Annotated in this window: 112 protein-coding genes, 1 tRNA gene and 1 riboswitch (1 of these 114 cut by a window edge); of the genes, 42 read left to right on the top strand and 71 right to left on the bottom strand. The window is 71.5% G+C overall.

Going from position 1 to position 112,870, the window contains the following annotated elements:
* Positions 1-607 carry the 5' portion of a DUF1206 domain-containing protein gene (locus tag QDS12_RS16060; protein WP_279880700.1) on the bottom strand. The gene continues 224 nt to the left of window position 1, outside the view, so the window shows 607 of its 831 coding nt (coding positions 1-607); the start codon lies at positions 605-607; the stop codon falls past the left edge of the window.
* 106 nt (positions 608-713) lie between these two features.
* On the opposite strand from QDS12_RS16060, the gene dop reads away from it, so the two are divergent.
* The 12 genes from dop to QDS12_RS16000 all read left to right on the top strand — a co-directional run bounded on the left by dop (position 714) and on the right by QDS12_RS16000 (position 13,589).
* Positions 714-2,228, top strand: coding sequence for a depupylase/deamidase Dop (gene dop / locus QDS12_RS16055; protein WP_279880699.1), 1,515 nt, complete (start codon positions 714-716; stop codon positions 2,226-2,228).
* Positions 2,229-2,254: 26 nt separating this feature from the next.
* Positions 2,255-2,452, top strand: coding sequence for a ubiquitin-like protein Pup (locus tag QDS12_RS16050; protein WP_279880698.1), 198 nt, complete (start codon positions 2,255-2,257; stop codon positions 2,450-2,452).
* A gap of 3 nt (positions 2,453-2,455) precedes the next feature.
* A complete protein-coding gene (gene prcB / locus QDS12_RS16045; protein WP_279880697.1) occupies positions 2,456-3,295 on the top strand; it encodes a proteasome subunit beta in 840 nt (279 codons plus the stop codon).
* The gene (gene prcA, locus QDS12_RS16040; protein WP_279880696.1) at positions 3,295-4,125 is read left to right on the top strand and encodes a proteasome subunit alpha; all 831 of its coding nucleotides are present in this window, start codon (positions 3,295-3,297) and stop codon (positions 4,123-4,125) included. The genes prcB and prcA overlap by 1 nt, the downstream gene beginning before the upstream one ends.
* 75 nt (positions 4,126-4,200) lie before the next feature.
* Positions 4,201-5,562, top strand: a complete 1,362-nt coding sequence (gene pafA / locus QDS12_RS16035) for a Pup--protein ligase (RefSeq protein WP_279880695.1) — start codon at positions 4,201-4,203, stop codon at positions 5,560-5,562.
* A 137-nt stretch (positions 5,563-5,699) separates the two neighbouring features.
* A complete protein-coding gene (locus QDS12_RS16030; RefSeq protein ID WP_279880694.1) occupies positions 5,700-6,692 on the top strand; it encodes an FKBP-type peptidyl-prolyl cis-trans isomerase in 993 nt (330 codons plus the stop codon).
* 20 nt (positions 6,693-6,712) lie between these two features.
* A complete protein-coding gene (locus tag QDS12_RS16025) occupies positions 6,713-7,669 on the top strand; it encodes a WYL domain-containing protein (RefSeq protein WP_279880693.1) in 957 nt (318 codons plus the stop codon).
* On the top strand, positions 7,666-8,664 hold the full coding sequence (locus tag QDS12_RS16020) for a WYL domain-containing protein (protein ID WP_279880692.1): 999 nt from the start codon (positions 7,666-7,668) through the stop codon (positions 8,662-8,664). Before QDS12_RS16025 ends, QDS12_RS16020 begins: the two co-directional genes overlap by 4 nt.
* Positions 8,665-8,699: 35 nt before the next feature.
* On the top strand, positions 8,700-8,993 hold the full coding sequence (gene tatA / locus QDS12_RS16015) for a twin-arginine translocase TatA/TatE family subunit (protein ID WP_279880691.1): 294 nt from the start codon (positions 8,700-8,702) through the stop codon (positions 8,991-8,993).
* 80 nt (positions 8,994-9,073) lie between these two features.
* Positions 9,074-9,847, top strand: coding sequence for a twin-arginine translocase subunit TatC (tatC, locus tag QDS12_RS16010; protein ID WP_279880690.1), 774 nt, complete (start codon positions 9,074-9,076; stop codon positions 9,845-9,847).
* A gap of 25 nt (positions 9,848-9,872) precedes the next feature.
* Positions 9,873-10,745 (top strand): diacylglycerol kinase, encoded by an 873-nt coding sequence (locus tag QDS12_RS16005; RefSeq protein ID WP_279880689.1) that lies wholly within the window; start codon positions 9,873-9,875, stop codon positions 10,743-10,745.
* Positions 10,746-10,787: 42 nt separating this feature from the next.
* Entirely contained in the window at positions 10,788-13,589 is a 2,802-nt protein-coding gene (locus QDS12_RS16000) for a DEAD/DEAH box helicase (protein ID WP_279880688.1), read from the top strand.
* Here QDS12_RS16000 and QDS12_RS15995 read toward each other — a convergent pair.
* Positions 13,579-14,490, bottom strand: a complete 912-nt coding sequence (locus tag QDS12_RS15995; protein ID WP_279882178.1) for a 5'-3' exonuclease — start codon at positions 14,488-14,490, stop codon at positions 13,579-13,581. The two genes, QDS12_RS16000 and QDS12_RS15995, sit on opposite strands and share 11 nt — an antisense overlap.
* Positions 14,491-14,874: 384 nt before the next feature.
* On the opposite strand from QDS12_RS15995, the gene QDS12_RS15990 reads away from it, so the two are divergent.
* From QDS12_RS15990 to QDS12_RS15975, 4 genes are all read left to right on the top strand, one after another.
* Entirely contained in the window at positions 14,875-15,330 is a 456-nt protein-coding gene (locus QDS12_RS15990; protein ID WP_279880687.1) for an Lrp/AsnC family transcriptional regulator, read from the top strand.
* A gap of 321 nt (positions 15,331-15,651) precedes the next feature.
* The gene (lnt, locus tag QDS12_RS15985; protein WP_279880686.1) at positions 15,652-17,235 is read left to right on the top strand and encodes an apolipoprotein N-acyltransferase; all 1,584 of its coding nucleotides are present in this window, start codon (positions 15,652-15,654) and stop codon (positions 17,233-17,235) included.
* Between the two features lie 62 nt (positions 17,236-17,297).
* Entirely contained in the window at positions 17,298-18,020 is a 723-nt protein-coding gene (locus QDS12_RS15980; protein WP_279882176.1) for a polyprenol monophosphomannose synthase, read from the top strand.
* Between the two features lie 31 nt (positions 18,021-18,051).
* Positions 18,052-18,531: an FxsA family protein gene (locus tag QDS12_RS15975; RefSeq protein ID WP_279880685.1), complete on the top strand. Its 480-nt coding sequence runs from the start codon at positions 18,052-18,054 to the stop codon at positions 18,529-18,531.
* Between the two features lie 22 nt (positions 18,532-18,553).
* Here QDS12_RS15975 and QDS12_RS15970 read toward each other — a convergent pair whose 3' ends face one another.
* The 3 genes from QDS12_RS15970 to QDS12_RS15960 form a co-directional block, all read right to left on the bottom strand.
* Entirely contained in the window at positions 18,554-18,940 is a 387-nt protein-coding gene (locus QDS12_RS15970; RefSeq protein WP_279880684.1) for an RNA polymerase-binding protein RbpA, read from the bottom strand.
* A gap of 206 nt (positions 18,941-19,146) precedes the next feature.
* Positions 19,147-20,532, bottom strand: a complete 1,386-nt coding sequence (locus tag QDS12_RS15965; RefSeq protein ID WP_279880683.1) for an MFS transporter — start codon at positions 20,530-20,532, stop codon at positions 19,147-19,149.
* Positions 20,529-21,299: a glycerophosphodiester phosphodiesterase family protein gene (locus tag QDS12_RS15960; RefSeq protein WP_279880681.1), complete on the bottom strand. Its 771-nt coding sequence runs from the start codon at positions 21,297-21,299 to the stop codon at positions 20,529-20,531. Before QDS12_RS15960 ends, QDS12_RS15965 begins: the two co-directional genes overlap by 4 nt.
* Positions 21,300-21,379: 80 nt before the next feature.
* On the opposite strand from QDS12_RS15960, the gene QDS12_RS15955 reads away from it, so the two are divergent.
* Positions 21,380-22,210 (top strand): SDR family oxidoreductase, encoded by an 831-nt coding sequence (locus QDS12_RS15955; protein ID WP_279880679.1) that lies wholly within the window; start codon positions 21,380-21,382, stop codon positions 22,208-22,210.
* A 3-nt stretch (positions 22,211-22,213) separates the two neighbouring features.
* Here the strand turns inward: QDS12_RS15955 and QDS12_RS15950 are convergent, their stop codons facing one another.
* On the bottom strand, positions 22,214-23,746 hold the full coding sequence (locus tag QDS12_RS15950; protein ID WP_279880677.1) for a UDP-N-acetylglucosamine 1-carboxyvinyltransferase: 1,533 nt from the start codon (positions 23,744-23,746) through the stop codon (positions 22,214-22,216).
* A 104-nt stretch (positions 23,747-23,850) separates the two neighbouring features.
* Here QDS12_RS15950 and QDS12_RS15945 point away from each other — a divergent pair, with 104 nt between their 5' ends.
* Together QDS12_RS15945 and QDS12_RS15940 are read left to right on the top strand one after the other, a co-directional pair.
* Positions 23,851-24,867 carry a zinc-dependent alcohol dehydrogenase family protein gene (locus tag QDS12_RS15945; protein ID WP_279880675.1) on the top strand — a complete coding sequence of 339 codons (1,017 nt, stop codon included), beginning with the start codon at positions 23,851-23,853 and terminating at the stop codon, positions 24,865-24,867.
* A gap of 520 nt (positions 24,868-25,387) precedes the next feature.
* Positions 25,388-25,678, top strand: a complete 291-nt coding sequence (locus tag QDS12_RS15940; protein ID WP_279880673.1) for a WhiB family transcriptional regulator — start codon at positions 25,388-25,390, stop codon at positions 25,676-25,678.
* A 13-nt stretch (positions 25,679-25,691) separates the two neighbouring features.
* On the opposite strand, the gene QDS12_RS15935 is transcribed toward QDS12_RS15940, so the two are convergent.
* On the bottom strand, positions 25,692-26,441 hold the full coding sequence (locus QDS12_RS15935; protein ID WP_279880671.1) for an SDR family NAD(P)-dependent oxidoreductase: 750 nt from the start codon (positions 26,439-26,441) through the stop codon (positions 25,692-25,694).
* Positions 26,442-26,623: 182 nt separating this feature from the next.
* Here QDS12_RS15935 and QDS12_RS15930 point away from each other — a divergent pair, with 182 nt between their 5' ends.
* Positions 26,624-27,790, top strand: coding sequence for an aminotransferase class I/II-fold pyridoxal phosphate-dependent enzyme (locus QDS12_RS15930; RefSeq protein WP_279880669.1), 1,167 nt, complete (start codon positions 26,624-26,626; stop codon positions 27,788-27,790).
* Here QDS12_RS15930 and QDS12_RS15925 read toward each other — a convergent pair.
* A complete protein-coding gene (locus QDS12_RS15925) occupies positions 27,779-28,159 on the bottom strand; it encodes a DUF427 domain-containing protein (RefSeq protein ID WP_279880667.1) in 381 nt (126 codons plus the stop codon). The genes QDS12_RS15930 and QDS12_RS15925 overlap by 12 nt on opposite strands.
* A gap of 90 nt (positions 28,160-28,249) precedes the next feature.
* Here QDS12_RS15925 and QDS12_RS15920 point away from each other — a divergent pair, with 90 nt between their 5' ends.
* On the top strand, positions 28,250-28,720 hold the full coding sequence (locus QDS12_RS15920; protein WP_279880665.1) for an SRPBCC domain-containing protein: 471 nt from the start codon (positions 28,250-28,252) through the stop codon (positions 28,718-28,720).
* Positions 28,721-28,738: 18 nt separating this feature from the next.
* Here the strand turns inward: QDS12_RS15920 and QDS12_RS15915 are convergent, their stop codons facing one another.
* From QDS12_RS15915 to QDS12_RS15905, 3 genes are all read right to left on the bottom strand, one after another.
* Entirely contained in the window at positions 28,739-29,191 is a 453-nt protein-coding gene (locus tag QDS12_RS15915; protein WP_279880663.1) for a VanZ family protein, read from the bottom strand.
* Between the two features lie 42 nt (positions 29,192-29,233).
* Positions 29,234-29,836, bottom strand: coding sequence for an MOSC domain-containing protein (locus QDS12_RS15910; RefSeq protein WP_279880662.1), 603 nt, complete (start codon positions 29,834-29,836; stop codon positions 29,234-29,236).
* 654 nt (positions 29,837-30,490) lie between these two features.
* On the bottom strand, positions 30,491-30,772 hold the full coding sequence (locus QDS12_RS15905; protein ID WP_279880659.1) for a hypothetical protein: 282 nt from the start codon (positions 30,770-30,772) through the stop codon (positions 30,491-30,493).
* Between the two features lie 375 nt (positions 30,773-31,147).
* Between QDS12_RS15905 and QDS12_RS15900 the strand changes: the two genes are divergently transcribed.
* On the top strand, positions 31,148-31,570 hold the full coding sequence (locus QDS12_RS15900) for a hypothetical protein (protein ID WP_279880657.1): 423 nt from the start codon (positions 31,148-31,150) through the stop codon (positions 31,568-31,570).
* 196 nt (positions 31,571-31,766) lie between these two features.
* On the opposite strand, the gene QDS12_RS15895 is transcribed toward QDS12_RS15900, so the two are convergent.
* From QDS12_RS15895 to QDS12_RS15885, 3 genes are read right to left on the bottom strand one after another with little or no spacing between them, the layout of a single operon-like run.
* Positions 31,767-32,198 (bottom strand): GNAT family N-acetyltransferase, encoded by a 432-nt coding sequence (locus QDS12_RS15895; protein WP_279880655.1) that lies wholly within the window; start codon positions 32,196-32,198, stop codon positions 31,767-31,769.
* A 56-nt stretch (positions 32,199-32,254) separates the two neighbouring features.
* On the bottom strand, positions 32,255-32,761 hold the full coding sequence (locus QDS12_RS15890) for an SRPBCC domain-containing protein (RefSeq protein WP_279880653.1): 507 nt from the start codon (positions 32,759-32,761) through the stop codon (positions 32,255-32,257).
* Positions 32,762-32,775: 14 nt separating this feature from the next.
* Positions 32,776-33,093, bottom strand: coding sequence for a metalloregulator ArsR/SmtB family transcription factor (locus QDS12_RS15885; RefSeq protein WP_279880651.1), 318 nt, complete (start codon positions 33,091-33,093; stop codon positions 32,776-32,778).
* A 109-nt stretch (positions 33,094-33,202) separates the two neighbouring features.
* On the opposite strand from QDS12_RS15885, the gene QDS12_RS15880 reads away from it, so the two are divergent.
* Complete coding sequence (locus QDS12_RS15880; RefSeq protein WP_279880649.1) at positions 33,203-33,838, top strand: LysE family translocator; 636 nt, start codon at positions 33,203-33,205, stop codon at positions 33,836-33,838.
* Positions 33,839-33,850: 12 nt separating this feature from the next.
* Here QDS12_RS15880 and QDS12_RS15875 read toward each other — a convergent pair whose 3' ends face one another.
* The gene (locus tag QDS12_RS15875) at positions 33,851-34,660 is read right to left on the bottom strand and encodes a protein phosphatase 2C domain-containing protein (protein ID WP_279880647.1); all 810 of its coding nucleotides are present in this window, start codon (positions 34,658-34,660) and stop codon (positions 33,851-33,853) included.
* A gap of 117 nt (positions 34,661-34,777) precedes the next feature.
* Here QDS12_RS15875 and QDS12_RS15870 point away from each other — a divergent pair, with 117 nt between their 5' ends.
* Complete coding sequence (locus tag QDS12_RS15870) at positions 34,778-35,176, top strand: nitroreductase family deazaflavin-dependent oxidoreductase (RefSeq protein ID WP_279880645.1); 399 nt, start codon at positions 34,778-34,780, stop codon at positions 35,174-35,176.
* 6 nt (positions 35,177-35,182) lie between these two features.
* Here the strand turns inward: QDS12_RS15870 and QDS12_RS15865 are convergent, their stop codons facing one another.
* From QDS12_RS15865 to QDS12_RS15850, 4 genes are read right to left on the bottom strand one after another with little or no spacing between them, the layout of a single operon-like run.
* Positions 35,183-35,788 (bottom strand): DNA-3-methyladenine glycosylase I, encoded by a 606-nt coding sequence (locus QDS12_RS15865; RefSeq protein ID WP_279880644.1) that lies wholly within the window; start codon positions 35,786-35,788, stop codon positions 35,183-35,185.
* A 22-nt stretch (positions 35,789-35,810) separates the two neighbouring features.
* Positions 35,811-36,272 (bottom strand): GNAT family N-acetyltransferase, encoded by a 462-nt coding sequence (locus QDS12_RS15860; RefSeq protein WP_279880642.1) that lies wholly within the window; start codon positions 36,270-36,272, stop codon positions 35,811-35,813.
* A gap of 43 nt (positions 36,273-36,315) precedes the next feature.
* The gene (locus QDS12_RS15855; protein WP_279880640.1) at positions 36,316-37,062 is read right to left on the bottom strand and encodes a sortase; all 747 of its coding nucleotides are present in this window, start codon (positions 37,060-37,062) and stop codon (positions 36,316-36,318) included.
* Positions 37,063-37,090: 28 nt separating this feature from the next.
* On the bottom strand, positions 37,091-37,990 hold the full coding sequence (locus QDS12_RS15850) for an LLM class F420-dependent oxidoreductase (RefSeq protein WP_279880639.1): 900 nt from the start codon (positions 37,988-37,990) through the stop codon (positions 37,091-37,093).
* A 132-nt stretch (positions 37,991-38,122) separates the two neighbouring features.
* Here QDS12_RS15850 and QDS12_RS15845 point away from each other — a divergent pair, with 132 nt between their 5' ends.
* Together QDS12_RS15845 and QDS12_RS15840 are read left to right on the top strand one after the other, a co-directional pair.
* On the top strand, positions 38,123-39,976 hold the full coding sequence (locus QDS12_RS15845; protein WP_279880638.1) for a CocE/NonD family hydrolase: 1,854 nt from the start codon (positions 38,123-38,125) through the stop codon (positions 39,974-39,976).
* Positions 39,977-40,018: 42 nt separating this feature from the next.
* Positions 40,019-40,732: a peptidylprolyl isomerase gene (locus tag QDS12_RS15840; protein WP_279880635.1), complete on the top strand. Its 714-nt coding sequence runs from the start codon at positions 40,019-40,021 to the stop codon at positions 40,730-40,732.
* A 12-nt stretch (positions 40,733-40,744) separates the two neighbouring features.
* Here QDS12_RS15840 and QDS12_RS15835 read toward each other — a convergent pair whose 3' ends face one another.
* Positions 40,745-41,182 (bottom strand): OsmC family protein, encoded by a 438-nt coding sequence (locus QDS12_RS15835; protein WP_279880633.1) that lies wholly within the window; start codon positions 41,180-41,182, stop codon positions 40,745-40,747.
* Positions 41,183-41,261: 79 nt separating this feature from the next.
* Here QDS12_RS15835 and QDS12_RS15830 point away from each other — a divergent pair, with 79 nt between their 5' ends.
* The gene (locus tag QDS12_RS15830) at positions 41,262-41,546 is read left to right on the top strand and encodes a Fe-S cluster assembly protein HesB (RefSeq protein ID WP_279880631.1); all 285 of its coding nucleotides are present in this window, start codon (positions 41,262-41,264) and stop codon (positions 41,544-41,546) included.
* Positions 41,547-41,619: 73 nt separating this feature from the next.
* Positions 41,620-44,058 (top strand): aminopeptidase N, encoded by a 2,439-nt coding sequence (gene pepN / locus QDS12_RS15825; protein WP_279880629.1) that lies wholly within the window; start codon positions 41,620-41,622, stop codon positions 44,056-44,058.
* A 12-nt stretch (positions 44,059-44,070) separates the two neighbouring features.
* Here pepN and QDS12_RS15820 read toward each other — a convergent pair whose 3' ends face one another.
* Positions 44,071-44,778: an SDR family NAD(P)-dependent oxidoreductase gene (locus tag QDS12_RS15820; RefSeq protein WP_279880627.1), complete on the bottom strand. Its 708-nt coding sequence runs from the start codon at positions 44,776-44,778 to the stop codon at positions 44,071-44,073.
* 103 nt (positions 44,779-44,881) lie between these two features.
* Here QDS12_RS15820 and QDS12_RS15815 point away from each other — a divergent pair, with 103 nt between their 5' ends.
* Together QDS12_RS15815 and rmuC are read left to right on the top strand one after the other, a co-directional pair.
* Complete coding sequence (locus QDS12_RS15815; protein ID WP_279880625.1) at positions 44,882-45,754, top strand: helix-turn-helix transcriptional regulator; 873 nt, start codon at positions 44,882-44,884, stop codon at positions 45,752-45,754.
* A 30-nt stretch (positions 45,755-45,784) separates the two neighbouring features.
* Complete coding sequence (gene rmuC / locus QDS12_RS15810; RefSeq protein WP_279880622.1) at positions 45,785-47,221, top strand: DNA recombination protein RmuC; 1,437 nt, start codon at positions 45,785-45,787, stop codon at positions 47,219-47,221.
* Between the two features lie 5 nt (positions 47,222-47,226).
* Here rmuC and QDS12_RS15805 read toward each other — a convergent pair whose 3' ends face one another.
* Complete coding sequence (locus tag QDS12_RS15805; RefSeq protein ID WP_279880621.1) at positions 47,227-48,060, bottom strand: arylamine N-acetyltransferase; 834 nt, start codon at positions 48,058-48,060, stop codon at positions 47,227-47,229.
* 57 nt (positions 48,061-48,117) lie between these two features.
* Entirely contained in the window at positions 48,118-51,411 is a 3,294-nt protein-coding gene (locus tag QDS12_RS15800) for a glucodextranase DOMON-like domain-containing protein (protein ID WP_279880619.1), read from the bottom strand.
* A gap of 123 nt (positions 51,412-51,534) precedes the next feature.
* Between QDS12_RS15800 and QDS12_RS15795 the strand changes: the two genes are divergently transcribed.
* Both QDS12_RS15795 and QDS12_RS15790 read left to right on the top strand, forming a co-directional pair.
* Positions 51,535-52,704, top strand: coding sequence for a glycosyltransferase (locus QDS12_RS15795; RefSeq protein ID WP_279880617.1), 1,170 nt, complete (start codon positions 51,535-51,537; stop codon positions 52,702-52,704).
* A gap of 77 nt (positions 52,705-52,781) precedes the next feature.
* Positions 52,782-53,537, top strand: coding sequence for a class I SAM-dependent methyltransferase (locus tag QDS12_RS15790; protein WP_279880615.1), 756 nt, complete (start codon positions 52,782-52,784; stop codon positions 53,535-53,537).
* A gap of 18 nt (positions 53,538-53,555) precedes the next feature.
* Here the strand turns inward: QDS12_RS15790 and gcvP are convergent, their stop codons facing one another.
* The 14 genes from gcvP to QDS12_RS15720 form a co-directional block, all read right to left on the bottom strand.
* The gene (gene gcvP, locus QDS12_RS15785) at positions 53,556-56,432 is read right to left on the bottom strand and encodes an aminomethyl-transferring glycine dehydrogenase (RefSeq protein WP_279880613.1); all 2,877 of its coding nucleotides are present in this window, start codon (positions 56,430-56,432) and stop codon (positions 53,556-53,558) included.
* Positions 56,433-56,508: 76 nt separating this feature from the next.
* Positions 56,509-56,600, bottom strand: a riboswitch (glycine riboswitch).
* Between the two features lie 135 nt (positions 56,601-56,735).
* Complete coding sequence (locus QDS12_RS15780) at positions 56,736-57,341, bottom strand: MerR family transcriptional regulator (protein WP_279880610.1); 606 nt, start codon at positions 57,339-57,341, stop codon at positions 56,736-56,738.
* A 204-nt stretch (positions 57,342-57,545) separates the two neighbouring features.
* Entirely contained in the window at positions 57,546-58,013 is a 468-nt protein-coding gene (locus QDS12_RS15775) for a bifunctional nuclease family protein (RefSeq protein ID WP_279880608.1), read from the bottom strand.
* A gap of 77 nt (positions 58,014-58,090) precedes the next feature.
* Complete coding sequence (locus QDS12_RS15770; protein ID WP_279880606.1) at positions 58,091-58,831, bottom strand: MerR family transcriptional regulator; 741 nt, start codon at positions 58,829-58,831, stop codon at positions 58,091-58,093.
* Between the two features lie 5 nt (positions 58,832-58,836).
* Positions 58,837-59,322 (bottom strand): FHA domain-containing protein, encoded by a 486-nt coding sequence (locus tag QDS12_RS15765; RefSeq protein WP_279880604.1) that lies wholly within the window; start codon positions 59,320-59,322, stop codon positions 58,837-58,839.
* A gap of 121 nt (positions 59,323-59,443) precedes the next feature.
* Positions 59,444-59,833: a glycine cleavage system protein GcvH gene (gene gcvH / locus QDS12_RS15760; RefSeq protein WP_279880602.1), complete on the bottom strand. Its 390-nt coding sequence runs from the start codon at positions 59,831-59,833 to the stop codon at positions 59,444-59,446.
* A gap of 79 nt (positions 59,834-59,912) precedes the next feature.
* Entirely contained in the window at positions 59,913-61,058 is a 1,146-nt protein-coding gene (locus QDS12_RS15755; protein WP_279880601.1) for a DUF881 domain-containing protein, read from the bottom strand.
* A 7-nt stretch (positions 61,059-61,065) separates the two neighbouring features.
* Complete coding sequence (locus QDS12_RS15750) at positions 61,066-61,398, bottom strand: small basic family protein (protein WP_279880598.1); 333 nt, start codon at positions 61,396-61,398, stop codon at positions 61,066-61,068.
* Positions 61,395-62,282, bottom strand: a complete 888-nt coding sequence (locus QDS12_RS15745) for a DUF881 domain-containing protein (protein ID WP_279880595.1) — start codon at positions 62,280-62,282, stop codon at positions 61,395-61,397. Before QDS12_RS15745 ends, QDS12_RS15750 begins: the two co-directional genes overlap by 4 nt.
* The gene (locus QDS12_RS15740; RefSeq protein ID WP_279880592.1) at positions 62,279-62,896 is read right to left on the bottom strand and encodes a CDP-alcohol phosphatidyltransferase family protein; all 618 of its coding nucleotides are present in this window, start codon (positions 62,894-62,896) and stop codon (positions 62,279-62,281) included. The genes QDS12_RS15745 and QDS12_RS15740 overlap by 4 nt, the downstream gene beginning before the upstream one ends.
* A gap of 44 nt (positions 62,897-62,940) precedes the next feature.
* Positions 62,941-63,987 carry a hemolysin family protein gene (locus QDS12_RS15735; RefSeq protein WP_279880590.1) on the bottom strand — a complete coding sequence of 349 codons (1,047 nt, stop codon included), beginning with the start codon at positions 63,985-63,987 and terminating at the stop codon, positions 62,941-62,943.
* Entirely contained in the window at positions 63,984-65,330 is a 1,347-nt protein-coding gene (locus tag QDS12_RS15730; protein WP_279880588.1) for a hemolysin family protein, read from the bottom strand. Before QDS12_RS15730 ends, QDS12_RS15735 begins: the two co-directional genes overlap by 4 nt.
* Positions 65,331-65,408: 78 nt before the next feature.
* Complete coding sequence (locus tag QDS12_RS15725; RefSeq protein ID WP_279880587.1) at positions 65,409-66,155, bottom strand: fused MFS/spermidine synthase; 747 nt, start codon at positions 66,153-66,155, stop codon at positions 65,409-65,411.
* Between the two features lie 18 nt (positions 66,156-66,173).
* Complete coding sequence (locus tag QDS12_RS15720) at positions 66,174-67,400, bottom strand: phospholipase D-like domain-containing protein (RefSeq protein ID WP_279880584.1); 1,227 nt, start codon at positions 67,398-67,400, stop codon at positions 66,174-66,176.
* 228 nt (positions 67,401-67,628) lie between these two features.
* Between QDS12_RS15720 and QDS12_RS15715 the strand changes: the two genes are divergently transcribed.
* Positions 67,629-68,696, top strand: a complete 1,068-nt coding sequence (locus tag QDS12_RS15715) for a hypothetical protein (RefSeq protein ID WP_279880582.1) — start codon at positions 67,629-67,631, stop codon at positions 68,694-68,696.
* Positions 68,697-68,711: 15 nt separating this feature from the next.
* Here the strand turns inward: QDS12_RS15715 and QDS12_RS15710 are convergent, their stop codons facing one another.
* Both QDS12_RS15710 and QDS12_RS15705 read right to left on the bottom strand, forming a co-directional pair.
* On the bottom strand, positions 68,712-70,697 hold the full coding sequence (locus QDS12_RS15710) for a bifunctional diguanylate cyclase/phosphodiesterase (protein WP_279880579.1): 1,986 nt from the start codon (positions 70,695-70,697) through the stop codon (positions 68,712-68,714).
* Positions 70,698-70,815: 118 nt separating this feature from the next.
* Complete coding sequence (locus QDS12_RS15705; protein ID WP_279880578.1) at positions 70,816-71,163, bottom strand: UBP-type zinc finger domain-containing protein; 348 nt, start codon at positions 71,161-71,163, stop codon at positions 70,816-70,818.
* 126 nt (positions 71,164-71,289) lie between these two features.
* Between QDS12_RS15705 and QDS12_RS15700 the strand changes: the two genes are divergently transcribed.
* The 4 genes from QDS12_RS15700 to QDS12_RS15685 all read left to right on the top strand — a co-directional run bounded on the left by QDS12_RS15700 (position 71,290) and on the right by QDS12_RS15685 (position 76,976).
* Positions 71,290-72,294, top strand: a complete 1,005-nt coding sequence (locus tag QDS12_RS15700) for a L,D-transpeptidase (RefSeq protein ID WP_279880577.1) — start codon at positions 71,290-71,292, stop codon at positions 72,292-72,294.
* 122 nt (positions 72,295-72,416) lie between these two features.
* The gene (locus QDS12_RS15695) at positions 72,417-74,003 is read left to right on the top strand and encodes a hypothetical protein (protein ID WP_279880576.1); all 1,587 of its coding nucleotides are present in this window, start codon (positions 72,417-72,419) and stop codon (positions 74,001-74,003) included.
* A gap of 58 nt (positions 74,004-74,061) precedes the next feature.
* The gene (locus QDS12_RS15690) at positions 74,062-75,831 is read left to right on the top strand and encodes a GAF domain-containing SpoIIE family protein phosphatase (RefSeq protein WP_347882188.1); all 1,770 of its coding nucleotides are present in this window, start codon (positions 74,062-74,064) and stop codon (positions 75,829-75,831) included.
* Between the two features lie 131 nt (positions 75,832-75,962).
* A complete protein-coding gene (locus QDS12_RS15685; protein ID WP_279880573.1) occupies positions 75,963-76,976 on the top strand; it encodes a hypothetical protein in 1,014 nt (337 codons plus the stop codon).
* Here QDS12_RS15685 and QDS12_RS15680 read toward each other — a convergent pair.
* The 4 genes from QDS12_RS15680 to QDS12_RS15665 form a co-directional block, all read right to left on the bottom strand.
* Complete coding sequence (locus QDS12_RS15680; protein ID WP_279880570.1) at positions 76,957-77,487, bottom strand: DUF1345 domain-containing protein; 531 nt, start codon at positions 77,485-77,487, stop codon at positions 76,957-76,959. The genes QDS12_RS15685 and QDS12_RS15680 overlap by 20 nt on opposite strands.
* A gap of 206 nt (positions 77,488-77,693) precedes the next feature.
* Entirely contained in the window at positions 77,694-78,263 is a 570-nt protein-coding gene (locus tag QDS12_RS15675) for a hypothetical protein (protein WP_279880568.1), read from the bottom strand.
* Positions 78,264-78,279: 16 nt separating this feature from the next.
* Positions 78,280-79,392: a glutathione-dependent formaldehyde dehydrogenase gene (locus QDS12_RS15670; RefSeq protein WP_279880566.1), complete on the bottom strand. Its 1,113-nt coding sequence runs from the start codon at positions 79,390-79,392 to the stop codon at positions 78,280-78,282.
* Between the two features lie 38 nt (positions 79,393-79,430).
* Entirely contained in the window at positions 79,431-80,585 is a 1,155-nt protein-coding gene (locus tag QDS12_RS15665) for a glutathione-independent formaldehyde dehydrogenase (RefSeq protein ID WP_279880563.1), read from the bottom strand.
* 181 nt (positions 80,586-80,766) lie between these two features.
* Between QDS12_RS15665 and QDS12_RS15660 the strand changes: the two genes are divergently transcribed.
* The 3 genes from QDS12_RS15660 to QDS12_RS15650 all read left to right on the top strand — a co-directional run bounded on the left by QDS12_RS15660 (position 80,767) and on the right by QDS12_RS15650 (position 85,154).
* Positions 80,767-81,777, top strand: a complete 1,011-nt coding sequence (locus QDS12_RS15660) for a helix-turn-helix transcriptional regulator (protein WP_279880561.1) — start codon at positions 80,767-80,769, stop codon at positions 81,775-81,777.
* Between the two features lie 131 nt (positions 81,778-81,908).
* Complete coding sequence (locus QDS12_RS15655; protein WP_279880560.1) at positions 81,909-82,637, top strand: type 1 glutamine amidotransferase; 729 nt, start codon at positions 81,909-81,911, stop codon at positions 82,635-82,637.
* A gap of 243 nt (positions 82,638-82,880) precedes the next feature.
* Positions 82,881-85,154 (top strand): excinuclease ABC subunit UvrA, encoded by a 2,274-nt coding sequence (locus tag QDS12_RS15650; protein ID WP_347882191.1) that lies wholly within the window; start codon positions 82,881-82,883, stop codon positions 85,152-85,154.
* 112 nt (positions 85,155-85,266) lie between these two features.
* Here the strand turns inward: QDS12_RS15650 and QDS12_RS15645 are convergent.
* The 17 genes from QDS12_RS15645 to ald form a co-directional block, all read right to left on the bottom strand.
* A tRNA-Pro gene (locus QDS12_RS15645) sits at positions 85,267-85,340 on the bottom strand.
* 61 nt (positions 85,341-85,401) lie between these two features.
* Positions 85,402-86,547, bottom strand: a complete 1,146-nt coding sequence (locus tag QDS12_RS15640; RefSeq protein ID WP_279880557.1) for a CDP-glycerol glycerophosphotransferase family protein — start codon at positions 86,545-86,547, stop codon at positions 85,402-85,404.
* Positions 86,548-86,601: 54 nt separating this feature from the next.
* The gene (locus QDS12_RS15635; protein WP_279880555.1) at positions 86,602-87,780 is read right to left on the bottom strand and encodes a GGDEF domain-containing protein; all 1,179 of its coding nucleotides are present in this window, start codon (positions 87,778-87,780) and stop codon (positions 86,602-86,604) included.
* A 49-nt stretch (positions 87,781-87,829) separates the two neighbouring features.
* Positions 87,830-89,212, bottom strand: a complete 1,383-nt coding sequence (der, locus tag QDS12_RS15630; RefSeq protein WP_279880552.1) for a ribosome biogenesis GTPase Der — start codon at positions 89,210-89,212, stop codon at positions 87,830-87,832.
* Positions 89,205-89,984: a lysophospholipid acyltransferase family protein gene (locus QDS12_RS15625; RefSeq protein WP_279880549.1), complete on the bottom strand. Its 780-nt coding sequence runs from the start codon at positions 89,982-89,984 to the stop codon at positions 89,205-89,207. The genes der and QDS12_RS15625 overlap by 8 nt, the downstream gene beginning before the upstream one ends.
* Positions 89,971-90,660: a (d)CMP kinase gene (gene cmk, locus QDS12_RS15620; protein ID WP_279880547.1), complete on the bottom strand. Its 690-nt coding sequence runs from the start codon at positions 90,658-90,660 to the stop codon at positions 89,971-89,973. Before cmk ends, QDS12_RS15625 begins: the two co-directional genes overlap by 14 nt.
* Positions 90,661-90,671: 11 nt before the next feature.
* Positions 90,672-91,754, bottom strand: a complete 1,083-nt coding sequence (locus QDS12_RS15615) for a prephenate dehydrogenase (protein ID WP_279880546.1) — start codon at positions 91,752-91,754, stop codon at positions 90,672-90,674.
* On the bottom strand, positions 91,747-91,881 hold the full coding sequence (locus QDS12_RS15610) for a hypothetical protein (RefSeq protein ID WP_279880545.1): 135 nt from the start codon (positions 91,879-91,881) through the stop codon (positions 91,747-91,749). The genes QDS12_RS15615 and QDS12_RS15610 overlap by 8 nt, the downstream gene beginning before the upstream one ends.
* A 51-nt stretch (positions 91,882-91,932) precedes the next feature.
* A complete protein-coding gene (locus QDS12_RS15605) occupies positions 91,933-92,691 on the bottom strand; it encodes a pseudouridine synthase (protein ID WP_279880543.1) in 759 nt (252 codons plus the stop codon).
* Positions 92,684-93,316 (bottom strand): SMC-Scp complex subunit ScpB, encoded by a 633-nt coding sequence (gene scpB, locus QDS12_RS15600; protein WP_279880540.1) that lies wholly within the window; start codon positions 93,314-93,316, stop codon positions 92,684-92,686. Before scpB ends, QDS12_RS15605 begins: the two co-directional genes overlap by 8 nt.
* Positions 93,309-94,187, bottom strand: a complete 879-nt coding sequence (locus tag QDS12_RS15595; RefSeq protein ID WP_279880538.1) for a segregation/condensation protein A — start codon at positions 94,185-94,187, stop codon at positions 93,309-93,311. Before QDS12_RS15595 ends, scpB begins: the two co-directional genes overlap by 8 nt.
* A gap of 5 nt (positions 94,188-94,192) precedes the next feature.
* Entirely contained in the window at positions 94,193-94,552 is a 360-nt protein-coding gene (locus QDS12_RS15590; RefSeq protein WP_279880536.1) for a hypothetical protein, read from the bottom strand.
* Positions 94,537-95,352, bottom strand: coding sequence for a ParA family protein (locus tag QDS12_RS15585; protein ID WP_279882174.1), 816 nt, complete (start codon positions 95,350-95,352; stop codon positions 94,537-94,539). The genes QDS12_RS15590 and QDS12_RS15585 overlap by 16 nt, the downstream gene beginning before the upstream one ends.
* A gap of 243 nt (positions 95,353-95,595) precedes the next feature.
* A complete protein-coding gene (locus QDS12_RS15580) occupies positions 95,596-95,886 on the bottom strand; it encodes a GNAT family N-acetyltransferase (protein ID WP_279880534.1) in 291 nt (96 codons plus the stop codon).
* Positions 95,883-96,164 carry a WhiB family transcriptional regulator gene (locus QDS12_RS15575; RefSeq protein WP_279880532.1) on the bottom strand — a complete coding sequence of 94 codons (282 nt, stop codon included), beginning with the start codon at positions 96,162-96,164 and terminating at the stop codon, positions 95,883-95,885. Before QDS12_RS15575 ends, QDS12_RS15580 begins: the two co-directional genes overlap by 4 nt.
* Before the next feature lie 686 nt (positions 96,165-96,850).
* On the bottom strand, positions 96,851-99,388 hold the full coding sequence (locus tag QDS12_RS15570) for a DEAD/DEAH box helicase (protein WP_279880530.1): 2,538 nt from the start codon (positions 99,386-99,388) through the stop codon (positions 96,851-96,853).
* Positions 99,389-99,417: 29 nt separating this feature from the next.
* Positions 99,418-100,536: an alanine dehydrogenase gene (gene ald, locus QDS12_RS15565; RefSeq protein ID WP_279880527.1), complete on the bottom strand. Its 1,119-nt coding sequence runs from the start codon at positions 100,534-100,536 to the stop codon at positions 99,418-99,420.
* 131 nt (positions 100,537-100,667) lie between these two features.
* On the opposite strand from ald, the gene QDS12_RS15560 reads away from it, so the two are divergent.
* Positions 100,668-101,147: an Lrp/AsnC family transcriptional regulator gene (locus QDS12_RS15560; RefSeq protein ID WP_279880525.1), complete on the top strand. Its 480-nt coding sequence runs from the start codon at positions 100,668-100,670 to the stop codon at positions 101,145-101,147.
* 7 nt (positions 101,148-101,154) lie between these two features.
* Here QDS12_RS15560 and xerD read toward each other — a convergent pair whose 3' ends face one another.
* Genes xerD through QDS12_RS15510 form a run of 10 tightly spaced genes read right to left on the bottom strand, consistent with a single transcriptional unit; the run spans position 101,155 to position 111,230 of the window.
* On the bottom strand, positions 101,155-102,099 hold the full coding sequence (gene xerD / locus QDS12_RS15555) for a site-specific tyrosine recombinase XerD (RefSeq protein ID WP_279880523.1): 945 nt from the start codon (positions 102,097-102,099) through the stop codon (positions 101,155-101,157).
* Complete coding sequence (locus QDS12_RS15550; protein WP_279880520.1) at positions 102,096-102,701, bottom strand: NUDIX hydrolase; 606 nt, start codon at positions 102,699-102,701, stop codon at positions 102,096-102,098. Before QDS12_RS15550 ends, xerD begins: the two co-directional genes overlap by 4 nt.
* The gene (locus QDS12_RS15545) at positions 102,698-104,398 is read right to left on the bottom strand and encodes a CTP synthase (protein WP_279880517.1); all 1,701 of its coding nucleotides are present in this window, start codon (positions 104,396-104,398) and stop codon (positions 102,698-102,700) included. The genes QDS12_RS15550 and QDS12_RS15545 overlap by 4 nt, the downstream gene beginning before the upstream one ends.
* A gap of 11 nt (positions 104,399-104,409) precedes the next feature.
* On the bottom strand, positions 104,410-105,252 hold the full coding sequence (locus QDS12_RS15540; protein ID WP_279880515.1) for a copper transporter: 843 nt from the start codon (positions 105,250-105,252) through the stop codon (positions 104,410-104,412).
* Positions 105,249-106,397, bottom strand: coding sequence for a putative cytokinetic ring protein SteA (steA, locus tag QDS12_RS15535; RefSeq protein WP_279880513.1), 1,149 nt, complete (start codon positions 106,395-106,397; stop codon positions 105,249-105,251). The genes QDS12_RS15540 and steA overlap by 4 nt, the downstream gene beginning before the upstream one ends.
* 57 nt (positions 106,398-106,454) lie before the next feature.
* The gene (gene recN / locus QDS12_RS15530) at positions 106,455-108,200 is read right to left on the bottom strand and encodes a DNA repair protein RecN (RefSeq protein ID WP_279880511.1); all 1,746 of its coding nucleotides are present in this window, start codon (positions 108,198-108,200) and stop codon (positions 106,455-106,457) included.
* Positions 108,193-109,143, bottom strand: coding sequence for an NAD kinase (locus QDS12_RS15525; protein WP_279880509.1), 951 nt, complete (start codon positions 109,141-109,143; stop codon positions 108,193-108,195). The genes recN and QDS12_RS15525 overlap by 8 nt, the downstream gene beginning before the upstream one ends.
* A complete protein-coding gene (locus tag QDS12_RS15520; protein WP_279880506.1) occupies positions 109,140-110,024 on the bottom strand; it encodes a TlyA family RNA methyltransferase in 885 nt (294 codons plus the stop codon). The genes QDS12_RS15525 and QDS12_RS15520 overlap by 4 nt, the downstream gene beginning before the upstream one ends.
* 14 nt (positions 110,025-110,038) lie before the next feature.
* On the bottom strand, positions 110,039-110,224 hold the full coding sequence (locus QDS12_RS15515) for a hypothetical protein (protein ID WP_279880504.1): 186 nt from the start codon (positions 110,222-110,224) through the stop codon (positions 110,039-110,041).
* 10 nt (positions 110,225-110,234) lie between these two features.
* Entirely contained in the window at positions 110,235-111,230 is a 996-nt protein-coding gene (locus tag QDS12_RS15510) for an HAD-IIA family hydrolase (RefSeq protein WP_279880501.1), read from the bottom strand.
* Positions 111,231-111,284: 54 nt separating this feature from the next.
* On the opposite strand from QDS12_RS15510, the gene QDS12_RS15505 reads away from it, so the two are divergent.
* Complete coding sequence (locus tag QDS12_RS15505; protein ID WP_279880498.1) at positions 111,285-112,403, top strand: DUF1015 family protein; 1,119 nt, start codon at positions 111,285-111,287, stop codon at positions 112,401-112,403.
* Here the strand turns inward: QDS12_RS15505 and QDS12_RS15500 are convergent.
* Positions 112,378-112,731 (bottom strand): single-stranded DNA-binding protein, encoded by a 354-nt coding sequence (locus QDS12_RS15500; RefSeq protein ID WP_279880496.1) that lies wholly within the window; start codon positions 112,729-112,731, stop codon positions 112,378-112,380. The genes QDS12_RS15505 and QDS12_RS15500 overlap by 26 nt on opposite strands.
* Positions 112,732-112,870 lie beyond the last annotated feature (139 nt).

Raw genomic sequence — 112,870 nt, 5'->3', positions numbered from 1 at the left:
GGGCCAGGGTCGAGATGACCTTGCCGGCGGTACCCGTCCGCCCGTCCACGTCGATCTGCTTGCGCCAGAAGTCGGTGAAGCCGCCGATGATGCTGCAGATGCCGTAGACCACGAGGCCGACCCCGATCGCACCGACCAGGAAGGGGCCGTACGGCAGGTCGAGCACCTTCGCCGTGAACCCTTCCTCGCGGGAGCTGCTCGACCCGCTGGAGCCCGCGCCGTTCACGGCGATCCTGGCGGCGGTGAAGCCGAGGGCGCCGAAGACGACGGCGCGACCGGCGGACGCGGCCCGGCCACCGACCCTCTTCAGCCCGTGCTGGTCGCGGTGGCCGCCGATCGTCTGGCACAGCTCCCACACGACCAGCGCCGCGAACCCACCCGCGACGATCCAGAGGAGCACACCGCCGAGCGGCTGCTGCGACAGCTGTGCGAGCGCACCCTGGCCCGAGACCGACTCGTCGGGCCTCCCGAAGGCGAGCTGCACCGTGAGCCACGCGATCAGCAGGTAGACGAGCCCGTAGCCCGCGAATCCGAGCCGCGCGGTCCACGCGATCGCCGGGTGGTCCTTGGCATCGTCGGCCGCCTGCGTGGCCACCCTGCTGGTCATGTTCGTCATCGCCCCTCCGGGCTCTCGATACCCGCTCGGACCTCCGACGACACGTCGCTCCGGCGACAGGCGCTTCCGGCCACCTCGGCGGCGTAGGCTCGATCGCATGAGCGTGCGACGGGTGATGGGGACCGAGGTCGAGTACGGCATCTCGGTGCAGGGCCAGCCGCTGGCCAACCCGATGGTCGCCTCGTCCCAGGTGGTCAACGCCTACGCGAGCGCCACCCTCAAGGCGCGCCGGGCCCGCTGGGACTTCGAGGAGGAGTCGCCGCTGCGCGATGCGCGCGGGTTCGACATGTCGCGCAGCGTCGCCGACCCCAGCCAGCTCACCGACGAGGACCTCGGGCTCGCGAACGTCATCCTGACCAACGGCGCCAGGCTCTACGTCGACCACGCCCACCCGGAGTACTCCACGCCGGAGGTCACCACACCGCTCGACGCGGTGCGGTTCGACAAGGCGGGGGAGCGGATCATGCTCGACGCGACCAGGCTCGCGCTGCAGCTGCCGACCGCACCGGCGATCACGCTCTACAAGAACAACACCGACAACAAGGGCGCCTCCTACGGCGCCCACGAGAACTACCTCATGCGGCGCTCGACCCCGTTCGCCGACATCGTCAAGCACCTGACGCCGTTCTTCGTGAGCCGCCAGGTCATCACCGGCGCCGGCCGGGTCGGGATCGGCCAGGACGGCCGCCGGCACGGGTTCCAGATCAGCCAGCGCGCGGACTTCTTCGAGGTCGAGGTCGGCCTGGAGACGACGTTGAAGCGGCCGATCATCAACACCCGCGACGAGCCGCACGCCGACCCGGACAAGTACCGCCGGCTGCACGTGATCATCGGCGACGCGAACCTCGCCGAGATCTCGACGTACCTCAAGATCGGCACCACGTCCCTGGTGCTCGCCATGATCGAGGACCGCTTCCTCGGCCGCGACCTGAGTGTCGACGGACCGGTCGCCGCCCTCCGCGCCGTCTCGCACGACGCGTCGCTGAAGCAGACGGTCACTCTCCACGACGGCCGGAGGCTGACCGGCGTGCAGCTGCAGCTGGAGTACCTCGACCTGGCGAAGAAGTACGTCGAGGACCGCTACGGCTCCGACGCCGACCCGCAGACCGTCGACGTGCTGGCGCGCTGGGAGTCGGTGCTCGACCGGCTCGAGCGAGACCCGATGCTGTGCGCCTCCGAGCTGGACTGGGTCGCCAAGCTCAAGCTGCTCGAGTCCTACCGCGACCGCGACGGACTCGACTGGGACGACGCCAAGCTGCACCTCATCGACCTGCAGTACTCCGACATCCGGCCCGAGAAAGGCCTCTACCACCGGCTGGTCAAGGCCGGCCGGATCGAGCGGCTGCTCGACGAGGAGCTCGTCGAGGTGGCCAAGCACGAGCCGCCGACCGACACGCGCGCCTACTTCCGCGGCCGCTGCCTCGAGAAGTACGCCGCCAACGTCGCCGCCGCCTCGTGGGACTCGGTGATCTTCGACCTGCCCGGCCGAGAGTCGCTCCAGCGGGTGCCGACCATCGACCCGCTGCGCGGCAGCAAGGCGCACGTCGGCGAGCTTCTCGACCGCTGCGACACGGCGACCGATCTCTTCGCGGCCCTGACCGCGGGTGCCTAGCGCTAGGAATGGGTAGGGTCTGAGGCATGGCACAGGAGCAGAAGCAGCCCCGCAAGGCCAACGAGGAGGTGGAGGAGGTCGAGACCTCCTCCGAGACCGACCTGGCCGAGCGCAAGGAGTCGCTGGACGCCGACGTCGACGACATCCTCGACGAGATCGACGACGTGCTGGAGACGAACGCCGAGGACTTCGTGAAGTCGTTCATCCAGAAGGGCGGGGAGTAGCAGTTGAGCGACTCCCGCATCCCGGTCAGCTACATGGCGCCGGGCACGTCGTCCTTTGCCGACTTCCTCGCGGCCGAGGCCCCGGACCTTCTTCCTGGGCGTCGTGAGATGCCTTCCGGGAGCGCCGCCGATCTCGCCCCGCACGGCACGACCATCGTCGCGGCCACCTTCGACGGCGGCGTCGTCATGGCCGGCGACCGCCGGGCGACGATGGGCAACGTCATCGCCCAGCGCGACATCCAGAAGGTCTTCCCGGCCGACGAGTACTCGGCCGTGGGCATCGCCGGCGCCGCCGGCCTCGCGGTCGAGATGGTGCGGCTCTTCCAGACCGAGCTCGAGCACTACGAGAAGATCGAGGGCACCACGCTGTCGCTGGACGGCAAGGCCAACCGCCTCGCGGCGCTCATCCGGGGCAACCTCGGCATGGCGATGCAGGGCCTGGCCGTCGTACCGCTCTTCGCGGGGTTCGACCTCGACAAGGGGCTGGGCCGGATCTTCTCCTACGACGTCACCGGCGGCCGCTACGAGGAGACGTCGTTCCACTCGGTGGGCTCCGGCTCGATGTTCGCCCGGGGGGCGCTGAAGAAGCTCTACCGCGACGACCTCTCCGAGGGCACCGCCGTGGAGGCTGTCGTGCAGGCGCTCTACGACGCCGCCGACGACGACTCCGCGACCGGCGGGCCCGACCTCGCCCGGCGGATCTTCCCTGTCGTCCATGTCATCACCGCCGCCGGCGGGCGCCGGATCTCCGACGCCGACGTCGCCACGGTGGCCGACCGCGTGGTGGCCGGCCGGATGACCAGGCCCGACGGGCCGCGCGCGGAGCTGGAGGGTGGTCGCTGATGTCGACTCCGTTCTACGTCAGCCCTGAGCAGCTGATGAAGGACCGGGCGGACTTCGCCCGGAAGGGGATCTCGCGCGGCCGCTCGGTCGTGGCCGTGCAGTTCGCCGACGGGATCCTGTTCGCCTCCGAGAACCCGTCTGCCGCGCTCCACAAGGTCAGCGAGATCTACGACCGGATCGCGTTCGCGGCCGTCGGGCGCTACAACGAGTTCGAGAACCTGCGCATCGCCGGCGTCCGGCTCGCCGACATGCGCGGCTACGCCTACGACCGGCGCGACGTCACCGGACGTGGCCTCGCCAACGCCTACGCCCAGACCCTGGGCACGATCTTCTCCAGCGGCGGCGAGAAGCCCTACGAGGTGGAGATCTTCGTCGGCGAGATCGGCGACGACGCCGCTGACGACCAGCTCTACCGGCTCACCTACGACGGCCAGGTCGCCGACGAGCACGGGTACGCCGTCATGGGCGGTGCCGCCGACGTGGTCGCCGGCTACCTGCGCGAGCACTACATGCCGGGGCTCGACCTCTCGGCCGCGCTCCGACTCGCCGTCGATGCGCTGGGACACTCCGAGGCCGGCACCAACGGCGGCTCCGTCGACCGGGTGATCGAGGTCAGCGACCTCGAGGTCGCCGTGCTCGACCGCACGCGGAGCCAGCCGCGGAAGTTCCTGCGCCTGGTCCCGGCCCGGCTCGAGCCGCTCCTCGGCGAGCGCTCGCTACCGCCCGCGGAGGCGCCGGAGGAGCAGGCGCCGACCGAGGCCGGCCAGGACTCGCCGCTCGCTCCGCCCACCGGCGGGGGCGACGAGCCGCCCGTCGCGCCGCCGGGCTGAGACGTCCCTGGGACCGTCCCGACTCGTGATCGGAACGTCACACCATGGCGTTGGTCACGGGACTAGGGTGAGTCCATGGACCGCCGGATCTTCGGGATAGAGAACGAGTACGGCGTCACCTGCACGTTCCGCGGGCAGCGCCGGCTCAGTCCTGACGAGGTCGCGCGCTACCTGTTCCGGAAGGTCGTCAGCTGGGGTCGGTCCAGCAACGTCTTCCTCCGCAACGGCGCCCGGCTCTACCTCGACGTCGGCAGCCATCCGGAGTACGCGACCCCGGAGTGCGACGACGTGGCCGAGGTGGTCACCCACGACAAGGCGGGGGAGCGGGTCCTCGAGGGGCTCCTCCTCGACGCCGAGCAGCGGCTGCACGACGAGGGGATCGCCGGCGAGATCTACCTGTTCAAGAACAACACCGACTCGGCCGGCAACTCCTACGGCTGCCACGAGAACTACCTGGTCAGCCGCGCGGGCGAGTTCAGCCGGCTCGCCGACATCCTGATCCCGTTCCTGGTGACCCGCCAGATCATCGTCGGCGCCGGCAAGATCACGCAGACGCCGCGCGGGGCGTCGTACTCGGTCTCGCAGCGCGCGGAGCACATCTGGGAGGGCGTCTCGTCCGCCACGACGCGGTCGCGGCCGATCATCAACACGCGCGACGAGCCGCACGCCGACGCGGAGAAGTACCGCCGCCTGCACGTCATCGTCGGCGACTCCAACATGTCCGAGACGACCACCATGCTCAAGATCGCCTCCTGCGACCTCGTGCTGCGGATGATCGAGGAGGGCGTGGTGATGCGCGACCTCACCATGGAGAACCCGATCCGGGCCATCCGCGAGATCGCCCACGACACCTCGGGCAGCCGCAAGGTGCGCCTCGCGAACGGCCGGGAGGCGAGCGCGCTCGACATCCAGAAGGAGTACCTCACCAAGGCGCGCGACTTCGTCGACCGGCGCCAGATCTCCACCCCCGTGATCGAGCAGGCGCTCGACCTGTGGGAGCGCGGGCTCAAGGCCGTCGAGTCGGATGACCTCTCGCTGGTCGAGCGCGAGATCGACTGGGTGATCAAGTGGAAGCTGATCGACCGCTACCGCGCCAAGCACGGCCTGCCGTTGAGCCACCCGCGGGTCGCGCAGCTCGACCTCGCCTACCACGACATCCACCGTGGCCGCGGGCTCTACTACCTGCTCGAGCGCAAGGGTGCCGTCGCCCGCGTCACCACCGACCTCAGGATCTTCGAGGCCAAGTCGGTGCCGCCGCAGACGACCCGCGCCCGGCTGCGCGGCGAGTTCATCAAGCGGGCCCAGGAGCGGCGCCGCGACTTCACGGTCGACTGGGTGCACCTCAAGCTCAACGACCAGGCGCAGCGGACCGTGCTGTGCAAGGACCCGTTCCGGGCCTACGACGAGCGGGTGCAGCGGCTGATCGACGGCATGTGACCGGCCGTATCGCCGGTCGAGCCTGTCGAGACGCACCCGGTGAGTCCTGGTCAGCGTTCCTTCAGGATCGACTTGTAGGGTGGCGCACGCTGTTCCCCTTGGTGTCCCGTACCTCCGCGCTGAAGAAGGCTTGAACCGTGCTCCGACGCGTCCCGCGCCCGCTCGCCCTGATCGTCACCACCCTCCTGGCCACCAGCCTCGCCGCCTGCGGCGGCGAGAAGTCCACCGGCCTCGGCGACAAGACCGTCGAGGGCTGGGACGCCGCCAAGGTCTCCGGTGCCGTCGGCACGGCACCCAAGGTCGACTGGAAGGGCAAGATGGACACGGTCGCCAAGCCCGAGACCAGGACCCTGACCGAGGGGAACGGCCCGGCCGTCGCCCAGGGCGGCAAGGTCTGGGGCTACATCTGGATCGGCAACGGCTTCACCGCGAAGCAGGCCTACAGCGACTACGACAACAAGCAGCCCGAGGAGCTGACGGCCGACTCCAAGACCCTCAGCCCGGTCTTCGCGAAGATGCTCACCGGCACCAACGTCGGGTCGCGCGTCGCCGCGATCGCCAACGCCAAGGACATCTTCGGCGACGGCGGCAACCCCACGCTGGGCGTCGCCAACGAGGACCCGCTGCTGATCGTGGTCGACCTCGTCGCACCGGCCGTCGACAAGCCGACCGACACCACCGACCGCTCGAAGCTGCCGAAGCTCAAGCCCACCCCGGGCAAGCCCACCGTGCCGGCCGCCATGGACTTCACCGGCGTGCCGAAGCCCACCCAGAACAGCGCCTTCCTCCGCACCACGCTCAAGCAGGGCACCGGCACGACCGTCACCTCCGACATGACGGTCAAGGTGAACTACCTCGGCATGGTCTACGGCGCCAAGAAGCCGTTCGACGAGAGCTACACCAAGCAGCCGGCCCAGTTCGGACTCGGCCAGGTGGTCAAGGGCTGGACCTACGGCCTCACCGGCGTGAAGGTCGGCAGCCGCGTCCTGCTGCAGATCCCGCCACTGCTCGGCTACGGCGCCCAGGCGCAGTCGGGGATCCCGGCCAACAGCACGCTCTACTTCGTCGTCGACGTGCTCAGCGCGACCAAGGCGTCCCCGTCCGCGTCGGCCTCGCCGTCGGCCCAGTAAGAGCGTCGGCAGGAGGCACGATGTCGGCGCAGAAGACCGAGCGGCTGATGAACCTGCTCATCATGCTGCTCGTGCAGAAGCGCTACGTCACCAAGGAGCGCATCCGCGACATCCTCTACGCGGACTCCTCGGACGAGGCGTTCGAGAAGATGTTCGAGCGCGACAAGGAGGAGCTGCGCAGCCTCGGCGTCCCGATCGAGGTCGGCACCACCGACCCGCTCTTCGAGGACGACCCGGGCTACCGGATCAGCCCCTCCGAGTTCGCGCTGCCCGACATCAACCTCACCGCCGACGAGGCCTCGGTGGTCGCCCTGGCCACGAAGGTCTGGGAGCACGCCCGGCTCGCCGAGGCGACCAGCGAGGCGGTCCGCAAGCTGTCCGCCGCCGGCGCCGAGCTCGACGTGACCGCCCTCGACCTGGTCCAGCCCCGGCTCGGGGCCGACGAGCCGTCGTTCGACATCTTCCTCGAGGCCGCGCTCGAGCACGCGCCGGTCGTGTTCGACTACCAGCGGGGGAGCCACGCGCCCGAGAGGCGCCACGTGCAGCCGTGGGGCGTCGTGCGCTCCTCGGGGCGCTGGTACGTCGTCGGGTTCGACACCGACCGCGACGACGAGCGCGTCTTCCGGCTCTCCCGGGTGCGGGGCGAGGTGCGCCGCGACGGCGCGCCGGGCTCCTACGACATCCCCGACGGCACCGACGTCCGGGCGATCGCGGGGCGGCTCGCCCCCGAGCGCACGGAGCTGCACGCCGTACTGCTCCTCCGGCCGGGCACCGGCCTCCCGCTGCGTCGCGGTGCCGACACCGTCGAGACCGGCGTGAGCGGTCCCGACGGCCAGGCGTGGGACCGCGTCGTGCTCACCCGGGCGACCGTCGACCTCGCCGCCGAGGTGCTGTCCTACGGCCCCGACGCCTACGTCGTGGAGCCCGGCGAGCTGCGCGACGCGGTCGTCGCCCGTCTGGACGGAGTCCTCTCATGAGCGTGCGCCAGCCGGTGCAGGGCGCGCGCGAGCAGGTCGCCCGCCTGCTCGCCCTCGTGCCCTACCTGCACGCCCACGACCAGGTGCGTCTCGACGAGGCCGCCGCCGCGTTCGGCGTCACCGAGCGCCAGCTCGTGAAGGACCTCAGGGTCCTCTTCATGTGCGGCCTCCCCGGCGGCTACCCCGACGACCTCATCGACGTCGACATCGACGCCCTCGAGGACCCCGAGGGAGACCGCGTCATCCGGGTGACCAACGCCGACTACCTCTCGCGGCCGCTGCGGCTGACGCCGACCGAGGCGACCGCCGTCATCGTCGCGTTGCGCGCGCTGCGCAGCGGTGCGACCAGCGACGCGACCCGAGAGGTCGTGGACCGCGCGCTGGCCAAGCTGGAGCAGGCGGCCGCCGAGGGTACGTCGACCCCGCTGGTCGACCCCGGCGACGCACCGGACGCGGCCCTGCTCGAGCTCCGTGCACGGCTCCAGGACGCCGTCGGCCGGCAACGCCAGGTCGGGCTCGTCTACTACGTCCCGTCGCGTGACGAGGAGTCCGTCCGCGTCGTCGACCCGCGCGGTCTCGTCGAGGAGGCCGGCTCGATCTACCTCGACGCCTGGTGCCACCTGGCGGAGGCACCCCGCTGGTTCCGGCTCGACCGGATCCGGTCCGCGGAGGTGCTCGACAGCATGGTGACGACGACCGAAGGGCCGCGGGAGCTCGCCCCGGGGATCTTCACGCAGGAGGAGGACGTCGCGCTGGTGACGCTCGACGTCGCCCCGGCTGCGTACTGGATCACCGAGTACTACCCGGTCGAGGCGGTCCGCCCAGGCAAGGCGGGCCACCACCAGGTCGACCTGCTCGTCGCCGACGCGCGCTGGCTGACCCGACTGCTGCTCCGACTGGCGCCCTACGCCCGCGTGATCGCCCCGTCGACGTACGCCGAGGCGTTCGCCGCGCGGGCCCGGGAGACCCGGGCGCTCTACGGTTCCGTCGAGTAGCATGGACTTGCTTTCATCAACCCTGTGAGGACCTCATGACTTCGCTGCTCATCGGTGGCCTTGGTACGCCCGAGCTCATCTTGATCCTGCTCGTGCTCGTGCTGCTCTTCGGCGCCTCCAAGCTGCCGGAGCTCGCTCGTGGCAGCGGCCGCGCACTGCGCATCTTCAAGGCCGAGACCAAGGGCCTCATCGACGGGGACGACGACGAGGCCGAGACCAAGCCGCCGGCCCAGCGCACCGCCGAGTTGGCCAACAAGCAGGCGGAGCTCGACGCGAAGCAGGCGGAGCTCGACGCAGAGCGCGAGCGTCTGCAGCGCGGCGAACTCTGACCCGGTAGTCGGTGGTACTCGCCGGCCTCGTCGACCTCTTCCGAGGCCGACCGCACCATCCCGTCGGGGACGACGGCCGGATGGCCCTGTCGGACCATCTGCGTGAGCTGCGCGCCCGCATCATCCGCTCGGTGGCCGTCCTCGTCGTCGCCTTCTGCGTCGCGCTCTTCTTCTACGACCAGCTGCTCGAGCTCGTCATGCGGCCCTACAACCACGCCCAGGAGTCGTTGGGCGACAAGGTCGACACGACCGCCTACATCAAGGGCGCCACGGGTCCGCTGCTGCTGCAGATGAAGCTGTGCGGCGTCGCTGCCGTCGTCGCCTCCAGCCCCTACTGGCTGTTCCAGATCTGGGGCTTCGTCATGCCCGGGCTGCACCCGCACGAGAAGAAGTGGACGCGGATCTTCATCTCGATCGCCGGCCCGCTCTTCCTCATCGGCGTCGCGACGGGCTACTACGTCCTGCCCAAGGGCCTCGACGTCCTGATCGGCTTCACCCCGGCCAACCTCAAGTCGCTGGTCGAGTTCGGCGAGTACTTCTCGTTCTTCACCCGGATGCTGCTCGTGTTCGGGATCGCGTTCGAGATCCCGCTGTTCGTCATCCTCCTCAACCTCGCCGGCGTCCTCCCCGGACGGGCGCTCGCGAAGTACCGGCCGTGGATCATCCTCGGCACGATGGTGTTCGCGGCCGTCGCGACGCCGTCGACCGACCCGTTCTCGATGCTCATGCTGGCCATCCCGATGCTGATCCTGTTCGGCGTGGCCGAGGTCATCGCCCGCGCCGTCGACCGGGCCCGCGGACGCCGGCGCGAGAGCACGCAGCAGTGGGGCGACGACGAGCTCTCGCCCCTCTGAGCCCGACTGCCACTAGTCTTCGCGCGTGACGCGCGTGCTTGCCCTGTTGCCGAACCCCGTGGCCGGGAGCGGCCGCAACGACCAGACGGTCGCGGCCGTCGCCGCCCGGCTGCGGCAGGGCGGGGTCGACGTCCGCGAGCTGACCGGCACCGATGCCGCCGACTCGACCCGGTTGGCCAGGCAGGCGGTCGCCGACGGCGTCGACGGGCTCGTCGTCTGCGGCGGCGACGGGATGGTCAACCTGGCTGCCCAGGTCCTCGCCGGCACCGACACGCCGCTGGGCATCATCCCGACGGGGACCGGCAACGACACCGCCCGCGCGCTCGGACTGGCGGTCAAGGACCCGCTCGCCGCGGCCGACGTCATCGTCGGCGGTCGGACCCGCGTCATCGACCTGGCTCGCAGCGGCGACCGCTACTTCGTGACCGTGATGGCCGCCGGCTTCGACGCGGCCGTCAACGAGAGGGCCAACCGGATGAGCTGGCCGAAGGGGCAGCTCAAGTACAGCGTCGCCATCCTCGCCGTGCTCAAGGAGTTCAGGCCGATCAGCTACACCCTCGACCTCGACGGCGAGGCCCGCCAGGTCGACGGCATGCTCGTCTCGATCGGCAACAGCGACTCGATGGGCGGCGGCCTCAAGGTGACCCACGGGGCCGAGCTGGACGACGGCCTGCTCGACGTCGTGCTCTTCACCAGCGTGCCCCGGCGCGAGCTGATCAGGATGTACCCGAAGCTCTTCTCCGGCGGCCACACCACCCACCCGGCGTACGAGCGGCACCGCGTGAAGCGGGTGACCGTGGCCGCGCCCGGCGTCGTCGCGTACGCCGACGGGGAGCGCTTCGGCGACCTGCCCCTCACCGTCGAGGTGGTCCCGGGCGCTCTCACGGTGTTCGCGTAGGTCTCGACGGGCTCGACCACCAGGTGCCGGTAGGTTGGAGCCATGGACGCCGACCTGTCGCCGGCGGAGCGTTACGCCAGCTTCAGCCGCGATCGCAACCACCCGGTGTTCCGGGACTTCGCGGCCCTCTACCAGTTCCCGCTCGACGAGTTCCAGGCACGCGCCTGCCGGGAGATCGAGGACGGTCGCGGCGTGCTCGTCGCGGCGCCCACCGGCTCCGGCAAGACGGTCGTCGGCGAGTTCGCCATCCACCTCGCCCTGGCGACCGGGCGCAAGGCGTTCTACACGACGCCGATCAAGGCGCTGTCGAACCAGAAGTACCACGACCTCGTCGACCGCTACGGCGCGGACCAGGTCGGCCTGCTGACCGGCGACAACACCATCAACGGCGAGGCGCCGGTGGTCGTGATGACCACCGAGGTGCTCCGCAACATGCTCTACGCCGGCTCCTCCACGCTCCTCGGCCTCGGCTTCGTCGTGATGGACGAGGTGCACTACCTGGCCGACCGCTCCCGTGGCGCGGTGTGGGAGGAGGTCATCATCCACCTCCCCGAGTCGGTGACCCTGGTGTCGCTGAGCGCGACGGTCAGCAACGCCGAGGAGTTCGGCGAGTGGCTCTCGACGGTGCGCGGCGACACCACGACGATCCTCGAGGAGCGGCGGCCGGTCCCGCTCTACCAGCACGTCATGGTCGGCAAGCGCATCACCGACCTGTTCGCGTCGTCAGACGTCGACGCGGCGGCCGGCTTCGTCAAGGAGGGCGCCCCGGTCAACGGCGAGCTGCTGCGGATCGCTCGCGACGACTGGGCCTCGACCCGGATCCGCGACCGCCGCAGCCCCCGCGACCGGAACGCCAAGGGAACCGCCAAGGACCGCCGCAACGTCGGCAACGGACGGCGGGTGTGGATCCCGTCGCGCGTCGACGTCATCGACGCCCTCGAGCGCGACCGGCTGCTGCCCGCCATCGTGTTCGTGTTCAGCCGGGTCGGCTGCGACGCCGCCGTCACCCAGTGCCTGTCCGCCAACGTCCGGCTGACCACGCTCGACGAGCGCGACGAGATCTACGAGTACGTCGAGGCGGCCTGCGCCGACCTGCCCGCCGACGACCGGCACGTCCTCGGCTACCACGACTGGCTCGACGGGCTCACCCGCGGCGTCGCCGCCCACCACGCCGGCATGCTCCCGGCCTTCAAGGAGGTCGTGGAGGAGCTCTACCTGCGCGGCCTCATCAAGGTCGTCTTCGCGACCGAGACGCTCGCGCTCGGTATCAACATGCCGGCCCGGACCGTCGTCATCGAGAAGCTGACGAAGTGGAACGGCGAGACGCACGCCGACATCACGCCGGGGGAGTACACCCAGCTCACCGGGCGGGCCGGCCGACGGGGTCTCGACGTCGAGGGCCACGGCATCGTCCTGTGGCAGCCGGGCATGAACCCCGGCGAGGTCGCCGGACTGGCCTCCACCCGCACCTACCCGCTCCGGTCCAGCTTCCGGCCGTCGTACAACATGGCGGTCAACCTGGTGCACCAGTTCGGCCGGTCGACCTCGCGGGAGCTGCTCGAGCAGTCGTTCGCCCAGTTCCAGGCCGACAAGGCGGTGGTCGGGCTCGCCCGGCAGCTCAAGAAGGCCGAGGACGCGCTCGAGGGCTACCGCGAGGCGGCGACCTGCGACAAGGGCGACTTCATGGAGTACGCCGCGCTGCGCCGGCGCATCAGCGACGTCGAGAAGGACGCGTCCCGTGCCCGGCGGGCGGACCGTCGCGACGAGGTCGTGCAGTCGCTGTCTCGTCTCAAGATCGGCGACGTCATCGACGTACCGTCCGGGAAGTTCGCCGGGTACGCCGTCGTCGTCGACCCCGGCTTCGACCCGGACAGCCCGCGACCCTACGTGGTGACGCTCGACCGGCAGGCCAGGCGGCTGGGGATGATCGACTTCCAGGCGCCCGTCCACGCCCTCAGCCGGATGCGGATCCCCAAGAGCTTCAACGGCCGCAACCCGCAGATGCGCCGCGACCTGGCCAGCGCGCTGCGCGAGCGGACGCGAGACATCCCGCCGTCCCACCTGCGCTCCGACGAGGAGCGGGCGGGGAAGGGCGCGCTGCCCGCCGGCGTGGAGCGCGAGATCTCCGAGCTGCGCCAGCAGCTCAAGGCCCACCCCTGCCACTCCTGCCCCGAGCGGGAGGACCACTCGCGATGGGCGGAGCGCTGGTTCAAGCTCCGCCGTGACGCCGACACCCTCGCCCGTCGCGTCGAGTCGCGGACCAACACCGTCGCGCGCCAGTTCGACCGGGTCTGCGACGTGCTCACCGCGCTCGGCTACCTCGACGGCGAGGAGGTCACCCCGCGCGGTCGCCCGCTGATGAGGCTCTACTCGGAGCTGGACCTGGTCGCCGCCGAGTCGTTGCGCCTCGGCGTCTGGGACGGGCTGAGCGCCTCGGAGCTGGCCGCCGCGCTGTCGACGCTCGTCTTCGAGGCACGCCGCCCCGACGACGCCTCGGCGCCGCGCCTGCCCGGTGGCCGAGCCCGGGAGGCGATCGCGGCGATGGTGCGCATCTGGGCCGACCTGGACGCGCTGGAGCGCGACAACAAGCTCGACTTCCTCCGCCAGCCGGACCTGGGCTTCGCCTGGGCGGCGTTCCGCTGGGCCGAGGGCGATGACCTCGACGACGTCCTCGGCAGCATCGAGCTCGCCGCCGGCGACTTCGTGCGCTGGATGAAGCAGCTCATCGACCTGGCCGGTCAGGTCGCCAGCGCCGCCGGCGACTCGCCGGTCCGCAAGCGCGCCCGAGAGCTGGTGGACCTGCTCAAGCGGGGCGTCGTGGCCTACTCGGGTCTCAGCGATTGAGGCCGGCGAGCGCGTTCACGAGCCGGGTCGCCGGGCCGGCGAGGTTGAACTTCTCCGCCAGCTCCGCGACGCGGTCCGGGTCGGCCGGGGTCCGGGGGAGCGCGGTGCCGGTTCGGTCGACCGGCAGGTCGCGAGCGACGGCGACGACCTGGGGCGCGACGGCGAGGTAGTCGGCCGCCGCCTTGATCTTCGTGCGCGGACCGGGCGCCATGCCCGACTCCGGGTCCGCGGCGGCTGCGAGGATGCCGTCCAGGTCGCCGAACCGACCGAGCAGCCCGGCCGCCGTCTTCTCGCCGACGCCCGCGACACCGGGCAGGCCGTCGGAGTTGTCACCCCGCATGGTCGCGAAGTCGGCGTACTGGTCGGCGTGGACGGCGTACTTCCCGAACACCCACGCGTCGTCGACCTTCTCGTGGTTGCCGACGCCGCGGGCGATGTAGAGGACGCGCACCTCGGCCTCGTCGTCGACGAGCTGGAACAGGTCGCGGTCGCCGGTGACGACATCCACCGGCATCCCCGCGCCGGTCGCGAGCGTGCCGATCACGTCGTCGGCCTCGTAGCCGTCGGCGCCCCGCACCGCGATCCCGAACGCCTCGAGGACGTCGGCGATGATCGGCACCTGGATCTCGAGCGGGTCCGGCACCTCCTCGACGTCGGGTCCGACCGGGTTCTCCGTCACGACGCGGTGTGCCTTGTAGGACGGGATGAGGTCGACCCGCCACTGCGGCCGCCAGTCGTTGTCCCAGCAGCAGACCAGGTCGGTGGGGGAGTACTGCTCGACCAGCCGGGCGATGAAGTCGAGCAGCCCGCGCACGGCGTTCACGGGTGTCCCGTCCGGCGCGGTGATGTCCGGCACGCCGAAGAAGGCGCGGAAGTACATCGAGGCGGAGTCGAGCAGCATCAGCCGTGGGCGTCCGTCAGTCACGCTCGCAGACTACTGATACTGCCGGGGAACAGATGGGTTCGCCGTCCCGAGTCCGCCCGACGACCCGACCAAGCCATCCGTTTTCTGGAGACGACTCACTCAGGCGGGTGGGCGCACCACCCACCCTTCGCGCGGTCCTCCGGATGCTCCTCGAGTTACGCCTGCCGGCCAGCCCACCCCAGGCGGCGGTGAGCCATCAACCGATCCGCCGGCGACAACGGTTGACCACTCACCGCTCGTGGCCGCTCGGGGCCGCTCGGGGCCGCTCGGGGCCGCTCGGGGCACCCGCCGCCCCGCAGACCGTCCGGAATCCCATCACCTCGACGGACGCCCCATGGCGGGGTGGCTACAGTGACCGCCGTGACAGATTCGGCCGTCGAAGGCACCGACCGCAAGATCCTCCAGCTCCTGGCGGATGACGGCCGGATGTCCTTCACCGATCTGGGCAAGGCGACGGGCCTGTCCACCTCCGCCGTGCACCAGCGGGTGAAGCGGCTCGAGCAGCGCGGCCTGATCCAGGGGTACGGCGCCACGGTGAACCACGCCGAGCTCGGACTGCCGCTGACGGCGTTCGTCGCCATCCGTCCCATCGACCCCTCTCAGCCCGACGACTGCCCGGACCGGATCCGCCACATCACCGAGATCGAGTCGTGCTGGTCGGTCGCCGGCGAGGAGTCCTACATGCTCAAGGTGCGCACGGCGACGCCCGCGGCACTGGAGGACCTGCTCGGCCGGATCCGCAACGTCGCCAACGTCGCAACGCGCACGACCATCGTCCTCTCGACCTACTACGAGAACCGGCCCGTCACCGATTGAGGGGACCGTCCCGGCGTGTCGACCGCGACACGCCGGGATAGTCGCGAATTCACCCCCATGGATTTCCCTGCCGTACACCATTGCTGACCTGCGAGAACACTCGTCTTCCCAGGTCAGGCGCGGGTTGACGGCCCCTCCTCTCGGCAGCGAGTCTGTGTCGGTCCGTTGTCGCGGACTCACCGCCGCGGAAGGACCCCGGTCTCGATAGACAACTCCCGCGCCTTGGCACCCAGCCGGGCGCGGGCTGGACCGACGTGCACCGGGGTCCTTCCCGACGATCATCGGCGCGAACTCCTCAGGAAGACCGCGTAACGTGTGCGCGTGCCGCGCGTCCTGGTCCTTCTCGTCCGACTGGCGCTCGCCGTCGGGTCCGGACTGCTCCTCGCCGCGTCGTTCGAGCCCGTGGGGTTGCCGTGGCTGCTGCCGTTCGCGGTCGCCGGCTTCTTCCTCTCGGTCCGTGGGGCGCGATCACGGGTCGGGTTCGTCGTCGGCCTGGCGTTCGGGATCTCGTTCTACTTCACGCACATCGTCTGGATGCGCAGCTCCGTGGGTGCCGACGCCTGGGTCGGCCTCGCGGGCGTCGAAGCGCTGTTCTACGCCGCGCTGGGGGCCATCCTGCCGCCACTGTCGCGGCTGCCGCTGTGGCCCCTGTGGGTGGCGGCGGCCTGGTCGACGATGGAGTTCGTCCGCAGCGCCTGGCCGTTCAGCGGCATGCCCTGGGGCCGGCTGGCCTATGCGGTGATCGACACCCCGGTCGCCCCGTCCATGGCGTACGTCGGCGCGACCGGCGTCAGCTTCGGGCTGGCGCTGCTCGGCGCGCTGCTGACGTGGCTGCTGGTCGCCCGGCGCGGTCGGCACCTCCTCGGTGTCGCGGGGATCGTCGCCGTCCTCGCCGCGATCGCGGTGGCCGACGTACGGCCGTGGCGGGCGGGGGAGACCGGGCACCTGCAGGTCGCCGCGGTCCAGGGCAACGTGCCGGGCCCCGGCAACGACGTCCTCTACGACCACCGCCAGGTGACGCGCAACCACGCCGAGGCCACCATGAAGCTGGCCGGCGACGTGCGGGCCGGCACCGCGAAGGCTCCCGACTTCGTGCTGTGGCCGGAGAACTCCACGGCCGTCGACCCGTTCGAGGACGGCGCCGACAACGCCGCGATCGTCTCGGCGGTCCAGTCGGCCGGCGTGCCCGTCGTCGTCGGCGGCATGGTCAACGGGGACGCCACCCATGTCTACAACCAGGGCATCGTCTGGGATCCGGCCACGGGTCCGGGACAGCGCTACACCAAGCACCACCCGGTGCCGTTCGGGGAGTACATCCCGTTCCGCGACATCCTCAACGGCTGGAACTTCGGGCGGCTGGCCATCATCGGTCGCGACATGGTGGCCGGTACCAGCAAGGACCCGATCACCGTCGCGGGCACGAAGGTGGCCGACGCGATCTGCTTCGACGTGGCCTACGACGACGTGCTGGACGACCAGGTCGCCCGCGGCGCCCGCCTGGTGACCGTGCAGACCAGCAACGCGACGTTCATCTTCACCCACCAGATCGAGCAGCAGTTCGCCATCACCCGGCTGCGGGCCATCGAGACGGGCCGCTACGTCGTCGTCGCGTCCACCAACGGGCTCAGCGGTGTCATCGCCCCTGACGGGCACGTGGTCGCGAAGGCCCAGCCGCGCACGACGACGGTGCTCGACGAGCAGGTCGGGCTGCTCGACGCGCTCACTCCGGCCGTCCGCATGGGCGCGTGGCCGGGCCGCGCCCTCTCCGTCGTGACGATCGTCGGCCTGGTGCTCGCTGCCCTGACACGTCGTCGTCGGCGTAGCGTTGGGCCCGCACCCCAGCATGACGTACCCGACGCACCCGATGCGCCGGATGCCCCCGACCAGGAGATGAGCCTCACGTGAGCGACAGCAGGACCGGCGCGGCCGGAGGCGGGACGCACCCCGCCGAGCTCGGCCGGGTGGTCATGGTCGTGCCGACCTACAACGAGGCCGACAACCTGGAGTGGATCGTCGAGCGTCTGCGCCGCGCCCAGCCCGAGGTCGACGTCCTGGTCGTCGACGACGGCTCGCCGGACGGCACCGGCGCGATCGCCGACCGGCTCGCGGCCGCCGACCCGCAGGTCCACGTCCTGCACCGGACCGAGAAGGCGGGGCTGGGCGCCGCCTACCTCCACGGCTTCCGCTGGGCCCTGGACGCCGGCTACGACGTGATCGGGGAGATGGATGCGGATGGCTCCCACCAGCCCGAGGAGCTCCGCCGGTTGCTCCACGCCCTGACCACCGCCGACCTGGTCATCGGGTCGCGCTGGGTGCCTGGCGGCTCCGTGGTGAACTGGCCGCTCTCCCGCGAGGCGCTCTCGCGAGGCGGCAACCTGTACGTGCGCATGCTGCTGGGCATCAAGGTGCGTGACGCGACGGCCGGCTTCCGGCTCTTCCGCCGTTCCACCCTCGAGAAGATCGACCTCGCCACCGTGCAGTCGACCGGCTACGTCTTCCAGACCGAGCTCGTGACGCGGACCCTGCGAGCAGGCCTCACGGTGACCGAGGTCCCCATCGAGTTCGTCGAGCGCGTCCGCGGTGCGTCGAAGATGAGCGGCGCGGTCGCCGCCGAGTCGATGAAGCGGGTCACCCGCTGGGGCATCCAGCAGCGGCGCGAGCAGCTGCGCCGGGCGTGGGGCCGGCGCTGATCCCGCTTGCCAGGCGCGGGATCATGGAGGGGTGAGCCCTCCCCGAAACCGTCGCCGCCCCGCCTGGGTCTGGGCCGTGCTGGTCGCTTTCCTCGTCGTCCCGATCCTCGAGCTCTGGGTGTTGATCCAGGTCGGCCAGGCCATCGGCGTCGGCTGGACGCTCATCCTGCTCGTCGCCGACTCGATCTTCGGCACCTGGCTGATCAAGCGAGAGGGCGTCAAGGCGTACGCCGCCCTGCGCGAGGCGCTGGGGAGCGGGCGGATGCCGCACCGCGAGCTCGCGGACGGCGCGCTCATCGTGCTGGCCGGCGCCCTCATGCTGAGCCCCGGCTTCGTCACCGACGTCTTCGGCGTGCTGCTCCTCCTGCCGTTCACCCGCCCGTTCGGGCGTCGGGTGCTGACCTCGCTCGTCGCGCGCCGGGTGACGGTCGTCGCCGCGCGGCGCGGCCGGACAGCAGAACGCCCCGGACCGGGAGAGGACTCCGTGGTCCGGGGCGAGGTGATCGACTGACCCTGGCCAGAGGGTCAGGTCGTCAGACGCTCGTCTTGCGCTTCCTGCTGTTGACGCGGTGCAGGTGCGCCGGGCCGATCTCACCGTCGCGGAGCAGCTCGAGGCGCTCCTTCAGGATCTCCTCGAGCTCCTTCTCGGAGCGGCGCTCGAGCAGCATGTCCCAGTGCGTACGGGCCGGCTTCTCGTTCTTGGCCTCGGGCTGCACGCCGGAGACGCTCAGCGCCTCCTGACCGCAGCGCGGGCACTCCCACACCGCGGGGACGTCTGCCTCGTCCGACATCGTGATCTCGAACTCGTGCCCCTGCGGGCAGCGGTACCCGACCTGCTGACGCGCGGCGAACTCGATGCCGCGCTCATCCTCGAAGCTCTGACCTCCGAGTCGGGCACCTCGTAGTGTGCGCTCCGCCATCGCGGCACCTCCATGTCTCGTTCCCCGGGCCCGCCGGTCGGGCGGCTTGCCGAAGACCCCTCGTTGAGACGACCGTGCCGGTCGCTCGTGACGACGTACGGCGCTGTCCCCTTCGTGAAGTCTTCAACGGTAGCGAGCCGCCCAAGATTCCGACAATCACCCGGTTCCCGTGGGGGATGTCGGTCACACACGAGGTGACGAAGCGCTCAGACGACCGCGGGGGCGGTGTTGCCGGCCTCGGCGATCCCGCGCCGGGTGTCGAGACGCAGCAGGAAGACCAGGCCGAGCGCGAAGAAGACGACGAGCGACAGGATCGCGGGCCGGTAGGACCCGGTGACCTGGAACACGACACCGAAGAGCAGGGTGCCGAACCACGACGTCCCGCGCTCGCACGCGTTGTAGAGGGCGAAGTACTCGCCCTCGCGGCCGCGCGGGATGAGGAGGCTGTAGAACGACCGCGACAGCGCCTGCGTGCCGCCCATGACGAGCGCGATCGCCACGCCGGCGAGCATGAAGAGCGCGATGTTGCGCTCCGGCAGGAACATCGCGGCGACCACGATGACCATCCACGCGACGGTGCCCCAGACGAGGCAGCGATAGGCGCCGTGGCGGCGGGCCACCCGGCCGAAGAACAGGGCGCCGCCGAAGGCGACGAACTGGATGAGCAGGATGGCGGCGATGAGCACGCTGTCGCCGAAGTGCAGCTGCTTCGACCCGTAGATCGAGGCGCTGTAGATGACGGTCTGGATGCCGTCGTTGTAGAAGAGGTAGGCGAGCAGGAACGTCAGCGTCATGGGGTAGTGGCGCAGGTCCTTGAGGGTGACCCAGAGCTGGCCGAAGCTGCGCCTGATCAGGCCGCCCGGCTCGGGGACGACGTCCCGGGGCGGGGTGTTCCGGAGCTTCACGACCGGGATGACCGTGAAGCCGGCCCACCACAGCGCGGCGCTCAGCAGCGAGAGGCGGACCGCCAGCTCCTTGTCGAGGCCGAGCGCGTCGTGGCCGAGCACCATGCCGAGGTTGATGAGGAGCAGCAGGCCGCCGCCGAGGTAGCCGAACGCCCAGCCCCTGGCCGACACGGTGTCGCGCTCGTCCTCGGTGGAGATGTCGACGAGCATCGCGTAGTAGCTGACCAGCGAGCAGCCGCCGAGGATGCTCGCGACCACGACGGCGGCCGCGCCGAGCTGCCAGTGGTCGCCCTGGAGGAAGAACAGCAGCGCGGCGAAGAACGAGCCGGCCCAGGCGAACCAGGCCATGTGCATCTTCTTGCGGCCGCTGCGATCGACCATGGCGCCGACGATGGGCAGGATGAACGCGCTGGCGATGGTCGCGAAGCTCGTCAGGTACGACGGCAGCGAGCCGGCGGCCAGGTGGAGGCCCAGCACGTCGACCGTCTTCTTGCACGTGTCGTCGGGGCTGTCGCCGCAGCCCGCGGCGCGGCCCGCAACGGTGATCATCAGTGGACCGAACAGGACGGTGAGCGTCGTCGTGTAGAACGCCGAGTTCGCCCAGTCGTACCAGTTCCAGGCACGCTGCTGGGCGCGTCGGCGGACCGGCGCGAGATCCGCGATCGGCGCCGGGTTCGTCTGACTCATCGCTCTTCCCTCCACTGGCCGCGCTCGAGGAGCACGTCCTTCAACAGATCCGTCCGGTCGGTCATCAGACCGTCCACCCCGCGGTCGAGCAGCGCTCGCATCTCAGCCGGGTCGTCGATGGTCCACACGTGCACCTGCACGCCGTTGGCGTGCGCGCGGCGGATCAGCCCGCGGCTCGCCACGGTGAGCGGCCCGCGCGTGTGGGGGATCTGCAGCGCCACCGGCCGGCCCGGGGTGAGCATCCGGGCGAGCCGGGCGCTCGGCACGACCAGGTAGGCCGCCACCTCGAGGGGGTGCGCGCCGGTGCGCGCGCGACCGCGCGAGAGCCGGCGGAACTCCCGCAGCGTCGTGGGGGAGAAGGAGGTGACGATCGTGCGGTCGAAGGCGTCGCGCTCCTCCAGGAACGCGGCGAGCGCCAGCGCCGCCGGGGCCGCCTTGAGGTCGATGTTGAACCTGACCTGCGGGAAGGCGTCGAAGAGCTCGGCCAGCGTCGGGACCTGGTGGTGGGTGCCGATGCGCGCCGCCCTGACGTCGGCGAGCGTCATGCCGGCGATCTCGCCCCTGGTGTCGGTCACCCGGTCGAGCACCGCGTCGTGGAAGGCCAGCAGCACGCCGTCGCTGGTCGTGTGCACGTCGGTCTCGAGGTGGGTGTAGCCGAGCGCGACGGCGTGCTCGAACGCCGCCATCGTGTTCTCCAGCCCCTCGATCTCGGGGTGGTAGGCGCCGCCTCGGTGGGCGAACGCGACCACCGGGCCCTGGTTGATCACGGGGGAGAGTATGACGTGCCCCACGCCGGTACGCGCACAGGCTTGCCTTGAAGCGCACTCCGGGTTCTAGCGTCGACGCCATGACCGATCCCAAGAACTGGTTCATCACCGGCGCGTCGCGTGGCTTCGGCCGCGAGTGGGCGATCGCCGCCCTCGAGCGCGGCGACCGCGTCGCCGCCACGGCACGCGACACCGCCACCCTCGACGACCTCGCCGAGAAGTACGGCGACCGGCTGCTCCCGCTGCAGCTCGACGTCACCGACCGGGCCGCCGACTTCGCTGCCGTCGAGCGCGCGCACCAGACGTTCGGCCGCCTCGACGTCGTGGTCAACAACGCCGGCTACGGCCACTTCGGCTTCGTCGAGGAGCTGTCCGAGGACGACCTGCGTCGGCAGATGGAGACGAACTTCTTCGGCCTGGCGTGGATCACCCAGGCGGCGCTCCCGTTCCTGCGCGAGCAGGGGAGCGGCCACCTCATCCAGGTCACCTCGATCGGCGGTCTCTCGGCGTTCCCGCTGCTCGGCGCCTACCACGCCTCGAAGTGGGCGGTCGAGGGCTACACCCAAGCGCTGGCCGCCGAGGTCAAGGGCTTCGGGATCGACGTGACGCTCGTCGAGCCGGCCGGCTTCGCGACCGACTGGAGCGGCAGCTCCTCCGTGCACTCGGAGCCGCTCCCGGCGTACGACGAGCTGCGCCGGCGGGCGCAGGAGGCGCGCGCGAGCCGCAACGCCCAGGGCCCCGGCGACCCGCGCTCGTCCGCCGAGGCGCTGCTGCGCATCGTCGACGCCGAGGAGCCGCCCCTGCGCTGTCTCTTCGGGGCGGCCGCCCTCGGCATCGTCAGGGGCGACTACGAGTCGCGGCTGGCGGGGTGGGAGAAGTGGGACGACGTCGCCCAGCTCGCCCAGGGCTGAGGATCAGCTGCTGAGGTCGCGGAACGGCTCGATGTTGGCGCCGAGCTCGTTGAGCCGCTCCGCGAGATCCTCGTAGCCGCGGGCGATGACGTACGTCGACCGCAGCACGCTGGTGCCCTTGCTGGCCAGCATCGCCAGCAGGATCACGACGGCCGGGCGAAGCGCCGGCGGGCAGACGATCTCCGCACCCGAGAAGTGGGTGGGGCCCTCGATCATCACCCGGTGGGGGTCGAGCAGCTTGACCTGGCCGCCGAGCTTGGTGAGCTCGGTGAGGTAGATCGCGCGGTTCTCGTAGACCCAGTCGTGCAGCAGCGTCTGCCCGGTGGCGACGGCGGCGATGACCGCGAAGAACGGCAGGTTGTCGATGTTGAGGCCCGGGAACGGCATCGGGTGGATCTTGTCGTTGGGCGCGTGCAGCGTCGAGTGCTTCGTCCTGATGTCGACCAGCCGCGTCTTGCCGTTGGCGGCGTCGTACTCCTCGGAGCGCTCGTAGCGGAAGCCCATCTCCTCCAGCGTGGCCAGCTCGATCTCGAGGAACTCGATCGGCACGCGGCGGATGGTGATCTCGGAGTCGGTCACGATCGCGGCCGCGAGCAGGCTCATCGCCTCGATCGGGTCCTCGGCCGGCGCGTAGTCGACGTCGACGTCGATGGTCTCCAGGCCGGTCACCGACAGCGTGGTGGTGCCGATGCCCTCGACCTGCACGCCGAGCCGCTGCAGGTAGAAGCAGAGGTCCTGGACCATGTAGTTGGAGCTGGCGTTGCGGATGACCGTCGTGCCCGGGTGGAGCGCGGCGGCCATCAGCGCGTTCTCGGTGACGGTGTCGCCGCGCTCGGTGAGCACGATCGGCCGGCCCGGGACGATCTTCGGGTCGACGGAGGCGTGGTAGGCGCCCTCGCTCGCCTTGACCTCGAGGCCGAAGGAGCGCAGCGCCGCCATGTGGGGCTCGACGGTGCGGGTGCCGAGGTTGCAGCCGCCGGCGTAGGGCAGGTCGAACGACTGCACGCGGTGCAGCAGCGGGCCGAGGAACATGATGACGGAGCGGGTACGCCGCGCCGCGTCCTCGTCGACGTTGTCGAGGCGCAGCTCACGCGGCGGCACGATCTCGAGGTCGTTGTCGTCGTTGAGCCACCGGGTGTGCACGCCGAGGCTGTTGAGCACCTCGATCAGCCGGTTGACCTCCTCGATGCGGGCCACCTTGCGCAGCGTGGTGCGGCCCCGGTTGAGGAGCGACGCGCACAGCAGGGCGACGCCGGCGTTCTTGGACGTCTTGACGTCGATGCTGCCGGACAGCGTCGTGGGGCCGGTGACCCGCAGGTGGACCGGGCCGAGGCCCAGGCTCACGATCTCGGAGTCGACGGCCTCGCTGATGCGGGCGATCGTCTCCAGCGTGAGGTTCTGCTGGCCCTTCTCGATGCGGTTGATGGCACTCTGGCTGGTTCCGAGTCGATCGGCCAGCTGCGCCTGCGTCAGCCCGCGGTGGGTGCGGGCGTCGCGGATGAGGTTGCCGATGCGGCCCTTGTATCCCTCGCTCATGCCCGTCACGTTAACTCATATATGAGATAAAGCAACACTCGGCGAGCCGGGCGTGTCGGGGAGGGGGAGGGTTGCTCCGACGGCGCCTCTGACACCATAGCCACATGCGCGCAACGACCCTGCACGGACTGAAGGACATCCGCTTCACCGAGGTCCCCGACCCCGTCATCGAAGCGCCGACCGACGCCGTCGTCAAGATCGTGGCGAGCTGCATCTGCGGCTCCGACCTGTGGAACTACCGTGGCGAGAACAAGATCAAGCCCGGCATGACGATCGGCCACGAGTGCCTCGGCCGTGTCGAGGAGGTCGGCTCCGCGGTGACGTCGTTCCGCCCGGGCGACCTGGTCATCGTGCCGTTCGTGCACTGCGACAACACCTGCCCGCACTGCCGTGCCGGCGTGCAGTCCGCGTGCGCCCACGTCGGCTTCACGGTCAGCGGTCAGGCGGAGTACGCCCGCGTGACGCAGGCGGAGGGATCCCTCTACAAGATCGACGGCGACCCCGGGACAGAGCTGCTCCCGTCGCTGCTCAGCCTCAGTGACGTGATGGCCACCGGCTGGCACGCTGCCGTCGCGTCCGGCGTACGGAAGGGCGGCACCGCGGTCGTCGTCGGCGACGGCGCCGTCGGGCTCTGCGGCGTGCTCGCCGCCTCCGTCATGGGTGCCGAGAAGGTCATCGCGATGTCACGCCACGCCGACCGCCAGAAGCTCGCCCTCGAGTTCGGCGCCACCCACATCGTCGAGGCCCGCGGCGAGGAGGGCGAGGCAGCCGTGCTCGACCTCACCGACGGCGTGGGAGCCGACGCGGTCCTCGAGTGCGTGGGGACCGACCAGGCGATGCGTACGGCGTTCAGCGTGGCGCGCCCCGGATCCACCGTCGGCTTCGTCGGCGTACCCCACGGCGTCGAGCTGCCGGTCGGGCAGATGTTCCGGAAGAACGTCGGCCTCGCCGGCGGCATGGCCCCGGTCCGCCGCTACCTCCCGGAGCTGCTGCCGCTCGTGCTGGAGGGCCGGATCGAGCCCGGCCGGGTCTTCGACAAGACGCTGCCGCTGGCGTCGGTCGCTGAGGGCTACCGCGCGATGGACGAGCGCACCGCGATTAAGGTGTTCCTGCAGCCCTGACCTCGGCCGGCACCGCGCCGACCTCGGGCGGACCCTCCGGGTCGAGGTGCGGGGAGGTTGAAGTCGGAGGTAGTCGCCGCCGAACGCCGCCCGGCCGACCGTCGTCAGGGACGGCTGACCGCCGGCGTCAGCGGTCGTCGCTAGCCGCGGCGCGGCGCCGGCACGTCACCTGGGAACGGGTGTGCGGCGCAGCCGCACGTCCCGTCATCACACGCCAGGTAGCGATGGCCCGCGTGGCCGCAGCGCGGACACGGCAGGTCGTGCGACAGGTGCTCTGTCGTGACCTCGACGGTGTCCCACATTTGCTCGGCCCTCCTGAACCCACGATGCGCTCTCAGGGCTCTCCACCTGAGGAGGTGACGCGGCGTGTTCGGATACCGATACGGCAAGGCTGCGCCGGGACTGAGCGTCGACGCGCGAGGGCCTCCGAGAACCACCCGTTCGGATCAGCGCGATCTCCGGGTGTGACTAGGGAACTCTCCCGATGTGGCCAGGTACCTCAGACGGCCACGCTGAGGGTATGCACAGCGCCTTCGACTCCCTCCTGCCGAGCTCCCTCGTCGCGGCCGACGAGGCGCCCTGCGCTGGCATGGAGGGCGACCTCTGGTTCACGTCCCACCCGACCGCGGTCGAGCGCGCCAAGTCCCTGTGCCGCGGATGCCCGCTGCAGGAGTCGTGCCTGGCCGACGCGATCGAGCGCCGCGAGCCCTGGGGCGTCTGGGGCGGCGAGCTCTTCGAGAACGGCGCGATCGTCACCTTCAAGCGCCCCCGCGGCCGTCCGCGCAAGGACGCGACCCGGCTCGCGAGCTGAGGGTGACGCGCCGTCAGAGCCGGGCGAGCACCGTGCCGCCGTGGATGCCGACGACCTGGCCGGTGATGAAGCCGGCGTCGGGGGAGGCGAGGTAGGCAACGGCCGACGCGACCTCGTCGGGCGTACCAGGGCGCCCCATCGGGATACGGGCGGTGCGCTGCGCGACGAGCTCGGGGGTGCGCCTCGTGTCCCAGAACTCGGTGTCCGGAACGAACCCAGGGGCGACCGCGTTCACCGCGATGCCGTCGCCGGCCAGCTCCGCCGCCAGGCCGGTCACCCAGGTGTTGATCGCTCCCTTGGCCGCGCCGTAGGAACCGCTGCCGCGCAGCGCGGCGACCGAGCTCATCGCGACCACACGCGCGCCCGGCCGGCGCAGCAGGGGACGCAGGGCCTCGGTCGGGAGCACCGCGGACAGCACGTTGAGCTCGAACTCGGCGGTCCAGTCCCGCGCCACCGCCTCGAGGTCGTCGCCGGTCGACGGCGCGTTGCCACCCGCGTTGAGCACCAGGACGTCGACCCCGTCGGCGCACGCGTCCGCCAGGCGGCGTACGTCGGCCGGGACGGTGCAGTCGGCGGCCAGCACCGAGACCCGCTCCGCTCCGAGGTCCCGATTGACGGCCGACGCGGCGTCCTGAAGGACGGCTTCACGACGGCCGACGACGAGCACAGCCAGTCCGTCGTGGGCCAGACGCCGGGCGATGGCCCGGCCGAGTCCGGTGCCGCCGCCGGTCACGACGGCCCGTCGGGATTGAGGGCTGCTCATGCTGGCACTCTAGGTCCTTCCGGGCGACGGGCCGACGGGTTATGGCGGCGTCCCGGGCGCCGATCCTTCGGGGCGGCCACGCCGACCGTGCCCGCGGCGACGCGGTCATCGACGTGTCGCTGTCCGACCTGCTCGGCGGGGCCGCGCCGGACCGTGCCTGAGCAGCCGCTACGGTCGGAGGCATGAGCACCGCCGTGACCTCCGCCGAGCCGCTCGACGTCCTCCGTCGGCGGACCAGCGAGAAGTGGACGACGCACCCGCCGGACGTGCTCCCGATGTTCGTGGCGGAGATGGACTTCCCGCTGGCACCTGCGATCAAGGCTGTGCTGCTCGAGGCGATCGAGCGAGGGGACACCGGTTATGTCAACCCGCAGCTGCCCGCGGTCCGCGAGTCCTTCGCCGACTTCGCGGGGGAGCGCTGGGGCTGGGTGCCCGACGTGGACCGGATGCGCACCACCACCGACGTGAGCGTGGTGATCGTCGAGACCCTGCGCCGACTCGCCGCACCCGGCGACGGCGTGATCATCACGCCGCCGACGTATCCGCCGTTCTTCGACCTGATCCCGGAGGCCGACGGCGTCGTGGTCGAGGTGCCGCTGGCGGATGACGGCGCGTCCTACGCGCTGGACCTCGACGGGATCGACCGGGCGCTCGCCGACGGTGCCCGCGGCGTCCTGCTCTGCAACCCGCACAACCCGCTCGGGCTGGTGCACTCGCGCGAGACGCTGACCGAGCTGTCACGGATCGTGGCCCGCCACGACGGCTTCGTGCTCAGCGACGAGATCCACGCGCCTCTCACGCACGCCGGGCACGAGTTCACGCCCTACCTCACGGTCTCCGAGGACGCGCGCGAGCACGGCATCGCGGCGCACTCGGCGAGCAAGGCCTTCAACCTCGCCGGCCTCAAGTGCGCGTTCTTCGTCGCCGGGTCCGAGCCGATGGCGGCGATCGTGGACGCGCTTCCCGCGGAGGTCTCGGTCCGCACCGGACTGCTCGGGGCGATGGCGACCGAGGCCGGGTTCTCGGAGGCCCGTGACTGGCTGGCGGGCACCCTCGCCACCGTCGAGCAGAACCTCGACCTGCTGGAGGAGCTGCTCGAGCGCGACCTGCCGACGGTCCGGCTCCGTCGTCCCCAGGCCAGCTATCTGGCCTGGCTCGACATGTCGGGCCTGGGCTGGGGCGACGACCCGGCGCAGCGCGCGCTCGACGACGCACGGGTCGCCCTGTCGAGCGGCCTCATGTTCGGCGCCGAGGGCGCGGGCCACGCGCGGATGAACGTCGGCTGCGCGCCCGAGACGATCGTCGAGGCCGTCGCGCGGCTGGCTCGCGCGGCCGCCTCAGTCAGCTGACGTCTCGCCGACCCGCACGCGGTCGGGATAGAAGGCGACGTACTCCTTGATCTCGGCCATGGCGGGGTGCGGCGTCTCGTAGGTCCAGACGGCGTTGTCGAGGAGGCCGTCGTCGGTGCGGATGCTGAAGTAGCTCGCGTCGCCCTTGTAGCGGCAGTAGGTGGAGTGCTCGGTCCGCTCGAGCAGGGACATGTTCACGTCGGCACGGGGGAAGTACTGCACGGCGGGGTAGTCCGCCTCCTGGAGCGTGAGCGTCGCCGAGGAGTCGGCGATGGTGCGGTCGCCGACGACGGCGGTGACGCGCGCGCCGTCGCGACGCACGGTGATGGGGTGATCAGGGCTGGGGGCGAGGACCGGCTTCTGGCTCATGTGAGGCGGAACACGTCGCAGGGCCGGACGATTCCCCGGCGTGGACATCACGCGGGGGACCGGATCATGTCCACCCGATAGCGTCGCTCCATGCCTCGGACGGACAGCGCCTCCCGCGTGATCGCCGCACCTGCCGAGGAGGCGTACGCCGCCCTGGTCGATCCTGCGGCCCTGGAGGCGTGGCTGCCGCCGACCGGCATGACCGCCCGCGTCGACGAGCTCGACCTGCGGCCCGGCGGTGCCTACCGGATGGTCCTGACCTACGACGACCCGGCGGGCGCGCACGGGAAGTCGACCGCCGACGCGGACGTCGTCGACGCCCGGTTCGTGGAGATCGTTCCCGGGGCCCGTGTGGCGTACGCCGTGCGCTTCGTGTCCGACGACCCGGCCTACGCGGGGGTCATGACGATGACCTGGCACGTCGCCGAGGTCGGCGGCGGCACTCGCGTCGACGTCGTCGCGGTGGACGTCCCCGAGGGCATCTCGCCCGAGGACCACGCGACCGGGATGGCGTCGTCGCTCGACCATCTCGCGGCCTACCTCGAGAACCGTCGCCGCTGACCCGTGCGCCGTGGCGGCTCAGCGCGCCAGTTGGACGCTGCGACGACGCCGGTGACGTCTGAGCGTCGCCGGGAGGGTGAGCACCAGCGCGACGGCGACCCCGATCGCGGCGCCGATGCCGTTCGCCATCAGGTCGCGACCGTCCGGGACCCGGCCGGGGATCTCGTGCTGGAGGGACTCGATGCCCACCGTCAGCGCGAACGACGCGATCAGTGCGAGCCACCAGCCACCGGCTCCGAACAGGAGCAGCAGGAAGATCCCCACGGGGACGAACAGCGCGATGTTGGCGAGGAACTCGAAGCGGCTGTAGTCGATCGACTCGGCGTACCCGCGCCGGTGGAGCGCGTCGAGGACGCGCTCGGCGAGCTGCGCCTGGCCGGTGTGCTGGTCCTGCGGCGTCAGCGTGAGCCAGCCGACGAACACCAGGTAGGCGCCGGTCAGCAGGCTCAGGAACGGATGACGGTGGAGCACCGTGCCAGTGTGCCGCCCGGCGCAACCGCCACGGGTGTGCCGCTAGACCGGAACCAGTGCCTCGTGGGGACCGGCGGGGAGCTCGACAGCGATCGGCATCCCGGGGCGGACCTCGCCGCCGAACTCCACGACGGCCATGACCCCCGCCTTGCGGACGATGCCGACCCCGTCGACCGACTCGGCGCCTCCGGTCGGGCCGAGCGCGACGTCCGACGAGGACGCGCGTCCGTCGGCCCGGGCGACGACGACCTTGAGCAGCCCCGCCGAGAAGTCGTTGATCTGGCGGCAGGGGTTCCGGAGGCCGGTGAGGCGCAGCACGGCGTCGCCGATCCGGAGCAGCGTCCCGGTCGGCAGCGCGAGGAGGTCGAGTCCGCCGGTCAGGATGTTCTCGCCGAGCCCGCCGGGTCCGACGTCGTGCCCGGCGGCGCGAGCCTCGTCCAGCAGCTCCTGGTGGATCAGGTGGACCTGGCGCAGGTTGGGCTGGTTCGGGTTGCGGCGCACGCGAGAACGGTGCTGGACGAGCGTGCCGGCGTGTGCGTCCCCAGCGACGCCCATGCCGGCGACCAGGGTGATCGCATCCTGCGGTGTCTTGCTGAACCGATGGATCTCGTCGCGGGAGACCGCCGTCACCGTTCCGTCAACCATGGCGGCATCGTAGGACCGACGATCCGGGGCGGTGACGGGGCCTCACGAGATCGCCGATAGCGCCCGATGCGGTGCCAGCGAAACGGCTGCCCGGACTCCATCGGCGTCAACGCCTGGCGACGGTCCATGGCGGTCCGTCACGTCGAACCAACCCACGAGCTCACAGTCACCACGACCGACCTGCACCGCTGCGACAACCCGTGGCCGAGGTCCAAGATCGGCTCCGGGTGCTGCGCCAGGCCGCCAAGCGCGACCGCGTCGACCTAGGCGCCTTCGGGACCTACGTCGAGCAAGGCTCCAAGAACGGCATGACCCACGCCCACATCGTCGTCAAGGCCACCGGCTCGACTTCGACTGGCTACGTCGTCGACTCGCCTCAGCAGGCTTCGGCCAGCGGTTCACCTACTCGGTCATCAAGTCCGATGCGGAGTTCGCGTCCTACGTCGGCAAGGGCTTCGCTGCCTACGCCGTCAAGGGCTACCGCACCGACGCCGACGACGCACTCCGGCTCAACGCAGGCCGCGTCGGACACTTCTCCCGCGGCTTCTTCCCAGACGGCGTACGACGCGCCGAGGTCGCATCCCTGGCGGCCTACTCAGAGGCGTCCGACGAGCCGTCACCCTGGATTGCTCGAGTCTGGTCCTGACGGGTTCGTCAGCCCGCCGCCAGCGTCAGCCGGGCGATCCTGAGCAGGCGCTCGTAGTACGGCTGTGCGGCTGGCGGGAACGCGCTCAGCGATCGCTGCAATTCGTCTGCGGCCTGACCCAAGCGCGACAGGTCGGCTGTCGACAACGACCCAGCCCTGGTTGCCCAGCCGTAAATGTCAGCATCGATCATGACGGCGTCGACCTGGCCGTACTCCAGGCCTTTCTCCACTGACGCTGGAAACGGGTCTGCCATGTGGAGGCGCATCTCTACCTTCAGGGCGTGGGGCACACACCGCAGCGTAGATCCGGTGCGTCCCGGCTGGATCGCCGATAAGGGGGCGGCGAAGCCGCACCTTTCCTTGTCTCTACAGACCAAACGCTCACAGACCAACCGGGGGAGTCAGACTCCCCTCGGTACCTGGTTCGACTTCCCTGCCTGTCGCGTCCGCTGCGGGTCGGCGAGCCCGTCCTGGTCCACAACGAGACCGGCGAGATTCGGCCGATGCGGTGCCAGCGAAACGGCTGCCCAGACTGCATCGGCGTCAACGCCTGGCGGCGCTCCCTGGCGGTCCGTCACGTCGAACCGACCCACGAGCTCACAGTCACCACTACCGACCTTCACCGCTGCGACAACCCGTGGCCAGAGGTTCAAGACCGACTCCGCGTGCTGCGCCAGGCCGCCAAGCGCGATCACGTCGACCTGGGCGCGTTCGGAACGTTCGTCGAGCAGGGCTCCAAGTCCGGAATGACCCACGCACATATCGTCGTCAAGGACGGCCGCTGGATCGACTACGAGTGGCTTCGGTCGCGGCTCGTGTCAGCGGGGTTTGCACGGCGGTTCGAGTACCTGCCGATCAAGGACGGTGCGGGGTTCACGTCCTATGTCGGCAAGGGCTTCGCCTCCCACGCGGTCAAGGGCTACCGGGACGACGCAGACGACGCACTCAGGCTCAACGGCGGCCGGGTCGGTCACTTCTCGCGCGGGTTCTTCCCAGACGGCGTGCGCCGTGCTGAGGTCGAGTCCCTGGCGGCGTACTCAGAGGCGTCCGACGAGCCATCACCGTGGCGGGCTCGAGTCTGGTCCTGACCGCATCTCGGCGTGAGCCGCCTGAAAGGCCCTCCCGGCCCGGCTTGAATGGGCTGCCTCCCTCTCCAACTGCGGACGACGAGCCGGGCGGCAGCCCATCGCCTAGGGCGGGTCCGCGGCAAAGGTAGAGGGCTCGTGGGATCTCAGTCGAGTTGATTGACGTCTGCTCGGGTGTTCGCCGATAAGCGACATTATGTCAATCAGCGGACGGAGGGCCGCTCCACTCCATCCAGCTCGACGGCGACGCCAACGGACTCCAGCCGTGCTGCTCGTAGAGACCGTGCGCGTCGGCCGTCTTCAGCAGCAGACGCTTGATCGGCAACGACGCGACGTCGGCCATCACGCCGGACATCAGCAGCTTGCCCGCGCCACGACCGCGGGCGCCCGGGTCGACGATGACATCGCACAGCCAGCCGAACGTCGCTCCGTCCGTCACCACTCGGGCGAACGCCACCTGGGCGTCGGCCTCGTAGACGCCGTAGCACCGAGAGGCGGCGTTGGCGGCGTCCTGCACCTCCCGCGAGCGCCCGAGGGCCCAGTAGGCATGGGCGGACAGGGTCGCGTGCACCCACTCGCCGTCCAACCGTCCGGGATCCGCCGAGAACTCGAGCGCTCGTTCCGTTGCCACGGACGCAGCCTAGGGACTCCGGCTCACGTCCGTCGGCGACTTTCCGCCGTGCCGTCTCAGGCGACGACCATCGCCTCGTACGTCGGCGTGAGCTCGTCCCATCGTGCGCGCCAGGCCGGCGACGGCGACCGGTCAGTCCAGCCGTCGGGGTGCACCGAGGCGCCGGTCGCCAGCGAGCGCCCGAGGTCCTCCAGATGCGTCTGCCACCCGGAGCCGTGGAAGTGGAGCTTGTCCAGCGGAAGACCACGCTCCTCCACGACCAGGCGGGTCTTGTCGCCCTCCTCGCTGAGCCACGCCTCGATCTCCGCCTCGTCATCGGTACCGGGCTCCATCCGCAGCAGGAGGTGGTGCGGCGCGTCGCACACCTCGACCCGGCCCGGGCCCGTCCACGTGCTCGTGAACGTCGCCTGGATCGTGCCGCCGACCTGCAGGTCCCCCGCGACCTCGGCGATCCAGCGTGCGAGCCGCGCGGGCGACGTACACGCCTCCCACAGGTCGTCGATCCCGGTGTCGTAGAGGTCCTCGACGCGTACCGCCCCGCGGGTCTCGTCCAGTGCGCGCATCGTCCCGATCGTTCTCATTCCCTGACCTTCTTCCCTCTCGCCACCTCGGTGTGCAGGGCGTCGAGCCGGTTCTGCCAGAGCGCGCGGTACTCCCCCAGCCACTCGTCCACCTCGATGAGCGCTTCCGGGCGAAGGCTGTAGATCCGCCGCTGCGCGTCCTGGCGTACGTCGACCAGTCCGGCCTCTCGCAGCACCCTCAGGTGCCGCGACACGCCTGGCCGCGCGATGGGCAGAGCCTGAGCGATCTCGCCGGCCGTGGCCGGGTGGTCGCGCAGCATCTCGAGCACCGTGCGCCGGCTTCCGTCCGCCAGCGCCTGCAACACCGCATCCATGGCAGGTAATGTACCGACTTAGTTACGTAACCGCAAGGGTACTTATCGAACGGGTCCACGATGCGACAAATGCCGCGACGTCTCCCGCGCGGCCGGGGAGGATCGGCGCATGGTCTCGCTCAGCGCTGTCGTCGGTGTCGCGGCCGTCGCGTTCGGCATGGTGATGACGCCCGGTCCGAACATGATGTACCTGGTCTCCCGCTCCCTCACCCAGGGTCGTGCGGCCGGGATGATGTCGCTGAGCGGCGTGGTCACCGGCTTCGCGCTCTACGTGCTCGCCACGGCCGCCGGACTCTCGCTCGTCTTCGTCGCCGTCCCGGAGCTGTTCTGGACGGTCAAGCTCCTCGGTGCCGCCTACCTGCTGTGGCTCGCCTGGGGCATGGTGCGCAGGACCAAGAACGCGTTCTCGCCCGACCTGACGATGCCGCACCACTCGCCGCGACGCCTCTACGTCATGGGCATCACGACCTGCCTGCTCAACCCCAAGATCGCGCTCATGTACGGCGCCCTGCTCCCCCAGTTCGTCCGTGCCGGCTCGGGCCCGACGACGGTCCAGCTGGTCGAGCTGGGACTGGTGCAGATCGCCGTGGCGACCCTCGTCAACGCCACGTGGGTCCTGCTCGCCGCCCAGGTCGCCCGCTGGCTCCACCGCAGCCCGCGGGCCGAGCGCGGGGTGCGGTGGAGCACTGCCGGACTGCTCACGTGGTTCGCCGTGCACCTCGGCCTGGCGCGAGCCGCAGCCTGACGACGGGCATCGTCAGACCGAGTGCGGCACCTTCACGGCCCCGGGGTCGACGACGAGGTGCGGGTCCGCCAGCGCTCCCACGACCCGGCCGTCGCGCGAGATCCGCGGGCCGTCGACGACGTCCGCCACCAGGCAGGTGACGTTGTCGCGACCCCCTGCGGCGAGCGCGGCGTCGACCAGCGCCGCCGCGGCGTCGTCGCGGTCCGGCACCTCGAGCGCGGCCGCGATCGCCTCGTCCGACACCAGGTCGGAGAGGCCGTCGCTGCAGAGCAGCAGCCGGTCGCCGACGCGTAGGTCCAGCTGGGAGATGTCCGGCTCGACCGGCGCCTCGCCGTTGATCGAGCGCAGGACGACGGAGCGGTACGGGAACTCCTCGGCCTCGTCCTCGGACAGGCTCCCGTCGTCGACGAGGGACTGCACGAGGGTGTGGTCGTCGGTCAGCTGGGTGAGCCCGCCGGCCCGCAGCAGGTAGGCGCGCGAGTCCCCCACGTGGACCAGGTGGAACCGGTCCTCGTGTGCGACGACGGCCGTGAGCGTCGTCGCCATGCCTGACCACTCCGGCGAGCGCCGCACGCCCGCGCTCAGCTGCCGGTGCGCCTCCAGGACCGCACCGCGCAGGACCCGCTGGGGATCGGCGCCCGGGCTGGCGGCGACGAGCGCACTGACGACGTACGCCGTCGTCGCGGAGGCGACCTCGCCGGCGGCCGACCCGCCGACACCGTCGGCGACGAGCTGCAGGTAGGGGGCGGCGAACCCGGCGTCCTCGTTGCCGCTGCGGACCAGCCCGACGTGGGACGCGGCCGCAGAGTCGAACCTCAACATCAGCCCCTCCTTCGCGATCCCCCACGGCCCCGTGAACCGGCTCGGGCCATCATGCCGGAACCCGCGCCCGCCGTGCAGGGTCTGGACAACCGTGGGGTCCCGGCGGACGGTGGATCCATGACCACGATGAGACTGCCCACCGAGCGCGCGGTCCGTGCGTTCAACAGCGTCGCGATCCGGCTGGCCGGTACCCGAGCCATGCCGGTGTGGGCGGTGGTGCAGCACGCCGGACGCAGGTCCGGCAAGACCTACACGACGCCTGTCGCCGTGATCCCCGCCGCCGGTGTCTTCTACGTCGGGCTGCCGTGGGGTCGCGAGACCGACTGGGTCCGCAACCTCCGCGCTGCGGGCGGCGGCACGATGCGGTGGAAGGGCACGACGTACGACGTCAGCGACCCGACCTTCGTCGACAAGGCCGAGGTGCTGAACGTGGCGCGCCTCCCCCAGCGCGAGATCCTGAAGCGCTGGTCGATGAGCGACTTCCTGCGGGTGCGGCGGGTTCCCAACCCGCGCTGAGCCGGATCAGGCCGGCGGCTCGAACGCCGCCCGTGCCTTGGCCACGCGCTCGCGGACCACGCATCCGGCGTCGTGGTCGTTGACGAGGCCCATCGCCTGCATGAACGCGTAGGCCGTCGTCGGCCCGACGAAGCGCCAGCCACGCTTCTTGAGGTCGCGCGACATGGCGACCGACGCCGGGGACGTGGCACGGAACTCGGGCACCCGGTCGGGCTCCGGGTCCTCGTAGCGCCAGACGTAGGCGGCGATCGACCCTTCCCGCTCGACGAGGTCGAGGGCCCGCCCTGCGTTGTTGATGACCGCCTCGATCTTGCCGCGGTGACGGATGATCCCGGCGTCCTGCAGCAGACGCTCGACGTCCGCCTCCGTGAACGACGCCACCTGCTCGAAGTCGAACCCGTGGAACGCGGCGCGGAAGTTCTCCCGCTTGGCCAGGATCGTCCGCCAGCTCAGACCCGACTGGAATCCCTCCAGGCTGACCTTCTCGAACAGGCGGCGGTCGTCGGCGACCGGGAATCCCCACTCGGTGTCGTGGTAGGCGAGGAAGTCGGGGGCCGAGCCGCTCCACGTGCAGCGCGGCTCGCCGTCGGGGGCGAGGTAGGTGGCGGTCACGGGCGCCACTCTCCCACTCGCCTCACAGCGCCAGCTCCATGTAGACGCTGTGGGGGTCGTCGGCGTAGTCGGCGAACGGTCCGCGCACCACGAACCCGTGCCGGGCGTAGAGCCGCCGGGCCGGCGCGAAGTAGTCCTCCGCACCGGTCTCGAGGAGCACCCGGCGGCCGCCCTGGGAGCGCGCCTGGCCCAGGAGGAAGCCCAGCACCGCTGACCCCACTCCCCTGCCCCGACCGCCGGTCGCGGTCCGCATCGACTTCAGCTCGAAGGAGCCGCCGCCGTGGTCCTTGAGCGCTCCGCAGCCGGCCAGGGCGTCGCCGTCCCACGCCGACCAGAACGTCAGCCCGGGCGACCGCAGCCCGTCCAGGTCGAGCGCGTGCACGGACTCGGCCGGCGAGACGGCGTACATGTCGCCGAGGTGCTCCTCGAGGAGTGCGACGACCGCCGGCCTGGTCAGGTCGTCGATCTCGAAACGAAGGTCCACGGGCGCGAGAGTAGCCAGTGCCCGACCGACCTCCGGTCGAGGGTCAGCGGCGCTTGCGGTGCCAGAACGGGTTCTGCACCCGCTTCACGAGGACGCCGATCTTGTCGATGCGGTGCTCCGGGTTGCCGTAGCGGTCGGTCCAGTAGTTGCCGTGGGCGTGGTCCTCCGGCGTGGCGCACGTGGAGATGGTGATGTAGCCGCGATCGGGCACGGCCCCGGGCTTGCCGGGCACCGCCGCGCGCTGCGCGCGCAGGGACGACGCCGAGCGGAACGACACCCATCGCGTCGTCCTGACGCGGTAGACGTAGCGCCACCGGCCGCTGTCGACGAGCAGCTTGGCGCCGCGGTGCAGCGACGGCGTACGTCGGAAGACGCCGCCGTGGGCCGTCCGGTGGGCGGTCACCTGGTAGTTGCCGAGCCCGCCGGGCCCCGTGCCACCCTCGCGGCCGAAGGGGCTGGCCGCGATGCCCCGGTCCTGGATCTTCGTGCCAGGACCGTCATCGGTCTTGCCGCGGTACGCGATGACCCGGAGCCGGTGGATGCCGATGGCCGGGATGGACAGCCGGGCGTTGCGCGGCCGGCCGTCGCTGTAGTGCACTGCCGTGCGCGCGGCCACCGTCTGATGGGTGACCGCCTTGCCGCTGGCCTCCCGCGCGGCGGCAGGGCCGGCTGGCGCCGAGACCAGCGCGACGGCCGCGACGGCGGCAGCGACGGTGGCGCCGACCAGCGCCCGAGCGGGCCGGCGAGGGGGGCGGTGAGGGGTGGGGACGCTGTGAGCAGTGGGGTGCATGAGCCGCAAGTACCCGCCCGAGACGTCTTCAGGCGCCTGCGGCCGGCTCGATCTCGCGCAGCCGTGGGAGCACCGAGCCGGTGAACTGCTCGGTCCACGCCTGCGGGTCGCCACCCTTGGGCGGCGAGACGGTGACGAGGCTGACGCCGAGCGCGGCGTAGCGCTCCATCTCGGAGAGGAAGGCGTCGGGGTCGTCGACCGGCGAGCTCGGCCCCCCGCCGCCCCCGATCGTCTTGCGGATCTCGTGGTAGTCGCGGCCGACGTCGTCGCAGTGCCGCTTGAGGACGTCGAGCTTGTGCTGGATCTGGTCCAGGCCCTCGCGGACGAACAGGTGGCAGGCGTCGCCGTACTGCGCCACCAGCCGGAGGGTCTTGCGCTCTCCCCCTCCGCCGATGAGGATCGGCAGCCGTCCGCGCGGCGGCTGCGGGAGGTTGATCGTCTCCTTGAGGTGGTAGTGCTTCCCGTCGTAGGCCCCGTCGTCGTCCGACCACATCTGGTTGACGATCTGGAGCGCCTCCTCGAGCCGCTCGAAGCGCTCCGCGGTCGACGGGAACGGGACGCCGAGGCCCTCGTGCTCGCGGTCGTACCAGGCGGCACCGATGCCCAGCCACGCCCGGCCGCCAGAGAGTACGTCGACCGTCGTCGCGATCTTCGCGAGCAGACCTGGGTGGCGGTAGGTGACGCCGGTGACGAGCAGACCCAGGTTGACGTTGGTGGTGATCCCGGCGAGGTAGCCGAGGGTCGTGTAGCCCTCGAGCATGGGCTCGAACGGGCCGCCCACCGGGATCATCTGGAAGTAGTGGTCCATCACGGTGAGCAGGCTGACCCCGCCCTCGTCGGCGGCTTGGGCCGTCGCCGTCAGGCGCTCGGTCAGCCGGTTCTCCCAGTCGGGGTGCGTGAAGGTGAAGTAGTGAATGCCGGCGTCCATGACTCGACCGTAGAACTTGGAGCGCGGTCCAGAGCAAGAGGAATCCGGCTCGAACTTGTGACCGGCGAGTAACCTCCGGTCCGCTGTGGCGTTGGTCACGGCATGGTGCTGCGACGCCCGACCCTCCTCCCCGTGATCGCTCTCCTCGCCCCGCTCCTGGCGGTGTTCCTCGCCGTGCCCGCTCCGCCGGCCACGGCAGCCGTCTGGTCGCCACGACCGGCTGACTATCCCGGGACCGTGACGCAGCGCGACCTCGCGATCCCGATGTCGGACGGCACGGTCCTGCGCGGCGACCTGACCCTGCCGGCGGACGCCGACGGAGCCGCGGTGCCGGGTCGCTGGCCGGTGGTCGTCACCATCACGGCGTACAACAAGTCGGCCCAGGCGGCGGGCGGCGGCCTCGCCGGAAGCGACCCGACCTACCTGGTCGAGCGCGGCTATGCGCAGCTCACCGTCGACGCCCGCGGCACGGGCTCCTCCGAGGGCACGTGGTGCGCGTTCTGCACCCGCGAGGACACCGACTCGGGCGAGGTGGTCACCTGGGCGGTGGAGCAGCCCTGGAGCAACGGCTCGACAGCGATGTCGGGGCCGTCCTACATGGGCATCGACCAGATCTTCGCCGCCGCCAGCCACCCGAAGGGCCTCAAGGCGATCTTCCCGCAGGTCCCGGCCGCCGACGTCTACCGGGACGTGGTGGCCAGCGGAGGCCAGGTCGACGTCGGCTTCATCCCGCTGTGGATGGGCCTGGTGACCGGCACCGGGGTGATCCCGCCCGCCGTCACCGCCGGCGACCCGCGGTCAGGGCTGACCGCGCTGGCCCAGCACCTCGGCGCGATCGGCAGCTTCACCGCCCCCATGCTGCTCAACGCCCTCGGCGGTCAGGACCAGGCCTATGACGGCGACTTCTACGCACAGCGCTCGCCGATCAACGTCGTCGACGAGGTGCAGGTGCCGACGTTCCTCGTCTCCGGCGAGTACGACCTGTTCCAGCGCGGCACTCCGCTCCTCTTCGAGCGGCTCCAGCAGCACGGCGTGCCGGTGCGGATGGTCACCGGCCCGTGGAACCACCTGCAGGCGTCAGCCGGCGACGGACTCGCCGAGGCCGGCCACGGCAGCCTCCAGGAGCTGCAGCTGCGCTGGTTCGACCACTGGGTCAAGGGCGTCCCCGATCCCCGCCTCGACGACCCTCGGGACTTCGCCCCCATCACCTACTACGAGCAGGGCACCGGCGCCTGGCGTACGGCGAACCGGTGGGTCGACCCCGCCGACGTCCGGGCCACCTCGTTGCCGCTGGCCGGCTCCGCCGCACCCGGGCGTCCCGGCACGCTCGGCACGGCGCCGACGACGGCGGGGCGGTCGACGGTCCTCCCCGTCCCGGTCAGCGGCCTCTGCTCACGCTCGTCCGACCAGTGGACCGCCGGTCTGCTCTCCGAGCTCGAGCTCCTCAACGGCGCCTGCTTCGAGGACAACCGCGTCAACGACACGTCGTCGACGCTCTTCGAGACCTCGCCGCTCACTCAGACGCTGCCCGTCCTCGGCCCCATCGACGCCCGGCTCTACGTCTCGAGCAACACCGGCGACGGCATGCTGTCGGTGGGCGTCAGCGACGTGGCGCCGGACGGCTCGGTCAGGCGGCTCACCGGCGGCTGGCAGGTCATCTCGATGCGGTCGCTCGACACCGACCGCACCCGCTACCTCGACGGCAAGGTCCTGCAGCCCTACCACCCCTTCACGCAGGCGTCGGTCTCCCTCGCGAAGCCGGGCCAGGTGGTGCCGGTCGACGTCGAGGTCTTCCCGACCGGGGCCGCCCTGCAGCCGGGACACCGGCTGCGGCTGTCCGTCCAGGCGTTCGACGTACCCCACCTGGCGCCCACGTTGCCGCAGCTCCCTGGTGTGCTCACGGCGCTGACGTTGCACTCCTCGGCCGCCTACCCGTCCGCGCTCGTGCTGCCCACCCGCGGGCGGCAGGCCGGCTCGCCCCGGTAGCCCGTGGAGGGTGCCCACAGGCGGGGACCTACGATGCAGGCCATGCTGAAGCGCTCCCTGATCGCCGTCGCCCTGCTGACCGCCGGCACGACCCTGGCTGCCTGCGGCGGCTCCGACGACGCCGCGAAGGACGCGGGCGGGAGCGGGTCCTCGCCCTCGGCGGGGAGCGCCGGCGGCAAGACGTGCGACTACGAGTCCGACGGCTCCGGCAGCGACGTCAAGCTGCCGCCCAGCTCGCCGACCAAGACCGGCAAGGTGCCGGTCACGATCAGCTCGAGCGTGGGTGACCTCAAGCTGACCCTCGACGCCGACAAGACGCCGTGCACGGTGAACTCCTTCGTCTCGCTCGCCGACCAGGGGTTCTACGAGGGGATCTACTGCCACCGGATCGGCGACCCGCAGAGCTTCCCGATGCTCCAGTGCGGTGACCCGACGGCGACCGACCCGGACAACCTCGCCCAGGCCGGCTCCGGCGGTCCGGGCTACAGCTACGCCGACGAGCTGACCGGTGCGGAGAAGTACGGCCCGGGGACGCTCGCCATGGCCAACGCCGGCGCGGACACCAACGGCTCGCAGTTCTTCATGGTGTTCGGCGACATCGGCCTCGACCCCGCCTACACGGTCTTCGGGACCATCGCGCCGGACACGGTGAAGACGCTGGAGTCGGTCGCGGCCAAGGGCAGCAACGGCAGCAACCCCGACGGCACCGGCGCCCCGAACACGCCGGTGAAGTTCACCAAGGTGACCGTCGGCTGAGGTCGCCGGGGGTCAGCCGAGGGAGCCGGTCCGGTAGCGCACGTCGTCTCCCAGGGTGATGGTGCGTCCGACCGTGCAGAGCCGGTCCTGGCTGCGCTGGATGGCCGACTCGAGCACCTCGCGCGCCGCGTCGCCGGCCTCGCCGGCCGGGAAGGTCACGTCGAACGTCACGGTCAGCCCGACCAGGTGGTTGCCGCCGCCGTCGCGCACCTTCTGGCCCTCCGCGCGGGCGGCGAACGTCTCGAACGGCGCCCGCTTGCCGGTGATGAAGTCGACGTCGATCGCGCTGCAGCCGGCGAGCGCCGCCAGGAGCGCCTCGACCGGCGTGAAGTCCGGGTCGTCGCCGTGGCCGAGCGTCAGGACGCCGCCGCGGGCGTTGACGGCCTTGAATCGATGCTCGCCGACCTTCTCGAGGTCGACGGAGCGGAGGTCAGGTGTGGCATCGGTCATGGTCGAAGGATCGCATGTGTGCACTGAGCGCATCGGGGCACTGGGTCATGGTCCTGACGTCAATGGATGGAGTTCAAGCATGCTCACCCTGACCGACAACGCGACGAACATCGTCCGCAACATCGCGACCCAGTCGCCGCAGCCGGACACGGCCGGTCTTCGGATCACCTCCGACGGCAGCGCGGAGGCACCCTTCGCCGTGACGGCCGCCGACGAGGCGCAGCCGGGTGACCAGGTCGTCTCGAACGAGGGAGCCAACGTCTACCTGGACGGCCCGACGGCCGACCTGCTGGACGACAAGGTCCTCGACGCCCGCGTCGACAACGAGGGCAGGATCGAGTTCGCCCTGGGCCAGCAGGGCTGACGAGGCCTCACCCGAGCCTCGACTGTGTTGGGGGCTCGCGGCGCTCCACCGAGCCGACTCTAGGCTGGGCGCCGTGAGCCCCCACCTGTCTCTCCAGCGCGCCGAGGCGGAGGCCCGTCGCGCCCTCCTCGACGTCACCTCCTACGACGTCACCCTCGACCTGGCCGCGGAGGACACCACCTTCCGGTCGGTGACCCGTGTGCGGTTCACCAGCCGCGGCGGCGCCACGTTCGCCGACCTCAAGCCGGCGGCCGTCGCGTCGATCCACCTCAACGGCAGCCCGATCGACGTCGACCTGCTCGACCGCGGTCGCCTCCCGCTCGACACCGTCGCCGGCGAGAACGAGCTCGTCGTGGACGCCACCATGCGCTTCCGCAACGACGGCGAGGGGCTCCACCGCAGCGTCGACCCCGCCGACGGCCGCCACTACGTCTACGGCATGTCCTTCATGGACGCCGCCCCGTCGGTCTTCGCCTGCTTCGACCAGCCGGACCTGAAGGCGCCCTACACCCTGCACGTCACCGCCCCCACGGACTGGCACGTGTTCGCCAACGCGGCCGGCGCGCAGGTCGAGCCCGGCCGGTGGGAGTTCGAGGAGTCGGCTCCCCTGTCGACGTACTTCGTGACCGTCGTGGCCGGCCCTTACCACCTCATCGAGGACGTCCACGACGGCATCCCGCTGGGCCTGTCCGCCCGGGCGAGCATCGCCGCCGACCTCGACAAGGACGCCGACGAGATCCTCACGGTCACCCGGCAGTCGTTCGACGAGTTCCACCGGCTCTTCGGCATCCGCTACGCGTTCGGCAAGTACCACCAGGCCTTCGTCCCGGAGTTCAACGCGGGCGCCATGGAGAACCCCGGCTGCGTGACGTTCCGGGACCCGCTCGTCTTCACCTCGCGCGTCACCCGCGGCCTGCGCATCCAGCGGGCCACGACGATCGCCCACGAGATGGCCCACCAGTGGTTCGGCAACCTCGTGACGCCCGTGTGGTGGGACGACCTGTGGCTCAACGAGTCGTTCGCGGAGTACCTCGGCAACCGGGTCACCGCCGACGTCACCGAGTACGCCGACACCTGGGCGGACATGTCCTACGCGCGCCGCCAGTGGGGGCTCGTCGCCGACCAGGGCCCGTCCACGCACCCGGTCGCCGGCAACGGTGCCACCGACGCCGTCTCCGCGCTCCAGGACTTCGACGGCATCTCCTACACGAAGGGCTCGGCGATCCTGCGCCAGCTCAGCTCCTCGGTCGGCGACGACGTGTTCTTCCGCGGGGTCGTCGACCACTTCACCCGGCACCGGTTCGGCAACGCGACGCTCCACGACCTGGTGGACGCGTGGGAGCGCGCCGGTGCCGGCGACCTCGCCGGCTTCGCCGGCGCGTGGCTGCTCACAGCCGGGCCGGACCGCCTCGAGCTCGACCGCGCGGCCGGCGTCCTGCGGCGCACCCCGCCCGCCGACCACCCGGCGGACCGCTCGCACAGCTTCCGGGTCGCGGTCGCCTCCGGCGGGTCGTGGCGGACCGAGACGGTCCAGGTCGACGGTCCCGAGACGGCGTACGCCCCGGAGGGCGACGCCGTCCTGCTCGACCCGTACGACGACACCTGGGCGGTGACCATTCCCGACCCGGCGACCATCGCTGCCCTCCCCTCCCTGCTGCCCGCGATCGAGGACGGCCACCTGCGCGCCGGCGTGTGGAACGGGCTGCGCAACGCGTTCCAGAACGCGGCTGTCTCACCGGCCGACGTCATCGACATCGCGGTCGCCAGCTTCCCCGTCGAGGACACCGAGGACCACACGCGCCGCACCCGGGTGTGGCTCTACAGCCGCGTGCTGCCCCTCGCGCCGGAGGGCTCCGTCGAGCGCCTGCACGACGCGGTCCTCGGCAAGCTCGCGACGCTGCCCGAGGGCTCGGAGTGGCAGCTGGCCGGCTTCCGTGCCGCCGTGGCGACCTCGGCCGACCCGGCCGAGCTGCGCGGCTTCCTCACCGCGCCCCCGGCCGGCATCGAGGTCGACCGCGACCTGCGCTGGCGCGTGCTCGTCCGCCTCGCCTCGCTCGGCGCGATCGACCGCCCCGAGCTGACCGCCGCCTTCGACGCCGCCCCCTCCGCCGAGGCGCGGGTCGAGCTGACCCGTGCGCTCTGCTCGCTGCCCGACGCCACCGCGAAGGAGTACGCGTGGTCGGTGTTCACCGGCGAGACCGACCTGCCCAACTACGACGTGGTCGCCGCCGGTGCCGGTTTGTGGCGGGCCGGCCAGGAGGAGCTCACCCGGCCCTACGTCGACCGCTACTTCGTCGAGCTCCCCGCGACCGCGAAGGTCCGCAGCGGCTGGGTCCTCGCCGATGCCGCCGAGGCGTTCTTCCCGGCGACGTCGATCTCCGAGGACACCCTCGCCAAGGCGCTGGCCCTGGCGGATGATCCCGAGCTGGACGGCCCGCTCCGCCGCCGGCTCACCGACGCGGCCGACGCGCTGCGGCGGCAGCTGGCGGTGAAGGCGGCGTTCCCGGCCTGACCTACCGCGGGCCTACCACGCCAGCGGGCCGTGCACGGAGGTGTAGGTGCCGGTCGGGCCGTCAGGCCCGACCTGCGCCATCCGCACGATGACGGCGGCGCCCTCCGTCACGGTCTGCACGCCGGTGTTGCCGTTGAGGTCGGTCCGCGTGAAGCCGGGCTCGACGAGGTTGATGCGGAAGCGTGGGAAGGCCTTGACCAGCTGTACGGTCACGGCGTTCACCGCCGTCTTCGACGCGGGATAGGCGACGCCGGGGTAGGCGAACGCCGGGGTGGCCGGATCGCTCATCGCCGCGAGCGAGCCGAGGCCGCTGCTCACGTTGACGATCACCGGGGCGGCGGAGCGCTCGAGCAGCGGGAGGAACGCGTGCGTCACCCGGACGAGACCGAAGACGTTGGTCTCGAACGTCGCCCGCATGAGGTCTGCGGTCACGTCGGCGGCGCCGATGACCGCGTTGCCGGGCCCGCGTTCCTCGATCCCGGCGTTGTTGACCAGGACGTCGAGGCCGCCGTCGGCCTCGACGGCCTTGGCGGCGGCGTCGACGGACGCGTCGTCGGTGACGTCGAGCTGCACGAAGCGGGCCCCGATCCGCTCGGCGGCCGCCCGGCCACGCCCCTCGTCGCGCGCTGCGACGTAGACGGTGTGGCCGGCCTCGGCCAGCTGTCGTGCGGTCTCGAAGCCGAGACCCTTGTTCGCTCCGGTGATGAGTGTCGTGGTCATGTCTTCCACGGTGCGCCGGGCGGACCGCCCCAGCCAGCGCCCTGCGCTTCATGGGACTGCGAGGGCCACCCACGCACGGCGGTCGTGAGGCAGAGTGGGAGCCATGCCTGGGACGGAGTTCGGCGAGACGGTACGACGGTGGCGTGACCGTGTCGCCCCGCAGTCGGCCGGCCTACCGTCGGGTGACCGTCGGCGGGCGCCCGGGCTGCGCCGCGAGGAGCTGGCGGGCCTGGCCGGCATCTCCGTCGACTACCTCACCCGGCTCGAGCAGGGCCGTGCCCGCAACCCGTCCGACCAGGTCGTCGACGCCCTGGCCCGCGGTCTTCGGCTCACCGCCGCCGAGCGCGCCCATCTGTACGCGATCGCCGGTCTCGCCCCGCCCGGCCGCGGGCTGGTCCCCGGCTTCGTCCCGCCGGGGGTCCACCGGCTGCTCGACCGGCTCGCCGGCACGCCGGTCGCCGTCTCCGACGCGATGTGGACGCTGCTCATCGCCAACCCGGCGTACGTCGCGCTGATGGGTGAACGGGAGGGTCGCGCCCGCAACGGCGCGTGGCGGACGTTCGTCACCACAGGAAGCCGCGTGCGCCACGACCCCGACGTGGTGGCGGCGACCGAGGCGGCCACGGTCGGCGACCTGCGGCGTACGGCGGCCCGCTACCCCGACGACCCACGGCTGAGGCAGCTGGTCGCGGACCTGCGCACCGCCAGCCCGCGCTTCGCGAACCTGTGGGACTCGGGCGTCGTCGGCGAGCACACGTCGTCGGTCAAGACCATCGACCACCCGGTCGTCGGGCCGATCACCCTGGACTGCGACGTGGTCACCGTCGCCGGCAGCGACCTGCGCATCATGATCTACACCGCCGAGCCCGCGTCCGAGGCGGCCGAGCGGCTGGCCCTGCTCGGCGTCGTCGGCACCCAGGACCTCGGGCCCGAGGTGGGCTCCCCCACGCCAGGCGCTCGCGTGTCGGACGCCTGACTGTCGGACCCCGCTGAAAGACTGCGCGACATGGCAACACTCGGTCTCGTCGTCCTCGGCGTCCTGCTCGGCCTGCTCCTCGGCGGGCTGGCTGCGCGGACGCTCCTGCAGCAGCGGTTCGAGCGGCTCCGGTCGGCCGAGTCCGACGCCGCCCGTGTCGCGCTGGACGATGCCGTCCGCCGGGAGACGGAGCGGGCCGCCGCCGCCGAGGCGCACGCCCATGCGATGTTCACCGCCCGCCAGGACGCGGTCGTCGCTCAGCTCCAGCAGCAGGCAGCCACCGACCGCGCCGACGTCGAGCAGCGCCTCTCGGCCGCCGTCGCCCAGGTGGCCGGTCTGCAGGAGGCGCTCGAGGCGGCGCGCCTGCAGCACCGCGAGTCGCTCGAGGCACAGCGTCGGGCGCAGGCCGAGCGGGAGAAGGGCGAGGCCGGCCAGGCCCAGGTGCTCAAGACGCTGACGCCGGTGGTGGAGCACCTGCGAAGCATGCAGACCAAGGTCGACTCCCTCGAGAAGGCGCGCGTCGAGCAGCACACCGAGCTCGCGGCCCAGATCCGGCACACCCAGCGCTCCGTCGAGGAGTCCCGCAAGGCCGCGGACACGCTCGCCTCGGTGCTCAAGAACAACTCCGTCCGCGGCGCCTGGGGCGAGACCCAGCTGCGGACCCTCGTCGAGACCGCCGGCCTGCTCAACCGTATCGACTTCGAGCTGCAGCACTCGGTCGAGGCCGACTCCGGCGACCGGCGTCCCGACATGGTCATCAACCTGCCCGGCGGCAAGCAGATGGCCATCGACGCCAAGGTCCCCTACAACTCGTTCATGGACGCCCAGCGCGAGGGTCTCGAGCCAGAGACGCGGCAGCGCCTGCTCGACGACCACGCCAAGAAGGTCCGCGGCCACGTGGACGTGCTGGCCCGCAAGGGCTACTGGACCGGCCTCCCGGTCAGCCCGGAGTTCACGGTCGCGTTCATCCCCAACGAGCAGCTGCTCAACGCCGCGCTCGAGGTGGACCCGTCGCTGATGGAGCACGCGTTCCGGCAGGGCATCGTGCTAGCGACCCCGACGAACCTGTGGAGCATGCTCAAGACGGTCGCCTTCACCTGGAAGCAGGAGGCCCTCACCGAAGACGCCCAGGCGCTCTTCGAGATGGGGCAGGTGCTCTACCGCCGGATCGTGAAGCTCGCCGACCACGTCGACAAGCTGGGCCGCTCCATCGAGCGCAGCGTCAAGGACTACAACGCGTTCACCGGCTCCCTCGAGCGGTCGGTGCTGCCCGCGGCCCGCAAGCTCAACGCCGCCGACCCGGTCTCGGTGATCGCCCCGCCGCACGAGATCGAGGAGGCGCCGCGCTCCCTCACCGCCGGTGACTTCGCGGCGCTCGCCGACGTGGAGCGGCCCGAGCTCGACCTCACCCTCGCCTTCGACGAGGCGGTCGAGGCCGAGATCGTCGATGAGGCCGACGCCGGCTGAGCCCGCTACGACGCCCTCAGCGTGTCCACCTTCTCGAGCAGCCGGGCGTGCTCGTCCGGGGACAGAGGGACCTCGAGGGTCGAGAGCCATTCGTCGATCTCGCCGCGGCGCAGGGGCCGGTGCTCGGTCGGACGGCCGGGCGTGCGGATCGTGAGCGACTCGTGGGTGACGGTGACGTGCCGGCCGGGAAGGTGCTTGGCGACCATGAGGCCGGTGGTGAAGTGCGAGCCGGGATAGGTGCTCGTGTAGTGATGCCCCATCACGACGTCGACCGGCTTCACCTCGAGCTCGTCGGTCGTGTGGGCGACCTCCCAACCCTGCTCGCGCATCCGATCCAGGACCCAGGCCCCGGCATCCGTCCGGCGGACCCGGTGGCGCCACCCGGTCAGGTAGTCGTCCTCGGCGCCGTCGGCGATCGGGATCGGTCGAAGCAGGCTCATCCCGAATCCGGGGTCGCACAAGAGACGCCGGTCGTCCAGCACCACCTCGACCACCATGTGCGTGCGACCCTGCTGGGTGCCCGCGTCGGGGTCTCCGACCCGCCCGAGATGCCTCCTGACCTCGTAGCCGAGACGCTCCAACGCGGCGGCGAAGATCGTGCTGTGCTCGAAGCAGTAGCCGCCTCGCCCACGACCGACGAACTTCTCCTGGACGTCGCGGAGCGAGACGCCCGGATGCTGGCCGAGCAGCACGTCGATGTTGTCGAAGGTGAACGCGCGCACGTGCGCCTCGTGCAGCTCGGCGAGCGCTGACCGGCCCGGATCCCGCGCCGGAACGCCCAGCCGCTTCAGGTAGCCATCGAGGTCGAGCAGATCGATCTGCCACGCGTCGGTCGACATGCCGCCAGTCAAGCGCATCGAGACCAGGGCGCGGGCGACGCTCGCCCGACGCTCCGGCTAGGGGATCGCGACGCCCCTCAACACGACCGGGGTGTGCAGCGTGTAGTCCAGCTCGTCGGCCTGGGAGACGCCGGACGGCGTGAGGACATCCATGGCCTTCGGCACCGTCGAGGGATCGACGGTGCAGTGCGGGTCGCTGCTGATGGTCGCGCAGACGCCGAACTGATAGTCCTGTGGCGTGCGCTGGAAGCCGCGGGCCTGGTCGGGGCTGAACCCGTCCTGGCCGGTCAGCACGACCGTGAACGCCCAACCTGACGCAGGCGAACCACCGAGCGCCGCCTTCGGCACCGAGAACGTGATGTAGCGGGAGATCCGGTTCGCGCTGATCGTCACCGAGCCCACGGTGTTGGTGTTGGACGCGTCGACGAACCGCTGGCCGAAGCCCTGCACCTCGATCAGCCGGCTCCACGCGTCACTCGAGGCGATCGTGTAGTTGCGTTGCGGGAACGAGGCGGCGGTCGACGTCGCTGAGGCGCCGGGTTGGTGGACGTAGACGTCGACGAGCTGCGCGCCGAGAGGGCTCCCGAAGGTCGGCGTGAGGTCCCGCGTCTGCACGCGGAACGTCACGGTCGGGCCGGTGTCGTAGACCTGGAAGTCGGTCATGTCGTAGGCGCCGGCGTGGAAGTCCCCCGCTGTCGGGTAGGCGTAGTTGCCCGGTCCGTTGTCGTCGCCCGTCGGGTCGTTGGTGTCGAGCAGCAGCGTCCCCTCGACGACGTCGTTGACGACCGTGCGGACCGCCTGTGCCGTCCCGCCGTCCGGTGCTGTGCTGGTGACGACGAGGACGTTGTCGCCGGCCTGTGCGGGGATGTCGAAGCTGAAGGCCCCGCTCGCGCCGACGGTGGCCGTGGCGTGGGTCGTGGTGCCGGCCACGTCAGCGACGTCGACGACAGCACCGGGCACCGCCGTACCGACGACGTGGATCGGGTCGGTCGCCGCGGTCTGGTCGGGAGGCGACGTGACGGTCAGGGTCGTGGCCTTCTGGGTGTGCCTGAGGTAGCGGTCGACCGTCGCTGCCGGCTGCTCCAGCACTCGGCGTGCGGTCAGGTCGGCGACGAGCCGCACCTGTGCGGCGGCGCCCCAGGTGAGCGGGGCGGCCGAGCCGTCCGGCTTGCCGTTGACGAAGCCGATGGAGGCCTGTGTCGGGTCGGTGCCGTACGGCGACGCCGCGACGTCGGGGGCGTCCCAGACCTGCTCCGGCACGAGGCCGACGCCGGACGACATGGCGTCGATGGCCGCCAGGAGCCGGGCCGCGTCGCTGCTCCGGCCGGTGGCCAGGTCCTGCTCACCACGTTCGGCCGAGAGCACGGGCCAGATGTGCCCGGTGCCCTGGTTGGAGGGCGCCCACGGGCGGCCCTCGGTCGGGCAGGTGTGATCCGGCAGGACGTGGCAGTCGCCGTAGCCGTCACCGTTGTAGCGGAGCCAGCCGACGCCGCTGTTCGTCTGGTTCCTGATGGTCCTGTCGACCACGGTCAGCGAGTTCGCGACATCCGGGTCCGTGGCCGACAGCTCGCCCAGCCGGACGAGCTCCAGGAACCCGGCGTCGATGACGGCCCGCTGGTCCAGCGTCGGACCGCCGTTGCCGACGTTGTAGCTGATCGCGGCGTTGGGGTCGCCGGTCTTGGAGAGCCTGATGAAGTACGGCCGGCTCGACAGCGGACCGTTCGTGGTCACCGCCCAGCCCTTGACCGACCGCTGGTACCGGTCGGCCGTCGCGAGCCACACCCGGGCGTCCGCCGGAGAGTGGTGCTTCCTCGCGATCCTGGCCGCGGCGACCAGCCCCGCGATCTCGGCGGCGATCGTCGAGGGCGAGTATCCGCTCTGCTCCTCCCAGCGCTCCGGGCCGAACGACGGTCCGTGGGCGATGACGTAGTCGGCCGCGGCCTGGACGTGCGGCCACAGCTTCGTGTCCTTGGCGAGGCCCGACTGCAGCACCATCAGCAGCGGGTAGGCCACTTCGTCGAGCTGCGTGTTGAACGAGTCCGGCGCCGTCTTGCCGTTGACCAGCGAGTTCCGCGGCAGCGAGCCGTCGGGGAGCTGCTGGCGTTCGAGCAGGAACCGGGTGGCCGCCTGAGCGGTCGCGAGGTCCCCGTCGGTGAGCAGGGCCGTCCAGGCTTCGTAGAGGTCGCGCGAGAACACCTCGCGGTAGGAGCCGAAGTAGGTGTTCGCCGGGTCCCCCGCCGAGACGGCCTGCCCCCACGGCGACGCCAGCGACGCGACGATCGCGCCCGGGAACGTCTTGTCCTCACTGGCCTTCACCACGTTGGCGGACAGGTAGTACTGCCGGACCGCCGCTTCCTGCTGGGCCCGGCTGAGGCCAGGCAGGTGCGACGAGGGCCGGCGCAGCCTGGCGTCGTACGAGCGCCACCCGGCGGCGTACCTGCCCCTCAGGGCTCCCACCGGGGTCCGGACCGTCGCTCCCGCCGTCGACACCGCCGCTGCCTGCGTCGTGCCGAACCCGAGGGCGAGCGTGAAGTCGCCGTGCTTCCCGCGCGAGACGGCGGCCGTCTGCTCGACGTTGCCGCCCATCGCCGTGTCGGTGGGCGTGAGGGCGTGGGCTGAGTCGAGCTGCGTGAGGCCGTCGCTCGGCGTCCCGACGAAGCCGCTGCTCACCGCACCGAACGGGCGGTCGGCCCGCAGTGCCAGGAAGCTGGGCACCGCGTAGTCGCGGTTTGCGGCGCTGGTCGTGGTCACGGTGTCGTAGGAGACCGGTACGGCGGATCCGGTGGTCGTGTCGACGACGGCGTTGTCGGCCCCGCCGTTGCCCGCGCCACCGCCGCCGTTACCGGCCACCGTCGCGTCCAGGCGCACGTAGAGCCGGTAGGAGGCAGCCGCCGGCTTCAGCGGCGTGTACCGGCTGTGCACGACCACGCTCGAGCGGGCCGGATCGGTCGAGTAGGTGGTGGTGAGTCGGTAGGCGCCGGACTTCGCGGTCGACGTGACGGTGCAGATCATGCCGGTGGCGTCGGCGCTCACCGCGTACGTCATGTCGCGCGTCTGCAGGTCGGTGAACGAGGCGCCGTCCGTGACCAGGTACTGCATGGTCTCGACGTTGGTCGTGTCGATGGTCGGGGCGTAGACGTCGGACAGGACCCCACCCGCCACCGTGTACCAGATCTTGGAGGTCGAGTCGGGGGCCGTGCCGAGACAGTCCTTGCGCGCCAGGTCGAAGTGGCTGAGCGTGCCTGGTACACCGACGGCGGGCGACGCCGAGGCGGCGGGGACGACAGCGGCCAGGTAGCCCGCGACCGTCGCAGCGACCGTGAATCCGACCAACCGAGTCTGTCCGCGCATGTCGCGCCTCCGGTTCGCTAGGAACACCCCCATCTGCCGACACACGCAACTCCTCCGGCGAGCTGACGTCAATAGCCACCCGGCAGCGTTGCTGGGAGCGACGGCCGGTGGGACGCTCGGCGGATGCGGGTGCTGTGCGCCACGACTGCGAACGACGGCCACTTCGGGCCCCTCCTGCCGTTCGCCCGGGCCTGCGCGGTCGCCGGCCACGAGGTGCGGGTGGCGGCCCCCGCGTCGTACGCAACGGCGGTGGCGAGCGCGGGCTTCCACCACGAGCCGTTCGCCGACGCGCCCGCGGAGCTGATCGGGCCGGTCATGGCGCGGTTGCCGACAGTGTCCTTCGAGGAGGCCAACGACCTCGTGGTCCGGGAGGTGTTCGCGCGGATCGACGCGCAGGCGGCGCTGCCGTCGCTGACCGACACGGTCGAGCGCTGGCGTCCGGACATCGTGATCCGCGAGACCGCCGAGCTCGCCTCGCTCGGCGCGGCCGAGCGCTTCGGTGTGCCGCACGTGCACGCTTGCATCGGCATGCACGAGGTCGCGTCCCGCTTCGCCGAGTCGGTCGCCGACCCGTTGGAGGATCTGGAGCGGCGCGCCGGTCTGGACGCCGGGCAGGCGGCGGCCGCGCTCGCGACCGAGACGGTCCTCACTCTGGTGCCCGAGGGTCTCGACCGGGCGACCGACCACGCGTCACCGGAGGCGAGGCAGGTTCTGCGGTTCCACGAGCCCGCAGACACCACCGAGAGCCCTCCCCTGCCGGATTGGGGCGATCGTGACGCGCCGCTGATCTACGTCACGTTCGGGTCGGTGACCGGCTCGCTCGCGCCTTTCGCCGGGGTCTTCCGTGAGGCGTTGGACGCTCTCGCCGAGGTCGAGGCGCGGGTGATGATGACGGTCGGCCGGAAGGTGGACGTCGACGGCCTCGGACCCCTGCCGACGAACGCCTTCGTCGTGCCGTGGTGGCCCCAGGACGCGGTGCTCCCCCACGCGGCCGCGATGCTGGGGCACGGCGGGTTCGGCACCACCCTGGGTGCCTTGGCGGCCGGAGTTCCGCAAGTCGTCGCGCCGATCTTCAGCTTCGACCAGGCCGTCAACGGCGAGCACGTCGCGTCGGTCGGCGCCGGTCTCACCGTCGGACTCGGACCTGGGGTCGTCGAGCGAGGCGCGGCGCAGATCCCTCGACTCCTCGAGGATCCCGCCTACGCAGCCTCGGCACGCGAGGTGGCGACAGCGATCCGCGCCCTGCCGCCGTCAGCGGAGGTCGTCGGGGTCCTGGAGAGCATCGTGAGCTGATGACAGCCCTCGCCTCGCCCCAGAGCGGGCTCCACCTATGCCTCGACGTCCGGTTCGCCGCCTGAGAGGCTGACCGCATGTCGTTCGAGGTGGCGGCCGACGCCTACGACCGCTACATGGGCCGGTTCTCGCGTCCACTGGCGGCCGAGTTCCTGGCGTGGGCGGGCGCGGGCGACGGGCCGCCCGTCCTCGACGTCGGGTGCGGACCGGGCGCCCTGACGACGACGCTGGTGGACGCGCTCGGGGCCCAGCACGTGGCCGCCGTGGACCCCTCGGAGTCCTTCGTCAGCGCCGTCGTCCTGCGTCTGCCGGGTGTGGACGCGCGGCACGCGTCCGCTGAGCGGCTGCCGTTCGACGACGGCACGTTCGGCGCGGCGTACGCGCAGCTCGTGGTCCACTTCATGACCGACCCGGTGGCCGGCCTCGCCGAGATGCGCCGCGTCGTGCGGCCCGGCGGGACGGTGGCCGCCTGCGTGTGGAACTTCGGGGTCGGCTCCCCGATCGGTCCGTTCTGGGATGCCGCCCACGAGATCGACCCCCACGCACCGGTCGAGACCGGACGCCCCGGAACCAGGGAGGGTGAGCTCGCGCGGTTCGCTGCCGACGCAGGCTTGGCCGACGTCGTCGGCGGCACCGTCGAGGTCGACATCCCCATGGCCACCTTCGAGGAGTGGTGGGAGCCGTTCACCTTCCGCGTCGGACCCGCCGGCGACTACGTCGCGAGCCTCTCCCCCGACACGAGGGAGAGGCTCCGCGACGCCTGTCGGAAGCGGCTTCCGGACGCACCCTTCGACGTCACCGCCCGAGCCTGGGCGGTGCGGGCGACAGCCTGATCGTCGGAAGGTCCGCGGTCAGTCGGCGAACGCCTCCACGGGCGGGCAGGCGCATACCAGGTTGCGGTCGCCGTACGCGTTGTCGATGCGCGCCACCGGCGGCCAGTACTTGTCCGGGTCGACACCGGTGGGGAAGAGGGCGAGCTCGCGGGAGTAGGGCCGCTCCCACTCGCCGACGAGCGCCCGGGCGGTGTGCGGCGCGCCGCGCAGGACCGACGTCTCCGGGGTCCACTCCCCTGCAGCGACCCGGTCGATCTCGCCCTTGATCGCGATCATCGCGTCGATGAAGCGGTCCAGCTCGGGCAGGTCCTCCGACTCGGTCGGCTCGACCATGAGCGTGCCGGCGACCGGGAAGGACATCGTCGGGGCGTGGAAGCCGTAGTCGATGAGTCGCTTGGCGACGTCCTCCACGGTGACACCGGTCTCAGCGGTGATGCCGCGCAGGTCGAGGATGCACTCGTGCGCGACCAGGCCGGTGTCGCCGCGGTAGAGCACCGGGTAGTGCTCGCCGAGCCGGGCGGCCACGTAGTTGGCGCTGAGCACCGCGCTCGCGGTGGCGCGGGTCAGTCCCGCCGCGCCCATCAGCCGGACGTAGGCCCACGAGATCGGCAGGATGCCCGCCGAGCCGTACGGCGCCGCCGAGATCGGACCGATGCCCGCGCGCTTGGCCTCGTCGGGGTGGAAGCCGTGCGAGGGCAGGTAGGGCGCCAGGTGGGCGCGCACCGCGACCGGGCCGACGCCCGGGCCGCCGCCGCCGTGCGGGATGCAGAAGGTCTTGTGCAGGTTCAGGTGCGAGACGTCGCCGCCGAAGTCGCCCGGCTTCGCGTAGCCGAGTAGCGCGTTGAAGTTGGCGCCGTCGATGTATACCTGGCCGCCGTGGCTGTGCACGATCTCGCACAGCTCGGTGATGCCCTCCTCGTAGACGCCGTGCGTCGACGGGTAGGTGACCATGATCGCGGCCAGGTCGTCGCTGTGCTTCTCGCACTGGGCGCGCAGGTCGTCGAGGTCGACGGTGCCGTCGTCGGCCGACTTCACCACGACCACCCGCATGCCGGCCATGACGGCCGACGCGGCGTTGGTGCCGTGGGCGGAGCCCGGCAGCAGGCAGACGTCACGCTGTGCCTGCCCGTTGGCGTGGTGGTAGCCGCGGATGGCCAGCAGGCCGGCCAGCTCACCCTGCGAGCCCGCGTTGGGCTGGATCGACACCGTGTCGTAGCCGGTGACCGTCGCGAGCCAGCCCTCCAGGTCGTCGACGAGCCGGCGGTAGCCGACGGCGTCCTCGGCCGGCACGAACGGGTGCAGGTCGGCGAACCCCGGGAGCGAGATCGGCTCCATCTCGGTGGTCGCGTTGAGCTTCATCGTGCACGAGCCGAGCGGGATCATGCCGCGATCGAGCGCGTAGTCGCGACCGGACAGCTTGCGCAGGTAGCGCAGCATCTGCGTCTCGCTGTGGTGGCTGTTGAAGACCTCGTGGGTGAGGTACGGCGTCCGGCGGGCCACGTCGTCCGGCACGGCGGAGGCGGTCGACCGGTCGAGGTCGTCGAGGTCGACCGCGTCGCCCGAGACACCGAAGGCGCGCAGCACGCTCGTGATGGTCGACCGGGTCGTCGTCTCCGAGGTCGAGAGGGAGACCGTGTCGACGTCGACGAGCCGCAGGTGCAGGCCCAGCGCCCGCGCGCCGCTGACGACGTCGGCGGCGCGTCCGGGCACCGCCACGGTCAGCGTGTCGAAGAACGACTCGGTGCGCACGTCGTGGCCGGCCTCGCGGAGGGCCGCGGCGAGCACGGCGGCGTACCGGTGCGTTCGGGTCGCGATCGCCCGGAGTCCCTCGGGGCCGTGGTAGACGGCGTACATCGATGCGGCGACCGCGAGCAGCACCTGCGCGGTGCAGATGTTGGACGTCGCCTTGTCACGGCGGATGTGCTGCTCGCGGGTCTGCAGCGCGAGGCGGTACGCCGGCCGACCCTCCGCGTCGACGGAGACGCCGACGAGGCGGCCGGGCATGTGGCGCTCGAGCCCCTGGCTGACGGCCATGAAGCCGGCGTGCGGACCGCCGTAGAACAGCGGGACGCCGAAGCGCTGGGAGGAGCCGACGACGACGTCGGCGCCGAGCTCGCCCGGCGCCTCGAGGAGGGTGAGGGCGAGCAGGTCGGCGGCGACCACCGCGAGTGCGTTGCGCTCGTGGGCCGCGGCGATGACGCCGCGCGGGTCGGCAACACGGCCCGAGGCGCCGGGGTACTGCACCAGCACGCCGCAGAGCTCACCCTCCGGGAGACCGTCTGCCAGATCGGCGACGACGACGTCGATGCCCATGGCGAGCGCGCGGGTCCGCACCACGTCGATGGTCTGCGGCAGGGCGTCGGCGTCGACGACGAACGGACCGGCGGCCTTCTTGTTCGCCCGGCGGACCAGCGTCATCGCCTCCGCGGCGGCGGTCCCCTCGTCGAGCAGCGACGCGTTGGCGGTCGGCAGGCCGGCCAGGTCGCCGATCATGGTCTGGAAGTTGATGAGTGCCTCGAGGCGGCCCTGCGAGATCTCCGGCTGGTAGGGCGTGTAGGCGGTGTACCAGCTCGGGTCCTCGAGCACGTTGCGCCGGATCACCGGCGGCGTGATCGTGCCGTGGTAGCCGAGCCCGATCAGCGACTCCCCCGGCATGTTCTGGCCGGCCAGCTCGCGGGCCAGCGCGGCCACGCCGCTCTCCGAGAGCGGGGCCGGCAGGTCGAGCGACTCCTCGGACCGGATGCCGGCGGGCACCGCCGCGTCCATCAGCTCCGAGAGCGACGAGTATCCGAGCCGCTCGAGCATCGCGCGCTCGGCCTCGGCGTCCAGGCCGACGTGGCGGTCCACGAACGGCAGCGCTCCATCGAGCTCGCTGAGGGTCGGGAAGTCGGTCACGGGGGCTCCTCGGGCGACGTACGGATGACGGCCCTCCCCCTCTGTCACCCGGCCGTGGGCCGCACTTCAGAGTCGCCTGGTCCGCGAGGTCGTGGTGCCTGAGAGTTTCCGGGGAGGAATTGCCCCTTCGGCGTCCCTGTCGAGCAGAGACTCTCCCACGCGGGATCTACAGCACGCCCAGTCTAGACGGACTCGACCCCCGGTCCGTCATCGACGGGCCGGGGGTCGGAGGAGTCGCGTGGCTCGGTAGCCGAATGGTCTCTCGGCGGCCGAGCAGTCACTCGGTAGCCGAGCCTGTCGTGGCTAGCCGATCTTGCGCGCAGCACGCCGAGCGGCGAGCTCGTCGCCGGCCACCGCGCCCGCTTCATCACCGTCGTCGGCGGCACGCTCGCTGGGCAGCTCCGAGAGAGTGCCCTCGATCTCGCGCCAGACGCCGCCGATCGCGATGCCGAACACACCCTGGCCGCCCTGGAGCAGGTCGATGACCTCGTCGTTGCTGGTGCACTCGTAGACCGACGCGCCGTCGCTCATCAGCGTGACACGGGTGAGGTCCTCGGTGCCGCGCTCGCGCAGGTGCTGGACGGCGGTGCGGATCTGCTGCAGCGAGATCCCGGCGTCGAGAAGGCGCTTGACGATCTTGAGGATGAGGATGTCGCGGAACGAGTAGAGCCGCTGCGTGCCGGAGCCGGTGGCCCCGCGGACGCTCGGCTCCACCAGGCCGGTGCGGGCCCAGTAGTCCAGCTGCCGGTAGGTGATCCCGGCGGCGTTGCACGCGGTGGGGCCGCGATAGCCGAGATCACTGGGCAGGGGCGATACGTCGTCGGTGAAGAGCAGGCCCTGTTCATCTGCCTGCTCCGCGGCGCGGAGTGCGTCGACGTTGACGCCGCTCTCCTGCTCGTGCTCGTTCACGCGGTCCTCCGGGGGTCTACTCCGTTGAGCGTAACTCTGATTGGGGAAGGTGCGCGAGCCGCTCCGAGGAACGAACATCACTGATGGAGTTACAACAGAGACAGTTCAAGGTAGGACCCCCTGGGACCCGGGTCAAAGACATGCCCGGCGTGTCGCAACCCTCAACCTCAAGTTGAGACTGAGGTCCCGGCCCTCGACCGCCGCTCAGTGCGCGTCGAAGTCCTCGGGCGTCACGTGGTCGAGGAACTCGCGGAACCGCTCGACCTCGTCCTCCTGCTCAGCGGGAACGGCCAGGCCGGCCTCGTCGAGGACCGCCTCGGCACAGACGATGCGGGTGCCCGTGCGCAGGGCCAGCGCGATCGAGTCCGACGGCCGCGCGCTCACCTCGGCGCCGGTGGAGAACACCAGGTTGGCGAAGAACACGCCTTCGCGGACCTCGGTGATCTGCACCTCGCGCAGCTCGGCGTCGAGCGCGCCGATGACGTCCTTCATCAGGTCGTGGGTGAGCGGGCGCGGCGGCACGACGCCCTGCTGGGCGAAGGCGATGGCGGTGGCCTCCACGGCACCGATCCAGATCGGCAGATAGCGCTCCCCCGCCACCTCGCGCAGCAGCACGAGCGGTTGGTTGGAGGGCATCTCGACCCGGACTCCCATGACGTCGACCTCACGCACGTCGTCAACCCTACTCCGCCTCCCCCCTCGTGCCAGGGACCCGGGTGGCGGGTTCCGAACCGGCCGACGAGGGCCGCTCAGAAGTGGCGGAGACCGGACTTCACGAGGGTCGCGTGCAGGCGCACCGAGAGCGCCGCGAGCTCCCCCGCGGTCTCCTCGACCCGAGCGCGTGCGCTGGGGTCCGACGTACGCCGCAGCGGCGCCACGACCTGCTCGACGAGCCCGACCTCACGGTCGGCCGCGGCCTTCAGTCCGCGGAGGTGGCGGGGCTCGAGACCGTAGTCGGCGAGCTCGCGGGCGGTCTGCACGATGACCAGGTCGTCGGTGTCGTAGTGGCCCGTGCGAGACGGGGTGACCAGGCCGAACTGCTCAACCTCCGCGAGCAGGCCATCGCTCACGTCGGCGATCTTGAGGAGCTCGTTGCGGGAGAGCCGCAGGCCGTCGCGCCGGAGGAACGACTCCCCGCTCGGCAGTCCGTCGGCCGCCAGCGCGACCTGCGGCACGGTCGGCACCGTCGCCTCGATCGCGGGCGGCTCGAGCCCGCGGTCGAGCGCGTCGAGGTGCTCGCCGATGACCTTCAGCGGGAGGTAGTGGTCACGCTGCATCCGCAGGACGTAGCGCAGCCGCTCGACGTCGCCGTCGGAGAACTTGCGGTAGCCGGAGGGCGTCCGCTCCGGCTTGACCAGACCCTTCTCCTCCAAGAAGCGGATCTTGGGGATGCTGATCTCCGGGAAGTCGGCCCGCAGCATCGCGAGCACCTCGCCGATCGTGTGGCGGTCGGGCGCGGACCCCGATGCCGCACTGGTCGCCGTGGCCATCAGGTTCAGACCTCGTGCCCCGAGTAGAACACGAGCCGGTACTTCCCGATCTGGACCTCGTCGCCGTCCTTGAGCGCGACCTTGTCGATCCGGTCGCGGTTGACGTAGGTGCCGTTGAGGCTCCCCGCGTCGCTCACCGTGAACAAGTCACCGGATCGCGTGAACTCGGCGTGCTGCCGCGAGACCGTCACGTCGTCCAGGAAGATGTCACTGTCCGGGTGACGCCCCGCGCTGACCACGTCGTCGTCGAGCAGGAAGCGGCTGCCGGAGCCAGGTCCGCGCTGCACGACGAGCATCGCGTGCCCCTGCGGCAGCGCGTCGACCGCGGCGGCGTCCACCGGGTTCAGGAGCCGCTCGGACGTCTCCGTGCTGGGGTCGGCGATCTGGATCGTCGCCGTCGCGTCGGACGGCTCGGGCAGCTTGGTGCCGCACTGGGCGCAGAACCGAGCTCCCTCAGGGTTCTGGCTCCCACACGCCGTGCAGACCAGCATCTATCCCATCCCCTTCGCTGACCCTCAGCCTCAGATTGAGTGTTCTCTTGAACCTATCAGCCCGCAGTCGCCTGGCAAGCCGGAACGCACAGGCTCGTCCGTCGAGCCCGCGCGGGCGGGCTCAGCCTGCGAGCGTGCCCTCGTAGGCGGCGGCGTCGAGCAGCCCGTCGACCGCGCCGGCGTCGGACGGCACGATCTCGAAGAGCCACCCACCACCGTACGGGTCGTCGTTCACGAGCTCGGGCGTCGCGTCGAGGGCGTCGTTGATCGCCACGACCTCGCCGGACACGGGCGCGTAGATGTCGCTCACGGACTTGGTGGACTCGAGCTCGCCGCACGCGCTGCCGGCCTCGACGGTGGACCCGGCCTCCGGGAGCGAGACGTAGACGATGTCGCCCAGCGCATCCTGCGCATAGTTGGTGATGCCGACCCGGACCGAGCCCTCGTGCTCGCCAGGGGTGCGGACCCACTCGTGCTCGGCGGTGTAGCGAAGGTCCTCGGGGTAGGACACAGCTCTCTCCTGTCGGTCGGCGATCGGCGCGGCCGGTCGCTGGGTCGGTGGCAACGGGGCGACCCCGTGCGACGGAACCCTACTGGGCGCTGCCGGACCCGGACGACCCGGACGACCCGGCGCCGCTCGTGCCACGCTCCCGGACCGCACGGATGTCGACCTTGTTGAGCTCCTGCACCTTCACCGACGAGCCGTCCTGCTTGAACTCGTCGGCCGGACCGTTGAGGAACGTCATCGCGCCGGACAGCGTGGACGGCGCGCCGATCGCCTCGACGACGTAGGGCGGCTCGAGGACGGTGCCGTCGACGACGAGCCCGCCCGCGGTCTTGTCGAAGGACGACTGCGCGACGATGCGGACCTTGCCGTTCACCTGGATCGCCTCGGCGCCGCTGGAACGCAGCTCCTGGATGAGGTCGATGAACGTGTCGGCGTTGACCCCCGAGGTCTGCTCGGTGATCGTCACGCGGATGCCGGGGCCGGTCACCGGCACCAGCCCGGCCAGGATGTTGAGGGTGTCGACCTCGGACTTCGCCTCGTCGACCGCCGCCTGGCGCCGCGACGTCGTCGACTGGAGCTCGTTGCGGCGCTGCTCGAGCCTCGAGAGCTCGGTCTGGGCGCGCTGGGTCGTCGTCGAGAGGCCGTTGAGGACGTCGATGAGGTCCTGCTCGCGGTAGCCGGCGTAGGAGCTGTCGGCCTCGTTGGTCCGCACCTGCGTGACCGCGCCGAACCCGACCAGCGCGAGGAGGAGGGCCACGACGACCTGCGTACGTCGGGCACGGCCGAGGTCCCGGAGCAGCCGATCGCGCCCTGTCGGCGCCGGTGCGTCTGCGACCGGCTCCTCGACGTCAACCGGCTCCTCGACGTCAACCGGCTCCTCGACGCCAACCGGCTCCTCGACGCCAACCGGCTCCTCGACGCCAACCGGCTCCTCGACGCCAACCGGCTCCTCGACGCCAACCGGCTCCTCGACGCCAACCGGCTCCTCGACGCCAACCGGCTCCTCGACGTCGACCGGCTCGGCGGTCTCGGTCGGCCCTGCGGGTTCGGGCGATCCGGCGACCTCGGCCTCGCTCGGCTCTGTCGGATCGGTCGCGTCCGTCGGCTCTGTCGGATCGGTCGCGTCCGTCGGCTCTGTCGGCTCGGTCGCGTCCGGCGCCTCGGACGGCTCGGTCGCGTCCGGCGCTTCGGACGGCTCGTCCGGTTGGTTGGTGGCGGGCTGGTTCACGACGGCCTCAGGCGTGGAACAGGTGCCGGCGGATGGCGGCGACGTTGGAGAAGATCCGGATGCCCAGGACCACGATGACGCCGGTGGAGAGCTGCCCGCCGACGCCGAGCTTGTCGCCGAGGTAGACGATGCCGGCGGCGATGACGACGTTGCTCAGGAACGAGACGACGAAGACCTTGTCGTCGAAGATGCCGTCGAGGTAGGCGCGGAGCGCGCCGAAGACGGCGTCGAGCGCGGCCACGACAGCGATCGGCAGGTACGGCTCGAGACCCGTCGGGACGTCAGGCTGGAAGATGAGGCCCAGGACGATGCCGACGAGCAGCCCGAGTGCTGCGATCACTGCGTCCCCTCCTGGCCGACGGATGCCTTCTGCTGCTGCGACGTGCTTGCCTTCGCGTGGTGCAGCGCCATCATGCCTGCCGGGGCCGCCGGGAGCCGCATCTTGTCGCGCATGTCCCATGTGAAACGCATGCCGAACTGGTCGACGGTCGCCTGGAACTGAGCGCCCACGGCCGAGTCGGCGAAGTCGGCCTGCATCGTCCGCGTGTCGCCGACGGCGAGCACCGTGTAGGGCGGCGAGAGCGACACGTCGTTGATCCGGATGACCTGTGCGGTGTTGCGCAGCGCGCTGAGCGCGGTCACCCGCTGACCGTTGACGGAGATGCCGGTGGCGCCGGCGCGCCACAGCCCGTCGACCAGGAGCGCGAGGTCCTGGTCCTGGACCTTCCCCTCCTGCCCACCGCCGGGCGCGTCGTCGACCACCGCACGCACGCCCGGGCCCGACAGGGGTCCGAAGCCGGTCTGCGCCTGCACGGTCGAGCGGGTGCCGCTCAGGGAGTCGAGGCGCTTGCCGGCGTTGTCGATGGCCGTCTGCGCGGCGGCGTTGTCGCTCTGCAGCCGCGCGATCCGGTCCTGGACGTCGGCGAGGCTGCTCCGACGCAGCTCGATGCGGGTGATCAGCTGGTCACGACCCTCCGAGGTCACATCGGCGTTCTGGGCCGTCTGCACGGCAGCGACGGCGAGAAGTGCACCGAAGAGGAGCACAGCCACGATCGTCCGCGCACCGCGGCCGTTCGCCGCCGCGGGCAGCCGCGCGCCGGCGCGGCGTTGCTCGGCGACGTGCTCGTAGTCCTCGTCCATCGACTGCTGCGTGATGAGCTGCAGCAGCGGCGTCGTCACGCGCGCCGGAAGCGTGCTGGACCCGTGGGGCTCGGTCGTCGTCACGTCGCGGCGCTCCGCCGTGGTGTCGTGTGGACCAGCCGGCGGACCTGCCAGGCGTAGAGGATGCCGGCCCACCAGTAGAGAGCGATCCCCCAGATGGCGAACGCCCACCCGAAGACCCGGGCGAGCACCGCCGGCGAGCTGTCGCTCTCGCCGAGGAAGAGCAGCGGGAACGCGTAGAGGAGACAGAACGTCGCCGCCTTGCCGATGAAGTGGACCGGCAGGCTGGAGTAGCCGCGGGTGCGCAGGATCGGCACCAGGCCCCAGAGCAGCACGTCGCGCAACGGCAACAGGACCGCCATCCACCACGGGATGACGTCGCGCAGGGCGAGGCCGACGACCACGGCGAGCAGGTAGAGCCGGTCGGCGATCGGGTCGAGCAGCTGGCCCAGGACCGAGGACTGGTCCCACCGCCGAGCGAGGAAGCCGTCGAGCCAGTCGGTGATCCCGGAGACCACGAGCAGGCACAGCGCCCACCCGTCGGCCTCGGGCCCGAGCACCAGCCACAGGAACAGCGGCACGCCGAGGAGCCGCAACGCGCTGAGCACGTTCGGCACCGTCCACACCCGGTCGGAGCGGGGTCGAGCCGGGGTCTCCCCGGTGGGCCGCGCAGTCACGTGGACACCCTAGTTGTCGGTGCGCGCATCGCCGTATTGCGCGATCACGCGTCGCCGTGCGCGGCGTCGCGGATCTCGCCGACCAGCTCCTCGATCACGTCTTCGAGGGTCGCGACGCCGATCGTCGTACCCGCCGCGTCGACGACTCGCGCCATGTGCGCGCCCTTGCGCTGCAACCGCTCGAGCGCGTCGTGCAGCGGGTCGTCGGGGTGCACTGCCGCGAACGGGCGGATCCACTTGTCCTCGATCGGCCGCTCGCGACGCTCGCCATCGGGCTCGAGGACGTCCTTGATGTGGAGGTAGCCGACCAGTGGCCCGCCGGGGCCGTCGACGACGGGGAACCGCGAGAACCCGGTGGCGGCGCACAGCGCCTCGACGTCGGCGCCGGACGCGCCGCGGGTCACCGTGGTGAGCTGCGCCACCGGCATCACGACGGCCGCGACGGTCTTCTCGGTGAAGCCGAGCGCTCCGGCGAGCCGGTCGTACTCGCCGGCCTCCAGCAGCCCCTCCCCTCGCGACTCCTCGACGAGCACCGCGACCTGCTCGAGCGTGTAGGTCGACTCGACCTCCGCCTTGGGCTCGACGCGCAGCAGGCGCAGCGTCCCGCGGGCCACGGCGTCGAGCGCCGCGATGAGCGGCCGGACCACCGAGACGAGCGCGAACATGGCCGGGGCGAGGACCAGCACGGCTCGTTCGGGACCGGCGAGGGTGATGTTCTTGGGCACCATCTCGCCGAGCACCACGTGCAGGAAGGCGACGAGCGCGAGGGCGACGATGAACGACACCGGGTGGAGCAGCCCCTCGGGCGCGTTCACCGCATGGAGCACCGGCTCCAGAAGATGGGCGATCGACGGCTCGGCGACGGCACCCAGCAGGACCGAGCAGAGCGTGACGCCCAGCTGGATGCCGGCGACCATCGAGCTGACGTGCTCCATCGCGCGCAACGTCGTACGCGCCAACCGTGAGCCCCGATGGGCGAGCGGCTCGATCTGGCTGCGCCGGGCCGAGATCAGTGCGAACTCGGTGGCGACGAAGAACGCGTTGCCGGCCAGCAGCAGCGCGGTCAGCAGCAGTCCGACGGGGGCGCTCATGCGTCACGCTCCGTGGCGAGCACCCGGAGGGCCACGCGGTCGACGCGCAGGCCGTCCATGTGCTCGACGGTGAGGAGAGCCAGCCGCTCCCCCACCTCCTCCGGGTCGGAACGATCGGGTACGGCGATCTCGGCGGTGTCGCCGCGCTGCGGCACGCGTCCGAGCACTGACATGACGAGGCCGCCGACCGTGTCGTAGTCCTCGCTCTCCGGGAGCTCGATGCCGGTGAGGTCCTCGACCTCGTCGGGTCGGAGCAGACCGCTCAGCGACCAGGACCCGTCACGCCGCAGCCGCGCCTGCGCGCGGATCGAGTCGTGCTCGTCGGCGATGTCCCCGACGATCTCCTCGATGACGTCCTCGAGGGTGACGATGCCGGCCTGGCCGCCGTACTCGTCGAGGACGATCGCCATCTGGAAGCCCTCGCTGCGCAGCAGCGCCATGAGCGGGTCGAGCCGCAGCGAGTCCGGCACCACCACGGGCTTGGCCATGAGGTGCTTGACCCGCGTCGTCGCCCGCTCGTGCGCGGGCACGCCGACGGCGTTCTTCACGTGGATGGTCCCGACCACGACGTCGTGCTCGTCGAGGACGGGGAAGCGGGAGTGACCGGTTCGGCGGGTCAGCTCGATGACCGCCTCCGCCCGGTCGTTCTCGTCCAGGCTGGACGTCCGCATCCGGGGGGTCATGATCTCGCCGGCGGTCCGGGTCCCGAACTCCACGCTGCGCTCGATCAGCTCCGCAGCATCGGCGTCGAGGGTGCCCTCGTCGGCGCTGCGCTGGATGAGCGAGGCGAGCTCGGTGGAGCTGCGGGCCGAGCGCAGCTCCTCCTGCGGCTCGATGCCGAACCGGCGTACGAGCGCGTTGGCGGTGCCGTTGAGGAGCCGGATCGGCACGCGGTTGACGGTCGTGAAGCCGCGCAGGAAGCCCTGGGTGGCCTTGGCGGTCGCCATGGGCAGCGCGAGGGCGATGTTCTTGGGGACGAGCTCGCCGAAGACCATCGTCACGATCGTCGAGACGACCAGCCCGAGGGTGACCGCCGTCGGAGCGACGGCGCCTTCGGGGACGCCGATCGAGGCGAGCGGGTCGCGGATCACGTCGGCGACCGCCGGCTGCGCGAGCCAGCCGATCCCGAGGTTCGTGATCGTGATGCCGATCTGGGCGCCCGACAGGTGGCTGGACAGCCGGCGCAGCGACTTCTGGACGCCGCCGGCGCGGCTGTCGCCGGCGGCGGCTTCCCGGTCGACGGTGCTGCGGTCGACGGTGACGAGCGCGAACTCGGCCGCCACGAAGACGCCACAGAGCAGCACGAGGGCGACGGCGAGCAGGAGCAGGAGGTAGGCGGTCATCGGGGACGTGTCCCCTGCCTACTTCGACCTTCCATGGGGTGAGGTGTGTGTCCTTCGCTGGGCGGTGGTGGCACCACTCTACGGGAGCGGCTGTGCCCCACCGAACGAGTCACGCACTGCGGTGCCCGTGAAGAGCCGGTACGGCGCCGCCCCGGACGCCGCCCGGCGGTGCAGCGCGTCTGCCGGCACGTGCGCACCCGCCACCAGGACCAGGTTGCCCTCGCGCCGCCCCTTGAGGGTCGGCGGCTCCGCACCGACGAGGACCTCGGCGAAGTGCTCCCGCACGCCCGCCACCGCGCGGCGGACCAGGGGGAACGGGGCGCGGTCGGCGATGTTGGCGACGAGCAGTCCGCCGTCGGCGAGGACCCGGGTGACCTGCCCGAGGAAGGCGGTGCCGAGGAGCTCGGGAGGCACCGCACCGCCGGCGAACGCGTCGAGCACGACGACGTCCATGGCGTCGTCCCGCACGGCCGGGAGGCCCGCCACGCCGTCGACCGGGCGGACCTTGATCCCGCTGCGCGGTGGCAGGGGCAGCAGCCGGCGTACGTCCTCGACCAGGGCGGCGTCGGGCTCGAGCACGACCTGGCCGGAGCGCGGCCGCGTGTGCGCCACGTATCGCGGCAGCGTCATCGCCGCGCCCCCGACGTGGAGGACGCGCAGGGGCTCCCCGGGAGGGGCCGCCGCATCGAGCACGTCGGCGATCCGCCGCATGTAGTCGAAGCCCAGCCAGGTCGGGTCGTCGGGGTCGAGCTGGGACTGCGCCCGACCGTCCAGCCACAGGACGTAGGACCCCGGCCGGTCGCCCTCGGTGATCGTGGCGGCCATGGAGGAACGATCCCACGCTCAGTCCGACCGCGGGGAGCAGGCTGCGCCGCTGACGCCGTCGGTGCGCCCTGCCACGAGCGCGAACGCCCGGGCGAACGTGTGGAAGCCCTCGGCGCCGTCGACCCCGAGCACCGCCTCGTCGTCGGCGGTCCCGCGGGAGGTCCAGTTGTCCGATCCGACCCACGTGCGGAAGCGCCGCGTCCCGCCGTCGAGCCAGGAGGCGGCCATGTCCTTGGCGTGGATGTAGGTGTGGTCTGCGAAGCAGCCCGGCAGGACCTTCACGCCCGCCGAGCGGAGGATGGCCTGCACCCGCACGTCGACCGTCGGCCCGGCGACGAGCGTGATCCGGGCACCGGAGCGCGCCATGGCGGCGAGCCGATGCGCGATCCACTCCGCGCGCGGGCCCCACATCGAGTACATCTCGATCCTGATCAGCGTGTCCGGCCGCGCGGGGATCCCGCGCAGTCGAGCCATCACCGGATCGGCGCCCGGGCGGTCGGCCGTCGGCAGGAAGTACGCCGACCAGCCGTCCCCACCGGCGGTCCGCAGGGGTCGCCGGAGACTGCGCTGGGCGGCCTGGGCCCGGCCGATCCCTCGGAAGGCGTCGTAGAGCGTCTTGTCACCGGTGACCTGCCACATGAGGGCGTAGGTGTTGAGGTCGCTGCTCGCGGCCGAGTTGTAGGAGCCGTTCATCACGACCCACTGCCGGTCGCCGACGCGGCTGAACACATAGCTCTTCTGGTGCATGATCCCGGCGCTCCCGCGGGCCGCGCCGTCCGACCAGATGCCCCACGACCCCGACGCGCGAGCCCGGTGCAGCATCCGCATCAGCCGGCGGCTCGTGGCGAACCCACGCGCCTTGTCGTTGCCGGCGAGAAGGACGTGCACGTGCACACCGCGGCGCACCGCGCGGGTCAGCGCCGTGGCGATGCGGGCCGAGCTGATCCAGTAGGTGCTGACGTCGATCCGCTCCCCCGCCGGCACACCGTCGATGTTGGCCGCGATCGCGGCCGAGATCTCGTTCGGACGGTGGAGCGGGTCGTTGTAGAGCAGCCGCGTCGTCGGGGCCGGCGCTCGCGGCGGAACCGGTGGGCGGGCGAGCGACGTGGCCGACGTACCGACGTCGTCGGCCACCGTGGCGACCCGCCCGGCGGCCGGCGGGGCGCCCGCGGGCTCGGCCGGAAGGGTCGAGGGTACGACGACCAGGACTGCCACCGTCACGAGCTTCGTCAGCGTCGACCTCATGGTGAGCGCGACGCTAGGCAGGGCAGCCGTCCGCGCAGGGAACCCCGCGTGAAGGGCCGGCTACGCCAGGACGAAGGTGTCGCTCGAAGGGCTGGTCGGGCCGGTTGCTGGTAGCGGATCGCCCGCGACGCGCAGGCTCAGCGCGTCCACCACGACGCCGGGTGCCCAGGCGAGCGGAGAGTGAAGAGCGTGCATGCCGGGTCGGGCTCGACGGGAACCGGCCCGGGCGTGCCCTTGAAGACTCTGCGCGCCGCGACCTGGCGCCACCCGAGACCGGTGCTCGCCGCGAAGGCGGCGGTGGCAGCAGGTGCCGCCTGGCTCGTCGTGCAGCCGCTGGGCGGGTTCGTGGACGACTACCCCTACTACGCGCCGCTCGGCGCCGTGGTCGCGATGTCGACCAGCGTCGTGGAGTCGGCGCGCAGCGCCGCGCAGGCGGTCGCCGCCATCGTCACCGGCGCCGCGCTGGCGTTCGGCGTCGACGCGCTGCCGCTCCCCGGGGCGGCCGCGGTCGCAGCCGGGATCGGTCTGGGCGTGATCGTCGCCGGGGCTCGGTTCTTCGGGACGATGGGGAGCTGGGTGCCGTTCGCGACGCTCTTCGTCCTGATCGTCGGCGGTGCCCACCCGATGGGCTACGCCGTCGCCTACGGAGGCCTGACCGCGCTCGGTGCGGCCATCGGAGTCGTCGTCAATCTGGCGTTGCCGCAGCTGCCGTTGACACCGGCGGCGATGGCGCAGGAGCGGCTTCGCGGGCAGCTCGCCGACCAGCTGGACCTCCTGGCCGACGGGCTGGCCTCCGAGGACGTGCTCTCTCGGGACGACTGGGCCCGGCTGCGGCTCGCCCTGGAGCCGGACGTGCGTCGGGCCGAGGACCTCCTCCGGGCCGCGACCGAGTCGCGCCGGGCGAACTGGCGCGCCCGCCGTTGGGCCGAGGTCGCCGACCGCCGGGAGGAGCAGGCCCGGGCCCTGCAGCGGCTGACCGGGTGCATCGACGAGGTCATCGCCCTGGTCGTCGACGTACGCACCTCCATGCACGCGGACGACCTCGTCGCCGCGCAGCTGCGCGAGCGCGCCACCGCCGCGTTCCGCGCGGTCGCGGAGATGCTGCGCACGGTGGATGGCGAGCCGGAGGACCCCGACGGGCCGGACGCGCCCGCCGCCGCGTCCACGCGGGCTGCCGGCGCGGTGGCGCGACTCGCCGAGGACGCCGGCCGCGCGGGCGCGGCGGCAGGTCATCGCTACCTGGCCGCCGCCGCGATCGCCGTGACCCTGCACCAGGCGGTCGAGGCCTGGAGCTGACCGGGTCGGCGGGGGTCAGTCGACGGCGGGTTGCGGCGCCCCGAGCCGTTCGGTCAGGGCGACGAGCTCCATCGGCCTGCCGAGGTGGTAGCCCTGGGCGAGGTCGCAGCCCAGCCCGCGTACGGCGTCGAGGTCGGCGCCGGTCTCGATCCCCTCCGCGACGACGCGCATGCCCAGGTTGTGGCCGAGGTCGATGACCGACTGCACGATGGCCGTGCGGGCCTGGTCGCCCGTCATGCCGGTGATGAACCCTCGGTCGATCTTGAGCTCGCGGATCGGGAGGTCGGAGAGGTAGCCCAGCGACGTCTGCCCCTGCCCGAAGTCGTCGATGCTCACGTGCACCCCGGCCTGGTCGAGCGTCGAGAGGATGGCTCGGGCACGCCCTGGGTTGGTGAGCAGCGCGGTCTCAGTCACCTCGACGACGAGCTGCGCCGCCGACACGTCGGCCTCCTCGAGGGCACCGATCACCTGCTCGGCGAAGTCCTCCCGGACGACGCTCCGCGCAGAGACGTTGACGGAGATCGGGATCGGCGTGCCCTGCAGGGCCAATCGGGACGCGTCGGCCAGGGCCGTGGCGAGCACCCAATCGGTGAGCCGCTCGATCAGGTCGGTCTGCTCGGCCATCGGTAGGAAGCGGCCGGGCGGAAGCAGTCCGTGGACGGGATGCTGCCAGCGGACCAACGCCTCCGCTCCGACCACGGTGCCGGACGCCGCGTCGAGCTGTGGCTGGTAGTGCAGCCTGAACTGCCCGCTCTCGAGCCCCTTGGGCATCTCGGCGATCAGCTCGACGTCGGCCGCGACGAAGTGCTCGAGCTCCGGGCGGTACTCCACGACGACGGTGTGGTCGGCCTTGGCGGCGTACATGGCCACCTCGGCGTGCTGCATGAGCTGCTCGGCCGAGGTCAGCGCATCCGGGACGGTCACGTAGCCGATGCTCGGGGCGACGGACAGCGGAAGCCCGCTCACGTCCACCTCGACGGCCACGAGCGCAGCGAGGTCGGCGAGCTCCGCACGCCCATCCCGTACGTCGCGCAGCACGATGCCGAACTCGTCACCACCCAGGCGCGCGACCGTGCCGGGATGGTCGACGTTCGCCTCCAGCCGGCGGGCCAGCTTGATGAGCAGCTCGTCGCCGCTGGGATGGCCGAGCGTGTCGTTGAGGTCCTTGAAGTGGTCGAGGTCCATGAGCGCCACGACGGCCGGCCTGCCGGTCCGGCCGGCCCAGGCCGCCGCCTCGCGGACCTTCTCGACGAACCGGGCACGGTTGGGCAGGTCGGTGAGCGCGTCGTGACGGGCCAGCCACGCGTTCGTGGCCAGCTCGCGGCGGAGCCCTCGGCTCACGGAGATCGTGATGACGAGCAGGACCACGAAGAGCCCGGCCAGTCCGAGACCCAGATCGCGGTAGAGCGCGCGGACGCTCGCCGTGACGTCGGCCTCGATCGGCGCGTAGGGCAGGTAGGTCTCGAGCACGCCCACCGACCGTGCCGGTTCGCCTGCGGTGAGGGGAAGGTAGACCTCGACCGCAGCGGGCCCGACCGGACCCACGTCGTCAGAGTCTGCGTTGACGTGGGTGAGCTTGGCGACGACGTGGCCGGCCGTCGCGTCGGCGACCTCGTCCTCCTCGTCCTCCACCGGGGCCGGAGCAGCTGCGGCGCCGTTGGTGTCGGCGTCCGAGAAGACCACCGCGCCGTGCTCGTCCCGGAGCCTGACCCGCAGAAGATGCCCGTCGGCGACCGCTCGCCCGACCAGCCGCTCCATGACGCGGCGCTCACGTGTGGAGAGCCCCTCGCTCAGCGGTCGGCCGTCCAGCTGCGGCACGATGGCGGTCTGCGCGACGAGCAGCGCCTCCGAGCGCGCTTCGGCGAGGCCGCGGCTCTCCGCGGTGCCTCGGATGCCGAGGGAGAGCGCGACTCCCAGGAGGATCACGGGGACCAGGATGAGGGCGCCGTGCGTGAGCAGCAGTCGCGCCGTCGAGCCCGGCCGCCTCGATGGCGCGTCCATGATCGGAACGCTAGTGCAAAATCATGCAGTCCCTCGCGGTTTCGGACGCTTCGCGATCCCGGCGGTGTCCACCGTCGACCGCGCGCTCCTCCCGCGGGACGCTGCGGGCCCGACGGCGTCAGTGCAGCAGCTCGCGCCAGTTGCTCGGGACCCGCTCGGCCGGGCCCGGGACGGCCTGGTCGGCCGGGTGGTGCTGCGGGTCCGCGAGCACGGGTCCCTCGGCGTAGTCCTCGTTGCCGTAGTCCCAGAACCAGGTCTCGCCCGGCTCGAAGCTCTGGACGTAGGGATGACCGGTCGCGGCCGCGTGCCCGCTGGCATGCTGCCCGGGCGAGGAGTCGCAGCACCCGACGTGCCCGCACTGGGCGCAGCGCCTGAGGTGCAACCACCACCCGTCGGCCTGTTCGCACTCCGCGCAGCCGGTACCGGAAGGTGCGGCGGTGACGTCGATGCCGGTGTTGTCGCTCATCCTGACTCCTCGGACCGAAGGTGCCGCCCACGATAGTGGCCGGGATAGTGACCGGCGATGACCGGCGATGACCGGCGATGACCGGCCGGGGCCGAGATTTGTGTCGAGCGGATTGAATGGTCCCTGATGAAGGACATCCTGCGGGTCGCGACCGCGGCGGTCGTGGCGGCGGTCCTGACGACCGCTGCCGGCTGCTCCGGAGCCGGTTCGACCCCGGACGCGGGCCCCGTCGGCACGTCCTCGCCCGGGTCGGCCTCCCCCGGGTCGTCGGGGCCGTCGCACAGCGCCACGGCTCGGCCGACGAAGCACTTTCCGACCGGCCCGCCGATGCAGCTCCAGAGCATCGCCCCGGTCAGCGGCGCGACGGTCGGCGTGGCGATGCCGATCTCCATGATCTTCACCGACCCGGTCGCCCCCTCCGCCCGCCAGCAGCTCGAGGAGCACATCGACCTCACGACATCGCCTGCCGTCACCGGGGCCTGGCACTGGTTCAGCCCCCGCCGCGTCGACTTCCGGCCGAAGACCTACTGGACGCCCGGGACCACCGTCTCCATGGTCGCCAGGTTCGACCACGTCGGCGACGGCAACGGTCGCTACGGGACCCACTCCTACACCCGAAGGTTCACCATCGGTGACGACGTACGCACCCATGTCTTCGTCCAGCAGCACAAGACGGTGGTGACCCGCGACGGCAAGGTCCTCCGCACGATGCCGAGCGACGCCGGGAGCCCCGACTGGCCCTCGTGGGACGGCACGATGGCCGTCGTCAACAAGTCCCGCACCGTCCGGATGACCTCGTGCAGCGTCGGCATCGCCTGCAAGAAGAACGACCCGAACTTCTACGACATCACCCTCCCGTGGGACGTGCGGATCACCTGGTCGGGCACGTTCTTGCACTACTCGACCGGCGACCCTCACCCCGGGCACAGCTTCGGCTCGCACGGCTGCGTCCACCTCTCCTACGCGGACGCGAAGTGGTACTACGACCTCTCCAAGGAGGGGGACCCCGTCACGGTCACCGGCTCCCGGCGCGGCAACGCCTCCGGCGACAACGGGTACGCCGACTACAACCTGTCCTGGGACCAGTGGCTCCACGACAGCGCGGCCAAGCAGGTCACCACCCGGTCCTGAGGTCGAGCCGCCGGACCGAGCTCGACGCCTCGCCGCCTTCATCGCCGCCTTCATCGCCGTCTTCATCGCCGCCTCATCACGGCTTCATCGGGGCTTCATCCGCACCTGCCTAGCGTCCTGGCGTGTCGAGTTCCCTCGCTACGCAGACCGCGGCGCCCACCTCAGCGCCTCCCCGAGCCCACGGTGGGTCGGTCCGTGGAGCCGGTGAGCCGGGGCGCGGCTGGACCAGGGGCCAGGTCGTCGTCCTCCTTCTCCTGGCAGCCGTCCCGGTCGTCGGGTGGCTGCCGTTCCTCGACGCTCCGCTGAGCTCCGACGAGAGCGGCTACCTGCTACTGGCCCGCCACTGGGCGCCGGGCACCTCGCTCTACGGCGACTACTGGGTGGACCGGCCGCCGCTGCTGCTGTGGCTCTTCGCGCTCGCCGGACACCTGGGTGGTGGACACCTCACCCCTGCCGGGCTCGCCGCACCGGCACTGAAGCTGATGGGCGCAACGGCCGGCGCACTCGCTGTCGTCGCATCGGGGGCACTCGGGGGTCTGCTCGCGCCGGGGTCACGCTGGTCACGCTGGGGCGGACCTGTCCTGACCGCTGCCCTGCTCACCAGCCCGATGTTCGGCATGCCCGAGACGGACGGGGAGATCCTGGCGCTGCCGCTCGTCCTGCTCGGCCTGACCTGCTTCGTCGCGGCCTTCCGACTGCCGTGGAACCGCCGATCGCTGCTGCTGGCGGTCGTCTCGGGTGCCGCCGCCATGGCCGCTGCGCTGGTCAAGCAGAACATCGTGGACGTCTTCGTCTTCGCCGCCGTGGTGCTCGCCCTGGCGCATCGCTCCACCAGTCGCCCCTGGGCGAAAGCAGGTGCGTTCGCGGCGGGCAGCGTTGCGACGCTGGTCGCAGTGCTGGCGGGAGCCGCCGCCCGCGGAACCACGCCCGCGGCCGTGTGGGACGCCACCGTCGTCTTCCGGCTGCAGGCGTCGGGCGTGATCAGCTCGTCGGCCTCGGCGCAGACCTCCGAGCGGTGGTCGCGGATGGTGAGCGCGTACGTCGGCAGTGGTGCGGCCGCCGTACTCGTGGTGGCGGCGGTGCTGGCACTCCTCGGCGTCTACCGAACCCGCCGCTCGTCCGCCCCGCTCCTGTGGGCCGCGCTCGCGATGACCGCCTGGGAGCTGTTCGGCGCGGCGGCCGGCGGCAGCTACTGGCTCCACTACCTGACCGGCCTGCTCCCCGGTCTGGTCGCGCTGGTCGCGCTGGCCCACCCCGCGCGGCGAGGCGCGTTCGTGCTCTCCGCGCTGCTGCTGTACGTCGCCGGCTCCAGTGCGACGGCGTGGATCCACCACGACGACAGACCGGTCAGTGTCTCCGCCGACGCGCAGGTGGCGACGTACCTGCGCGACCACGCGCGCCCGTCCGACGGTGTCGTCGTCGCGTTCGGCCACCCGAACATCGTGGCCGACAGCGGGCTGGCCAGTCCCTACGAGCATCTGTGGAGCCTGCCGGTGCGGGTCCGCGACCCGCGGCTCGGCGAGCTCGAGAACGTCATGTCGGGGCCTCGGTCTCCGCGATGGATCGTGGTCTCCGGCTCCCGGCTGGACAGCTGGGGACTCGACGCCCGAGACGCCCAGCGCTACCTCCAGGGGCACTACGTCGAGCAGCAGTCGTACGGCGACTGGCACATCTGGCGGGAGACGAGGACTCCCGCCTCGCCCGACTGAGGACCATGACGAGCCGGTCGCGGTCTCACCCTTGCCCCCGGGTGAACCATGGTGTGAAGTGCCGACATGGCGGCGAACATCTCTCACGACTGGTGATCCGCGGGTGGATGAACAGAACCCAGGCCTCCCCGGCGCCTCGTTCGACCGGTGGGCCCGGATGGTGCGCCGTGTCCTCGGAGTACCGCATGCCATGGTCTCGATCGAGGCCACAGGGTCGCCGCTCGTGCAAGCGCTGTGCAACGACGTGGTGTCGGGCCGCCAGCCCCTCTTCATCACGGACACCCGCGACCACCCACGCCTTCGGGGGCCGCGAACGCCGGCCGACCCCGGCGTGGTCGCCTACGCCGGCTGGCCCCTGACCGATCACCGAGGGAGGACCGTCGGGTCGCTGTGCGCCGTCGACGTGACGCCTCGGGACTGGACGCCCGAGGAGAGGGCAGCACTCGAGGACCTCGCCGGCGCCTGCTCGGCCGAGATCGCGCAGCGCGAGCTGCGGTCGCGCGCTGACGACGACCAGAAGCGAGGGCAGAGCCTCCTCGACCGCGGCCGGGTCCTCCTCGCCCTCAGCGAGGCACTCGCCGCCACCCGCACCCTCAGCGACGTGGCCGGTGCGGTGCAGGCGGTCGCCCTGGAGCACCTCGGTTGCCTGCATGCGGGACTGTGGCTGCGCACGCTGCGCGAGGACGAGACCAGGCTCTGGCGGCTCGTCTCCGAACCGGTCGAGCAGCTGAGGTTCGTGCCGACCGAGCGCGACGACTGGGTCGAGGCGGCGAAGATCGCGCAGGTCCCCGCCGACGCGACGACCCCGATGGGCGACGTCCACCAGACCCGGGTCGCCCGCTTCTTCCCCGACCGACACGCCCAGGCGGTGATCTACCCCCACCTCCCCACGACAGCCGCCGACGGCGAGGCACGAGCGTTCCTCCCGCTGACCGTGGCCCGTCGCCCACTGGGGGCACTCGTCCTGACCTGGCCGGGCGCGCGCACGCTCAGCGAGGACGACCGCAGCACCATCGGGGCGCTGGCCACCTACACCGCCCAAGCAGCGGAACGCGCTCTGCTCCTCGCGGAGCGGGTCGAGACCGCGCTCGTCCTGCAGGACGCCATGCTCACCGAGATACCGCGCATCGACGGCCTCGACATCGCGGCTCGCTACCTGCCGGCCGCCGTACGCGAGCAGGTCGGCGGCGACTGGTACGACGCCTTCGTCCTGCGCAGCGGAAGCGTCGTGCTCATCATCGGCGACGTGGTCGGACATGACATCCAGGCCGCCGCCCACATGGGCCAGTTGCGCAGCATGCTCCGCGCCTACGCCTGGGCCGACGACGGCCCACCTTCACGCGCCGTCGAACGACTCGATCAGGCGATCAACGGCCTGCGACTCGACGCCCTCGCGACGCTCGTCTACGCCCGACTCGACCCGGACACCTCGGGCGCGTGGACACTGACGTGGACGTGCGCAGGCCATCCCCCGCCCGTCGCCATCAGCCCGACCGGGCGTTCCGAGCTGCTCCAGCTCGGTCGGCCGGGCCCGCTGGTCGGTGCCGCACCCGAGGTGTCGCGAGACGACAACAGCATCCGGCTCAGCCCTGGAGCGACGCTGATCCTCTACACCGACGGGCTCATCGAGCGCCGCCACGAGCTCCTCGACATCGGGATGGAGCGCCTCTCGCGCGCCGCCGCCCAGGGCCATCGCCTCAGCCTCGACCATGCGCTCGATCGCATCATCGACGACCTCGACGTCCGCCACCCGACCGACGACGTCGCCGTCATCGCCGTACGTCTGACGGGCTCCTCCGACGACCGTCGAGGCGAGATCGCCAGGTGACGTTGACGGCGCTCACGGTCAGCGGTCGTGATGTCGGCCCCTGGCGCGTCCTGTTCGGCGTCGAGGGCCGCTAGCGCACCGAGACCGACTGCCATGCCGTTTCTGCGCGGGGGCAGGGGGTACCACGCCGGATGGAGCCGATTCACGTCGTGCTGGTGGCCGACCCGGAGAAGCCCACCGACGTCGCTCGTCGGTTCCGGGACCTGGATCCGCCGGACGGTGCTCGGCAGGAATGGGACATCGAGGTGGTGAGCGAGCCGTTCACCGTCGGTTGCGAGGACGTGGACACGGCGCTGTCCCGACTGACCGATCGGGCCCGTGAGCACCGGTGGGACCTGGTCGTCGGTCTGACCGAGCTTCCGCTTCGCGACGGTGATGGTCGATATCTGTTGATCGACGTCGACCCGCCGCATGGGACGGCCGTGCTGTCCCTTCCCGCACTCGGTGGACTTCGGATGCACCACCGCAGCATGCTCGCGTTGCGCGAGCTCGTCAGTGGCATGGCCGATCCCGCGCGAGAGACGGATCACCGCGTCCGGCTACCTCGCCGCCGTGGGCATTGGCGGCTGCTCACGGGCATGGTGCTCGCCAACCGGCCGTGGCTGCTCGTCCCCGGCCTCAAGTCTGCGCTCGTCGCGGCGCTCACGACGGGCGCGATCGCCACGGTCAACTCCACGATCTGGCTGCTGGCCGGGTCGCTGTCGTGGTGGCGTCTGGTCATCGCGACGATCGCCTCCATCACCCTCATCGTCGGATGGCTCGTCATCGACGGCGAGCTCTGGGACCGGCCGGAGAACGACTCGCCCGCAGCGCGGCAGAGGTCGCTTCTCTACAACACCTCGACCCTGGTGACCCTGCTCGCCGGGGCTCTCATCTGCTACGTCGCGCTCTATGTCCTGAACCTGATCTGGGCTCTGTTCGTGCTTGATCCTGCGGTGATGGGCGGCTACCTGCAGATGTCGCTCGGATACGGCGACGTGTTCTTGCTGACGTGGTTCGTCGCCTCCGCGGCGACGGTCGGCGGGGCGCTGGGCAGCGGGCTGGAGTCGGACGCGGCGATCCGCGCGGCGGCGTACTCCAAGCGCGAGGAGGACCGACGCACCCGGCTCGCGCAGGACGGACAGGTCACTGACCGAGGTTGGTGACCAGGTTGATGGCCACAGCGAGGACGCCTGTCCCGAACGCGTAGGAGAGCAGGGCGTGTCCGAGCGCCACCCGCCGGATGCGGGTGGCGCACGGCTCGGTCTCGGAGACGGCGAACGACATGCCGACCGTGAACGCCATGTAGGCGAAGTCGCTGTAGGTCGGTGGGTGATCCTGCTTGAAGTCGATCCCACCGATGTCCGGCTCGTCGAGGTAGTAGAAGCGCGCGTACTTGAAGGCGTAGACGGTGTTCACCAGCCCCCAGGCCAGCGTCACGCTGACGACGCTCAGCAGCACGGAGGTGACGGCGGTGGCGTCGCGCCGGCTGCCGGACTGCACGAGCGCCACCACGACCACGGCAAGGCTCGTGACCGCCGCAGCCAGCAGCCAGACATCGGTCGATCTGCTCCTGCTCTCCTGCTCCGCGAGACGCTTCGTCCCTTCAGGATCGAGCGGCCAGCTCACGCGCCACACCCACGTGAGCAGGACCGCGATCGTGACGGTCCAGCTCACCAGAGGCAGCAACCGGGGTGTCGCGAGCAAGGCGACCAGCACGCCGGCAGCGAGACCGACGACGAGGCTGATGACCGACCTACGAAGCGAAAGTATGCGACCGGTGCTCGGTTTCGCACCGAGCCTCGTGGTGGCCAAGGATCGTCTCCTCCCCCGACGTACGGCGGCCACGCGCGGACCGCGCACGCGAGCCGCCCATCACCTCGCTACCGACGCCGTCCCACGCGTCGCAGGAAGAGGTAGGCCGCCGCACCGCCGGCGATCCAAGGGGCGCCGACGATGAAGGGGTCCATCCAGTGGTGCTTGACGTCCGCGCGGTTGCGTCCCAACCGCGACCGCAGGCCGTGCCGCTTCACCTCGGCGACCACCCCGGTCTCGGTGATCGGGTTGTCCGGGTGCAGCGTCAGCATCGAGCGCACTCCGCTCTCGAGCGCGTCGACCCGATCACCCGCGATGAGCAGCAGCCAGTGCGCGGCCTGCCCCTCGCTGTACTTGGCGTAGGCGTACTTCCGGATCGCTCCGGACAGGCCCTTCGGTGGTTGGGCCGTGCCGAAGACCGGGGGGAGCTGCGTGTGCTCCACCGACCGCTCTCGCGGCCACTTCTCCGGTTGCTGCTCCGGGTACTCCCAGTGGGCGCCCGCGAACGACGGGTCGAACCGCTCCCGCGGCACCGACGGCCGGTCGGCGGGGTCGAGGTCGGCACCCCAGCCGGGGATCCGCGCCCGCAGCTCATCGCTCCTCGCCGCGATCGCGGGCTTGTCAGGCGTGTAGGTCATGAGGTTCTCCCATCGGTCACGCCGCCGCGGTCGGCACGACGATCGGTTTGATGCAGTTGTCGAGCTTGGCCGAGAACATGTGGTAGCCCTCCGCGATGTGCTCGAGCGGGACGTGGTGGGTGATGACGTCGCTGGGCTTGAAGTAGCCGTTCCTGATGTGCTCGAACAGGCGCGGCCACTGCCGCTTGACGGGGCACTGGTTCATCCGCAGCGTCAGGCCCTTGTTCATCGCGTCGCCGAACTTCACTGCGCTGAACAACGGGCCGTAGGCGCCGATCACCGAGACCGTGCCGCCCTTGCGGACGGTGTCGATCGCCCAGTTCAGCGCGACCGGCGAGCCGCCCTGGAGCTTGAGCTTCGCCGACGTCACGTGCTGAAGGAGGTTGCCGTCGGCCTCGGCCCCGACCGCGTCGATGACCACGTCAGCCCCGAGTCCGTCGGTCAGGTGCTTGAGGTGTCGGACCACGTCGGCGTGCTCGGTGAAGCTGATCGGCTCGGCGTGCGCGAACTCCCGGGCCTTCTCGAGCCGATAGTCCAGGTGATCGACGACGATCACCCGACCCGCACCCATCAACCACGCCGACCTCGCCGCGAACAGTCCCACGGGCCCGGCGCCGTACACCACGACCACGTCGCCCTCCGCGATGTCGCCGAGCTGGGCCCCGAAGTAGCCGGTGGGGAGGGCGTCGGTGCACAGGACGGCGTCGTCATCGTCCATCCACTCCGGGATCACCGCCGGCCCCACGTCGGCGAACGGCACCCGGACGTACTCCGCCTGGCCCCCGTCGTAGCCGCCGCAGGTGTGGGAGTAGCCGTAGATCCCACCCACAGCGGTGGCGTTCGGGTTCACGTTGTGGCAGTTGGAGTAGAGCCCGCGAGCGCAGAAGTAGCAGGTGCCGCAGAACACGTTGAACGGCACCATCACCCGGTCGCCCAACTGCAGGTTCTGCACCGACGGCCCCACGCGGTGGACCTCGCCGATGAACTCGTGACCGAACGTGTGCCCGACCCGGGTGTCCGGCATCATGCCGTGGTAGAGGTGCAGGTCCGATCCGCAGATCGCCGCTCGCGTGACGCGCACGATCGCGTCGTTGGGATGCTCGATCGCCGGGATGTCCTTCTCCTCCACACGGACCCGGTACGGTCCCCGATACACCATCGCTCGCATCAGGCACCCGCCATCGCCGGGTGCAGGACGATCTTCGTCCAGCCATCGTCCCGGTTGTCGAAGTGCTCGTAGGCCTCCGGGGCCCGGTCGAGCGGAAGCTCGTGGCTCACGATGAAGGAGGGCTCGGCCTTGCCCGCGGCGATCAGGTCCCGCAGCTGCCGGTTGTACTTCTTGACCGGGGCCTGGCCACTGCCGATGTGCTGGCCCTTGAACCAGAACATGCCGTAGTCCAAGGCGAGCTTGCCCTGCTTCGCGAGCTCGTCGTTGGCGCCGGGGTCCTGGGGCACGAACACGCCGACGTTGCCGATCCTCCCGGTGAAGCGCACGGAGGCGACCAGCCGGTTCATGGTCAGGTTCGCCTGCTCCTGCCCGTCCGGCTCGTGCGCCTGGTAGCCGACGCACTCGCACCCGTTGTCGGCGCCGAGTCCCATGGTCTGGTCGAGGACGGCCTCCACCGGGTCGATCTTCGAGTCGTCGATGGCGATCGCGCCGATCGACTCGGCCAGTCGGAGCCGGTCGGGATGCCGGTCGACCACCATCACCTTGCTCGCTCCCCTGATCGTCGCCGACAGTGCGGCCATCAGTCCGACCGGGCCGGCGCCGTAGATCACGGTCTGGTCGCCGGGCTGCACGCCCGCCATCTCGGTGGCGTGGTAGCCGGTCGGGAAGATGTCGGCGAGCATCACGTAGTCGCGCTGGCGCTCCTCGGCGTCCTCGCCCAGCCGCAGGCAGTTGAAGTCGCCCCAGGGCACGCGCAGCAGCTCGGCCTGTCCCCCGGCCCACGGTCCCATGTCAGCGAAGCCGTACGCCGCGCCGGCCATCTTCTCCTCCGGCTGGGCGGTCAGGCAGTAGTTCGTGAGACCACGCTCGCAGTTCTTGCAGTGCCCGCACGAGATGTTGAAGGGCAGGACGACGTACTCGCCGACCTCGACCTTGTCGACGCCGTCGCCGACCTCCACCACCTGACCCAAGTTCTCGTGCCCGAACCAGCGGCCGGGCTCGAAGTCGGTCCGGCCTTCGTACATGTGCAGGTCCGAACCGCAGATGTTCGCCGACGTGATGCGCACGAGCACGTCCGTCGGTCGCTCGATCCGCGCGTCCGGGACGTCGTTCACGCTCACCTGCCGCGGCCCTTCGTACACCACTGCCTTCATGCTGGTCGTCTCCTGCCGAGTGTCGTCTCCCCACGGTGGGTCTCCCTCGATTACACGTGTTCGGGCGGAGGGCCGCTATCGGCAGAAATGACGACCCCGGCCCGTGAGATTCCGGAACGCACGGCGTTAGCGGTCCTCGGCGGCGGGTACCGCCTCCTGTTCCTCCGTGGAGGGAGGCCCCATGCCGGTCGGTCCGCCCGTCGCGGAGCTGATGGAGATCGCTGGGACGACCGCGCCCTTGCGCGAACGCGCAGAACACGTGCTCGGGCGGGTGGCTGACTGGGCGTCCGCTGACGCGACGTGGTTGGCCTTGGCCGACCCTCAGTCGCATGCCTACGCCACCTTCGGCAGCACGGGCCTCGAGCGTGGGGTCCTCGACTACCTGAACCGCCCGGCTGTGGCGCAGGAGATCCGGGACGCAGAGCTCAACCGGGACCGACCGCCGGTCAGCCTGTGGGAGCTGCCTGTCGGGGCGGACCAGCTGACGACGTGGGCGGACTGCCTCATCCCGGCGGGCTTCCGCGTGGGCATGGGCGTGCCCCTCTTCGAAGCGGGTGGTCCGTACGTCGGGATGCTCACCTTGCTGTTCGCGCGGGAGGACTCACCTTCGAGCGCGGTCCGCGCGGCCCTCGCTCAGCTGAGCCCGCTGATCGCTCGAGGCGTCTCGCCGCTGCGTTCGTTGGCCGCCACAGCGCGTCTGGTCAGAGGTGCCACGTCGGGTGCCGTCCTGCTCCGGGACGGCACGCTCGCTCCGCTGCCCGGGCTGGACAGCCATGCGCTCCTCGACGCAGGAGGGCCGGTCGTGGCCATCGCACGTGACACCCTCCTGGCGGGTCAGGTCTACCGGTCCTTCGTGTGGCCGTTGCACCATGGCGCGGAGGTGCAGGGTCATGCGCGACTCACGGTGCTGGCCGCCAACGACGTGCCTGCCTTCGTCCTCGGAACTGTCCTCGTGACGCCCCAGGTCGACTGCCGGGGTCTCACGTCCCGCGAGCTCGAGGTGCTGGGGCTCGTCGTCGACGGAGGCTCGAACCAGCAGGTCGCCCGACGCCTCGGGATCGCGGCCCGCACCGTGGCCACGCACGTGGAGCACATCCTGCGCAAGCTGGAGGTGCAGACGAGGACGCTGGCCGCGGTCCAGGCCGAGCGGGACGGCTGCTACGTGCCGGCACGTCTGACGGTGCGGCGTTGACCCAGACGGCAACGCCGACGCCCCGAGCGACCGCCCGAGACCTCGAGGAACTCGATCGGTGGAGCAGTCACTCGGCTGGTGTGGGATGCCTGGGCGTGGGTACGCGGAGGGTCCAAGCACTGGAGGTGGAGATGCCCAGCAGACACACGCTCAAGGGCCGCCGGATCGCGATCCTCGCCGCGGACGGATTCGAGAAGGTCGAGCTGACGATCCCCTTGCGGGCCCTGAAGGGGGCGGGGGCGAAGGTCGACGTGGTCTCGCTGCGGCGAGGACGCATCCGTGGCCTGAACCTGAACCTGCCGGCCACGCGCGTGCGCGTTGACAGGACCGTCGAGCAGGCCGAGGTCGCCGACTACGACGGCCTCCTCGTGCCGGGAGGTTTCATCAACCCGGACCTGCTCCGCCAGTCGGGACCGGCGCGGGCGCTGGTCCGTGACTTCGTCGAGAGCGGCAAGCCGGTCGTCACGCTGTGCCACGGGCCGTGGGTGCTCGCCTCGGCCGGGGTCCTCCAGGGCCGCACCGTGACCTCCTGGGCGGGCATCCGGGACGACGTGGTGAACGCTGGCGCGACCTGGCTCGATCAGGAGGTCGTGCGCGAGGGCAACCTGACCACCAGCCGGGGCCCTCAGGACATGGCTGCGTTCATCCCCGCCATGCTCGACGCCTTCGCCGCCGGCTCGCTCGCCGCGACACCCTCGGACGCGGCCACCGGGTCGGACCCGCAGCGCAGCAATCCGCCGGACCTCGTCGCGGCGGCGATGAGGTGGTCGCCGCGCGCGTCGACCGCCGCCCTGGCCGGGGTCGGGCTGGGCGGCGTGGGGCTGGCAGCGCTGGCGAGGCGGGCGCGGGCGGCCGGCTGAGCCACTCGATGAGCGGGAAGCCCCCTCTTCCGTGTCCAGAAGCGCGCACGGGACGGTTCTTCCCCTCTCCCGCAATTCGCGGACAGGTCGAACGAGCCGTCGTGGTGCGCCGACCACGTGCGTCGCACCCGACTGGGGTACGAGGTGCGTGTGACCACCGACGCGACCGACGGCTTCGTGCACGTCCGCGGCGCCAACGAGCACAACCTCCGCAACGTTGACGTCGACATCCCTCGGAACGCCATGGTGGCGTTCACCGGGGTCTCCGGCTCGGGGAAGTCGTCGTTGGCATTCGGCACCCTGTACGCCGAGGCGCAGCGTCGCTACTTCGAGTCGGTGGCGCCCTACGCGCGCCGGCTGCTGCAGCAGGTCGGCTCTCCGCACGTCCAGGAGGTCACCGGGCTGCCGCCGGCGGTGGCGCTGCAGCAGCGTCGTGGCGCGGCCACGTCCCGCTCGTCGGTCGGAACCCTCACCACGCTGTCCAACCTGCTGCGGATCCTCTACTCGCGAGCGGGCGACTACCCCGCCGGGGCCGACCACCTCCCGGCCGAGGCGTTCTCGCCCAACACCGCGGCCGGCGCGTGTCCCCGCTGCCACGGTCTGGGTGTCGTCCACGACGTCACCGAGGAGCTGCTCGTCCCGGACCCGTCCCTGAGCATCCGGGAGGGCGCGATCGCGGCGTGGCCCGGCGCATGGCAGGGCGCCAACCTGCGCAGCATCGTCACCGGCCTCGGCATCGACATCGACAGGCCATGGCGTCGGTTGCGCAAGAAGGACCGGGACTGGCTGCTCTTCACGGACGAGCAGCCATCGGTGCTCATCGAGCCCGAGCGCGATCGCGTCGACTACGGCTACTACGGGAAGTTCTGGAGCGCGCGCAAGCACGTCATGCACGTACTGGCTGACTCCACGAGCGAGCGGATGCGCGAGCGGGCCCTGCGGTTCGTGGTGGACGCGCCCTGCCCGGACTGCCAGGGCAGCGGACTGCGGCCGGAAGCGCTCGCGGTGACCTTCCTGGGGCGTTCGATCGCCGAGGTCAACGACCTGCCGTTCACCCGGCTGGTCACGCACCTGCGGCCGGTCGCCGAGCTGCCGGAGGAGGCCGGCGAGGCCGCGGTGCGGATCTGCACCGATCTGGTCGCCCGTATCGAGGTGCTCCTCGATCTCGGCCTGGGCTACCTGAGTCTGGGACGGGGCTCGACGACCCTGTCGCCCGGTGAGGCGCAGCGCCTGCGGATCGCCACGCAGCTGCGTTCCGGGCTGTTCGGGGTCGTCTACGTCCTGGACGAGCCCTCGGCCGGCCTCCACCCCGCCGACGCGGAGCCGCTGCTGGATGTCCTGGACCGCCTGAAGTCGTCCGGCAACTCGCTGTTCGTCGTCGAGCACGACCTGGACGTCGTACGGCGTGCGGACTGGGTCGTCGACATCGGCCCCGGTGCCGGCGGGGCCGGTGGCCGAGTGCTCCACAGCGGGCCGGTAGCGGATCTCGCGGACGTCGCCGATTCGGCCACGGGCGCCTACTTGTTCGGTCGCGCCGAGCGGCTGGTGCACGAGGTCCGTGCCCCGCAGGGCTGGTTACGGATGGCCGGTGTGCGCCGGCACAACCTGCGCGACCTGTCCGTCGACATCCCGCTCTGCGTGCTCACCGCGGTCACCGGGGTGTCCGGTTCCGGCAAGTCGACCCTGGTCAGCCAGGTGCTCGCCGAGGACCCGACCGCCCTCGAGTCCTTCGACCGACTGGTGCTTGTCGACCAGCGGCCGATCGGCCGGACGCCGCGGTCCAACCTCGCGACGTACACGGGGATGTTCGACGCGGTGCGGAAGCTCTACGCCGCCACCGACGCGGCCCGGGCCCGCCGCTACGGCGCGGGCCGCTTCTCCTTCAACGTCGCCCAGGGCCGCTGCGAGACCTGTCAGGGCGAAGGGTTCGTCTCCGTCGAGCTGCTCTTCCTGCCCGGCACCTACGCACCCTGCCCAGCGTGCCATGGCGATCGCTACAACGCCGAGACGCTCGAGATCACCTACCGCGACAAGAACATCGCTGAGGTCCTCGCGATGTCCGTCGACGACGCCGCGACGTTCCTCGCCGACGTGCCTGCCGCCGCACGCAGCCTCCAGACGCTGCGCGAGGTGGGCTTGGGCTACCTGCGCCTGGGACAGCCGGCGACCGAGCTCAGCGGCGGTGAGGCACAGCGCATCAAGCTCGCCACCGAGCTCCAGCGGGCGCACCGCGGCCACGCGCTCTACCTGCTCGACGAGCCGACGTCGGGACTGCACCCCGCGGACATCGCTCTCCTGCTGCGCCAGCTGCACCAGCTCGTCGACGCCGGCAACACGGTGGTTCTCGTCGAGCACGACCTCGACGCGATCGCCACCGCCGACTGGGTCATCGACCTCGGCCCGGGCGGAGGAGACGCCGGCGGTCGGGTCGTCGCGACCGGCACCCCGGCCGACATCGCGAAGGCGGAAGACAGCGCGACCGCGCCGTACCTCGCGCAACGGCTCGAACGGAGCTGAGCTGGCTCCGGCGGCCCCTGGCGCGCGCGAGGCCTGCCCGCCTCGAAAATGCCCAAAACCCGAACCCACTTCCGTGGGTTCGGGTCTCGTGAGGTCCGGCGACGTCACACGGTCGGGCTGACAGGATTTGAACCTGCGACCCCTTGACCCCCAGTCAAGTGCGCTACCAAACTGCGCCACAGCCCGAAGCCTCCCTGAGGAGGCGGCTGAACACTATCGCAGATCGCCATCTCACCCGGAATCGGGGTCAAGCGGGCAGGACCTCGTCGCCCAGTGCGGGCCCCACGCCGATCAGCTGGTCGCGCAGTGCGACGAGGGCGCCGACCTCGGTGAGGAACCGGTCGGTGCTCTCCCCCACGCGTACGTCGTCGAAGTAGTGGTGTCGCATCGCGACCCGGGCGAGCAGGTGCTCGTCGTGGTCGAGCCGCGCGGTCAGCAGTGACGTGAGGTCGGCGAGGTTGTCGACGTCGACGACGTCGGCGCAGCGGCTGACCGGCACCTCTTGGCGGAGCCGCTCGCCGTCGTGGTGGCGGTCGGTGACGAAGATCGGCTTCTCGGTGCGCAGGTAGAGCCAGTCGAGGCCGACGGACGACACGTCGGTGACCATGGCGTCGCAACTGGGCATCACCGCGAGGATGTCTCCCTCCGTGACGGCGACGTGGCCGGCCTGCGGGTCGAGCCGGGCCGCGTCGGCGATCATCGCGAGCATCATCCGGTGGTTCTCCCAGATGGCCGGCGTGAGACTGGTGGTGATCTTCGGGTGCGGCTTGTAGACCAGCCGCACGTCGGGGACGGAGAGGATCGAGCGCACGATCGCCGGGCCGAAGACGTCGACCGAGGTGTAGTCGTTGTAGTCCGCGTCCCCCTCCCAGGTGGGCGCGTAGAGCACGGTCCGTCGGCCGGCCTCCGCGAGGATCGGCTCCGGCCGGAGGTCGAGCTGCGGGCGGCCGATGCGGACGAGCTTCGAGGCGTCGAGCTCCATCAAGCCGGCGAGGTGGCGCTGCACGGCGGCCTCGCCGGCCACGAACACCCTGTCGTAGGCCTTGGCGTTGTTGCTCACCATGCTCTGCTTGTCGCTCTCACCGTGGTTGATGTGGGCGTGGAGCATGCGTCCGTTGAGCAGCGACTGGAAGTTGCGCATCCCGTTGTTGCAGTAGACGGCGACCTTGGCGTCGAGCTGCTCGTAGAGGTCGACCAGCTCGGCGAACTCCGCCGCTACCAGGACCGGGAGGCTGGTGCACTGCTCGGCGACGACGGCGGTCTCCGGATCGCGGAGCACGACGGCGACGCGATGGACCTGATCGAGGCGTTCGAGCACCGGCAGCCACTGGAGCAGCTGGTAGATCCGGGTCGGGTCGTCCCCGAAGTAGGCGATCACATCGGGCTTCAGCACGCGCGAATCATAAGTCCCGACGTCCGCCGGAAGAAGAGGGGGACGAGGCCTCTCTCAGTCGGCGCGGACAACGGCGCCGAACCCGCTCCCCTTGGCCCGGTAGAGCGCCGCGTCGGCGCGGGCCAGGCACGCGTCCAGGCCGTCCTTCGGGTCGAGCTCGGAGATCCCGAAGCTGACGGTCGGCAGGGGGTGGGCACCACGGGCAGCGCCGGCCTCGAGGCGCTTGTTGACGGCCTGCAGGACATCCTCCGGCCTGCGGTCGGAGCGCTCCTCCAGCAGCAGGACGAACTCGTCGCCTCCGATCCGCGCAGCGAGGTCCCGCTGGCGCAGCTCGGCGGTGCAGGCGGCGCCGAAGGCGGTCAGCACGGCGTCGCCGGTCGCGTGCCCGTAGTGGTCGTTGAGGAGCTTGAAGTCGTCGAAGTCCGACATCACCAGATAGCCGCACACGGCGCGTCGGTGCGCGGACGTCATCAGCTCCTCGACCCGTTGGCGGAACGCGGCACGGTTGAGCAATCCGGTGAGCGGGTCCTGGCTCGCGGCGACCTGCAGCTCCCGGGTCAGCTGCGCCTGCGACAGCGACGACATGTTGAACGTCACGGTCACGAGCAGCAGCATCAGCGCGAGCGTGGTCGGCTGCGAGCCGACGACCTTCTCGAACACCTGGGAGTCCGGCCCGAAGGCGACGAACAGGAGCAGACGAAGGAGGTAGAACGCGGCCACCAGCACCGACAGCGCGGTCATCGAGATCACGGCGGCGTCGTACGCCGCGTCGCGACGACCGCCGACGGGGCGCTCGTGCCAGGTCAGCCACATGTCTCGGGCGCTGAGCGCGAAGTAGCCGGTCATCCCGGCGAGCAGGGCCGCGCCGCCTCCCCACACCTTGTCCGCGGGGTCGTCGAGCAGCGCGATCAGGAGGACGACGACGGGCGGCACGACCATCCAGGTGGCCGGCAGCCGACGGTCGCGCATCGTCTCGCGCATCGACGAGGCGGCCGCCCAGACGCACGCCGACCCGAGGACGGAGAACATCTTGCCCAGCGGCTCGCCGACGGCCTGCAGCGAGGTGTTGTCGGAGAGGAACAGGCTCGAGCTGCACAGGAAGCACAGCAGCGACAGCACCCACCAGCCACTGAACGCCGACCGGGTCGGACGGTAGGCCGCAGCGTAGAACAGCACGAGACCGCAGAGGGCGATGAGTCCGAACGCCACTCGCAGCGTGACCGTATCCAGCACGGCAGGAGGCTAGCGGCCACGCGACGCCCAGGATCTACTTCTGGCGAAGTCAGCGCTTGCGCTTCTCCCGCACCCGCTGCTGGAGCACGATCGGCGTGCCGACGAACCCGAACTCCTCGCGCAGGCGCCGCTCGATGAAGCGCTCGTACGACGCCTCGAGCTTGCCCGACGTGAAGAGGATGAACGTCGGCGGCGCGCTGCTCGGCTGCGTCCCGAAGAGGATCTTGGGCTGCTTGCCGCCGCGCACCGGGTGCGGGTGCTCGGAGACCAGCCGACCGAGGAACGTGTTGAGCGCGCCGGTGCCGATCCGGGTCTCCCAGCCCTCGAGCGCCTTGTCCAGCGCGGGAACGAGCCGGTCGATGTGCCACCCCGTGCGGGCGGTGATGTTGATCCGCGGCGCCCACTGCACCTGCACGAGCTCACGCTCGATCTCGCGCTCGAGGTAGTAGCGCCGCTCGTCGTCGACCAGGTCCCACTTGTTGAACGCGATGACGAGCGCGCGGCCGGCCTCGCGGACGGTCTGGAGGATCCGCACGTCCTGCTCGGCGATGTTCTGGTCGGCGTCGAGGACCAGCACGGCGACCTCGGCGCGGTCGATGGCCGTCGAGGTCCGCAGCGACGCGTAGTACTCGTGCCCCGACGCCTCCTTGACCCGCTTGCGGATGCCGGCGGTGTCGATGAAGCGCCAGGTGCGGTCACCCAGCTGGACCAGCTCGTCGACCGGGTCGACGGTCGTGCCTGCCACGTTGTCGACGACCACGCGCTCCTCGCCGGCCAGCTTGTTGAGCAGCGAGGACTTGCCGACGTTCGGCCGGCCTACGATCGCGATGCGGCGGGGTCCGCCGACCTCGGTGCCCTCGGCCACCGGCGGCGGCTCGGGCAGCGCGGCGAGGATCGCGTCGAGCAGGTCGCCGGAGCCGCGGCCGTGCAGCGCGGACACCGGATAGGGCTCACCGAGGCCGAGGTTCCACAGTCCGTACGCCTCGCTCTCGGCGCGCATGTCGTCGACCTTGTTGGCAGCAAGGACGACCGGCTTGCCGGAGCGGCGGAGCACCTTGACGACCGCCTCGTCGGCATCGGTGATGCCGATGGTCGCGTCGACCACGAACATGACCGCGTCGGCGAGGCTGACCGCCATCTCGGCCTGGGCGGCGATCCGCTCGGCGAGGCCGCGGGCGTCGGGGTCCCAGCCGCCGGTGTCGACGATGGTGAATGCCCGCCCGCTCCACTCGGCGTCGTAGGACACGCGGTCGCGGGTCACGCCCGGGCGGTCCTCGACCACCGCCTCGCGGCGGCCGATGATCCGGTTGACGAGGGTCGACTTGCCCACGTTGGGGCGGCCGACGACGGCGAGCACCGGGACGGGCCCCACCGCGGCGCCCTCGGTCTCCTCCCCGATCCACTCGATCGGGTCGGCGTCGTGCTCAGTCATCGTGCTCCTCGGTGCGGGACGGGTGGTGCTCGGGGGTGACGGCGGTCGCGGGGTCCGGCTCGCGCTCGTGCGCGGGCATCGGACCCGGCAGCTCCAGGCCGGTGGCGGCACGGGTCGCGAGCAGGTGCTCGCGCAGCCGCTCCTGGAGCAACCGTGACACGTCGTCGAGTTGTTCCCTGGTCCGTGGCCACGGCTGCTGCTCGACCGCCACCGGTGCCCCCATGATGACATCGATCCGGCTGCCGACCGGCGGCCGCGACTCGTTGCCGCCGCCGGGCAGGCGGGTGCCGAAGAACGCGACCGGCAGGACCGGCGCGCCGGTGACGAGGGCCAGGTAGGCCGCGCCCCGGTGGAACCGGCGCACCTCGCCGTCGCCGCGGGTGCCCTCCGGGAAGATGCCCACCGCGTTGCCCGCGCGGAGCACGCGCAGCGCCGTCTTCACCGCGGCCGGGTCGGGATGGAAGCGGTCGACCGGGATCTGCCCGGTGTGCTGGAGGAACGCCCCGGTCTTGCCTGTGAACATGTCGAGCTTGGTCAGGGCGTGCACCGGGCGTGGCAGCACGATGCCCAGCAGGGGCCCGTCGAGCCAGCCGATGTGGTTCGCCGCCACGACGACCGGGCCGCTGCGCGGAAAGTGCTCCTGGCCGGCGATGTGGACGTCGTACCGGCGAGCGATCAGGCGCTGGGCGAGCGGCCGCAGGACCGGGTTGTTGAGCAGGTAGCGAGGAGGGTGGCGCACGCCGTCGGTGCGCGGCAGGTCAGGACCGTGCACGCTCCGCCACACCCTTGGCGAGCGCGACGACCTGGTCGATGACCTCGTCGAGCGAGTACGGCGTGGTGTCGACGTGCACCGCGCCGTCCGGGACGGCCAGCCCACCCTGGGTGGAGTCGATGCGGTCCCGGCTCTCCAGCGAGGCGCGTACGGCGGCCGCGTCGCTGCCGCCCTCCTCCAGCGCCCGGCGCGCGGCGCGGGCGGCGGGGTCGGCGGTCACGAAGACCTTGAGCTCGGCGTCGGGCCAGACCGCGGTGCCGATGTCGCGGCCCTCGACCACGATGCCGGCGCCGTCGAGGGCGTCCGCGATCACCGCGCGCTGCAGGGCGATCAGCCGGGCCCGCACCTCGGGCACGGTCGCGACCGGCGACACGCACCCGTTGACGGCCTCGCTGCGGATCTCCTCGGAGACGTCCTTGCCGTCGAGGGTGATCATGGGGGCCAGCGGGTCGGTGCCGGACACGATCACCGGGTCGCCGACGTGCGCGGCGACGGCCGAGGCGTCATGGGCGTCCACGGCGTGGGAGAGCATCCACCAGGTCATGGCGCGGTACATCGCGCCGGTGTCGAGGTACCGCAGCCCGAGCCGGTCGGCGACGCCACGCGACGTGCTCGACTTGCCGGAGCCGGAGGTGCCGTCGACAGCGATCACGAGGCCGGGAAGGGTGCTGCTCACGGGCCCTCACCCTACCGGTGCGTGACCCATCCACGGGATTCGAGCGAGCTGAGGAGGTGCTCGGCGCGGGTGTCGTCGACGAGCAGCTCCACGAGACCCACGGGACGGCCCGGGTCGTGGTCGATGTGCACGTCCTCGATGTTGACGCCGCTCTCCCCCGCGTCAGCGAAAAGCCGGGCGAGCTCGCCGGGGTGGTCGGGCACGGAGACGAACACCGACCGGGTCGGACCGGTCGGGACACCGTGCTTGCCCGGGATCGCCTGGGTGCCGGCCACGCCCTGCGCGAGCAGCACCTCCAGCCCGTCACGGTCGCCGCCGGCGACGGCGGCGATCAGCCGGTCCAGGTCCGCGCGCACCTCGACGAGGAGCTCGCCGACCGCCGCGGCGTTGCCGGAGACGATCTGGCCGTAGAGCGAGGGGCTGCCGGCCGCGACCCGCGTGACGTCGCGAACGCCCTGACCGGACAGTGCGAGGTGGTCGACCGGTGCCTCCGCGAGCCTCCCCGCGACGAGGGCGGCGACCAGGTGCGGCACGTGCGAGATCCGAGCCACGGCCCGGTCGTGCTCGGCGGGGGTGAGCCGCACCGCGACCGCACCGCACAGCCGCGCCAGCTCCTCGACGAGGTCGACGGCCGACGGGTCGGCGGCGGGGTGGGGCGTGATCGCCCACGGGCGGCCGTCGAAGAGCGCCGCCGAGGCGGCCAGCGGGCCGGAGCGCTCGCTGCCGGCCATCGGGTGGCTGCCGACGTACCTGCTCAGGCCGGGGTGGCCGGCAAGGGCGGCGAGCGGGGCCGTCTTCACGCTCCCCACGTCGGTGACGACGGCGCCGTCGACGGCGGCGGTCCGGTCGAGCGCCTGCGCGATGACGGCGCCGAGCAGGTCGGGCGGTACGGCGACCACGACGAGCTGCGGTCGGTCCTCGGCGGTCCGGGGCCGGCCGGCGCCGAGCCCGGAGGCGGTGCGCACATGTTCGCTCGAGACGTCGGAGAGGAGGACGTCGATCCCGGCGCGACGCAGCGCCAGCGCGATCGAGGTCCCGAGGAGACCGGTCCCGACGATCTCGACGGGGCCGGTCAGGAGCCGCTGGTCAGTCATCTTCGTCGCGGACCGGCGTCAGGTCGCGGCGCAGGTGCGCGGTACCTCGCAGCGCCACGCGGTCGGAGGTGTGCTGCTCGTCGTCGACGTCGAGCTGGGTCGCGCCTCGGACGGCCCTGACTGCCACGGTTGCTCCTCGCCTCGGGTGTCTGCCCGAGAAGGGTACCGAGCCCGACCCCTACAGCTGGGTGGCGTCCAGGAGCTCGCCCAGCTCGTCGGTCGTGAGGTCGCGCAGCTCGCCCTGCTTGAGCCGGCCCAGCGCGACCGGGCCGATCCGGGTCCGGGTGAGCCGGGTGACCGGGTGGCCGACGTGATCGAGCAGGCGGCGCACGATGCGGTTGCGGCCCTCGTGGATCACCAGCTCGACGATCGACTTCGCCGGTGACGCCTCGACGATGCGAGCCTTCGAGACCGTGACCGGACCGTCCTCGAGCGTGACGCCCTCCAGCAGCTGCTTGAGGACCCGCGGGAACAGCTGGCCGGTGACCTCCGCGACGTACGTCTTGTCGACCTCGTAGGACGGGTGCGCCAGCCGCTGCGCGAAGTCGCCGTCATTGGTGAGGATGATCAGGCCGGAGGTGTCGGTGTCGAGACGGCCGACGTGGAACAACCGCTCGGGACGGTCGGCGACCAGGTCCTGGAGCGTCCGGCGCCCCTCGGGGTCGGACATCGTCGAGACGACGCCGCGTGGCTTGTTGAGGGCGAGGTAGACCTTCTCGGAGATCGGCGGCAGGCGCCTGCCGGAGACGCGGATGACGTCGGTCGCGGGGTTCACCTTGGTGCCGAGCCGGGTGACGACCTCGCCGTTGACCTGGACCTCGCCATCGAGCATCAGCTCCTCGCTGCGGCGACGCGAGGCGATCCCGGCCAGGGCGAGCAGCTTCTGGAGGCGGATCAGGCCCTCGTCGTCCAGGGGCAGGTCGGTCCGCTCAGTCATCGTTCTCCTCGTGCTCGGTCGCCGGGGCCGGCGCGGGCGCGGCCATCTCGGTCAGCTCGTCCTCGAGCTCGTCCATGTCGGGTAGGTAGGGTGCCAGCTCCGGGAGGTCGTCGAGGCTGGTGACCCCGATGCGCTCGAGGAAGTAGCCGGTCGTGCGGTAGAGGTTCGCTCCGGTCTCGTGGTCCTGGCCCGCCTCCTCCACCAGCCCGCGGGTCAGCAGTGTCCTCATGACGCCGTCGACGTTCACCCCACGGATCGCCGACACGCGGGCACGGGACACGGGCTGCTTGTACGCCACCACCGCGAGGGTCTCCAGCGCCGCCTGGGTGAGCCGGGACTGCTGGCCCTCGAGGACGAAGCCCTCGACCACGACGGCGTACTCCTCGCGGGTGTAGAACCGCCAGCCACCGGCGACGTTGCGCAGGTCGAAGCCCCGCCCCTGCTCGGTGTACTCGCCGGCCAGCCCGTCGAGGGCGGCCTGCACCTCGTCGACCGGGTAGCCCACCGCAGTGGCCAGCGTGGCCACGTCCAGCGGCTGGTCGGCGACCATGAGGACCGCCTCCAGGCTCGGCCGCAGCTCGGCGACAGGTACGGGGAGCGTCTCGTCGGTCTCGGTCTCACTCATCGGTGCTCTCCTCGGTCGGCGCCGGCGCCTCGGGCTCCGGCGGCGGCGTGCCCTCGAACTCGTCCTGGATCAGCGTCTCGACGTCGGCGTTCTCGTCGCCGGTCCAGCGCACGGTCAGCTCACCGAGAGCCGCGACCTGGTCGAACGCCACCGCGCCCTCGCGGAAGAGCTCCAGCAGGGACAGGAACCGCGCGACGGTCGTCATGGTGTCCGGCGAGTCGCCGCACAGCGCGCGGAAGGTCAGGGTCCCGCTGCGGCGCAACCGGTCGACGACGACCGCGGCCTGCTCGCGGACGCTGACCCGCGGCGCGTGGATGTGGGCGAGGGTGAGCTCGGGCGGGCCCGGCTTGGGCTCCAGGGCCTTCGCGGCGAGCTGCGCGAACTGCTGGAGGCCGATGCCGATGAGCACCTCCGGCAGCAGCGTCGCGAACCGCTCCTCCAGCCCGACGGCCCGGGGGTGCCGCTTCGACTCCTCGGCGAGCCGGCCCTCCAGGACCGCGGCGACCTGCTTGAACGCCTTGTATTGCAGCAACCGGGCGAAGAGCAGGTCGCGGGCCTCCAGCAGCGCCAGGTCCTCCTCGTCCTCGACGTCGCCGGCCGGCAGCAGCCGGGCGGCCTTGAGGTCGAGCAGCGTGGCCGCCACGAGCAGGAACGACGAGGTCTGCTCGAGGTCCCACTCCCGGCCGCCCGCCTTGACGTGCGCGATGAACTCGTCGGTGACCTTCGCCAGAGCCACCTCGGTGATGTCGAGCTTGTGCTTCGAGATCAGGCTGAGCAGGAGGTCGAAGGGACCCTCGAAGTTGTCGAGCCTGACCGCGAAGCGGTGCTCGCCCGCGCCGTCGCTCTCGGCGGCCCCGGGCGTGCTGGTCATGGCCATCAACCGTGGCGCAGCCGCTGGACCAGCGCGCTGTCGTCGCCGTTGGCCTCGAGGTCGGCCAGCACCAGCGACACGGCCTCGCGCACGAGGCGGCCGCGGTCGACCGCGAGCCCGTGGGTACGTCGGAGCGACAGCCGCGCGTGCTCGAGGTCGAGCAGCTCCTCCGACGTGATGTAGACGGTCATCTTCTCGTCGTGCCTGACCCGGCCGCTCGAGCGTCGCCGGCCGTTGGACGTGCCGGCGGACGCGCCGTTCGCGGCGGCGTCGTTCGGCTCGGCCTCGTCGCCCTTGTCGAGAGGCTTGTCTGCGGTGGGGCGGAAGAGGTCGTCGGCGTGAGGAAGGCTCACACGGCGCGCCACCGGGCGAGCACCTCCCTGGCGAGCTGGCGGTAGGAGTCGGCACCGGGCGACGTCGAGGCGTAGGTGGTGATCGGCTCACCGGCCACCGTCGAGTCGGAGAACTTCACGGTCCGCCGGATGACGGTGTGGAACACGGTCTTGCCCCAGGCCTGCACCAGGCGCTCCATCACCTCGCGCGAGTGCAGCGTGCGGCCGTCGTACATGGTGCCGAGGAGGCCGTCGATGTGGAGCTTGGGGTTGAGCCGCTGCTGCACCTTGTCGATGGTCGACTTGAGGAGCGCGACGCCGCGCAGCGCGAAGTACTCGCACTCCAGCGGCACGATGACGCCATCGGAGGCGGTCAGCGCGTTGACCGTGAGGAGGCCCAGCGAGGGCTGGCAGTCGATGAGGACGACGTCGTACTCCCCCAGCGCGGGCGCCAGCACGCGGGCGAGGGTCTGCTCGCGGCCGACCTCGTGGACGAGCTGGACCTCGGCGGCGGAGAGCTCGATGTTGGACGGCAGCAGGTCCATGCCCTCGACCCCGGAGGGCACGACGACGTCGCCGACCTTGACGTCGCTGTCCATCAGCAGGTTGTAGACGGTCAGGTCCATGTCGTGCGGGTTGAGGCCCAGGCCGACGGAGAGCGACCCTTGCGGGTCGAAGTCGACGAGCAGCACGCGGCGGCCGTACTCGGCGAGCGCCGCACCGAGGTTGATGGTCGTCGTGGTCTTGCCGACGCCACCTTTCTGGTTGCACATCGCGATCACGCGCGCGGGACCGTGGGAGGTCAGCGACTCTGGCTCGGGGATGACCGGCATCGGGCGTCCGGTGGGGCCGAGCGCGCCGCCCGGGGCCTCGAAGGGCAGGGTGTCCGGCACCACGGTCCTCGCTTCCTGGAAATGTCGACACACCGACTTGTGGATCGACTTCGGGCGAGGTTATGACCGGCGCGGATCGCACCACAACCCGGGGTCGGGAAACCCCCAGGAGGAGGCCGCTGCCTGTGCACAGAGTCCCGGTCAGTCCCACAGGATCTGAGAGCCTGTGGAGCGATCTGTGGATCAGCTCCGGCGCAGGAGGTCCTGGTAGTCCGGGTGCTTCTCGATCCAACCCTTGATGAAGGGGCACTTCGCCACGACGTCGCGATCGCCCTTGGCCCGTACGTCGTCCAGGGCCCCGCGGGCCAGGGCCGACCCGATGCCGCGACCCTCGTACTTGTCGTCGACCTCGGTGTGGACGAAGACGATCGCGCCGTCCCGTTGCTCGTAGACGGCGATTCCGGCCAGCTCGCCGTCCAGCCAGGCCTCGTAGCGCTCCGCGGCGGGGTTGTCTCGCACCTCGACGTCACTCATGGCGTCACCCTAGCGGCGAACGTCCGGCGCTCGTCCTCGTCGAGGCCGCCGAAGACTCCGTCGGCGATGCCGGTGTGGAGCGCCCAGGCCAGGCACTGCCGCTGCACCTCGCACTCCGCGCAGAAGCGCTTGGCGCGCTCGGCCTGCCGCTTGGCGGCCGGACCGTGCCCGATGGGGAAGAACACGTCGGGCGGCTCGTCGCGGCACCGCGAGAGCTGGCGCCAGTCGCCGCCCCGTGCCCCCGTCAGGACGTCGTCGTGTAGTGAACGTGTGCGCACCTCTACCCCCTGAGCTCGCTGGGCTTCCATCGCCGGTTGCCAGGACGGGACTGCGCATGCAGGTCAATCGGACCTCGCTCAGCCGCGCTGCACCGGCGTCGCCAGGACGACCACGTTGGAGTCGTAGGTGTGACCGTTCCAGTCGGCGCAGGTGACGACGGCGAGGCGTCCGGGGACGTCCCGTGACCGTTTCGCCGGGACCAGCGGTTTGAGCCGGGCGCTCGTCGGGCACCCGAGGGTCCCGACCGTTGCCCGGTCGGCGCTTCACAGTTCAGAAACGGAGTCGCACCATGCTGTGGACCATCCTCGTCATCCTGGTCATCGTTGCCCTCGTGCTGTTCATCCTGGGCCGCGTTCGCGGGGGTCGTCGCCTCTGAGCCGATCCGCCTGACCTTCCGCACGACGGAGGAGATCCGGCCGGGGCAGTCGGTCCGCCTGGCAAAGAATTCCGTGCCTGCGGTCCGCTGCCCCGGCGCGGTGCGACAGCCGGGCCTGTTGGCGCGTGCCTGGTTGTGACGTGGACCGGCGTCGGTCCGCTGGCTCTGGCCGTCGCGGTGCTGGCATCACGCGACCCGGGCGGCGGGAGAGGTGATCGGCCGGGGTCGTCTGCGCCCGTAGCAGGTGCCTGCGCCGGATGTCCGCGCTGCGTCGAGGAACTGCAGCGTTCCGAACGCTCCGCCTCACCGTCAGCCGCCGAGGCGCCGCATCCCGGTGACGGTCAGCGCGAGCTCGCCGAGCGAGTCCGACGCGTCGAGGTCGACCTCGGCCTCGATCACCCAGTCGTGGTCGCCGGCCGGGTCCGCGAGGGTCTGGCGGACGTGCCGTGTCCGGCCCTCGTCACGCACGATGAGGTACGACGGCCCTCGGGCGTCGCCGTCCAGCAGCACGTCGTCGTGGTCGGTGTAGTAGTCCTCCAGCGCCGCGTCCCAGGAGCCCTGCTCCATCACCGGATCGCGTGGCGGCTCGAACCGGGCCGCGTCGGTCCGGTCGAGCGCCCCGAGCCCGCGGACGTCGTCGCGCGCGACCAGCTCGACGCGCCGCCACATCGCGTTGCGCACCATGACCGCGAAGGCGCGGGTCTGCTGACTGATCGGCCGTGGCGGTGGCGGCGGCTCGTGGTGGGCGATGTCGGAGCGCGCGTGGGCCGGGTCGGCCAGCGCCTCCCACTCGTCGAGCAGCGACGAGTCGGTCTGTCGCACGGTCTCCCCCAGCCACTCGACGAGGTCCTCGAGGGCAGGGGTCCGGTGCGCCTCGGGAACGGTGTGGAGGAACGTCTTGTAGGCGTCGGTCAGGTAGCGCAGCACGAGCCCCTCCGACCGCGCCAGCTGGTAGCGCCCGACGAAGTCGGTGAAGGTCATGCCCTGCTCGTACATCTCGCGCACGATCGACTTCGGGTCGAGCGCGTCCTCGGGCAGCCATGGGTGCGACTGTCGGTAGGTCTCGTAGAGACCCTCGAGCAGCTCCACCAGTGGGCGTGGCCAGGTGACCTCCTCGAGCAGCGCCATCCGCTCGTCGTAGTCGAGGCCGTCGGCCTTCATCTCCGCGATCGCCTCGCCCCGGGCCGCGTGCTGCTGGGCGAAGAGGATCTGGCGCGGCGCCTCGAGCACCGACTCGACGACCGAGACCACCTCGACGGTGTGCTCGCTGCTCTCGTGGTCGAGCACGTCGAGGGCCGCAAGGGCGAAGTGAGCCAGCGGCTGGTTGAGCGCGAAGTCGGGCGGAAGGTCCTCGGTCAGCACATAGCGACGGCCGAGCTCGTCGGGCCGGTCCAGCCGGGTCAGGACCCCGGAGGCGACCAGCGACCTCGTCAGTCGCAGCGCCCGGCGCGCCAGCTTGAGCTGCGTACGTCGGTCCTCGTGGTTGTCCGTGAGCAGGCGGCGCAGGACGGCGAAGGCGTCCTCGTCCCGGGCGACGACGTTGAGGATCATCGCGTTGTCGACCTTCATCCGCGACTGGAGCGGCTCCGGGCTGCCGTCGACGAGCTTCGTGAACGTCGCCTCGGTCCACACGACCGTGCCCTCCGGCGGCTTCTTCAGCTGCGCCTTCGAGTTCTTCTTGCCGGCCGCCTGCCGCTCGGCCGCCTTGGCCTTCGCCTTCTCGTTCTCGATGACGTGCTCGGGGGCCTGGACGACCACGTAGCCGGCGGTGTCGTAGCCGGCACGACCGGCGCGGCCCGCGATCTGCAGGAACTCACGGTTGCGCAGGACGCGCTGGCGGTGGCCGTCGAACTTGGCCAGCCCCGTGAAGAGGACCGTGCGGATCGGCACGTTGATGCCGACCCCCAGGGTGTCGGTGCCGCAGATGACACGGAGCAGACCGGCCTGCGCGAGCTGCTCGACGAGCCGCCGGTAGCGCGGCAGCATGCCGGCGTGGTGGACGCCGATGCCCTTGCGCAGCAGGCTGCCGAGGGTCTTGCCGAACCCGGCGCCGAACCGTACGCCGGCCAGCCGACCCTTCAGGTCGTCGGACGCGGCGCCGACCCACCCCGCCTTCACCAGCGAGGTGGCGTGCTCGACGGCCGCGGCCTGGGTGAAGTGGACGACGTAGACGGGGCCCTGGCCGGTCGTGACGAGCTCCTCGAGCGTCTCGTCCAGCGGCGTGAGCGACCACGTGAACGTGAGCGGGACGGGGCGCTCGGCCTGGTCCACGATCGCCGTCTCCCGGCCGGTGCGGCGGGTCAGGTCGGCCGCGATCCTCGTCATGTCGCCGAGCGTCGCCGACATGAGCAGGAACTGCGCCTGGGGAAGCTCGAGGAGCGGCACCTGCCACGCCCAGCCGCGGTCGGGCTCGGCGTAGTAGTGGAACTCGTCCATGACGACCAGCCCGACGTCAGCGGCGGCACCCTCGCGCAGCGCGATGTTGGCCAGCACCTCGGCCGTGCAGCAGATGACCGGCGCGTCCGCGTTGACCGCGGCATCACCCGTCAGCATCCCGACGTTGTCGGCGCCGAGCACCTCGCAGAGGTCGAAGAACTTCTCGCTCACCAGCGCCTTGATCGGCGCGGTGTAGAACGACACCCGGTCGGTCGCCAGGGCGGCGGCGTGCGCGCCGAGCGCGACCAGCGACTTGCCCGACCCGGTCGGCGTCGCGAGGACGACGTTGCTGCCACCGAGCAGCTCGATGATCGCCTCGTCCTGGTGCGGGTAGAGCGTCAGTCCGCGCGACGAGGTGTACGACGCAACGGCGTCGTACACCTCGTCGGGCGAGGCTCCGTGAGCGGGCACCCAGGCGCCCGCGGTGGGGATCGTGGAGGTCAGGCGAGAACCTCGTCGAGTGCGGTCGCCGCGATGCCGACCGCCTCGCCGACCGGCGCGTTGGTCAGCTGGCCGGCGTGGGTGTTGAGGCCCAGGGCGAGGGAGCGGTCGTCGCGGCACGCCTGCGCCCAGCCCTTGTCGGCCAGCGCGACGACGTACGGGAGCGTCGCGTTGGTCAGGGCGTAGGTCGAGGTGTTGGGGACGGCGCCAGGCATGTTGGCAACACAGTAGAACGTCGAGTTGTGCACCTGGTACGTCGGGTCGGCGTGCGTGGTCGCGTGGGAGTCCTCGAAGCAGCCGCCCTGGTCGATCGCGATGTCGACGAGGACGGAGCCGGGCTTCATCTGCGCGACCAGGTCGTTGGTGACCAGCTTGGGCGCCGCGGCACCCGGGATGAGCACCGCGCCGATGACCAGGTCGGCCTGCTTGACCTGCTCCTCGATCGCCAGCCGGGAGGAGGCGAGGCCGTGGACGCGGTTGTTGTAGCGCCAGAACGACATCCGCAGCTTGTCGAGGTCGGTGTCGAGCAGGGTCACGTCGGCCCCCATGCCGAGGGCGATGTTGGCCGCGTTCTGGCCCGAGACGCCGGCACCGATGATGACGACCTTGGCGTTGGCGACGCCGCCGACGCCGCCCATGAGGACGCCGCGGCCGCCCTGCGCCTTCATCAGGTTGTAGGCGCCGACCTGGGGCGCCAGGCAGCCGGCGACCTCGGACATCGGGTACAGCAGCGGCAGTCCGCCGCTCGGCAGCTGCACGGTCTCGTAGGCGATGCCGGTGACCTTCTTGGCCAGCAGCTCGTCGGTCAGCGGCTTGTCGGCGGCCAGGTGGAGGTAGGTGAAGAGGGTCAGGCCCTCGCGGAGCCGGTGATACTCCTCCGCGATCGGCTCCTTGACCTTGAGGACGGTGTCGGAGCTCCCCCACACCTCGTCGGCGGAGTCGAGGAGCTTGGCGCCGGCCGCTTCGTACTCCGCGTCGGGGATCTGGGAACCCAGACCGGCCCCGCGCTCGACCACCACTTCGTGGCCGTGCGCGACCAGCTCGTGCACGCCGATCGGCGTGATGGCCACGCGGTATTCGTGGTTCTTGACTTCCTTGGGCACGCCGATCTTGGTCATGCGGCGATTGTCGGCCGGATCTTCGGCGTGCCGCCAGGGTGATGAACAAGATTCGCTAGATTGCACCCATGACCGCCGAACCTTCAGCCCTCGATGCCCGCACGACCGGTCGTGCGAAGGATGTTCGGGCAGTGCTGGATCGGGCGGGTGTCGTCGCTCCCGACCTCGACGACATCGACCGCATCCTGCTCGCCGAGCTCTCCGCCGACGCCCGCCAGCCCAACAACGCGCTGGCGGCCAAGGCCGGCATCGCACCCTCGACGTGCCTCGGCAGGATCCGGGCGCTGCGGGAGTCGGGCGTCGTACGAGGCTTCCACGCCGACATCGACCCCAGCCTGGCCGGCCGTCCGCTGCAGGCGATGATCGCCGTCCGCATGCATGGTCACGCGCGGTCGCGACTGGAGGCGTTCATGCGGCAGCTCGCGGCCCTGCCGGGTGTGCTCAACGTGTTCCTGCTCGGCGGCGGCCACGACTTCTTCGTGCACGTCGCCGCGGCCGGCACCGACGGCCTCAACGCGTTCGTCATCCAGCACCTGTCCAGCAACCCGGACGTCGCGCTGACCGAGACGAACCTGATCTTCCAGCACGCGCGCTCGGAGCGCTGGACCTGACCGTCGCTCAGCGAGCGCGCGGGTGCGCGGCGGCGAACACCTCGCGCAGGTTGTCCACCGTCACGAGGGTGTAGATCTGGGTCGTCGTCACGGACGCGTGGCCGAGCAGCTCCTGCACGACGCGGACGTCGGCTCCGCCGTCGAGCAGGTGGGTGGCGAACGAGTGGCGCAGCGTGTGCGGGGAGACGTCGTGGGTCACGCCCGCCCGCTCGGCGGCGCGCACCAGCACTGTCCACGCGGACTGGCGCGAGAGCCGCCCGCCGCGCGAGTTGAGGAAGAGCGCTCCGGCCCGCTCGCTGGTCGCACCGCTCGAGACCATGGCCAGCCCCGGCCGTCCCCGGACGAGGTAGGCCTCCACCGCCGCGCGGGCGTAGGACCCGATCGGCACCAGCCGCTGCTTGCCGCCCTTGCCGCGCAGCAGCACGGTGCCGTCGACGAGGTCGACGTCGTCGACGTCCAGCCCGGCGGCCTCGGAGATCCGGGCGCCCGTGCCGTAGAGCACCTCCAGCAGGGCGCGGTCCCGCAGCGCGAGCGTGGTGCCCGGTGCCCCTGCGGTCTCGAGGATGGCCTCCACGTCGGCCAACGGGAGGGCCTTGGGCAGCCGCTTGGCCGGCCGTGGCGGTCGTACGCCGGCCGCCGGGTCGGCCTCCGTCAGGCCGTCGGAGACCGCGAACCGGTGGAAGCCGCGCACCGCGACGACGGTGCGGGCCGCCGAGCTGGCGCCCAGCGGCGGGTGGTCGGCGTCGCCCTCGCGCAGGGCCGCCAGGAAGTCGGTCACCGTCTGCTCGGAGACCTCCCCCAGGTCGGTGATCCCCCGGGCGTCGAGGAAACCCTGGTAGCGACGCAGGTCCCGCCGGTAGGACGCCAGCGTGTTGGCCGCGACACCGCGCTCGACCGTGAGGTGGTCGAGGTAGGCACGCACGGCGCGGGCGACGGGACCGGCGTCGGTCATGGCCGGGCGCCAGCGAGGCCGCGCGCCTGGGCGGTGAGGACGGCGAGGATCACCGGCGCGTCGGTGACGCGGCCGGCGAGGATGGCGTCCACCAGGTCGGCGTACGGAACGCGGAAGACCTGCATGTCCGCCTCCTCGTGCTCCAGCTCGAAGTCGCCGCGGTCGACGTCGCGCAGGCCGCGCGCGAGGTAGAAGTGCATGCGCTCGCTCGAGATCCCGGGCGAGGAGTAGGCGGACGCGAGATGCGTCCACTCCTCGGCCGCCAGCTGCGCCTCCTCCTGCAGCTCCCGCTGGGCCACGGCGAGCGGGTCCTCGCCGTCGGCGTCGCAGAGCCCGGCCGGCAGCTCGATGAACCGCCGGCGTGCGGCGTGGCGGTACTGCGACACGCAGACGACCCGCTCCTCGTCGTCGACCGCGAGCACGACCGCCGCGCCGGGGTGCTCGAGCACGAGCCGCCGGAACGGCTCACCCTCGGGGTGCGACGGCGCCGTGATCAGGTCGGCTCGCAGGGCGACGATCCACTCGTCGCGGTGCAGGTCCGTCGACTCGACGACCGGCCAGGACTCCTCGACGTCCTCGAGCCGTGGCTCCTGCGTGGTCACTCGGCCACGTGCTCCGGCTCGGGCTCCCGGTGCAGCTTCGACTCGTCGATCGGGAACCGCTGCTCCTTCTGCCGGATGATCGCGGCGCCGACGAGGCCCTTGAACAGCGGGTGTGCCTTCGTGGGCCGCGAGCGCAGCTCGGGGTGGGCCTGGGTCGCGATGTAGTAGGGATGGATCTCGCGGGGCAGCTCGACGAACTCGACGAGGTTGTTGTCCGGCGAGGTGCCGGAGAAGACCATCCCGGCCTCCTCGAGCTGGTCGCGGTAGCTGTTGTTGACCTCGTAGCGGTGGCGGTGCCGCTCCTGGATCTCGGGCGCGCCGTAGACCTCGCGGGCGATCGAGCCAGGCTTGAGGTCCGCCGGGTAGAGACCCAGGCGCATGGTGCCGCCGAGGTCACCGGCGCCCTCGACGAAGGCGAGCTGCTCGGCGATGGTGGCGATCACGGGCTCCGGCGTGTCGGCGTCGAACTCGGTCGAGTCGGCCTTCTCGAGGCCGAGCACCTCGCGGGCGTACTCGATGACCATGCACTGCAGGCCGAGGCAGATGCCGAGCGTCGGGATGCCGTGGGTGCGCGCGTAGGTCAGCGCACCGAGCTTGCCCTCTAGGCCCCGGATCCCGAAGCCGCCCGGCACGAGGACCGCGTCGACGTCGTGCAGGTGCTTCTGGGCGCCCGCCGGCGTCTCGCAGTCGTCGGACCGGATCCACCGGATGTTGACCTTGGCCTCGTGGGCGAAGCCGCCCGCCCGCAGCGCCTCGGCGACCGACAGGTAGGCGTCGGGCAGGTCGATGTACTTGCCGACCAGGCCGACGGTGACCTCCTCCTTCGGGTGGTGCACCCGGCGGAGCAGGTCGTCCCAGACCGTCCAGTCGACATCACGGAACGGCAGGCCGAGCTTGCGGACGACGTACGCGTCGAGACCCTCGCGGTGGAGGACCTTGGGGATGTCGTAGATGCTCGGCGCGTCGGCACAGGTGACCACCGCGTCCTCGTCGACGTCGCACATCAGCGCGATCTTCGACTTGATCCCCTGCGGCAGGTCGCGGTCGGCCCGACACACGACGGCGTCGGGCTGGAGACCGATCTGGCGCAGCGCGGCCACCGAGTGCTGCGTCGGCTTGGTCTTGAGCTCCTTGGACGGACCGATGTAGGGCACCAGCGACACGTGGACGAAGAACACGTTGTCGCGCCCGATCTTCTGGCGCACCTGGCGGGCGGCCTCGAGGAACGGCAGCGACTCGATGTCGCCGACGGTGCCGCCGATCTCGGTGATCACCACGTCGACGCCGGCGCCGTGCATGGCGAGGATCCGCTCGACGATCTCGTTGGTGATGTGCGGGATGACCTGGACGGTCTCCCCCAGGTAGTCGCCGCGCCGTTCCTTCGCGATGACGTTGGAGTAGACCTGGCCGGTCGTGACGTTCGCGCTGCCGCTCAGGTCGGTGTCGAGGAACCGCTCGTAGTGGCCGACGTCCAGGTCGGTCTCCGCGCCGTCGTTGGTGACGAAGACCTCACCGTGCTGGAACGGGTTCATCGTGCCCGGGTCCACGTTGAGGTACGGGTCGAGCTTCTGCATGGTCACGCTGAGTCCGCGCGAGCGGAGCAGCCGACCGAGGCTGGAGGCCGTCAGGCCCTTACCGAGTGAGGAGGCGACGCCTCCGGTGACAAAAACGTGCTTGGTCTGGGCGCCCGACTTCATGGACCTCAATCTTATCCGACGGGAACCGCTCCATCGATTCCAGACGCGCCGAAGCTTCCGCCGCCGCCTTCGATCTGGTGCACCAGGGCGAGTACGGCGGCCACTCGACCGGCCCCGCTCTCGGTCCCGTCGACGGTCGCCGCCGGCGTGTCCCGCTTGCGCAGTGCCGCGATGTCGGCGCTGTTGCTGCGGCCCGCGACCACGACCCCGTGCGCCTGGGCGGCGAGGCCCTGCACCAGGCCGTCGGCGATGGCGTCGTCGAGGTCCTTCCCGAGCACGACGAGGACGAGCGGCGCGACGCCCGCGGTGTCGCCGGACAGCCCGCTCGTGAGCTTGGCCGCCTTGAGGCTCTCGCGCACGGTGCTGGCAGGCGCGCTCGCAGCCGCAGGAGCACCCGTTGTGGCGACCGCGAGCCCCACGAGGCGGCCCATGCGCGGGTAGGTGGACAGGGCCGGGTCGGCGAGAGCAGGGACCTGCTGGCCGAGCTGCGTGGCCAGCTGGCTGCCCATCGTGTCGACCAGCGTCTTCTGGCCCGGCGCGGTCAACGCACGGGTCAGCTCGGTGCGGCTGGCGACCGCACCACCCGCGGTCACGATCTGGTCGACCAGTGCCTTGACGGTCGCCGGGGAGGCGCCGGGCGTTGTCACGACGGCGACGCTCTGCTTCGCCAGCCGGTGGGCGTAGAGGGCTGGTGCCACCGTGCTCGCGAACGTCTCGTCGAACGCCGGGGCGCTCCTGCGGGCGTGCTGGGCGGGCGCGGCGTCACCGCGTTTGTCGTCGAGCGGCCCGGCACCCAGCGCGAGGCCGACGGCGAGCGCGAACAGCACGCTGAGCAGCGGGATCAGCCGCCTCATCGGACCAGCTCCACCAGCTGCTGGGCCCAGTCGTGACCGACGGCGGTGGTCGCGATGGAGGCAGCGACCGCGGCCAGGCCGGCGAGCACCGAGAGTCCGACGTGCCAGGGCCGTACCCGCCCGGTGTAGAGCAGCGGCAGCGCCGCCGCGTCGACCAGGCGCGGGCCGAGCACGAGGCGGGTGAGGTAGCTGCCGGCCAGGCCCGAGCGACGCCGGTCGAGGAAGTCCTCCAACGTCGCGGTCAGGCCGACGCCGACGACGAGGCTGGGTCGACCGGCGTTGGCGACGAGCAGCGCCGCGTCCTCGGTCGACACGGTCGTGGCGACGAGGTGCGGGGAGATCCCCATCCGCGCCAGGCCCTCGGTGACCCCGGGGGCGGCGTCGGCACGCTGGACGACCACGACGTCACGGGCACCGCGGAGCACCTTCGCCTCGGGGAGCGACTCGGCACCGGAGAGCACGACGACGTCCGGCTTGATGCCGGCCTTGCGGAGCCTCGCGGCCGCGGCGTCGACGGCGACGACGACGGGTCGCTGCTCGCGCACGAAGCGCTTGACCTGGGCCAGCTCGGCGGGTCGCGCCTGCGCGACGACCACCACCGGACGCGCGTCCAGGGGCGTGTGGAGCATCGGGAGGCCGGAGCCGTCGAGCAGCACGTGCTGCTCGCGGCGGAGGAGCTCGCTGCTGTTGTGCGTGAAGGTCTCCAGCTGGGCGGCCAGGCCGGCACGGGCCTCGGCCATGGCCAGGCGTACGTCGTCCAGGTCGAGCGCCCGGCCCTCGGCGATGAGCTGCGCACCGTCGTAGACCCCACCGTCGCGGACCGTGGCGACGTCCGTCTCGGCGAGACGCGCGAAGGCGGAGCCGCCGATCCCCTCGACGAGGACGATGCCGGCCTCGGCGAGGATCTCCGGCCCGAGGTTGGCGTAGCGGCCCGAGATCATCGGCTGCGCGTTGACGACGGCGGCCACGCGGGCATCGACGATCGCGCGCGCGGTCCCCTGGTCGAGGTCGAGGTGGTCGATGACGGCGACGTCCCCGGGCTCGAGGCGGTTGAGCAGCGAGCGGGTCGGCCGGCCGGCGCGGACGGCACCACGCACGCCGGTCCCGAGGTCGGTGGCGGTGGAGGATCGGCTGGGGAGTCTCATGGCTCCTTCATCCTCACATCCGACGAGGCACCGTCGTGGCAGCGCTCCGTCGGCGTGTCAGCGTGCGGAGCGAGCCACCTCGAGCAGCTCGCGAGCGTGCGCCAGCGCCGTGTCGGAGTCGGTGAGGCCCGCGAGCATCCGCGAGAGCTCGCGCTCCCGTCCGGCGTCGTCGAGGCGCGTCAGCCCGGAGCTGGTCACGCTGCCGTCGCTCGACTTCTCGACGACCACGTGGTGGTCGGCGTAGGCCGCCACCTGCGGGAGGTGGGTGACGACCAGGACCTGCGCGGACCGGGCCAGCTGGGCCAGCCGGCGACCCACCTCGACGGCCGCGGCGCCGCCCACGCCGGCATCGACCTCGTCGAAGACGAAGGTCGGCACCGGGCTGGTGCCCGCCAGCGCGACCTCGAGCGCGAGCATCACGCGCGACAGCTCGCCGCCCGAGGCGCCCTTGTCGAGCGGGCGCGGGTCGGAGCCGGAGTTGGCGGCGAGCAGCAGCTCGACCTCGTCGACCCCCGAGCTGCCGAAGCGGAGCCACCGCTTGCCCACCCGCAGCGGCTCTCGTCCGGCGCCGGCCTCCGGCGCCGGCAGCTCGGTCTGCCGCACGTCCACGGACAGCCGGGCGTGCGGCATGGCGAGCCGCGTCAGCTCGTCGGTCACCTCCGCGGCCAGGCGGCCGGCGGCCTCGGCGCGCAGGCCCGACAGCTCGCCCGCGACGTCGGCCAGCTCGTCACGCAGCCGGCTCCGCTCGGCGCGGAGCCCCTCGATGCGCTCGTCGGTCCCGTCGAGATCGAGCAGGCGGGCGGCGGAGGTCGCCGACCACGCGAGGACCTCGTCGATCGTGTCGCCGTACTTGCGGGTGAGCGCGGTCAGCGCCGCGCGCCGTTCCGACACGCCCGCGAGACGCGCCGGGTCGGTCTCGATCCGCGCGGCGTAGGACGCCACGTCGGCCGCGGCGTCGGACAGCAGATAGCTGACCTCCGCCAGCCGGTCGGCGAGCTCGCCGGCCTCCGTGTCGTGCTCGCGGACTGCCTCGAGCTGCGCACGGGCGGCGCTTACCGTCCCGAGCGCGTCCGGGGCGCCGTCCTCGCTGGACAGCGCCTCCCGCGCCTGCTCGGCGGCGGTGCGCAGCGTGTCGGCGAAGCCCAGTCGCGACTCTTCGGTCGCGAGGGCGGCGTCCTCCCCCGGCTGCGGGTCGACCGCTTCGATCTCGGCGAGCCCGAAGCGGAGCAGGTCGGCCTCGCGGGCCCGCTCCCGCTGGGACGCGGTGACGTCGTCGAGCTCGGCCTCGACGTCCTGCAGCCGCCGATGGAGCGTCCGGTAGCGCTCGAGCGCCTCGGCGATCGGCGCACCGCCGAACCGGTCGAGCGCGTCGCGCTGAGCCCGTGCGCGGAGCAGCCGGTGCTGGTCCGACTGGCCGTGGACGGCGACGAGCGGCTCGGCCACCTCGGCGAGCGTCGTGATGGGGACCGCGGCTCCCCCGACGAACGCCCGCGAGCGTCCCTCCGCGGCGACGCTGCGGGCCAGGACGACGCGGCCGTCCTCCACCTCGCCGCCGGCCTCGTCGACAGACTCGGCGAACGACGCGAGACGGGTGGCGTCGACGATCCCCTCGACGCGTGCCGTACGGGCACCGCTCCGGACCGCCCCGGAGTCGGCGCGGCCGCCGAGCAGCAGGCCGAGGGCCGTCACGATCATCGTCTTGCCGGCACCCGTCTCACCGCTGATGACGGTCAGGCCCGGGCCGAGCTCGAGCACCGAGTCCTCGATCACGCCGAGCGACGAGATCCTGATCTCCTCAAGCATCGCCACGCTCCCGTCGCAGCCGCTCCGCAGCGCCACGCCAGCCGTGGACCGGGAGGTCGAACTTCGCCACGAGGCGGTCGGTGAACGGCGCCTCGTGCAGGCGCACGAGCCGCACCGGACGGTCGCCGCGGGTCACCTCGATCCGCGCGCCGGGCGGCAGGTCGAAGGCACGCCGTCCGTCGCACCAGAGCACGCCGGCCCCGTCCGTACGGCTGATCACCTCCACCGCGAGCTCGGAGGTGGGCGCCACGACGAGCGGGCGCGCGAACAGCGCGTGGGCGCTGATCGGGACCATGAGCAGCGCCTCCACGGCCGGCCACACGACCGGACCGCCGGCGCTGAAGTTGTAGGCGGTCGACCCGGTGGGCGTCGCACAGACCACGCCGTCACAGCCGAACCGGGACAGGGGTCGGTCGTCGACCTCGATGATGACCTCGAGCATCCGCTCCCGGGCGGCCTTCTCCACGCTGGCCTCGTTGACGGCGAACGTCCGGAAGACCTCGACGCCGTCGGTGTAGACCCGCACGTCGAGGGTGAGCCGGTCCTCCGCGACGTAGCGGCGGTTCACGATCGCGTCGATCGTCGACTCGACGTCGTCGTACTCGGCCTCGGCGAGGAAGCCGACGTGTCCCAGGTTGACCCCGAGCACGGGCGTCCCGCTGGCATGGGTCACCTCGGCCGCGCGCAGGATGGTGCCGTCGCCACCGATGACGAGGACGAGCTCGCAGTCGAGAGCGGGATCGCCCTCCGCGGGCGCCAGCTCGAGCCCTTCCTGCGCGTCGACGCCGAGGTCGGCGGCCTCCGCCTCGGGCAGCCGGACGATGAGGCCGTGACCGACGAGCGCCTTGCAGAAGGCGCCGGCCACCTCGCGGGCCTCCGGGCGGCCGGTGTGGGTCAGCATCAGGACGCGGCGCACGGTGTCGGAGGGCGTCGGGTCGGTCACGGCTCCACCCTCTCACCCTCCGTCGACGGTCCGTCGGAGGTGGCCGTCGTGTGATCGCCGAGACGCCCATCGAGGCCGACCTTGTCGTGCACCGCCTGAGCAATGGCATCGGCGTCCACGGTGGCGTCGCCGCGGCGCAGCCACAGGAAGAACTCGACGTTGCCCGAAGGGCCCGGCAGCGGGCTCGTCGTCACCGACCGGGCGCCCCAGCCGCGCGCGGCAGCCGCGGCAGCGACGGCGTTGACGGCCTCCGCGCGCAGCGCCGACTCCCGCACCACCCCACCCTTGCCGACGCGCTCCTTGCCGACCTCGAACTGCGGCTTCACCATGAGCGCGAGGTCGCCGTCCGGCGCCGTCACGCCGAGCAGCGCGTCGAGGACGAGGGTCAGGGAGATGAAGGACAGGTCACCGACGACGACGTCGACCGGCCCGCCGATCAGCTCGGGCGTCAGCTCGCGGACGTTGGTGCGGTCGTGCACCTCGACGCGTTCGTCCTGCTGGAGCTTCCAGGCGAGCTGGCCGTAGCCCACGTCGACGGCGACGACCTCGGCGGCTCCGCGGCGCAGCAGCACGTCGGTGAAGCCGCCGGTCGACGCACCGGCGTCGAGGCACCGGCGACCGGCGACGGTGAGGCCCAACGGCTCGAAAGCCGCGAGAGCGCCCGCCAGCTTGTGCGCACCACGGGAGACGTAGTCGGGGGTGAGCGGGTCGTCCTTGACGACGAGAGCGACGTCGGTGGTGACCCCGGTCGCCGGCTTGGTGGCGACGACGCCGGAGACGGTGACGCGACCGGCGGCGATCAGCTCGCTGGCGTGCTCCCGGGAGCGGGCGAGCCGCCGACGGACGAGCTCGGCGTCGAGGCGCAGGCGGCGCGGTGGCACGTGTCGTCCGCCGGTCAGGAGGGCTCGTCCGCGCGGCCGTCGAGGGCGCGGCGCAGCTGCTCGTGGGCGCGCTCGAACACGGCGACCTGCTCGTCGGCCGGCAGCTCGGCGGCCTGCTCCACCGCGTCGAGGACGGCGTCGACCGCCGGAACGCCCGTGCGCACCGGCTCCTGGCTGTCGTACGACTGGTCCTCGCTCATGCCGCAGAGGCTACCGGGGAGCGCTCAGCCCGCTCACGTCCGCGGCCGAACCGGTGGCGTCCAGCCACCACCACGCGACGACGGCGACGGCACGCCACCAGTCATCCGCCGATCCGTCGCCGGCCACGGCGATCCGACCGTCGGCCACGGACACGTCCCAACCGCCGAGCGCGCAGCGCCCGTCCCGCGGCGCCACGGCCGGGTGCGCGACGAGGAGGCCGCCCAGGTCGGCGGAGATGTAGGTCGGGCGCAGGTCGGCCGTTGCCGCGGCAAGGTCGGCGAGCCCGGTGACTCCGGTCAGCACGAGCAACGAGTCGACGCCGGCGTGATGACCGCCCGCGATGTCGGTGTCCAGCCGGTCACCCACCATCAGCGGACGGGTCCCGCCGACCCGTCGCACCGTCTCGTCGAGCAGCGGCCGCGCCGGCTTGCCGGCGATGACCGGCTCGACGCCGGAGAAGCGGCGCAGCAGGTCGACCAGGACGCCGTGCCCGGGAGCGGTCCCGTAAGCCGTGGGGATCGTCATGTCGCTGTTGCTCGCCACCCACCAGAGACCGTCGCGCACCCGGACCGCCGCCCGCATCACGTCGCGCCACGGCACATCGGGCCCGTAGCCGGTGGCCAGCGCGTCGGCATCGTCCTCGACTCCGACCGGGGAGAGGCCCTCGGCCGCGAGGGCCTCGACGAGGCCGACCGCTCCGAGTGCGACGATCCGCGCGTCCGGACCGAGCTTGTCCCGCAGCAGGCGGGCGGCAGCCTGGGCGGAGGTCACGACGTCATGGGGGCTGGCGGAGACACCGAGGTCGTCGAGGTGAGCGGCGACGACCTCGGGCGGCCGGGACGCGTTGTTGGTGATGAAGGCGAGCCGCTGACCCCGCGCCCGCACGGCGTCGAGCCGCTCGGGTGCCCCCGGAACGGCGTGCCCACCGATGTAGACGACCCCGTCGAGGTCGAGCATCGCGAGGTCGTAGGCCTCGCACAGCGGCTGCTCGGATGCGCCCAGCATGGCCGCCACCCTAGTCCGCGCTCGTCCCAGGGGTCGCATCACTACCATGGCCGGATGGACGCCAGCGATGTCGTGTCCCCGCCCTACCTGGCCGGCCCGCTGAGCCTCCACCCCTTTCGTGCCCGGCTCCTCCAGCCCTCGCGGATCGGCGATCCTGCGTCGGGACGGCTCTTCGCACGCCCCTTTCGGTCGGTCGCGACACGTCTCCAGCAGTGGGAGGAGCGCGGACGCATCAGCACGGACCCGCACGCCGCGCTCTACGTCCATGAGTACACGACCGGCGACCGCACGGTCCGAGGCATCGTCGGCACGCTGGAGCTCGCGCGCCGGGCGACCAGCCGGGCCGACAGCGTCGTGCTCCCCCATGAAGGCATCCATCCGGCCCAGGCGGACGAGCTCGCCGACCGGATGGAGGAGATGCAGCTCAACCCGGCGCCGATCCTGCTCGTCCACCGTGCGAGCGGGACCCTCCGCGAGCACGTGGCACGGCTGGTCGGCTCCCCGCCGGCACGCCAGTTCGAGGATGCCGGTGGCCAGCGGCACCGGCTGTGGGCGATCCGGGACGCCGACGAGGCGGCGCCCATCATCGAGGCGCTGTCCGGGGCACGAGCCCTCATCGCCGACGGCCACCACCGCTATGCCGCCTATCTCCGCATGCAGGCCCGACGCCCGGGCACGGCGGCAGACGCGGGTCTGGCCATGCTCGTCGACCACGGCGACACCCCACTCCAGCTGCGCGCGATTCACCGGACGCTCGCCGGCGTCCGGCTCGACGACGCGCTGGCCGCGTTCTCGACCCTGGGGATCGTCATCGAGTTCCGCCCGGTCACGACCGCCGCCGACCTGGACCCCGCGACGGTGGCCGTGACCGACGGCCGCCGCTGGGCCATCGCCCACATCCCCGCCCGTCCGGGAACCATGGTCGAGTTCGTGCACGAGGTCCTGCTGCCCGCGCTCCCCCGGGGTCCGCGGGCCGTCGGGCACCACCCCGACTCGGAGGAGGCGGTGGCAGCGGCACGCCGCCGCCACGGGACCGCACTCCTTCTCCCGCCACCGACCTTCGAGCAGGTCCTCGACGCCGCGCAAGCGGGCCGCCTGCTCCCGGAGAAGGCCACGTCGTTCCAGCCCAAGCCGCACGTCGGCGTGATCATGCGCTCGATGCGCGACGGATGAGGCGCGCGGTCCGCACCTCGATCTCCACGCGCGAGCCGGTACCGTTCGGCGCTCGGTAGAAGCGCCGGCGCACCTCGCCGGTCACCTCGACGACGTCGCCGGTCGACCACGCACCCACCGTCCGCTGCCGTCGGCCGTCCCAGACCACGCAGTCCAGGACGTCGACGCGCTGCTTGCCGCGGTAGGCGCCCTCCGTCCGGTCGACCACGAGCCGGAAGGAGACCAGGTCGTCCCCGCTCGGCATCGTCCTGGTCTCCGGGGCGCCGCTGACGCGACCCACCAGGCGGACCTCGTTGACGGTCGCCACTTCAGCTGACTTCGCTGCCACGTCCATCACCTCCGCCGCCGACTGTTCCTGCCGGCGCCGACGCCGTCCGCCACCGGAGGTGCACCCTGTGCACAAGCGCGGAAGAACACCGGCCGGTGGACGAGAAGCGGCCCGTCCCGCCCGCAAGGATCACCGCGAA

Source organism: Nocardioides sp. CER19, from assembly GCF_029846275.1.
In the GTDB taxonomy this organism is placed as follows: Bacteria; Actinomycetota; Actinomycetes; order Propionibacteriales; family Nocardioidaceae; genus Nocardioides.
Note: the sequence above shows the minus strand (reverse complement) of the source record. Positions and strands in the feature narration are given on the sequence as shown.

Coding starts and splice junctions, on each gene's coding strand:
- dop (WP_279880699.1), top strand. CDS start 714: ATGAGCGTGCGACGGGTGATGGGGACCGAGGTCGAGTACGGCATCTCG.
- QDS12_RS16050 (WP_279880698.1), top strand. CDS start 2,255: ATGGCACAGGAGCAGAAGCAGCCCCGCAAGGCCAACGAGGAGGTGGAG.
- prcA (WP_279880696.1), top strand. CDS start 3,295: ATGTCGACTCCGTTCTACGTCAGCCCTGAGCAGCTGATGAAGGACCGG.
- pafA (WP_279880695.1), top strand. CDS start 4,201: ATGGACCGCCGGATCTTCGGGATAGAGAACGAGTACGGCGTCACCTGC.
- QDS12_RS16025 (WP_279880693.1), top strand. CDS start 6,713: ATGTCGGCGCAGAAGACCGAGCGGCTGATGAACCTGCTCATCATGCTG.
- QDS12_RS16020 (WP_279880692.1), top strand. CDS start 7,666: ATGAGCGTGCGCCAGCCGGTGCAGGGCGCGCGCGAGCAGGTCGCCCGC.
- tatA (WP_279880691.1), top strand. CDS start 8,700: ATGACTTCGCTGCTCATCGGTGGCCTTGGTACGCCCGAGCTCATCTTG.
- tatC (WP_279880690.1), top strand. CDS start 9,074: ATGGCCCTGTCGGACCATCTGCGTGAGCTGCGCGCCCGCATCATCCGC.
- QDS12_RS16000 (WP_279880688.1), top strand. CDS start 10,788: ATGGACGCCGACCTGTCGCCGGCGGAGCGTTACGCCAGCTTCAGCCGC.
- QDS12_RS15995 (WP_279882178.1), bottom strand. CDS start 14,490: ATGCTGCTCGACTCCGCCTCGATGTACTTCCGCGCCTTCTTCGGCGTG.
- QDS12_RS15980 (WP_279882176.1), top strand. CDS start 17,298: ATGGTCGTGCCGACCTACAACGAGGCCGACAACCTGGAGTGGATCGTC.
- QDS12_RS15970 (WP_279880684.1), bottom strand. CDS start 18,940: ATGGCGGAGCGCACACTACGAGGTGCCCGACTCGGAGGTCAGAGCTTC.
- QDS12_RS15965 (WP_279880683.1), bottom strand. CDS start 20,532: ATGAGTCAGACGAACCCGGCGCCGATCGCGGATCTCGCGCCGGTCCGC.
- QDS12_RS15955 (WP_279880679.1), top strand. CDS start 21,380: ATGACCGATCCCAAGAACTGGTTCATCACCGGCGCGTCGCGTGGCTTC.
- QDS12_RS15950 (WP_279880677.1), bottom strand. CDS start 23,746: ATGAGCGAGGGATACAAGGGCCGCATCGGCAACCTCATCCGCGACGCC.
- QDS12_RS15945 (WP_279880675.1), top strand. CDS start 23,851: ATGCGCGCAACGACCCTGCACGGACTGAAGGACATCCGCTTCACCGAG.
- QDS12_RS15940 (WP_279880673.1), top strand. CDS start 25,388: ATGCACAGCGCCTTCGACTCCCTCCTGCCGAGCTCCCTCGTCGCGGCC.
- QDS12_RS15935 (WP_279880671.1), bottom strand. CDS start 26,441: ATGAGCAGCCCTCAATCCCGACGGGCCGTCGTGACCGGCGGCGGCACC.
- QDS12_RS15930 (WP_279880669.1), top strand. CDS start 26,624: ATGAGCACCGCCGTGACCTCCGCCGAGCCGCTCGACGTCCTCCGTCGG.
- QDS12_RS15925 (WP_279880667.1), bottom strand. CDS start 28,159: ATGAGCCAGAAGCCGGTCCTCGCCCCCAGCCCTGATCACCCCATCACC.
- QDS12_RS15920 (WP_279880665.1), top strand. CDS start 28,250: ATGCCTCGGACGGACAGCGCCTCCCGCGTGATCGCCGCACCTGCCGAG.
- QDS12_RS15910 (WP_279880662.1), bottom strand. CDS start 29,836: ATGGTTGACGGAACGGTGACGGCGGTCTCCCGCGACGAGATCCATCGG.
- QDS12_RS15890 (WP_279880653.1), bottom strand. CDS start 32,761: ATGCGCGCACTGGACGAGACCCGCGGGGCGGTACGCGTCGAGGACCTC.
- QDS12_RS15885 (WP_279880651.1), bottom strand. CDS start 33,093: ATGGATGCGGTGTTGCAGGCGCTGGCGGACGGAAGCCGGCGCACGGTG.
- QDS12_RS15880 (WP_279880649.1), top strand. CDS start 33,203: ATGGTCTCGCTCAGCGCTGTCGTCGGTGTCGCGGCCGTCGCGTTCGGC.
- QDS12_RS15875 (WP_279880647.1), bottom strand. CDS start 34,660: ATGTTGAGGTTCGACTCTGCGGCCGCGTCCCACGTCGGGCTGGTCCGC.
- QDS12_RS15870 (WP_279880645.1), top strand. CDS start 34,778: ATGACCACGATGAGACTGCCCACCGAGCGCGCGGTCCGTGCGTTCAAC.
- QDS12_RS15855 (WP_279880640.1), bottom strand. CDS start 37,062: ATGCACCCCACTGCTCACAGCGTCCCCACCCCTCACCGCCCCCCTCGC.
- QDS12_RS15850 (WP_279880639.1), bottom strand. CDS start 37,990: ATGGACGCCGGCATTCACTACTTCACCTTCACGCACCCCGACTGGGAG.
- QDS12_RS15840 (WP_279880635.1), top strand. CDS start 40,019: ATGCTGAAGCGCTCCCTGATCGCCGTCGCCCTGCTGACCGCCGGCACG.
- QDS12_RS15835 (WP_279880633.1), bottom strand. CDS start 41,182: ATGACCGATGCCACACCTGACCTCCGCTCCGTCGACCTCGAGAAGGTC.
- QDS12_RS15830 (WP_279880631.1), top strand. CDS start 41,262: ATGCTCACCCTGACCGACAACGCGACGAACATCGTCCGCAACATCGCG.
- QDS12_RS15820 (WP_279880627.1), bottom strand. CDS start 44,778: ATGACCACGACACTCATCACCGGAGCGAACAAGGGTCTCGGCTTCGAG.
- QDS12_RS15815 (WP_279880625.1), top strand. CDS start 44,882: ATGCCTGGGACGGAGTTCGGCGAGACGGTACGACGGTGGCGTGACCGT.
- rmuC (WP_279880622.1), top strand. CDS start 45,785: ATGGCAACACTCGGTCTCGTCGTCCTCGGCGTCCTGCTCGGCCTGCTC.
- QDS12_RS15805 (WP_279880621.1), bottom strand. CDS start 48,060: ATGTCGACCGACGCGTGGCAGATCGATCTGCTCGACCTCGATGGCTAC.
- QDS12_RS15800 (WP_279880619.1), bottom strand. CDS start 51,411: ATGCGCGGACAGACTCGGTTGGTCGGATTCACGGTCGCTGCGACGGTC.
- QDS12_RS15795 (WP_279880617.1), top strand. CDS start 51,535: ATGCGGGTGCTGTGCGCCACGACTGCGAACGACGGCCACTTCGGGCCC.
- QDS12_RS15790 (WP_279880615.1), top strand. CDS start 52,782: ATGTCGTTCGAGGTGGCGGCCGACGCCTACGACCGCTACATGGGCCGG.
- QDS12_RS15770 (WP_279880606.1), bottom strand. CDS start 58,831: ATGGCCACGGCGACCAGTGCGGCATCGGGGTCCGCGCCCGACCGCCAC.
- QDS12_RS15765 (WP_279880604.1), bottom strand. CDS start 59,322: ATGCTGGTCTGCACGGCGTGTGGGAGCCAGAACCCTGAGGGAGCTCGG.
- QDS12_RS15735 (WP_279880590.1), bottom strand. CDS start 63,987: ATGAGCGCCCCCGTCGGACTGCTGCTGACCGCGCTGCTGCTGGCCGGC.
- QDS12_RS15730 (WP_279880588.1), bottom strand. CDS start 65,330: ATGACCGCCTACCTCCTGCTCCTGCTCGCCGTCGCCCTCGTGCTGCTC.
- QDS12_RS15725 (WP_279880587.1), bottom strand. CDS start 66,155: ATGGCCGCCACGATCACCGAGGGCGACCGGCCGGGGTCCTACGTCCTG.
- QDS12_RS15720 (WP_279880584.1), bottom strand. CDS start 67,400: ATGAGGTCGACGCTGACGAAGCTCGTGACGGTGGCAGTCCTGGTCGTC.
- QDS12_RS15710 (WP_279880579.1), bottom strand. CDS start 70,697: ATGGACGCGCCATCGAGGCGGCCGGGCTCGACGGCGCGACTGCTGCTC.
- QDS12_RS15705 (WP_279880578.1), bottom strand. CDS start 71,163: ATGAGCGACAACACCGGCATCGACGTCACCGCCGCACCTTCCGGTACC.
- QDS12_RS15700 (WP_279880577.1), top strand. CDS start 71,290: ATGAAGGACATCCTGCGGGTCGCGACCGCGGCGGTCGTGGCGGCGGTC.
- QDS12_RS15685 (WP_279880573.1), top strand. CDS start 75,963: ATGGAGCCGATTCACGTCGTGCTGGTGGCCGACCCGGAGAAGCCCACC.
- QDS12_RS15675 (WP_279880568.1), bottom strand. CDS start 78,263: ATGACCTACACGCCTGACAAGCCCGCGATCGCGGCGAGGAGCGATGAG.
- QDS12_RS15665 (WP_279880563.1), bottom strand. CDS start 80,585: ATGAAGGCAGTGGTGTACGAAGGGCCGCGGCAGGTGAGCGTGAACGAC.
- QDS12_RS15660 (WP_279880561.1), top strand. CDS start 80,767: ATGCCGGTCGGTCCGCCCGTCGCGGAGCTGATGGAGATCGCTGGGACG.
- QDS12_RS15655 (WP_279880560.1), top strand. CDS start 81,909: ATGCCCAGCAGACACACGCTCAAGGGCCGCCGGATCGCGATCCTCGCC.
- QDS12_RS15650 (WP_347882191.1), top strand. CDS start 82,881: ATGGTGGCGTTCACCGGGGTCTCCGGCTCGGGGAAGTCGTCGTTGGCA.
- der (WP_279880552.1), bottom strand. CDS start 89,212: ATGACTGAGCACGACGCCGACCCGATCGAGTGGATCGGGGAGGAGACC.
- QDS12_RS15615 (WP_279880546.1), bottom strand. CDS start 91,754: ATGACTGACCAGCGGCTCCTGACCGGCCCCGTCGAGATCGTCGGGACC.
- QDS12_RS15605 (WP_279880543.1), bottom strand. CDS start 92,691: ATGACTGAGCGGACCGACCTGCCCCTGGACGACGAGGGCCTGATCCGC.
- scpB (WP_279880540.1), bottom strand. CDS start 93,316: ATGAGTGAGACCGAGACCGACGAGACGCTCCCCGTACCTGTCGCCGAG.
- QDS12_RS15595 (WP_279880538.1), bottom strand. CDS start 94,187: ATGACCAGCACGCCCGGGGCCGCCGAGAGCGACGGCGCGGGCGAGCAC.
- QDS12_RS15585 (WP_279882174.1), bottom strand. CDS start 95,352: ATGCCGGTCATCCCCGAGCCAGAGTCGCTGACCTCCCACGGTCCCGCG.
- QDS12_RS15580 (WP_279880534.1), bottom strand. CDS start 95,886: ATGAGTGACGTCGAGGTGCGAGACAACCCCGCCGCGGAGCGCTACGAG.
- ald (WP_279880527.1), bottom strand. CDS start 100,536: ATGACCAAGATCGGCGTGCCCAAGGAAGTCAAGAACCACGAATACCGC.
- xerD (WP_279880523.1), bottom strand. CDS start 102,099: ATGACCGACGCCGGTCCCGTCGCCCGCGCCGTGCGTGCCTACCTCGAC.
- QDS12_RS15545 (WP_279880517.1), bottom strand. CDS start 104,398: ATGAAGTCGGGCGCCCAGACCAAGCACGTTTTTGTCACCGGAGGCGTC.
- QDS12_RS15540 (WP_279880515.1), bottom strand. CDS start 105,252: ATGAGGCGGCTGATCCCGCTGCTCAGCGTGCTGTTCGCGCTCGCCGTC.
- steA (WP_279880513.1), bottom strand. CDS start 106,397: ATGAGACTCCCCAGCCGATCCTCCACCGCCACCGACCTCGGGACCGGC.
- recN (WP_279880511.1), bottom strand. CDS start 108,200: ATGCTTGAGGAGATCAGGATCTCGTCGCTCGGCGTGATCGAGGACTCG.
- QDS12_RS15515 (WP_279880504.1), bottom strand. CDS start 110,224: ATGAGCGAGGACCAGTCGTACGACAGCCAGGAGCCGGTGCGCACGGGC.
- QDS12_RS15510 (WP_279880501.1), bottom strand. CDS start 111,230: ATGCTGGGCGCATCCGAGCAGCCGCTGTGCGAGGCCTACGACCTCGCG.
- QDS12_RS15505 (WP_279880498.1), top strand. CDS start 111,285: ATGGACGCCAGCGATGTCGTGTCCCCGCCCTACCTGGCCGGCCCGCTG.